Below are 115,343 nucleotides of genomic sequence, written 5' to 3'. Positions count from 1 at the left end.
CGAGGTGGTGCCGACCCGTTTCCCCGAGATCGGCGCGCTCAAGGTGCCGCTGCACTTCGTGTGAGGCTCCCCAAGCGCTTGCCGGGCTGTTAAGCCGCTTCGCGCCGGATCGGCCGGCATGAGGAGATCGCATGTCGAAGCCGCTCGAGGTCGCGCTGGTCGGTTATGGGATGGCGGGCAAGGTCTTCCACGCGCCGCTGATCGCGGCCACGTCGGGGCTGGCGCTGACCACGGTAATTTCGAGCGATCCCGCCAAGGTCCATGCCGACTGGCCCGATGCGGTCGTCGTCGCCGATCTTCAGACCGCGCTGGCCGAGCGGCCGATCGACCTGGTGGTGATCGCCAGCCCCGATCATCTCCATGCCGACCATGCGGTGGCGGCGCTCAAGGCGGGCAAGCCCGTCGTCGTCGACAAGCCGTTTGCGACCGACCTCGACCAGGCGTGCCGGATCGCGGCACTGGGCACCGAGCGCGACCTGCTGGTGTCGGTCTTCCACAATCGCCGCTGGGATGCCGACTATCTGACGGTGCGCAAGCTGATCGGTTCGGGGCGGCTCGGCCGGATCGTCCAGTTTGAAAGCCATTTCGACCGTTATCGCCCGCAAATACTCGATCGCTGGAAGGATCGCCGCGACGGCGGCATCTGGCAGGATCTCGGGCCGCATCTGGTCGACCAGGCGCTGCATCTGTTCGGGATGCCGCAGGCGGTGTTCGCCGATCTCGCGATCCAGCGCCCCGGGGCCGCGGCGCCCGATTATGCCCATGTCCTGCTGCGCTATCCCGATCTGCGGGTGATCCTCCACGCATCACAGAGCACCCAGGCCAGCGGGCTGCGCTTCGCGATCCACGGCACCGCGGGCAGCTATATCAAGCATGGGACCGACCCGCAGGAGGGGCAGGCGACCGCGGGGCTGATGCCGGACGCGCCCGGCTGGGGCGTCGATCCGATCGCCGGCGAACTGACCGCGGTGGACGGCGACGGCGTGGCGCGGACCGAGGCCGTCGCGACCGAGCACGGCGACTATCCGTCTTATTATGCCGGGGTGCGCGATGCGATCCTTGGCGTGGATGAGAATCCGGTCGGGGCCGATGCCGCGCTGGCGGCCATGACGATCTTCGAAGCCGGCCTCGCCAGCGTACGCGAACGGCGCGAGATCGCGATCTGAGCCGCGATCAGATATCGGCCTCGTCGACGACCGGGCGGCTCTCGCGGGTACCGCGCATATAGCTGGTGGGATCGTTGATATCGGCGGCGATGACGACATGGTCGTCATGGACCTCGACCAGGGTGCCGGCGAACGGCCAGTCGGCGAGGCTGCCGGTCACCCGGTAGCTGACCGTATCACCGACCTTGAACGTCGCCGGATCGAAATTGAATTCGAACGGACAATCCTCACCCATTCCCTGCATCGGTCTCTCTCGTCTCGCATGCCTTGTCGTAGGCAGGCCATATAGCCGAGGCTCGCGCGGCTGGCACCCGCCATTGCGCGATCGGCCCGATCATCATCGCGGCGATGCCGGCTTTACCTGATTTCGGGAATCGCCCCGAACAGCCCGGCCTGATAGTCGCGGATCGCCTCGCCGATCTGTTCGCGCGTGTTCATCACGAACGGACCATGCGCCACCATCGGCTCGCCGATCGGCTCGGCATGGCCATAGAGGATCGTCGCGGGCTGGGTCGCCGTCACGTCGACATGGTCGCCGGTCCGGCCGAACTCGATCAGATGGGCGGGTTCGAGCGGAACCCCGCCGGCTTCGGGACGCCCGGCGACGACATAGAAGAAGATGTTGCGGCCGTCGGGCGCGGGCAGGGTGACCTGGCCGCCGGCCTCCAGTTCGACGGTCATCATCGCGACCCCGGTCAGCGTCGCGACCGGTCCCTCGCGTCCGGCGAAATGGCCGGCGATCAGATTGACCTTGCCGCGCTCGACCGAGATCGCCGGAATATCCTCGCGCTGGAGACCGACATAGGCCGGCGGGGCCATTTTGAGCCGGCCGGGCAGGTTGACCCAGAGCTGCAATATCTCGAGCGGGCCGCCGTCGCGCTTGAACGAGGCCGGCGAAATCTCGGCATGGACCAGCCCGGAGCCCGCGGTCATCCACTGGACGCCACCGGCGCGGATCACGCTTTCATGGCCGCCGCTGTCGAGATGCGCCATTTCGCCGGCCAGGATGAAGCTGACCGTCTCGAAGCCGCGATGCGGATGCGGGCCGAACGGCAGGCCCCCATTGCCCGGACGATAGGTCTGCGGCCCATGATGGTTGAGGAACAGGAACGGATCGACCTGCGGCAAGCCGGGGCCCGGCAGCGGCCGCCGGGTCGAGAGATCGCCGATATCGTCGCGCAGGGCGGCATGCTGGCGCAGAACCTCGCGGATCATGCGAAGCTATACCCCGAAATCGCCGTCTTGAGCACATGTTCGGCATAGATGCGGCTGCCCGGCGCTTCGGAGGCCCCCGCCGCGACCATCAGCGGCAGCAGATGCTCCTCGCGCGGGTGCGACAGGCGACCGGCGGGCGCATCGGCCCAGTGGACGAGCGCGGCGGCGCGCTGGGCCGGCTGGGCCTCGACCGTAGCGGTCAGCCAGGCATCGAACTGGTCCGACGGATCGGTGAAGCGCGGGTCGCCATAGCCGCGCATATTGTGGAAGCTCATCCCCGACGCGACGATCAGCACGCCCTCGTCGCGCAGCGCCGCGAGCGCCCGACCCGCGGCGATATGCTGCGCGGGGTCGAGATCGCGATCGACCGACATCTCGACGACCGGAATATCGGCATCGGGGAAGGCGACCTTGAGCGGCACGAACACGCCATGGTCGAGCCCGCGGGCCGGGTCGACCCAGGCGGTCATGCCCGCCTCCGCCAGCAGCGCCGCGGCGCGCGCGGCGAGGCCGGGATCGCCCGGCGCATCGTAGCGCAACTCATAGGTGTGCGCGGGAAAGCCGCCATAATCGTAGATCAACGGCGGCTGGACGGCGCCGGTGAAGGCGAAGCCGCGTGTCTCCCAATGGCCCGACACGACCAGGATCGCCTTGGGCCGCTCGGGCAGGCTGGCGGGAAGGGCGCGCAGGAACGCCTCCATGCCGGTCCAGTTGCCCGCGGGGTCGGGCATGAAGAAGCAGGGGCCGCCACCATGGGGGATGAACAGGCTGGGCTGACGCATGGCTATTTCCTCGATCGGGCCGGGCGGACGGCGGCGCAGATGCCCGCCGTCCGCTCGAACTTAACCCGCCTTCTTCTCGAAGGCTGCACTGATCCGCAGTTCGGTGCTGTCACCGATCAGCGGCACATAGGTCTTCACGCCATAATCGCTGCGCTTGATCGTCGTCGTCGCGTTGAAGCCGACGGTATAGGCCTTGCTCAGCGGATTGGTCCCGGCGCCGTTGAAGGTCGCGGCAAGCACCACCGGGCGGGTCACGCCGTGGAAGGTGAGATTGCCGGTGATCGCCGCCTTGTTGGCGCCGACCGGCACGACCTTGGTCGACACGAAACGGATCGTCGGGTGCGCGGCGGCGTCGAGCCAGTCGGCGCTCTTGAGCTCCTCGTCGAGCTTGGCGTTGGTGGTCGACACCGACCCGACCGGGATGCTGATGTCGACTTTCGCGGCCGCGACCTTGGCGGGATCGATCGATAGGCTGCCCGACACCGAGGTCAGGTCGCCATACCAGTCGGAGAAACCCATATGCGATACGGTGAATTGCACCCGGGTGTGCGCGGGCTCGACGGCATAGTCGCCGGCCTGCACCGCCTTGGGACTGGTGTTGGCCGGGCCGGACTGGGCAATGGCTGCGGCGCCGACGGTGGCGAGCAGCAGGGCGGCGGCGGACGTTGCGATATACTTCATGGATCGGACCCCGTGATGATGACCCACAGGAAATAGGCGTTGCGCCATTCGCACGGAATAGCCGTGCGATGCGACATTATGTTGCCTCAATCGGAACGCAGCGCCGTGCGGCAGGCGACGTCCCAGGGCTGCTCGCCGCCGAAATGCGCGACCAGGAAATCGGCGAGCATCGCCAGCTTGGCCGGCAACGGCCCCGCCGGACGGACGAGATGAAGCCCCATCACCGGCAGTGGATGGTCGGCGAGGACCGGTACCAGCGTTCCGGCCTCGAGTTGGCGATAGATCATGAATGCCGGGAAGATGCCGATGCCGAGCCCGGCGACCGCCGCCGCGCGCAATGCCTCGCCGCTGTCGGCACGGATCCGCCCCTGGACGCGGATGCCGACCGGACGCGGCCTGGCGTCGAACATCCACAGGCCGGGGTCGCGGGTGCCGGCGTAGATCAGCACATCATGGTCGGCGAGGTCCTGCGGCAGCTTCGGGGTGCTGTGGCCCTCCAGATAGCCGGGCGACGCGGCGACGATCGCGCGCATCGGCGCGATCTTGCGCGCGACGAGGCTCGAATTGCCGAGCGCGCCGATCCGCAGCGCCGCATCATATCCTTCGCTAACGATATCATGGACATGATCGCCATAGCTGACATCGAGCGCGAGCCGGGGATGGCGTCCGGCGAAGGCGGCGAGCACCGGCGCGAGATGCTCGACGCCGAAGGAGAGGGGGACTGCGAGGCGCAACTGCCCCGCCAGTTCGCCGTCGCGCCCGGCCAGCGCCGCGCGCGCCTCCTCCGCCTCGGCGAGGATACGCTGGGCGTGGACGAGGAACGTCTGCCCCGCCTCGGTCAGCGAGATGCCACGGGTGGTGCGGGTCAGCAGCCGGGCGCCGAGTTCGGCCTCGAGCCTGGCGAGCCGCCGGCTGACGATCGACTTCGACACGCCCAGCCGATCGCCCGCCCGGGTCAGCCCGCCGAGGCCGGCGGCGTGGACGAAGGCCTGAAGATCGGAAAATTCCATGCCCGTTGATTGTCGGTCGGCGGGCGCAAGGCAATAGCCGACGGCGTCGGTGCATCACAGCCCGCTGCGCCGCTCGATATCGCCATCCGCTGCAGCCATGTCGATTTCATTCGCTTTACGACGTTTTACGGGTGGCGGGCGATGGCACCCGATATGATCGATCCGTCTTCCGCGGCCCGTCGACACCGGCGGTCGAACGGCTCGAATGAAGGGGCATGCGCCATGTCGATGATAGACTGGAACCAATATCGCGATCAGATTTTCGCCGGCGTAGCCGGGCTCGGCAAGCTGTCGCCCGAAACGACGCGGGGCTATGCGGCGCTGAGCGGGGCGAGCGCCAGGACCGGGCATATCGATGCCAAAACCCGGGAGTTGATCGCGGTAGCCTGCGCTATCACATTGCGGTGCGACGGTTGCATCACCGTCCACACCAAGGCTGCCCGGGATGCCGGCGCCACCCAGGAGGAGGTCGCCGAGGCGCTCGGGATCGGGATCGCGCTGAACGCGGGTGCCGCGCTGGTCTACTCGGCCCGCGCGATGGATGCGTTTTCGGCTTCGGCCGAGAGCTGAACGACAATTTCGCGCCGGTTGCGGCGATTGTGGAGGCAAGAATGATCGAAGTCGTACAGGCCTATGATCGCGCACCGATCGCCGAACTTCCCGGCGACGACGCCGCCGCGCTCGAGTCGAAGCTCGCGACCGCACGCCGGCTGTTCCTCGATCGGCAGGCGTGGCTCAAGCCGCATGAGCGGATCGCCATCCTCCACAAGCTGGCCGAGCGTGTCGCCGGGCAACGCGAAACCTTCGCCATGCTGATCGCGCGCGAGGGCGGCAAGCCCTATGCCGATGCGCTGGTCGAAACCGATCGTGCGATCGACGGCATACGCAGCGCTGCCGAGCTGTTGCGCACCCGCGGCGGGGTCGAAATCCCGATGGGGCTGACCCCGGCCAGCGACGGCCGGCGCGCCTGGACGATCCATGAGCCGATCGGCGTGGTCGCGGCGATCTCGGCGTTCAACCACCCGCTCAACCTGATCGTCCACCAGGTCGTGCCCGCCATCGCCACCGGATGCCCGGTGATCGTCAAGCCGGCCGGCGCGACGCCTATGTGCTGCTTCGAGCTGGTCAGGCTGATCCACGAAGCGGGGATGCCCGAAGGCTGGGTCCAGACCTTCCTCCCCGAGGAACGCGGCCTGGCGGAGAAGTTCGCGACGGATCCGCGCGTCGCCTTTCTGAGCTTCATCGGATCGGCGCGGGTCGGCTGGCATCTGCACTCGATTCTCGCCCCCGGCGCGCGATGCGCGCTGGAGCATGGTGGCGTCGCGCCGCTGATCATCGATCGCGACGTCGACCTCGACGCGATCATCGAACCGATCGCCAAGGGCGGCTATTATCATGCCGGGCAGGTGTGCGTTTCGGTGCAGCGCATCTATGTCCATTCCGACATACGCGACGCCTTCCTCGAACGCTTCGCCGCGCGGGTCGACCGGCTGCGGGTCGGGGATCCGACCCTGCCCGACACCGAGGTGGGACCGCTGATCAACCCGGCCGAGGCCGACCGCGTCGAAAGCTGGATCGGCGAAGCGGTGGCCGCCGGCGCCCGCCTGATCGGCGGCGGGCGGTTGAGCGAGACGACCCTCAAACCCGCGATCCTGGTCGAGCCGCCGGTCGACGCCAAGGTATCGACGCTCGAGGTGTTCGGGCCTTTGACCTGCGTCTATGGCTATGACCATCTCGACCAGGCGATCGCCGCGGCGAACGCGCTGCCGGTCGCCTTCCAGTCGAGCATCTTCACCCGCGACCTGCCGAACGCGCTCGACGCCGCCGAACGGCTCGACGCCTCGGCGGTGATGATCAACGATCATAGCGCGTTCCGGACCGACTGGATGCCGTTCGCCGGGCGTCATGTGTCGGGACATGGGGTGGGCGGAATCCCCTATACGATGCATGAGATGACCGCCGAGAAGATGATCCTGTTCAAACGATAGGACCCTGCCGACTGGGCCGTCGCCACCCGCCTGCAGGCGGGCCGCCCGTCAGGAGGCCGTCGGCGGCTCGATCACCACGATCTTCATCTGCTGGTTCCGGAGCCGCCAGGTGCGGGTGACGCGCAGGACCACCGGCGAGATCACCCAGGTGATCAGCGCCGACATCATGATCGAGGTCATCGCGATGCGGACGACGAAGGGGACGCCCGACGCGACGATCTCGAGCAGCCGGACGATCGCCAGCAGCAAAGGGAAGGTGACCAGCCAGCTCGCGAGCAGCGCCTTCCATTTCGGTCCTGAGGCGCCGCTCGGGACCGCGATGCGCACGACCGGCCGTTCGATCCGGCACAATTCCCGCAGCGAATGGCTTTCGAACCCGTCGATCATCTGCCGGTGAAGCGGCGATGCATGCCATGCCGCGAGCGCGCGCTCGTCGCGGAACTGCGAGACGAGGAAGCTGAGACCGCCTTCCTGCTGGATCAGCAGGGTGGCGAGATGGTGGGTCGGCTCGCCGGCCGCCCCGAACACCCGCTCGAATTCATCGGCGATGAAGCGTTCATGCCCGCCCCGCGCGATCAGCGTGGTGATGGTGGTGAGCAAGGCCCCCTCCGGTGGCGTGTCGGTTTCGGCCATCAGGCCGGCCCGCGCCGGATCGCGGCATAGCGCAGGCGTGCGCAGTCATGACGCGCGGGGCAGCGGCGCTCCTCGGCCGGGGTTGCGGATATGACGGCCATGGCGATGACGTTCCCCCAGGCCCCTTTCGTTCGCGCGGCGTGCCGGACAGGTCTCGCACCCGCCGCCGACCGGCACATCACCCATATGACACCGCGCGATCACCCGTTGGGGTGATGCCGCCTGCCGCATCGGCGATCACAGTCCGACCGACCCCATCCGGCGGAACGAACCCGCCCCGGCCGGAGTGGATCGGCGCCGCGAGAAGGGGGCAATGATGAGCCATTCGCCGGCCCGACCTCGCATGAGCGCGCGGCGCGCTACCGCGCTCGATCGATGGGTCCGCGCGGTCCTGCTTGCCGTCCTCCTGATCGTCGCCGCGCCATTGGCCGCCGGCGCCGAGGTGCGCGACCCGCCGCGCAAACTGATCGACTACAAGCATTCGCGCTGGACCGCCGCCGAACATGTTCCGCCGATCATCTACGCGATCACCCAGGACCAACGCGGTTATCTGATCCTGGGAAGTTCGATCGGCCTCTATCGGTTCGACGGCATCAGTTTCGAGGAGATCATATCGCGCGATCGGGAATTGGTGCACGGTCGGATCCTGTTTCTCCTGAAAGCGCAGGACGGCACGATCTGGGTCTTCTACGACCATGGCATGATCGCGACCTATCGCGCCGGCATATTGCGGATGGATCGTTCGGTCCCGAGCACCGCACCGGAACCCAGTGGCGTGGCCCAGAGCCGCGACGGCACGATCTGGGTGCTTCAGCAGGGCACCGATCGCCCCTTTCTGGTTCGCCGGAACGGGAGGTGGGCGAGGGTCGACGGCGCGTTCGACGTCAATGACGGAACGTCGTTTCGCGGCATTTTCGTTTCCCGGGACGGAACGATCTGGCTGGAATCCTATGAAACACTTTACAGGCGCCGCGAGAATGAGGCGCGATTCATTCGCGTCGCGAAGACCTTCGGCCGGACCAAGCTCAGCGAGGACATCGAGGGACATCTCTGGATTTCGGACGACCGCGGCACCCGCCTGCTGCGACCGACGACCACCGAAGGCAACGTCTACCCGACGCCGCCATTTCGTCGCTGGACGGCGGTCACCCATTTCGACCGGGATGGCAATCTGTGGATCGCGAACGGAGATGGCCTGTTTCGGGTGCAGGAGCCACGGGCGGACGCGTCCCGGACGGCCAGCGACCTGAAGGCGGCAGTCGAAGGATTGTCATCGAAGGACGGATTGACCGCCGACACCACGACGCCGCTGTTCGAGGATCGCGAGGGGAATATCTGGGTGGGCACGACCCGCGGTCTCGACGAATTCCGCAAGGTCAGCATCATCAACGAGCCGCGACTGACCGTGGCGTCGGCAAATGGCGCCGGGCTGCTCGCCGCATCCGACGGCTCGGTCTATATCGGAACCACCGATGCGCTGTACCAGGTGCCGCCGCACGGCCGACCGAAGCTCCTCGCCACATCGCTGGCCGCTCCGCGCTTCATCTGCGAGGCAGCCCATGGCGAGGTCGTCGTGATGGCGAGCAATGTCTTCATCTACATAAAAAATGGTGCCCTGACAAAACGATCTCCTCCGGCCATATTTTCGAGGCATCTCGGTTCCGACAATATCGGCGGATGTGCTCTGGATAAGGCGCGCGGAATCCTCTGGGTCACGCGATCCCCGATTTCGGACGCGGCGATGTCGCTTTACGGATATCGCGACGGGCGGTGGCGTCTGGCCTCGCCCCCCGGCAGGCTGTCGCCGGCGGCGCTTACCTCGACCAGCGATGGCAAGACGATCGCGTTGCTCGGCGCGGGCGATATCGGCCCGCTCGATTCCCAGGGGCGGATCATAGCTCCCCTCGTCACGCACGCCCGGATCGGGGGCAAGCCGCTCCGCATCGCGATCATCGATCGGCTGATCCGGAGCACCAGCCAGGGCATCGTCATCGGCGGACCATTCGGCCTGGCACGGGTCCATGACCGGTCGCTGCAGGTCGCGGATCTGGGACGCTTCCCATGGCTGTCCGGATTGACCGATCTGGTCGAAACCCCGGAAGGCCAGACCTGGATGCTCGGGCAGGTCGGCATCGTCCGCGTGGATACGGCCGAACTCGGCCGTGCCTTTGCCCCCACCCACACCATGATCACCCCGACGATCTTCGATTTCGAGGACGGGCTGCCCGAGGTCCGCAATCTCAGCAGCCAGAACGGCGCGGTCCGCGGCGGCGACGGCCGGATCTGGTTCAACCTCGTCGGAGGCGTGGTCTGGATCGATCCGGCGAAGCTGATCCGCAACAATATTCCGCCGCCCGTGCATATTCGCGGGCTCCTGGCGGGGTCGGTGCAATATCGCGATCCGCCGCCGGCGGTCGAACTGGCCCGGGGAACGACGAGCATCGCCATCAGCTATGCCGGCCTGAGCTTCACCGTCCCGCGGCGGGTGCATTTCCGCTATCAGCTCGAGGGTGTCGATCAGGACTGGGTGGACGCGGGCGAGCGGCGCGAGGCGTTCTATACCAATCTCGGCGCCGGCACCTACCGCTTCCGGGTGATGGCGGCGAACAATGACGGGGTATGGAACCGCGAAGGTGCGACGGTGACGTTCACCATCCCGCCGACGTTGGTGCAGTCGATCTGGTTCAAGCTGCTGTGCCTCGCTCTGTCGGCGCTGCTGATATGGCTATTGCTCCGCCTGAGGACGCGATCGGTCCGGGCCCGTATGCAGGCGCGCTTCGACGTACAGACGGCCGAACGCGAGCGCATCGCCCGCGAACTCCACGACACGCTGCTGCAGGGCGTCCAGGGGCTGACCCTGGTGGTCCAGACCGCGATCGAGGGCCTTCCGGCCGGAAACCGGTCGCGTGAGACGATCGAGCAGGCGCTCGACCGCGCCGACGCGATCATCGGCGACGGCCGCGACCAGGTGTTGGCGCTGCGCAGCGATGCGGCGCCCGACGGCCTGGCGGAGGCGCTGCGGCAGGCGGCGCGATCGATCGCGCCAGGCCCGATCCCAAGCTGCCAGCTCTCGGTCGAAGGAATAGCGCAGGCGGTGAGGCCCGAGGTCAGCCGCGAACTGTTGCGGATCGCGGAAGAATCGCTGCGCAACGCGGTCCGTCACGCATCGGCGAGCCGGATCACGATATGGCTGCATTTTTCCCGGCAGGAACTCGCGCTGACCGTGCGCGACGACGGGACGGGGATCGCGCCGCAGATCCTGGAGAGGGGGCGCCTGGGCCATTATGGGCTGGTCGGCATGCGCGAGCGCGCCGAGCAGATGAACGGTCGGCTCGAGATCGCGACCGAACCGGGGAGGGGGACCGACATACGCCTGAGCGTTCCCGCGAAGATCGCCTATCAGGACCAGCGGCGACCGTCATGGAACCGCCTCGGTACGGCCTGGCGTCGCCGCGCGATGGGCGAACGCTAAACCTGACCCGACCAGCCAGACTCTAGCGCAGCATGAATCCCCGCCGGCTGGCGACGGTGACCGCGTGCGTGCGATCGTCGACGCCGAGCTTCTCGAAGATATGCTTGAGATGCGCCTTGATGGTATCGATCGACAGGTCCAGCCGCCGCGCGATCATCTTGTTGGCATGGCCGTCCGCCACCAACCCCAATATCTCCACCTCGCGGCCGGTGAGATGCTCGTCGAGCGCGTGCGACGCGAGTTCATGCGCGATTTCCGGGCTCATCGCCGAACGGCCCGCCATGACCCGGCGGATCGCTTCGAGAAGCTCCTTGCGGATGCAATTCTTGAGCAGGTAGCCGGCGGCGCCGGCTTGGATGGCGCGCACCACCTGGGCGTCGCCGGGATAGGTGGTCAGGACGATGATCCTGACGTGCGACGACCGCCGCCGGATCGCCTCGATCGCTTCGAGCCCCCCCATTCCGGGCATCTGGATGTCCATCAGGACGAGGTCCGGCTGGAATTCCTCGAACCGCCTTATCGCTTCGGCGCCGTCGCCCGCCTCGGCCACGACCGTCATGTCCGGCTGGAGGTTGATCAGCCCGGATATGCCGTCGCGTACCAATGGATGATCGTCGGCGATCACTATTCGTATTGGAAGAGCGGGATCCGATTTCGATGGCATCCGTCGAACCTCCCCATCGCGCAACAAGCATTGCCTCGCCCCACTGTACAAGATGGACGGATGTCAGGAAATTACCCGATCGGGTGATGTATTTTGCCCGAATATTCGCAATTCCCGGCGACGGATGGACATATGTCATGCTGGCATATCGAACATGTTGGCGTAGAGTTGCGGCGACGGCCCGGCGGTGACGGGGGCAGCGAAGCGAAACACCCGGCCAGCCCCGGACGACATCAGACCCAAACCCGACCAACTTTGCACGTCATGACGGAGTCGATTTTGGCTCGGCACGAGAAGGAGGGGCGCAGGAATAGCGGGGCTATTTCAAGCCCGTCCGACGCTGCGCTGGGCCAAAATCGGCCCGCCTCTGCGGGGTTGCGCTGGCGCAATCACGACGTGCAAAGTTGGTCGGGTTTGGGTCTAGGAACGGCCGTCCCGTTCGCGTACCGCCAACGCCAGTTCGGTGCGATTGCTGACCCCGAGCCTGTCGAAAATGCGGTGGAGATAGACCTTCACCGCCCCCTCGGTGATGTTCAGTTCGCCGGCGATGTCCTTGTTGCGCAGGCCGGCGGCGACGCCCTCGACGATCTTGCGGTCGCGGTCGGACAGCATGGCCAGCGGATCGGCGGACGCAGGCTGCGCGACCAGCCGGAAGGCCTTGTCCATCAACGCCAGATCGATGAAGCGTTCGCCCGCGCGCACCTTCTCGATCGCGATCTGCAGCATCGCCGCCGCCGTGTCCTTGAAGACGATGCCGTCGACGCGCGCCTTGATCGCCCGCAACAGGCTTGGGTCGTCGAGTTCGGCGGTCAGCAGCAGCACCGGGCGCTCGTCGCCATCGGCGCGCAGCTGTTCGAGGACCGCGACACCGCTCCGACCGGGCATGCGGATATCGAGGATCGCGACATCGGGATCGTCGCGCCGGATCGCCGCCAGCGCCGCGTCGCCGTCGCCGACCGAGGCGACGATCGCATAGCCGAGACTGCCGAGCACGGCCTCGAGCCCGGCGCGAAGAAATTCGTGATCGTCGGCGATCAACAGCCGGGTCATGCCGGTTCCGCCATCGGCAGATCGATGTCGAGCCGAGTACCGGCCGCGTCCGACCGCAGCCTCAGCGTGCCGCCAAGCGCCTTGACCCGATCCGCGATCGACCGCGGTTCGATGGCTTCATTGCCCGATCCGTCATCCTCGATCGACAAGGTCAAATGCGTCGGGTCCGGCAGGGCCACGCCGATACGGACGGTGCCTGCCTTGCCGTGGCGTACCGCGTTGGCGATGGCTTCGCGTATGATCTGTTGCACGTTGAAGATGATCCCGGTGGGCAGGGTCAGGTGGCCGGGACCCATATCGACTATGACGGTGATCAACCAGAGCTCGGCCAGCCGGCCGGTGATTTCCATGACCTCCTGATGCAGGTCGCGCTTTCCCGGCTGCACCTCCCCGCGCCGCAACCGATCGATGATCGCGCGGACATGGTCCTGCTCGGCGGACAGCCCCGCGACCATCCTCTGCATTTCGGCCGTGACATCGTGCTGGTCCGGGATACGTCGCCGCAGCGCCTCGATCCGGAAGCGGGTGCCGGCGAGGGTCTGGACGACGCTGTCGTGCAGGTCGGTCGCGATTTGCGACCGTAGCCGCGACATTGCGACCTCGCGCTGCAGCGCCTCGGTCTCCTCTTCGTCGATCGCCGCGGCAATCTCTCGTGCGACGCCGGATGCACCCAGCAGGTCGTCGGAGCATATCCCGACTATGCCGGTCAGCACCACGAGCCCATGCCCACTACGCCCCCTGACCGGGATCGAAAGCCCTTCACCGATGCCCAGCATCGCGATCAGCCCGCCGGGCCGGGTGTCGCCATGGGCGGACAGGCGCCGGTCCGCATCGATCGCCAGCGTTCTGTGGCGAAGCGTGTCGAACAGCATCGGATCGATGCCCGCATCGTCGATCGAAGCGCGCGAAAGGGCGGGAAGGGGGGCTTGCGCCCCATATATTTGCGGCCGCGCTTCCCCCTCGCCGATCCAGGCGATCCATCCCCGCGCCGCGCCATAGGCCGCGACGGCATAGTCGATCGCCTCTTCCGGCGGCGGGTTGCCATTGCCGGCCGCCCCGCGGACATGGCGCGGTACCTGATACATGTTCCGGCTGAAGGCGAACCAGCTGAGCATCAGCGACAATGTGATCAGATAGATGAAGCGGCGGATGAACCTTGGCGTGTCGGGCCGCAGGCCGTCCCAATTTGCCAGCATCCCGGCCGCCAGGAAACACAACGCCAGCGCAACCGCCACGATCAGGATGGTACGCGGCGGCCATCGGGTCGCCGAGGTCAGGATCAGAAAGACGAAGAAGGTCACGAACGGGCTGAAGAAGTCGAGGGTCACCGCCTCGGTGACGAAGAGCCCGATCAGAAACGTCGCGGCATCGATGACGAAGCCGATTCGGGCCAGCCGATAGTCGAACCACCAGCTGCGCAACGCCACCGCGAGCATCGCGCCCGCAAACAACAGATAGGCGCCATAGACGATCCACGCCGCCGAGATGGTTCGGAACGGATGATGCGGATCGATCGCGGCCATGAACCCGAATATCACCGCCATCGCGAGGCGCATCGCGGCCAGCACCAGACCCGATCGCGATCGGCGCATAAGCGGGCTGCTCATCCAGGCACGGATCACTGTCATCTCGGTGGGTCGTCCATGCCACGAATCGCGAGGCGATCACAATCGCCGGGCAGAGCCCGTTGTTCGACCTCGCACCATGATTTTTGCGCTGCCGCACAAAGTCGCAGCACCCGTCACAAAACTGAAATCAACGATGGATAATCGGCGCTCGTAACTAAAGTTACTGGATACCAGGGCGTGCCCCAACACGGCCTTGGGGGAGACAATTGGACATGACGTATAAAAGGGTTTTGGTCGCGCTGCCGCTGGTGGCGCTGGCGATGATGGATGCGCGCATGGCCTGTGCGCAGGATGCCGTGCCGGCGGTGTCGCCGGCCACTGCCGCGGCTGATGACAGCTCGGGCCTCGGCGAGATCGTCGTGACCGCGACGCGGCGCGAGACCGATCTTCAGAAGACCCCGATGTCGATCAACGTGCTCAGCAACACCGCGATCGCCGACCGCCATGTCCAGAGCTTGTTCAACCTCGCCGACGGCGCGATTCCCTCGCTGCGCGTCGCGACCTTCGAAGCGCGCCAGTCGGCGCTGACGATCGGTATCCGCGGCATCGTCCCCTATGACCAGAACCAGACCGCACGCGACGCAGGCGTCGGCGTTTATATCGACGGCGTGGCGCTGGGTAAGACCCAGGGCCTCAATGCCGCGCTGTTCGATGTCGAGCGGATCGAGGTCCTCAAGGGCCCGCAAGGCACGCTGTTCGGTCGCAACACCGAAGGCGGCGCGCTCTCGATCGTCACCAAGGCGCCCACCGGCGAGTTCGACGGCCGTATCGTTGCCGGCATCGGCAATTATGGCAGCCATAATGGCGAGATGCATCTCGACCTGCCGGCCTGGAACAATATCGCGATCAAGCTCGACGGCGTCTATCAGCACCAGGATCCGACCGTGAAGGATCCGCTCGAAGGATCGACCGGCTGGAACTATTATGATCGCAAGGGTGGCCGCGTCGCCGCGCGCTGGACCCCGATCGAAGGGCTGACCGCCGACTTCGCCTATGACTATGCGAAGGACGAGAACACGCCGCAGTACAGCCAGCTGCTCAGCTACAACCCCAATGGCTATAATGTCGGCACCTATGGCGGCACGAACGGCACGACCCTGTTCTTCAACGGCGCCCAGTGCAACACCTCCAACGGCGCAGGCGGCCTCAACAATCCTTGCATCGCTCCCAAGGCGCCGATCGTCGGCGTCCATTCGGACCGGCAGAAGGTCGCCGATGTCGGGGTGCCGCAGCAGCCGAGCGTCGACATCACCCACGGCTTCTCGTCGCACCTGAGCTACAAGGCCGCCGACTGGATCGAGCTGCGTTCGATCACCGCATGGCGCGGGGTCAGCACCGACCAGTGGGACAATTCGGGCGGCCCCGAACGGCAGACCTATGCCCCGAACACCAATTTCAGCCGCTACAGCCTATCCTTCCTCGACCAGCACCAGTTCAGCCAGGAATTGCAGGCGGTCGGCAGCGTCAACCAGTTCGATTATGTCGTCGGCGGCTATTATTATACCGAGCATGCCAGCGAATATGCCGCGACGCCGCTCAGCAATCTGTGGAACGCCGACGGCACCGCCTACACGATCCGCAGCCCGATCCCGACCGGCGTGATCACCAGTGCCAACTCGGGCTATCAGCCTTATGCCGCGTCGTGCAACAACAGCCTGGCCGCCACCGTGCCGCAGTTCGCCAACAGCTGCCAGTTCATCGCCCGTGCCAGCGAGGCCTGGGATCATAATTATTCGCTGTTCGGCAACCTGACCTTCACCCCGGCGGGCATGGACATGCTCCACATCACCGCCGGCGGCCGCTGGACCAAGGACGATCGCCATGGCCGTCTCTATGTCGTCAACAATGCGGCGCAGGGCTTCACCTTCAGCAACAGCATCAGCCGCTTCGATCCGATGGTGAACATCGCGTTCGACGCGACCCCCGACGTCCATCTCTACGCCAAATATGCGACCGGCTTCCGCGCCGGCGGCGCCAACGACCGTTCGCAGAGCTTCAACGCCTTTGGTCCGGAAACGGTGAAGTCCTATGAGGCTGGCGCGAAGATGGATTTCCTCGACCATCATGCCCGGCTGAACGTCGCCGGCTACATCATGGACCGATCGAACACCCAGTTCGATTTCGACCTGTACGATACCAGCGCGACCAGCCCGACCAACGGCAGCCATATCGAGCAGACCCAGAATGCCGGAAACACCAAGATCCGCGGCATCGAGGCCGATCTGACGGTGAAGCCGACCGACGGGCTGACGCTCTCCGGATCCTATGCCTATACCTATTGGAAGGCGCCGGCGGCAGTGAACCCGATCACCGGCGGCGCGCCGCAGCAGCTCTATATCGTCTACACGCCGAAGCACGCCGCGTCGGGCGCGATCGACTATGTGCTGCCGGTGTTCGACGCCAAGGCGAATATCCGCCTGCACCTCGATGCCAACTATGCGAGCAGCCAGTACAGCTTCCAGCTCGAGCCGACCAAGACCGACTCCAGCTTCGTCGTGAACGGCCGCATCGCGCTCGCCGATATCGACCTGCAGAGCCGCGCCAAGCTCACGGTGGCGCTGTGGAGCCGGAACCTGTTCAACCGGACCTATATCTATCGCCGCTCGGCCGCCAATTCGTCGCCGACCTTCAACTATAACGGCAGCACGCTGGTCTCGACGAGCTATGCCGGCATTCTCGGCGACTATGGCAATCTCAACCCGCCGCGCACCTTCGGCGCCGAGGCGACCGTCAGCTTCTGATCCGATTTCCGAGGTAGTCCAGGCGAAGTGGTTCCCTGACTGCATAAACTGGGCGGGTGATCATCCGATCATCCGCCCTTTCTTTTTTGGAGAATGGCGATCGCGAAGGGGGCAAGCTGCCGGCTATATCGGCCGGGGCGAATGCGGCGTCCGCGCACATCGCCACCATCGAAAGCTGCCGCCTGACAGCGGCTTTTCCGATCAAAATGTCAGATAACGGCGCTAAGCCATTGAAAGGTTTGGTGGACGCACTTGGGCTCGAACCAAGGACCCGCTGATTAAGAGTCAGCTGCTCTACCAACTGAGCTATGCGTCCACACTACCTGCGTAGGGGCGGTTGGTGCCGCCCGTCGTGGTGAGGCGCGCCTTTAGCAGGGGATTCGCGCGGATGTAAACCGCCTTTGAAAGAAATTTTCTGTCGCGGTCAGATTCTGCCCATATGACGGCTCGAACGGTCGATCGCCATCAGCAGTCCGAGGCAGATCAGCACCGTCATCATCGCCGATCCGCCGAACGACACCATCGGCAGCGGAATGCCGACCACCGGCGCCAGACCCATCACCATCGACAGGTTGATCGCGAAATAGAAGAAGATGGTGGTGGCGAGCCCGGCGGCGGTCAGCCGGGCAAAGCGGGTGCGCGCGCGGCCCGCCACGCCCATCCCCCAGCGGATCACCAGCGAATAGGCCAGGATGATGAAGAAGCCGCCCATCAGCCCCCATTCCTCGGCCATCGTCGCGAAGACGAAGTCGGTATGGCGTTCGGGCAGATAATCGAGATGGCTCTGGGTGCCGGCGAGGAAACCCTTGCCGGTGATCCCGCCCGATCCGATCGCGATCTTCGACTGGATGATATGATAGCCCGATCCCAGCGGATCGCTTTCGGGGTTGAGGAAGATCTCGACCCGCTCGCGCTGATAATCGTGCATCAGCGACAGCGCGATCGGCAGCGCCGCCGCCGCCAGCAGCGCGCTGCCGATGAACAACCGCTTCGGCAGCCCGGCGAGGAAGGCGACGACCACCCCGCCGGCGAAGATCATCAGCGCGGTGCCGAGGTCGGGCTGGACCATCACCAGCGCGAACGGCACCCCGATCAGCGCCGCCGCCGGCCAGATCGCGATCCAGCGGCGGATCTCAGCCGCCGGCAGCATGTCGTAATAGCGCGCGACCGCGAGCACGATCGCCGGTTTCATCAGTTCGGAGGGCTGGAGCCGGATGATGCCGAGATCGAGCCAGCGCCGGCTGCCGCCACCGACGAAGCCGAACGCCTCGACCAGCACCAGCAGCATCACCAATATGCCGTAGATCGGAAAGGCCGCCGCCTTGAGCCGATGCTCGCCGAGCCGCGACAGCAGCACCGCAAGGCCGAGGAACATGCAGAAGCGCATGCCCTGGTTGAGCGCCCAGGGGGTGACGCTGCCGCCCGCGGCCGAATAGAGCACCACCAGCCCGAAGCCGGCGATCGACGCCACCAGCAGCAATATCCCCCAGGGGAGCTGGAGCAGCGGGGAGGGGACGAGCGAATAGCGGCTCATTCGAGCGGCTCCGTGCTGTTGGCCGGCGCGTCGGTCGCGGGCGGCGGCGGAGAAGCGGGAGCCGGCGGCGGGGCGACCGGGTCGTCGCGATGCTGCCAGCGCATGGCGTCGGCGGCCATGCGCTGCTCGATGGTGCCGCCCCAGCCCTGTTCCATCGCCGCGACCCGCTCCTCGGCGCGCTTGCGGTCGTAGAGCCAGGTGATCAGATCGCGGGCGATCACCGCGCCGGCGGCGCCGTGCAGGCCATGTTCGACCACCACCGACACCGCGTAACGCGGGTCGGCTACCGGCGCGAAGCCGATGAACAGGCCATGTTCGCGATATTTCCACGGCATGCCTTCGGTGCCGGTCATCCCCGCCGCGCGCATCGCCATCGAGATGCGGCGAACCTGGGCGGTGCCGGTCTTGCCGCCCATCAGTTCGCCGCCCGGCAGGTTGAGCCGCGCCGATCCGCCGGTGCCATAAGGGCCGTTGACCACCCCGCTCATCGCCTCGCGGATGAACTGGAGATGGTCGGCGCTGGCCGCCAGCGGGCCGCCCTGCGCGCCGTAGCGCCGGTTGACGATCAGCCGCGGCTGGAGATCGCGGCCCGAGGCGATCCGCGCCGCCATCATCGCCAGCTGGAGCGGGTTGGCGAGCATATAGCCCTGGCCGATCGTCGAATTGAGCGTGTCGGCCACACCCCAGCGCGCGCCCTTGTATTTGCGCGCCTTCCATTCGGCATCGGGCACGGTGCCGTAGCGCTGCGACGGCATCGGCAGCTCATATTCCTGGCCGAGCCCGAGCATCCGCGCGGTCGCGGCGATCCGCTCGATCCCGACCAGCCGCGCCATGGTGTAGAAATAGATGTCGCAGCTCGCCGCGATCGCATGCGCCATGTTGACCGGGCCATGGCCGCTGTGCCGCCAGCAATGGAAGAAGCTGTTTCCGAGCCGGTAGCGGCCGGTGCAATTGACGGTCTGGTCGGGATCGACCCCGGCCTCGAGCAGGCCGAGCGCGACCATCGGCTTGACGGTCGACCCCGGCGGATAGAGGCCCTGCATCACCTTGTTGGTGAGCGGAAGATGGTCGTTGCCCGACATCATCCCCCATTCGGCATGGCTGATGCCGTCGGAGAAGCCATTGGGGTCATAGGCCGGCATCGACACCATCGCGAGGATGCCGCCGGTCTGGGTGTCGATCACCACCGCGGCCGCGCTCTCGGGCCCCAGCCGGCGTGCGGCATAGCGCTGCAGCCCGGCATCGATCGTCAGTTGGAGCGCGTTGCCGACGACCTCGGGCCGGGTGGTCAGCTCGCGGACGATCTTGCCGTGCGCGGTCACCTCCGAACGCTTGGCGCCGGGCTTGCCCCGCAACCAAGGTTCCATCACCTTTTCAAGACCTTCCTTGCCGACCTTGAAACCCGGCGTCAGCAGGAGCGGATCCCTGGTACGGTCATAGTCGGTCGCCGACGGGCTACCGACATAGCCGGTCAGATGCGCGACCGCGGCCCCCGCCGGATAGAAGCGGCCATAGCCACTGCTTGGCGCGACCCCGGGCAGGGTGGGCTGGCGCACCGATACCGCCGCGAAGCGCTCATAAGGGACATTCTCGGCGACCGGTACCGGCTGATAGCCGCGCGCCTTGCCCAGATCCTCGCGGATGCGGTCGAGATCGTCGGCGGTGAGCGCGAGCAGCTGGCCCAGTTCGCCGAGCACCCGGTCCTTGTCGTGGAGCTGGTCGGGGATGATGTCGACGCGAAAGGTGGTGCGGTTGATCGCGATCGGTTTGCCGGCGCGGTCGATGATCCAGCCGCGCCGCGGCGGCACCAGCGTCATCTGGACGCGATTGCTTTCGGCCAGCGTCGAATAGCGTTCATTCTCGGCGATCGCGAGCCACGCCATCCGCCCCGCCAGCACCACCCCGAACGCCGCCTGCGCCCCGCCCAGCACGAAGGCGCGGCGCGTGAACGAGAAATTCTGCGCCTGTTCGGTCATGATCCGGTTGCCGCGAAAGCTCACCGGCCCAGCCTCCAGCGATCGAGGGTTTCGGTCAGTCGCACCATCGACGGGAAGATCAGGATCGACAGCACCGCCTGCGGCACCGCCGACAGGATCGAGCCATGGTCCATATAGCTGCGCGACACCACCCAGCTCGCCGCGCCGATCCCGGCGATGGTGAGCGCGGCCATGCCCCATTCGGTCCAGAAATCGCGCCACACGACATGATGGTCGATCCAGTCGAAGACGAGGAAGCTGATCGTCCACAGCGCCATCGAGGTGCCGAGCATCTGCCCGGTCATCAGATCGTCGAACAGGCCGAGCGGCAGCGCCGCCCAGGCCGCCCACATCTCCGGCCGCAGCAGCCGCCACGACAACAGCATCAACAGCCCGAACGAGGGCATCGACTGGCCGGTGGCGACCATCGGCACCAGCACCACCGCCGATCCCGCCATCGTCGAGACCACCGGCACGGTGCGGGTGCGCAGCACGCTGGGCAGCGGCCGGCGAGCAGGGCGGCTGGCGATCATGCGCCTATGATCCTCACAGGCGCCATCACGGTTTGGGCTGGGCCGGCGGCGCCTCGGTCGGCGCCTCGTAGATCGGATAGACCAGCGCCATGTCGACCCGCGCCGGATCGGCGAGCGGCATGGCGATCGCGCGGTCGCCATGGACGACGACCACCACCGCGACCGGGATGTTGGGGAGATAGACCCCGCCGGTGCCCGAGGTCACCGCCAGGTCGCCGCGGCGAAACGGGCGGCCGCCGGCGACCAGCCCGCGAATCTCGAGGCTGCCGTCGCCCAGGCCGGTGACCAGGGCGGGCAGGCCGGTGCGCACCAGCTTGACCGGCACCGCGCTCTCGCCGTCGGTCAGCAACAGCACCCGCGAGGCGATCAGCCCGCTTTCATAGACGCGGCCGACCAGCCCCTCGGCGGCGCGGACCGGCATGCCCGGCCGAACGCCGTCGCCGCTGCCCGCCGACAGGGTCGCGAAGCGGCGCGCGCCCGACGGGGTCGACCCGATCAACCGTGCCGAGATCAGCGGGGCGGGAATATGCTCGACCAGCCGGGCCAGCGCCTTCAGCCGCGCATTCTCCAGCGCGATCGCCTTGGCGGCGATCAGCGCGCGCTGCTGGCGCGCGAGTTCGAGCCGCAGACCGCGATTCTGGGCGGCGGCATCGAAATAGGCGTCGATATTGGCGCTGGCGTCGGCGGCGGTGCGCACCCCGGCGCGCTCGACCCCGGTCAATGCGCTGCCGAGATCGACCGCGGCGCCGCGGATCGTCGCGAAGGCGCGCGGATCGAGATGCGCGATCAGCAGCAGCGCGACCGCGACGACGACGCCGACCACCGCGACGACATAGCCCGCGAACAGGCTATATTGGATACGGCGCGAAAAGCCTCGACGCCGGTGCCGGGGCGCCGCCATCGCGGGTCAAATCCCGGTCAGGCGGTCTGGAGCACGCCGCGGAAGATCTGCTCCTCCAGCGCGCGCCCCGTACCGAGCGCCACACAGGTCAGCGGATCGTCGGCGATCGACACCGGCAGGCCCGTCGCCTCGCGCAGCACCTCGTCGATGCCCTGGAGCAGCGCGCCGCCGCCGGTCAGGACGATGCCCTGGTCGACGATGTCGGCGGCGAGTTCGGGCTGGGTGTTCTCGAGCGCGATGCGCACCCCCTCGACGATCGCCGAGACCGGCTCGGTCAGCGCCTCGGCGATCTGCGCCTGGGTGATGGTGATTTCCTTGGGCACGCCGTTGACGAGATCGCGGCCCTTGATGTGGATCGTCTCGCCCTTGCCGTCGGCCGGCATCTTGGCGACGCCGACTTCCTTCTTGATCCGCTCGGCGGTGGCGTCGCCGATCAGCAGATTATGGTTGCGGCGGACATAGGAGCCGATCGCCTCGTCCATCTTGTCGCCGCCGACGCGCACCGAGGTGGTGTAGGCGAGGCCGCGCAGCGAGAGCACCGCGACTTCGGTGGTGCCGCCGCCGATGTCGACGACCATCGATCCGATCGGCTCGGTCACCGGCATGCCCGCGCCGATCGCCGCCGCCATCGGCTCCTCGATCAGCCAGACCTGCGACGCGCCGGCGTTCGAGGCGGCGTCGCGGATCGCGCGGCGCTCGACCTTGGTCGATCCCGACGGCACGCAGATCACGATCTCGGGCCAGCGCGGGAAGCGGCGCTGGCCGTGGACCTTCTGGATGAAATGCTTGATCATCTGCTCGGCGACGTCGATGTCGGCGATCACGCCGTCGCGAAGCGGGCGGATCGCCTCGATCTGGTGCGGGGTCTTGCCCATCATCAGCTTGGCGTCGTCGCCGACCGCCTTCACCCGCTTGACCCCGTCGATCGTCTCGATCGCCACCACCGACGGCTCGTTCAGGACGATGCCGCGCCCACGGACATAGACCACGGTGTTCGCGGTTCCGAGGTCGATCGCCATGTCATGCGAGATGGCCTTGAACAGTCGCTGAAAGAACATCGCCAATCCGTTGATCCGTCTATTGTGGCCCGCCTCCGGGCCGGTGCTCAGATATCATGCTACGCCCCTTCACCCGGTGGACAAAAAGCCAATGATGAAGGGATGCGGAAGCCCGCCGCTTGGGCTAGAGCAACCCCCATGTCAATACGCCGCCTGCCAGAGCATCTGGTGAATCGCATCGCCGCCGGTGAAGTGGTCGAAAGACCCGCCAGCGCGCTGAAGGAACTGGTCGAGAATGCGATCGATGCCGGTGCCGGCCGGATCGCGATAAGCCTCAGGGAAGGCGGACTTTCCGCGATCGAAGTGACCGATGACGGGTGCGGCATGGTGCCGCAGGAGATCGCCCTGGCGCTCGAGCGCCACGCCACCTCGAAACTGCCCGACGACGCGATCGAGGCGGTCACCACGCTGGGTTTCCGCGGCGAGGCGCTGCCGTCGATCGCCAGCGTCGCCGACGTCACGATCGAGAGCCGGGTGCGCGGCGCCGACGGCTGGTCGCGGCGGATCGATCATGGCGTGCTGGCGGGGGAGGGGCCGGCTGCACTGCCGCCCGGCACCCGCATCCGCGTGTCCGACCTGTTCGCCAAGGTGCCGGCGCGGCGCAAGTTCCTGCGATCGGCGCGCGCCGAATATGCCGCCTGCGTCGATGTCGTCAAAAGGCTGGCGATGGCGCGCCCCGATATCGGCTTCGCGCTCGAACATGACGGGCGCCGGTCGATCTCGGTCTCGCCCGGCGAGGAACAGGTCGATCGGGTCGCGGCGCTCACCGACCGCGACCTCGCCGACAACAGCGTCGCGGTCGATTATCGCCGCGAGGCGGTGAGCTTGGTCGGGGTCGCCGGGCTGCCGACCTTCAACCGCGGGGTCGCCGACCACCAGTTCCTGTTCGTCAACAACCGGCCGGTGAAGGACCGGCTGCTGATCGGCGCGGTGCGCGCGGCCTATCAGGACATGCTCGCGCGCGACCGCCATCCGGTGGTGGCGCTGTTCGTCGAGCTGCCGGGCGACCTGGTCGACGTCAATGTCCACCCCGCCAAGACCGAGGTGCGCTTCCGCGATCCCGGGCTGATCCGCGGGATGATCGTCGGCGGCCTGCGCGCCGCGCTCGACGCCGCCGGCCATCGCAGCGCGCAGCGGCCGTCGGCGGCCTCGCTCGGCAACTGGCAGCCGGGAAGCCTGCCGTCCTTTCCGGGGACGCCGTCATCATCGAACTTCCATTATCCGGCCCCAACCAGCGGCAACGCCCAGGCGAGCGTCTGGGAAAGCATCCCCGGCTTCACACCGGCGCCGATGGGCCGCGCCGAACCCGCCTTCGCGGCCCCGCCCGAACCGGCGAGCTTCCCGATGGGGGTCGCACGCGGCCAGGTCGCGGCGACCTATATCGTCGCCGAGGCGAGCGACGGGCTGGTGATCGTCGACCAGCATGCCGCGCATGAGCGGCTGGTGCTCGAACGGATGCGCCGGGCACTCGCCGACGGCGGGGTCGCGCGCCAGGCGCTGCTGCTGCCCGAGGTGGTCGAACTCGACGAGGTCGGCTGCGACCGGCTCGAGGCGCGGCTCGACGAACTGTCCGAAATGGGGCTCGAACTCGAACGCTTCGGCCCGAAAGCGATGCTGGTGCGGGCAACCCCGGCGCTGCTCGGCCAGGGCGATGTCCGCGGGCTGGTGGTCGACCTTGCCGACGAGCTGGCGGCCTATGACTCGGCACTGTCGCTCAAGGAACGGCTCGACCATGTCGCGGCAACGATGGCGTGCCACGGATCGGTGCGGGCCGGGCGGATATTGTCGGTCGCCGAGATGAACGCGCTGCTGCGCGAGATGGAGGTCACCCCGCATTCGGGGCAGTGCAACCATGGCCGACCGACCTGGATCAAGCTCGGCCATAACGACATCGAGAAACTGTTCGGGCGGAAGTGATGTATCGGCCGATCCATGGCCAAACGGGATATTGTTGACTCAGTCAACATGATATAGACAAGGGGGCATGAACGCTCCTCATTCCGCCCGTCATGACGACGATGTCGCCGCGCTGCGTGCCTTCAACCGCGCCTACACCCGCCGGCTCGGCCTGCTGAACGCGCATTATGACCGCAGCCCCTTCTCGCTGAGCGAGGCGCGGGTGCTCTACGAGCTGGCGCACCGGAGCGATCCGACCTCGGCCGAGATCATGCGCGCGCTCGATCTGGACCGCGCCCAGCTCAGCCGGACGCTCAAGCGCTTCGCCGATCGCGGGCTGGTCGAGATGCGGGCCGGGGCCGGCGACGCCCGCCACCGGCTGCTGGCGCTGACCGCGGCGGGGCAGGCGGCCTATGCCGAGTTGGAGGGCAACACCAGAGGCGCGGTCGGGGCGCTGCTCGACGGGCTGTCGCCGGCGCGGCGGACACGGCTGCTCGCGGCGGCAGGGGCGATCGAGCAGGTTTTCGCCGATACCCCCGCGACGGTGACCCTGCGCGACCCGAAGCCGGGTGATCTCGGCTGGATCGTCCACCGCCAGACACTACTCTATGCCGAGGAATATGGCTGGAACAGCGAATATGAGGCGCTGGCCGCGCGCATCCTCGCCGATTTCGTCGACGGGTTCGATCCGGCGGGCGAAGCCGCCTGGATCGCCGAGCAGGACGGCCGGATCGTCGGATCGATCTTCCTGGTCCATGGCACCGAACCCGATCTCGGCAAGCTGCGGCTGCTCTATGTCGAGCCCGATGCACGGGGATCGGGGGTTGGCGCGATGCTGGTCGCGGCCTGCGTCGAGCGGGCCCGCGCGGTCGGCTACAGGCGGCTCGATCTGTGGACCAACAGCGTGCTGACGGCGGCGCGGCGGATCTATGAGCGCGCGGGGTTCGTGCTGGTCGACGAAGCGCCGCACCGCTCGTTCGGGCATGACCTGGTCGGGCAGACCTGGTCGCTCGATCTGGGGTAGGTTCTGGCAAGGTGCCGGCGAGGTTTCCCCCGCCGGCCCTCGTTCGATCAGAAGCCCGAGCTCAGCGTGAAGCTGAACCCGCGCCCGCCGCCGACATTGTAGGTCGGCGAGGTGCCTGCGATCACGGTGCCGTTGCGGGCGGTGGTCGCCAGCGCGTTGGACGACACGCCCTGGATCCCCGACAGATATTTCTTATTGGTGACGTTCATGACGTTGAACTGGATCTGCGGCTTGTAGGCGAAGCCGATCGTCCCGAACCGATACCCCAACGACACATTGGCATATTCGAAGGACGGCAGCCGCTCGTCGTTCATGAAGGTCGAATATTGGCTGCTGACATAATTGCCTTCGACGCTGCCGAACAGATGGCCGTCGTCATAGGAGATGCCGGCCGCCGACACCCATTTCGGGCTGAGCACGGCGCGATTGCCGGTCGTCGGCAGGAAGGTGCCGCGGACCGGATAATCGTCCTTCACCTTGGCGCTGTCGAGATATTGGCCGGAGACATAGGGGCTGAAGCCGTGGATCGGGTTGAGGCCGAGCTCGGCTTCGACGCCGCGCGCGGTCTGGGTCCCGACATTGACCGCGAAGCCAACGCTGGTGCCGTTGACGATCTGGCTGCCCTGGACCAGCCGATCCTTGATCTTGTAGTTGAAGCCAGCGACCTGGAAGTTGACGAGGCCGTGGTAGCGATAGCCGATTTCCTGGCTGAACGCATATTCGGCCTTGAACTTGTCGAGCGCGACGCTCGACGGCGCGCCGGTCGCGACATTGTAGATGTTGACGTAGGACGACACCGCCGACGGCGCCCGGAACGCGGTCGTCGCATCGGCGAAGACCTGGTTGCGATCGTCGAAATTATAGCGGATCGACGCCTGCGGCAGCGGCTTGCTGTTGCTGCTGTGGGTGCGCTGGTTGGTGCCGGGCAGCGGGCTGGTGGCGACGCGGTCGATCCACACCTGCTTGAAGCCGACATTGATCAGCAGCTTGTCGTCGAGCAGCTTGATGGTGTCGTCGATATAGACGCCGTGGACATTCTGGTTGATCGTCGCATCGAAGTTGCGCAGCACCCCGCCGCTGCTGGTCAGCACCGGATTGTCGCGGCCATAGGGATCCGCGACATGGCCGTTGGCGTCGGCGATCTCGAACGCCGCCTTTTCGCGATGCTTGAAGTGCGAATACCAATAGCCGAGGCGGATCTGGCTGTTGCCGGTGTTCCACGCCAGGAAGCTGTTCTGGCCGAAGGTCTTCTGGTCATATTGGTCGACATTCATGACCGTGACCGGGTTGGTCGTGCCGGCGGGCACGCCGAGCGGACCGGCGGCCTGCGTGCCATAGAAGGCGGTGGCGGTGTTGAGGTTGCTGGCGCCGTTGATGATGCCGTGGGTGTAGAGGAAATAAGGCGTGACGTTCAGTGTCAGGCTGTCGGTCAGATGGAATTCCGACGGCGCGCTGGCGTAGACGCTCTGGCGGTCGCCGATGCGCAGCTTGATCGAATTGGCGTCGCCCGCGGTGTAGCCCGGGTTGAAGTTGAAGCTGGTCTTGGACAGGTTCCACTGGGCCAGCGTCGGGTTGCGATAGCGGTCGAAGCTTTCCTCATTATAGGTAGCGACCAGCGTCACCTTGCTGCCATCGTCCCATTCCTTGACGAACTTGCTGTCGACATGATGGCGCTCGCTGCGGCCCGGACCGCGCCAGTTATGCTGGTAGGATTCCGAACCCGACACGAAACCGCGGATGCCGGTGTTGCCGATGTCACCGGTCTCGAGACGCAGGAATTCGCGGTGCAGGCCATGATTGCCGATGCTGGCGCTGGCATAGCCGCCCATCTCGCGCGACGGCATGATCAGCTCTTCCTGGAGCAGCGCGCCGACCGAATTATAGACGGGGGCGGTGATGTCGGTCGAGCCACGGGTCAGGTTGACGCGGCCGATATTCTCGGTGTCGCCCCATTCCTCGGGGAAGGCGCTGTAGGACAGCTGGTCACCGGCGGGCATGCCTTCGAAGTTGAAGCCCAGCGAGGTCTGGCTCAGGCCGCGGATCGACAGCGCCGACGAATGGCCGAACGGATCCTGGTTGGCGAGCACCACGCCCGGCAGGCTCTTGACAACGGTGAAGACGTTCGCGGTGGCGAGCTGCTTGTCGATATAGTCCCGGGTGACGGTGCTGCGCAGCTTGGTGCCGGTCTGCACCGCCATCAGGCCGCCGCCCGGGGTGTTGCCGGTGACGCCGTTGGCGGACAGCCGGCCGCCGGTGACGACGATGTCCTGCGATCCCTGGTCGGCGGTGCCGTTGAAGCGGGTGTCGCCCTCGGCGGTCGCGGCATCGGCGGGCGCCGGGGCCGGCGCCGTCTGGGCCGTAGCGGGATAAGCGATCAGGAGCGTGGCCAGCGCCGAGCCGGTCAGCAATGTCGATAGTTTAAGGCAGTCCATTGTCATTCCCCTTTTAGGAACCAGTGTTCTCGTCCTGCGCTCTCCAGCGGATCTTATGTTCTCGAGAGAGATGGTCGGCATGCGGTCGGCCGCCGCGGCGCCAGCGGGCGCGCGCTATCCGGGCGGGTGCGCCCGATGAAGGAAAGATGCGTTGCGCTGATCGTCGACGCGGGGCCGTGTTGCCATGCGCAAGGTTAGATCATGATTCGAACACAGTGGCAATATATGGTTCGAAATCTATCCTAAGTATGCCAATCTTTGTTTTACGTGTGGCAGATCAGCCACTTGCCGCGAGCATCGCCCCGAGCAGGCCGGCATCCCCCCCCAACATGGTCGCCACCAGCACCGGCGCCGTCGGCGGCTTGAGCATGCGCCGCCGCACCGCGGCGTCGAGCGCCGCGACGAGCGCCCGCGAATTGGCGAGGCCGCCGCCGACCGGCACGATGCTGGCCCGATAGCTGTTGAGGATCGCGGCGAGCGCGCCCGAGACGAGATCGAGATAGAGTTCGACCGTCGCGCCGGCCACGGCGTCGCCCTGCTCCCACGCCGCGGTGATGCTCGAACTGGAAGCGTCGAACCCGTGAAGATAGCGGTGCAACCGCTCGAGGCCGCGGGCGCCGCCTACCGTATCGAGGCACCCCCATTGCCCGCAACCGCACTGGAAACAGGGGGTTTCGGCCGGGTTGGTGCGCGCCTTGGTCACCACCTGGCCATGGCCCCATTCGCCGCCGACCCCCTCGACGCTGGTGACCAGCCGGCCTTCGTGGATCAGGCCGCCGCCGACCCCGGTGCCGAGCACGATGCCGAACACCCGGTCATGGCCGCGCGCGGCCCCGAGCCGGCTTTCGGCGAGCGCGAAACAGTCGGCGTCGTTGTTGATGATGACCGGCCGGCCGAGTTCCGCCGCGAGGTCGTGCGCGAGGGTGCGGCCGTGGATGCTTGGGATGTTGGCGCTGAGGATCGTGCCGGTCGCGCCGTCGGTCAGGCCGGCCAGCGCGATCGAGACCGGGTCGTCCGGATCGAGGATCGTCTGATGGCGCTCCTGCGCGTCGCGGAAGATGGCGAGAAAAGCCGCCCAGTCATCGAGGGGCGTCGGCGATTTCGCGCGGTGAAGGACGTCGGCGTCCTCCGAGATGATCGCGAGATCCACGAAGGACCCGCCGACGTCGGCACAGATTTTCAAATGCTATCCCCCGGGATTTGATACCGCCGAATTCACAGGATGGCCGCGCCGAAGTCCACCGCCTGCGCAGCGGCCGGTGGACGGAAATGTCGATATCGGCGCCGCCATCGCGCCGACACGCCCCGAAACTTCGCAGGCCGCGGCAAAAAGGGCTGGATTCCTTAGTTCATTGCCTTCATCCGTTTGGCGACGGGCGGCGGATATCCAACCCTCGACATGGCGTTTCCGGGAGGGTTGTTATCACCGCCGGGTAGGCTATGAAAGGACTTTGTTCGATATTATCCCTTATGTGGCGATCTTAGATCGAATAACGAGATATGCCACCAGCGAGCGAATAGGAATGAGAGGACGTCCCGATCGATGCTGAGCGCCGCCCATATCAACATATTGCGCCTGCTGAATCAGTCCGGTCCGCTGAGCCGGACCGAGATCGTATCGCTGTCGGGAATCAGCAAGGCGACGATCTCCGCGCTGACCGCGGAGCTGATCGCGCTGGGATATCTGCAGGAAGGCGAGATCGTCTATGGATCGGGGCGGCCGTCGGTGCGGCTCGGGCTGGTGGCGGGATCGGCCTTCTTCATCGGCGTCTCGCTGGTCAGCAGCCCGTTCATCGCGCTGGCCACCGACCTGCACGGCGGGGTCGTCGAGACCCGCAGCTTCGAGGCGACCACCGAACCCGCCGAGATCGTCGCCCGCATCGCCGCGGCGGTGATCGACATGGCCGGGGCCGGCACGATCGATCCGGCGCGGATCTGCGGGATCGGCCTGGCGATCCCCGGGCTGGTCGACGCCGCGGAATCGATCTGCGTGCGATCGACCCTGCTCGACTGGCGCGACGTGCCGATCGGCGCGATGGTGGCCGAGGCGACCGGTCTGCCGACGTTCATCGAGAATGACGCCAATGCGATGACGGTGGGTCAGCATCTGTTCGGCAGCCTGCGCGGCACGAGCAGCTGCACGTTGATCTCGATCGGCGCCGGCATCGGCTGCGGCCATGTGCTGTGCGGCGCGCTGCACCGCGGCCATCGCGGAGGATCGGGCGAGATCGCCCATGCGACGATCGAACCCGACGGGCTGCCCTGCATGTGCGGCAAGCGCGGCTGCCTCGACACGCTCGCCTCGCTGCGGAGTATCGCCGGCCAGGCGCGCGAGGCCGGGCTGCCGACCTCGCTGGCCGAACTCGACAGCGCCGCCAGCCGCGGCGACCATGACGCGATCCGCATTCTCCACCGCGGCGGCACCGCGCTGGGGCTCGCGGTCAGCCAGATCGTCCAGTCGCTCGATCCCGAGAAGATCATCGTCGCGCTGGGCGATGGCCCGGTCGACGGCCTCTACGCCCGCGTCATGCGCCAGACCGTCGATGCCAATGTCATGCCGCAGGAGCCGCGCCAATATGATCTGAGCATCACCGAGGTCGATGAGCGGGCCTGGGCGATCGGCGCGGCGAGCGTGGCCGCAGCGCATCTGTTCTTCAAGGCGTGAGCAGGTAGCGCCGCGTTTAGAGCATGTCCTGATCAAATTGATCAGGACATGCTCTAAATTGTCTTTGTTTTCCGCATTTTCCGAGCCGTCAGGTGATTCCACCTGACTTGAAAATGCTCTAGACGCAGCGCTCGCCCGCGATCCACACGCCGCGCACGCCAAGATCGCGGTCGAGCCAGACGAGGTCGGCGCGCGCGCCCGGGGCCAGCCGGCCACGGTCGGACAGCCCCAGAAACGCCGCCGGCACTGCCGACGCCATCGCCGAGGCCTCGGCGAACGGGCTGCCGACCATCGCCACCATGTTGCGAAGCGCGGTCGCCATATCGAGGTCGGAGCCGGCGAGGGTGCCGTTCTCCTCGACGCAGACGCCGTCGACGACATGGATCGGCTTGCCCTGGAGCATGAAGCTCTTCTCGACCGCGCCGACCGTCGGCATCGCGTCGGTGACCAGCATGAAGCGGTCGTGCGGGCGGGCGTTCAGCGCGATCCGGATCGCCGCCGGGTCGACATGGCGGCCGTCGACGATCAGGCCGCAATAGGCCGACTGGTTCTCGAGCGCGGCGCCGACCGCACCGGGCGCGCGGTGGGTGAAAGGCGACATCGCGTTGTAGAGGTGGGTGACGCCGGTGACGCCCGCCGCGAAGGCCGCCGTCATCTGCGCATAGCTGGCATCGGTATGGCCGGCCGCGACGATCACCCCGGCCGCGACCAGCGCGGCGATATCGCCGGGGGCGCATTGCTCGGGGGCCAGCGTGACCAGGGTCCGGCCGGCCTGCAGGCCCGACAGCAGCGCGATGCTGTCGGCATCGAGCCGCCGGAACTTGGCCGGGTCATGGGTGCCCTTGCGCGCGCTGCTGAGGAACGGGCCTTCGAGATGGATGCCGAGCACGCCGGGCACGCCCGCCGCGATCGCCGCTTCGACCGCGCGCATCGCGGCATCGACCTTGTCGAGATCGTCGGAGATCAGGGTCGGCAGGAAACCGGTGGTGCCGAATTGGCGATGCGCGGCACCGATCGCGGCGATCGCCTCGACGGTGGGAGTGTCGTTGAACAGGACGCCGCCGCCGCCATTGACCTGGGTGTCGATGAAGCCCGGCAGCAGGATACCGCCGTCGAGATCGATTTCGATCGCGCCAGCCACAACATCGGCGGCAGCGATCGTGCCGGCGACAACCGACAGAACGCCGTCATGGCCCGCTATCTCGCCATTGACGAAGCGCAGCGCGGTCATAGCGTCCGTGTCACCTTGTTGAGATGCGGCGGCGTATCGGGGTCGAAGCCACGGGCGACCGACAGCGCATTGGCGAGCCGGTAGAAGCTCTGGATCTGGAGGATCGGTTCGAGCGCCGGCTCGGCGCGGATGGTCGGCAGCGCCGCTGCCCCACCGGCCGGATCGGCGACCGCGACCATCGCGCCGCGTGCCTCGAACTCGCGGGCGACCGCGCGGACATCGTCGCCGGCGGCATCCGACGTCGCGAAGGCCAGCACCGGAAAGCCGGGCCCGACGATCGCCATCGGGCCGTGGCGCACTTCGGCGGCAGAAAAGGCCTCGGCATGGAGCCCGCAGGTCTCCTTCAGCTTCAGCGCCGCTTCCTGCGCGACCGCGAAGCCATAGCCGCGCCCGAGCACGAACAGATTGTTCGCGGGCTGCAGCATCGCCAGCGCCGCAAGCCATTCGCAGCGGAAGGCGGTGCGAAGCCGGTCCGGCAGCGCGTGCAGGCCATCCTGCAGCTCGACATCGCCGGCCCAGGCCGCGACCAGCGCCGCCAGTCCGGCCAGCGACGCAATATAGGATTTGGTGGCCGCGATCGACCGTTCGGGGCCGGCGTGGAGCGGCAGCAGATCGTCGGCGAGATCCGCGAGCGGCGATGTCGCGTCGTTGACCAGCGCGACCACATAGGCGCCGGCGGCCTTGCTCGCCTCGACCGAGCGCAGCAGGTCGGGGCTCCGGCCCGATTGGGAGATGGCGATGCACAGGCTGTCGGTCGCCTGCATCGGCGCGGCGAACACCGAAGCGACCGACAGCGCCGCTGACGATGTCGGCACCCCGATCAGCGTCTCGATAAGATATTTGGCATAGGTCGCGGCATGGTCCGACGATCCGCGCGCGCAGGTGACGACCGACCGCGGCGGATGATCGCGCAACCGGCGGGCGATCCGCGCGATCGTATCGGCATTGGCCGCGAGCAGGCGCGCGACGGCGTCGCCGGCTTCGCCGGCCTCGGCATACATCAGCGTCGCCTCGGGCCTAAGCGGCGGCACGGCCGCGCCGGCTTTGGTCGGTTCGGGCATGACGGGGTCCATGATGATCATGCGGCGCCCGCCATCGACGGGCGCTGCGAAAGGGTGAGGCGGGCAGCGGCGATCGCCCGGGCGTCGGCAATCTTGACCGATGGCGGGGCGAAGCCGAGTTCGACCGCGCGCGGATCGTCGGCCGGATGCGCCCGGGCGAAGGATCCATGGACGGCGCGGACCCCGGTCAGCTCGACGATCTCGCCGGCATTGTCGGCGGTGACGCCACTGCCGGCCATGATCGCGATCCGTCCGCCGGCGCGATCGTTCATCGCGCGGATCATATCCGCGCCCGCGGGCGCGGTGGCGACACCGCCCGAGGTCAGGATCGTATCGATGCCCAGATCGATGGCGATATCGACAGCGGCCACCGGATCGGGGGTGAGGTCGATCGCGCGGTGCAGGGTGATGCCAAGCCCCGCGCCATGGCGGACGAGCCGGTCGAGCAGGGCGATATCGAGCCTGCCATCTTTGCCGGACGCGCCGACCACGATGCCGGCCAGCCCGGCGGCGCGCGCGGCGTCGATGTCGCGCAACATCATCTCGGCTTCGCCGGCGCTGAACAGGAACGCCCCCGATCGCGGCCGGATTATCGCCCTGGTCGGGACGCCGCAGTCCGCCGCCAGATGCATCAGCCCGGGCGAGGGGGTGAGGCCGCCGACCTCGAGCGCGGCGCACAGCTCGATCCGGTCGGCGCCGCCTTCGATCGCCGCGCGCAGGCCATGTTCGGAATCGACGCAGACCTCGAGCAGGACCGGCGCGGGGCGATCGGGCAGGGGAGCCGACGTCATATCGCGACATCCTCCAGCCCATGATGGGGACCGGTCGCATCGCGGTGCGCCGCCGATCGCGCGAGGCGCGGGCCGACGACCGAGAAGAACAGGATATAGGCATAGGCCGGCGCCATCACGACCAGGAAGACGAGCTGGAAGGCGTAATATTCCTTCATCACTGCGAACAGCTGCGGCAGGATCGCGCCGCCGCAAATCCCCATGATCATGATCGCCGATCCGGTCTCGGTGTGGCGGCCGAGTCCCTGGATGCCCAACGGGAAGATGGCGGGCCACATCATCGCGTTGGCGACACCCAGCGCCGCCACGAAGGCGACCGACATATAACCGCTGGTCAGATAGGCCCCGACGACGAGGACGAGGCCGAGGATCGCCGACAGTGCGAGATAGCGTTCCTGCGAGATGAAGCGCGGAATGAAGACCAGCCCGCCGACATAGCCGACCAGCATGCCGAACAGGGTGAAGGAGGTGAAGAAGGCGGTCTCGTCGAGCGGCAGCCCGAACGCGCGACCATAGGGCCCGATCGCATCGCTCGCCATCACTTCGACGCCGACATAGACGAACAGGCAGACCACCCCGAGCCAGAGATGCGGGAAGCTGAAGATCGTGCGGTCGGCGCGGCCGTCTCCCTTGGTGCTGGGCGTTTCGGTCGCCGATCCGCTGATTTCGGGCAGCGGCGAGCGCATCACCACCCAAGCGAGCAGCCCGAGCAGCCCGGCCATCACCATATAGGGCAGATGGATCTTGGCGGCGAAATCGTCGAGGATCGCCGCGCGGGCGAGCGCGGTCGGCGCGGCGGTGACCTGCGCGTCGATCTCGCCGACGCCGTGCAGGACGAGGGTGCCGATGACGATCGGCGCCAGCATGCCCGCCGCCTTGTTGCATATCCCCATCGCCGCGATCCGCTGCGCGGCGCTTTCGATCGGTCCGACGATCGAGATATAGGGATTGACCGCGGTCTGCAGCAGCGCGAGCCCCGCGCCGATCACGAACAGCCCGGTCAGCGCGCCCGCGAACAGGCGCATCGTCGCGAATTCGCCGAACATGACCGCACCGATCGCCATCACCAGCAGGCCGACCGCCATGCCCTTCTTCATCCCCGTCCGCCGCAGGATCGCCGCCGACGGCAGCGCCAGGAAGAAATAGGACATGTAGAAGACCATCGGCACCAGGAAGGCCGAGACGTCGTCGAGGGTGAAGGCGAGCCGCACGAAGGTGATCAGCGGGCCGTTCAGCCATGTGACGAAGCCGAAGATGAAGAACAGCATCCCGATCAGTCCGGTGACCATGATCTGGTCGCGCGGTCCGAGTGCCGGCGGAGGAGGGGAGGGCGTCATCATCTGCCTTTCTGATCGAAATCCGCGGCCTTTGCCATAAGCGCCGCGCCGCCCGTTGACCGGACCGTCGTCAGGTCCGGGGCGTCAGGTCCGGCTGCGCGCGGAGACGTAGACCTCCGGGGTGAAGGTCAGATCGGGCACGAACGGATAGGTCGGCCTGCGGTAGCGGTTCTTCGGCAGGTTGACGATGTCCTGGTTGATCGCGCCGTCGGACAGCGCCATCAGGCTGGGATTGGCGATCGGCTTGAGCTCGGGCGAGAGATAGCCCGATTTCACGACGATGATCTTGAAGCTCTTCGGTTCGAGGCCGAGCCGCCGGAAATCGATCAGGTCGTGATAGGGCCGGCGCCACGCGGCCAGCACCAGCGTCACCCCGTCGATCCGCACCACCGCCTCGCGCTTGGCGGGATTGGGCGCGTCGAGCAGGAACAGTACGGTCGCGCTGGCCTTGACCGGCTTGCTGGCCAGCGGATCGAGGGTGCCGCCGATCGACAGCGCGATCGTCTTGCCGACCCCGGCGGTGTAGCAGGCGTCGGTCGCCGGCTTGTCGGTGATCCCCGCGAACACCACGCCCTGCGCCTTCGCCTCGAGCAGGGCCTTGAGCACGGTCGCCTGGTCGCCATTGCCGCCGCCGGTGGGATTGTCGCCCGAATCGGCGATGATCGCGGGCTGGGTCTTCGCCTCCATCGCGCGCTTCACGCAATAGTCGATCGTCCCGGTCTCGGTGCCGAAGTCGAACTCCTTGCGCGCATCCCAATATTTGCGGGCAAGATAGGTCGCGACCTTCTTCTCGGCGTCGAGCGACGTGCCGGTGACCACCACCGAGGCGGTCGATCGCGGCTCGTCCGCCCAGACATAGCCGACCAGCATCGAGACATCGAGGATGCCCGGCTCATGGTTCAGCTCCCACAGCGGCGACCATAGCCGGCGGCCGGGATCCCATTCGGTACTGCTGCGCTCGCCGGGCATCAGCACGGGCACCGGAACCCAGGTGAGGATCGGCCGGATCTTGTTGAGCAGGCAATGCTGGAGCATGTCGACCGCGCGCATCGTCGTTTCGATCCGGTCGACATGCGGCGCGGTGCGATAGGCGGAGAGGATGTCGAGATTGTCGATGATCCGCTGGCTGATATTGCCGTGGAGATCATAGCTGGCAGCTAGCAGGCAGTCGGGGCCGACGACCTCGCGGATCGCCTGATACCAGTCGCCTTCGGCATCGAACATGCCCTCGACAACCATCGCGCCATGCATCCACAGATAGACGCCGTCGAGCGGCAGCATCGCCTTGAGCCGTTCGAGAAATTCAGCCTTGATCGTCTCATAGGCCTTCCGTTCTACCGGACCGCCGGGCACCGCATTGGCGGTCATGATCGGCATGAACGGGAAGGCGAACCGTTTGAGCATCGCGAACTGGTCGTTGTCGGCGGCTTCCTGCCCGCGCAATATGTCGAACTCGTCGAGCCGGGTCAGGATGCGGCTATAGGTGCTGCATTCGATCCGGATCCCCCCGAAGGCGACCCGCGGCGGCTTGTCGAACAGCGGCCAGGCGCCGGGCTGGGCCGCCATGGCGACGGCCGGCAGCGCGGCCGCCAGCGTGGTGATCGAAGCGGATTTGAGAAATGCGCGGCGGTGCATTCGGCGGCAGTCCTTTTGCAATAGCGGCCCGGCGCGAGGCGAAGGGCGGAGCGTCCGGCCGCGCGCCTCGTCATGGAGGCATGATCGGGATATCTCCCCTTAGGATGCGTGTCAAACCTCTAACGGCATACTTGGTTCGATCTTCGAACAATATCGTTCAGGAGATTTCCGGCGCATTATCGGGAAAGAGGATCGCGCCGACCAGATGGGCGGCCATCGCACCGGCGAACTGCGCGGCGACGAAAGCGGGGACGCTGGCCGGCGCGATGCCGGCGAAACTGTCGCTCATCGACCGGGCGACGGTGATCGCGGGATTGGCGAAGCTCGTCGACGAGGTGAACCAGTAGGCGGCGCCGATATAGAGGGCGACGCTCGCCGGAACGGCGCCGGGCCGCATCTTCATTGTTCCGAGGATCGTCAGCAGCAGACCGAAGGTGGCGACCGCTTCGCCGGCAAGCTGGCCGGGTCCCGTGCGGAGCTTCGCGGAGAGCTGGAGGATCGGAAGGTCGAACATCAGATGGGCGAGCCAGACGCCGACGATTCCGCCCGCGAGTTGGACCGCGACGAAGGCGAGGGCGGTCTCGGTACCGATATGGCCGCGCAGGCGCATCACGAAGGTGACCGCCGGATTGAAATGGGCGCCCGACAGCGGCGCCAGCATCGTGACGAGGACGAACAGCATCGCCGCAGTCGCCAGCATATTGCCGAGCAGGGCGATCGCGACATTTCCGCCGGCAAGCCGCTCGGCCATGACGCCCGAGCCGATCACGGTCGCGAACAGCATGAGGCTGCCCAATGCCTCGGCGGCGACGGCGCGCCCGTTCATGCCGACAGGATGCGGCGCCCGGCGGCATCGACGACCTGCTCGCCATCTTCCTTGGCGAAGGCGGCGCGCTGCGGCGCGGGCAGGATGTCGAGAACGGCCTCGGACGGGCGGCACAGCCGGACGCCGAGCGGGGTGACGACCAAGGGGCGGTTGATGAGGACGGGATGCGCCATCATCGCGTCGACGAGAGCATCGTCGCTCAATCCCTGATCGCCGAGACCAAGGTCGGCGTAGGGCGTGTCTTTCTCGCGCAGCAGCTGGCGCGGGCCGATGCCGGCCCGCGCGATCAGCTGGAGCAGCAAGGCGCGCGACGGCGGCGTCTTGAGATATTCGATCACATGCGGCTCGATGCCGGCATTGCGGATCATCGCGAGCGTGTTGCGCGACGTACCGCACGCCGGATTATGATAGATGACGATGTCGGTCATTCCACGCCCTTCATTTCACTGGCCTTCAGCAGCAGGTCAATTCGGCGAGCAGCGGCGCGCAAAGATCGGCGCGGCCATCGCAGCAATCGCGGGCGAGGAAGGTCATCAGCGCAACCAGCTTGGCGATACCGGCCCGCTGGATCTGCCGGCGGCCACATTTTTCGGCCGTGACGAGGCCGGCCTTGGCCAGCACCGCGAGATGGGTGGAGAATGTGCTCTGGGTCAGGCCGCTTGCGGCGACGAGCGCACCGGTCGGCAAACCATCGGGTTCGTGGCGGACGAGCAGCCGAAACGCTTCGAGGCGGGTTGGGTGGGCCAGCGCGGCGAGCGCGGCCAGGGCGTCTTCGGTCTCCATGGATCGGTAAATACCGATGCTTCAGCGCAAAGCAAGATCGATCGGATATTCCCGATGATTTGACGAAAGGGCCCCGTCGTCACATCTCGCCTTCAATATCTAAGTGCGATAATATATATTATGTTAAATCACGATATATATTGGCGCATCGAATCCGACATCAGCGAAGCCCCGGCAATGGCACGCCCGCGCGCTGCAACAGCAGAACCAGCGCGATCGCGCTCGCCCAGATCAGCACCCACGTCGCGCCCATACGGACATAATGCGCCGCCGAGAGCCGCCGCGCGATCAGGCTGCTGACGACCAGCACCATCATCAGCGCGATCGCGAAGGTCCCGACGATCTGATCGCCATTCATCCGTCGATGCTCACAGATCGATCTCCAGCCGGTCATGCCCGGGCTCGACCCCGGCCGGCAGCCGCGCGGCGAGCGCCGCATAATCCATCGACTGATCCATATGGGTCAGGATCGCCCGCTTGGGATGGCAATGCGCGATCGCCTCGAGCGTCAGCGCCAGATGCGGATGGGTCGGATGCGGTCGCTCGCGCAGCGCGTCGACCACCCAGATGTCGACCCCGGCGAACAGATCGAGCATCGCGTCGGTGACGATGTGGAAATCGGTCGAATAGCCGATCGAGCGGCCGTCATGATCGAAGCGCAGTCCGGCGCTGAAGATATTGCCGTGCGGCTGCGCGGTGCTGCGCACCCGGATGTCGCCGATCATCATGTCGTCGTCGAGCGCCATCGCATCGATCGTCGGCGGATAGCCGTCGCGGCCGAAAAAGGCATAGGCGAAGCGCTGCTGGATCGCCGCCAGCGCCGGCGGCTGGGCATAGCCCGGCACCGGGGTTCCGCGGGCGTGGAAGACCTGGCGCAGATCGTCGATGCCGTGACAATGGTCGGCATGATCATGGGTCCAGATCACCGCATCGAGATGCGCGACATCGGCGGCGAGCAACTGTTCGCGCATGTCGGGCGCGGTGTCGACGAGGATCCGGCAGTCCGGGCTCTCGACGATGATCGCCGCGCGGGTCCGCCGGTTGCGCGGATCGGCGGGATCGCAATCGCCCCAGTCATTCCCGATCCGGGGCACGCCCGACGAGGTGCCGCAGCCGAGAATACGCAGCTTCACGCGGCGGCTTTCCTGAACAGTTCGAAGAAGTTGTGCGATGTTGTTCGCGCCAGATCGTCGATCGGCCAGTCGAGCTCGACAGCGAGAAAGCGCGCGGTGTCGGTGACGAAGGCCGGCTCGCACGGCTTGCCGCGATGCGGCACCGGCGCGAGGAACGGCGAGTCGGTTTCGATCAGCAGCCGGTCGCGCGGGATCGCATGCGCGGTCGCCCGCAGATCGGCGGCATTCTTGAAGGTGACGATCCCCGACAGCGAGATATAGAAGCCCTGCGCGAGCATCGCCCGGGCGAGATCGGCGCTGGCGGTGAAGCAGTGGATCACCCCGGTGAAGGCCCCCTTCCCCATTTCCTCCTCGATGATCGCGACCGTGTCGGCCTCGGCCTCACGGGTATGGACGATCAGCGGCAGCCCGGTCTCGCGCGCGGCGGCGATGTGGCGGCGGAAGCTGGCGCGCTGCCGGTCGCGATCGGACTTGTCGTAGAAGAAATCGAGCCCAGTCTCGCCGATCCCGATCACCCGCGGATGCGCGGCCTTCTCGACGAGCAGCGAGGTCTCGATCTCCTCATGGCTGTCGGCATCGTGCGGATGGATGCCGACGCTCGCCCAGACGTCGGGCTCGCGCTCGGCGGTGCCGATCACCGCATCCCATTCGGCGGCGCGGGTCGAGATGTTGAGCATCGTCGACACGCCGGCCGCACGCGCCGCCGCCAGCACCTCGTCCTGCCGCTCGACGAGCTTGGCGTAATTGAGGTGGCAATGGCTGTCGACGAACATCAGGCGGCGCTTTCGCCGGAATTGTCTGCCTCGGCCAGCTCGAGCTCGAGCCGCGGGAACAGCGGCGCCGGCTGACCGAGGACGAAGCCCGAGGCGCGTAGCGCGTCATACCAGAGCTGGCTTTCGAGCGCGGCGAAGTCGCGGGCATCGGCGGCGATCCCCATCTGGTCGAGCAGCTTGCCCGCCGAGTCCGGGATGATCGGCAGGATCGCGATCGCGAGGTCGCGGATCGCCATGAACAAGGTCCCGAGCACGGTCTTCATCCGATCGGGATCGGTCTTGCGCAGCGCCCAGGGCGCCTGCGCGTCGACATATTGGTTGCAGGCGAACACCGCCTTCATCCACGCCTCGATCCCGACCGAGAAGGCGAACTGCTCGAACGCGCGCGGCGTCTCGTCGAGGCAGGCGGCGGCCACCGCGCGCACCAGTGCAGCGTCCTCATCGTTGCGATCGAGCGCCGGCAGTTCGCCGCCGAGATTCTTGAAGATCATCGATAATGTGCGCTGGGCGAGATTACCGAAACTGTTGGCGAGTTCGGAATTGGCCCGATTTACAATCGCTTCATGGCCATAGCTGCCATCCTGGCCGAAGCTGACCTCACGCAGCAGGAAATAGCGGAGCTGGTCGACGCCGTAGCGCTCGGCCATCACCAGCGGGTCGACGACATTGCCGACCGACTTCGACATTTTCTCGCCGCGGTTGAGCAGGAAGCCATGCCCGAACACCTGCTTCGGCAGCGCGATCCCCGCCGACATCAGGAAGGCCGGCCAGTAGACGCTGTGGAAGCGGACGATGTCCTTGCCGATGATGTGGACATCGGCGGGCCAGAATGTGTCGAACATCGCGCCGCCGTCGGGATAGCCGACCCCGGTGAGATAGTTGGTGAGCGCATCGACCCAGACATACATCACATGGCCGGGGCTGCCGGGCACCGGGACACCCCAGTCGAAGCTGGTGCGCGACACCGACAGATCGTTCAATCCGCCCGAAACGAAGCTGACGATCTCGTTGCGGCGGCTTTCGGGGCGCAGGAAATCGGGCTGGTCGCGGTAAAGCGCGAGCAGCGGCTCCTGATATTTGGACAGCCGGAAGAACCAGCTTTCCTCGACGGTCCATTCGACCGGGGTGCCCTGCGGCGAGAGGCGGGTGCCCCCTTCCCCGTCGATCAGTTCCTTCTCATCGTAAAAGGCCTCGTCGCGGACCGAATACCAGCCTTCGTAGCGATCGAGATAGAGATCGCCGCTGGCCTCCATCGCCTTCCAGATCGCCTGGCTGGCGGCATAATGATCGGCGTCGCTGGTGCGGATGAAGCGATCATAGGAGATGTTCAGGGCGTCATCCATCGCCTTGAAATAGCCCGACATCTCGTCGGCAAGCGCGCGCGGTTCGATCCCGCGGGCACGCGCCGCCTGCGCCATCTTCAGCCCATGTTCGTCGGTGCCGGTCTGGAAGCGGACCTGCTTGCCCATCTGGCGCTGGAAGCGCGCGATCGCATCGGCGGCGATCGCCTCATAGGCATGGCCGATATGCGGGCGCCCGTTCGGGTAGCTGATCGCGGTCGTGATATAATATGGCTCTGACATGAGTCAGGCTTTAGCGCCGCGATCCTCCGGGGCAAGCCTCGCGAGCATCGATGCCAGTTCGAAAACGGTGGTCTGCTGGTCGAGCGAGAGCTGGACCGCGCTTTCGCCGATCGCGCGCGCCTGTTCCCACAGGTCGACCGCCTGGCGCATCGGCGCGCCGCGGCGACGTTTCGCCTCGACCGCGATGCGCGCCGGCACGCGCTCGAGAAACGCCTCGTAGCGCGGCTGCGCGGCCTTGAGCGCGAGTTGCTTGGCCAGCGCCGATCGCAGCGCGTTGGTCGGATCCCCCTCCCCGACCAGCCGCTCCATCGCCGCGTCGAGCCCGGCGACATCGAGCCCGGCGAAGCGCAATGCGCGGCCCGGCGAACCCTGGCCGACCCCGATCAAAGCGACGATCTCGGCCGCGGGCTCGTCGGGCAACTGCCGGTTGAGCGCGGTCATCATCTGGCTGTCGTCGAGCCGGTTGAACCGCAACTGCCGGCAGCGCGACCGGATCGTCGGCAGCAGCCGGCCCGGGGCCTGGCTGATCAGGAAGAAAGTGGTGCCGGCGGGCGGTTCCTCGAGATTCTTGAGCAGCGCATTGGCGGCGGGGCGTTCGAGATCGTCGATCGCGTCGATGATCACCGCCCGCCGCGGCGAGAAGCTCGGCGTGGTCGAGAACAGCCCCTGGAGCGAGCGCACCTGGTCGATGCTGATCGACCGCGCCAGATCGTCGGTCTTCTCGCGCGCGAGCCGGGTCAGCACCCGTATGTCGGGATGGCTGCCCTGGGCGATGAACTTGGCGATCGGATGATCGTCGGGGACGTCGAGCCCGGGCAGATGCACCGCAGGCCCGGCCGCGTCGGACAGCAGCCGGGTCGCCGCCTGCATCGCGAAGCTCGCCTTGCCGACGCCCTGCGGACCGGTCAGCAGCCAGGCATGGTGGAGCCGGCCCGAGTCCGCCGCCTCGCGAAAGGCGGCGGTCTGCTCGTCATGGCCGATCAGGCGCATGACCGCCTCAGGATAGGCCGAAAATATGGCGGATCGCGGCGATGATCCGGTCGAAGAAGCCGGCCGGACCGACATCGGCCGCCGCGACCAGCGGCAGCGCCTGCGGCGCCATGTTGGGACCGGTCACGACCAGATCGGCGATATGGTCGCCGGCCTTGAACGGCGCCTTGATCGGGCCGTTGTAGACGACCTTGGTCTTGAGGTCGCTGCCGAGCCCGGCGGGCACCGTCACCGACAGATCCTTCGGCGCGACCAGCGCCACCTCGGTGGTGTCGCCCTGCTGGACCTCGGCGGTCTGGACCTTGGTGCCCTTCTTGACCAGCGGCTTGGCCTGCCAGGCGCGGAAGCCCCAGTTCATGAACGACACCGACTGGTCGATCCGCTGGTTAGACGAGGTCAGCCCCGACAGCACCATGATCAGCCGACGGCCATTCTGCTCGGCCGATCCGGTGAAGCCATAGCCGGCTTCCTCGGTGTGGCCGGTCTTGAGCCCGTCGGCGCCGGCGACCCGGCCGAGCAACGGATCGCGATTCGCCTGGGTGATGTCGGCGCCCGATCCCAGCGTCTTGCCCCAGGTGAAGCTGGGCCGGCTGTAGAAGGTCTTGTAGAGCTTGGGATGCTCCTCGATCGTGCGCTGGGCCAACGTCGCGAGGTCGCGCGCGGTGACATAGGTGACGCCGCCGTCGGGCCAGCCGTTCGAGGTGCCGAAATGGCTGTTGGCGAGCCCGATCTCCTTGGCGCGCCGGTTCATCAGCTCGACAAAGGCGGGTTCGGTCCCCGAAATATGCTCGGCGAGCACGACGCAGGCGTCGTTGCCCGACAGAGTGACGATGCCGAACAGAAGATTGGCGACGCTGACCTGCTCGCCCGGCGACAGGAACATCGTCGATCCGGCGGCCGGACCATGCCATTGCTTCCAGGTCTCGGGACGCACCGTCGCCATCGAATCGAGCTTGAGCTCGCCCTTCCGGATCAGATCGAAGGCGACATAGACGGTCATCATCTTGGCCATCGACGCCGGCGGCATCCGCTGGTCGGGATTTTTCGCATAGAGAATCGCGCCCGACGACAGATCCTTCATGAAGGCGGTCGGCGCGGGCGTGTCGAATGGTGGCGCCGCCGCCTCGACGGGCATGGCGAGCGCGGCAAGCGCCGAAAACAGGGCAATAGTCTTACGCGTCATTGCGTCGGGTTCCCCTCCGAGGGTCGATCAGAAGCGCTGGGGATGCGTACCAGCCTGGCATCCTGATAGCCGCGGGTCCGCACCTGCGCCAGCGCGGTCGTCGCTTCGGTCTCGCTACGATAAGGTCCCATCCGCACCCGCCACAACGAACCGGCCGGCTCGACCCGTGCCGCGAGCAGCTCGGCGATATCCTCGGCGCGGGCACGATCGGCCACCGCCGCGACCTGGATGAAGAAGCCGCCGACCGGCACCGCCGTGTCAGGCACCGCGGCGGCGATCCGCGGCGGCGCCGGGCGATCGGGGGTGCGGCTGGCAAAGCGATTGGCGAGTTGGGCGAGTTCGCTGCGGCTCGCATAAGGCCGTTCGGACGCGGGCCGGCCCGAGCGCAGCGCGAGCCGGTCGGCATCCGACGGGAAGACCCGGCGCACCCGCACCCGCGACACGCCGGCACGCTCGATCCCCAGCAAGGTCGCGGTGCGTTTCGACAGGTCGATGATCCGGTTGGTGACGAACGGCCCGCGATCGTTGATCCGCACCAGCACGGTCCGCCCGGTATCGAGCGCGGTCACCTCGACATAGGAGGGCAAAGGCAGCGTCTTGTGGGCGGCGCCGACCCGATCCATGTCGAACTGCTCGCCATTGGCGGTCTGCCCGCCATGGAATTGCGCGCCATACCAGGAGGCGAGCCCGACCTCGTCATAGCCGGCCTCGTCGGACGGATAATACCAGATGCCCGCGACCTGATAGGGCTTGCCGACCTTGACCGGGCTGTCCGACACCGGCCCCGAAGGCCGCGGCTTCGGCCGGTTCGGCTCGGGTCGCGACGGATGCTGGCCCGACGGGCGCGGCCGCTGCGGCCCCTCGCGGCCGACGCAGGCGGCGAGGAACAGCGTCAGCAGGAGGGCAAAGGCCCTAGTTGAGGATCGCATCGGCAAGCAGTCCCACCGACAGCGCATAGAAATTCGAGCAGTTATAATCGAGGATCGAGCGGTAATTGGTGGTCAGCAGATAGCCGGTTCGTCCCGGCCCGTCGGGTTCGATCAGCACCGCCAGTTCGTCGTCGGCGGGAACGCGGGCGCCGAGCATCATCATCCCCTTCTGGCGCCACTCGGCGATCGTCAGCCAGCGGCTCTGGCGCGCGAACACCCGCGGGCAGCGCGGCGACACGATCACCGGCGCGATCGCGGCGCGATCGAAGCCATCGGGCACCCGCACCGCGATCCCCCAGGGAACATTGGGTTTCCAACCGGCATCGCGCAGATAATTGCCGATCGAGGCAAGCGCGTCGGGCTCGCTGGTCCAGATGTCGACCCGGCCATCACCATTGCCGTCGGTGCCGAGCCGCAGATAGGCCGAGGGCAGGAACTGCGGATAGCCGCTCGCCCCCGCCCAGCTGCCCTTGAGGGTGCCGCGCGGAATGCCGCGCTGGAGCAGCAGCAGCGTGTTGAGGAATTCATCCGCGAACAGCTCGCGGCGGCGCCCTTCATAAGCAAGCGTGCCGAGCGAGCGCAGCAGGTCGAAATTGCCGGTGAAGGTGCCATAGCCGGTCTCATGGCCGTAGATGGCGAGCATGATCTGCTCGGGCACCCCCATGCGCTGCTCGATCTTGATCAGCAGCGGCCGCAACGAACCATAGCGCGACCGGCCCATATTGATCCGGGTCGCATCGACATGGGTCGCGGCATAAGGCGCGAAGTCGGCCATCGAAGCGCTGGCGACGGTGGGATTGCCGCCGGGCTGGGCGCGATCGAGCCGGATCACCCGTGGATTGAAGCTCAGATCGCCGACGACGCTGTCGAACAGATTGCCGGCGATCCCCATCGACACCGCGCGCGGCCGCAGCGTCTGGAGATAGGCGCGCATCGCGAGATCCTCCGCCGGCACCACCGGCGCCACCTGGTCGGTCAGGCGCGCGGCATCGTCGGTGCTCTCGACCGGGGCTTCGGCCGTCGCCGCCGGTGTTTCCTGCGCAGCGGCAGCCGGCAGGCCCACCATAGCGAGCAGTATCGCGCTTCCCATCATCAAACCACGCACACCGGATACCATGTCGTCCCCTTCGTTCCTGCCGTCTGCTTGCCACAGCGCGCTCACGTAACGAAGGGGATTGATCGCGGCGGCGGCACGTCGTGACGCTTCATCGGCAGACTTCACCGGCGGATCAGCGACAGTTCGATATAGGGCGCGATCCAGCCGGGACCGATTCCGGTCAGTCTGCCGGCAGCGGAGACGAGCCGTGCGGCGGGCGACAACCGGCCGTGGATCGCGCGCCGGGCCTGCTTCCAGCCGCCCTGCCCAACGACTTCAAACCGACCGCGCAATGCCTTGGCCAGACTCAGCGGGCTCAGGCCGCGCTGCACGTCGCGACCGGTCAGGCGGTCGAAACCACGCGGCCAGTAATTGACGAACCAGCGCCCCGAATGGCCCTCGCGCGGCGACAGCCGGCTCGCGGTGCCACAGATGAGCATGCGCCCGCCAGGCCGCAATACCCGGTGAAGTTCGGCGATTACCCCGTCGAGCTGCGCCGCATCGACATATTCAAGGACGCTGTTGGCGAGGACGATGTCGAAGGATTGCGCTTCGAACGGCAGCGCGCGGGTGTCGGCGACATGGTGGAGCCCGCTGCCGTCAAGACCGTAGCGCGCGAGATTGGCGGCGGCGATCGGCGGCATGGCCGGATCGATATCGGCACCCTGCACGCGCGCGCCAAGTGCCGCCAGCACCACGGCCGAGCCACCGACATTGAAACCGAGCTCGAACATGTCGCATCCCGACACGCTTATCGCATAGACTTCAAGCAGCCTGCGCAGATGGCGCCATTCATAGTCGGCATAGCCGCCGACCCAGCGATCGGCCGGATCATGGCCAGCGGACCGCGCCGCATCCTCGAAGACCTTCTGCGCTGGCGATCCCGGATCGATCGGCGGAAGGCCGGGTGGCTGGTCGGATCTGCTCACACCCGCGATGTCGCATGTGTCCGCCGCCACGACAATCGGTGGATTTCGAGAGCGGCAGTGGCGGAGAGGGTGGGATTCGAACCCACGGATAGCTTGCACCATCGGCGGTTTTCAAGACCGCTGCCTTAAACCACTCGGCCACCTCTCCGCATCCCCGGCGGAAGGCAGCCCTTATCGGAGCGAAGCCGGTCAAGGCAAGCCCGAGGTCTTCGTTCGCTCCCGGCGTGATGATGGCTGGCCGGCTCGTTTTCGAACGGGCATCCGGACCGATCAGGTCGCCCCGGATGCCCCGCGAGCCGTCAGAACTTGAAATTGATGCGCGCGTAATAATAGCCGCCATTGATGCCGAAGGGCGAGATGGTCGGATATTTGCTCGTCGAATATCCCCGCTCGTTGTTCGCCAGTTCGGCGTTGCGGATGAACGCCTTCGAGCGCTCGGTCGGATATTTGTTGAACAGGTTGTTCGCGCCCAACGAGATCTTGATCGGTTCGGCCACCTGATATCCGACCTCGAGATCGGTGATGAACGAACTTTTCACCGGGACCTTGATCAGGTTGCCGGCATCGGGACCGCTGCGGGCGGTTTCGAAGCCGTAAACCTCGGAATAGAAGCTTTCGCGCGCGTTCACGCTGAACTTGCCCCAGTTCCACAGTGCGTTCAGCGTCGCCCGGAAGCGCGGCGTGCTATGTTCGAGTTCGACGACGCTGCCCGTATCAATCAGCGAGGTCAGGCCGGGATTGATCGTGCTCGAGTAGAGCGCCGACGGCAGTGCGTTGATGTCGAGCACCTTGTTCGCATTGTAGTTGCCGGTGAAGGTCAGGTCGAGCTTGCCCATACCGCCGAGATCGGCCGCGTATGTGGCCATCAGGTCGACCCCACGGGTCCGCATCTTCACCCCGTTGACGAAGCTCTGCACCGCGACGCTGCCGTCGGTCGCACGGTTGGTGCCATCGAACAGCACATAGCCCGGAATGGCGGTCGCCTCCGCCAGCGAACGAATGGTGGTGTTTCCGCCAAGGGCGCCGTTGACGGCGCCGAGCACCGCCAACTGGTTATAGATCTTGTAGAGGTCGTCATTATAGGGAAGGCAGGCGCCGGCGTTGCTCCCCGAATAGCCTGCGGGGCAACGATTGCCGGTGAAGCCATTGAAGCCGGACGAGATCATGATGCGATTGCGGATCGTGATCTGATAGGCATCGAGCGTGATGGTGAAGTTCGGCGCCGGATTGAGCACGAGGCCAAGGCTGAAGTTGGTCGATTTCTCCGGCTTGAGGCCACCGAAACCGAGCGCGCCTGCCGCAGCCGAGGCCGGTGGCAGCACGCCGCTGACCGAACTCGGGCCCACATTGATCCCCGAATAGCCGCCTTCGGCCAGGGTAGGCGCGCGGAAGCCCGTGCTGACGGTGCCGCGCAGTGCGAACGCGTCGGAGAAGTCATAGCGGCTCGTCAGCTTGAACACGGTGGTGTCGCCGAAGTCGCTATAATGCTCGTGGCGCACCGCGCCATCGACCAGCAGATGCTCGACCGGGCGCAGGCTGACGTCGAGATATTGCGAGAAGTTGTCGCGCTTGTAGGTGCCGGCGTCATTGGGGCTGTAGCCGAAGAAGGACTGCGCGCCGCCACCATAATAGGACGCCGGATCGCCGGCCTTGATGCCATAGCTTTCGTGGCGGAATTCAATGCCGCCGGCAACGTTCAGCGGCTCGGCGAGCCCGATGTCGAACTGATGGGTAAGGTCGAGCGTATTGCTCCACTGGGTCGCGAAGAAATCGCCGTCATGGAAGGTCGTCGGGGTGAAGCCGGTGTCGCGATAAAGCTGGGCATTGGCAGACTGCAGGACATAGACCTTGATGAAGTCCTTGCCATAGGTCGAAGCCAGGTCGAAGCTGGTCTCTCCCACATTGCCTTTCAGACCGCCGGTGAACGCATAATCGGTTTCGTCGATGCTCTCCTGCGGCGCGAAGCCGCCGGGATAGAAAGGCACCCCCGCGGCGCTGACCACCGTCGTCGGCGGGCGGGTATTCTCGTAAGCGGTGGCCTTCTTATGGCCATAGCTGCCGAAGCCATAAAGCTCGAAATCGCCGAACTCATAGCCCGAGGCGAAATTCGCGACGGTCTGGTCGATCTTGGGATCGCCGATGATCCGGTTGGTGTAGGGATAGCCCGGCAGGTTCTTGATCGCCGGATAGGTCGTCGAGAGGGTCACGGCCTGGGGATTGATGTCGCCGCGGAAGCTGAAGCCCTTGTGCTTCTTCTGCGCCGACAGATTGAGATAGGCGCCCTCGAACGGCGCGATGCCGATATTGCCGCCTACGGCATAGGTCTTGCCGCCCTGATCATAATATTGGCCACCGGTGACGTTGAACGTACCGCCATGATCGGCCTTCTTCTGGATGAAGTTGATCACCCCGGCGATCGCATCGGTGCCATACTGCGCGGCGGCACCGTCCTGCAGAACTTCGACATGGTCGATCGAGTCCGGGACGATGAAGCTGATATCGGGTGCGGCACTGCCGCCATAGGGCCCGCCGGCAACCGAGACGTTGGCGGTGCCGTGCCGGCGCTTGCCATTGACGAGGATCAGCGTGTGGTTGGGGCTGAGACCGCGCAGCTTCAATTGGAGATTATGCGCCTGGAGATCGCTGCCAAAGGATTGGGCCTGAATCGAAGGGAGATTCTGCGCGAGACTGGTGAGAAGATCGGGAGAGCCGGTGCGTTGCAGCGCATCGTTACCGAGCAACTGGATCGGCGCCGGGCTGTCGGCGGCCTTCATGCCCGTCGTTCGGGTGCCCGTGACGATGATCGTCGAATTGTCGGCTTCTTCCGCCGCCGCAGGTGCATTTTGCGCCAGCGCTGCCGTTGCCGAGAGACAGGCGACCGCGATCGCCGTCAGCGAAACTATCCGGACATTCCTCATTTGCGCCCCCTAAAAGATCATTATCCTTCAGGATCATCGCTCTCGGCTGACAAAACCATTACCGAAAATAAATATCGACCAGACACCAAAATAGATCACACTTGCACAAGTATAATTCTCGCACATCAGCGCCTAGCATCCGATATTTACAATCGAATCACACTCAGGTCGTCATTATGAATTTAGATTAACCGAATGTTACGTACTGGCAACGCGCTTAATGCATTTTCATGCAAATCTATTACTTATCGCCAGACGACAAGACTGCCGTGATCCGGTTCGTGCAAAATTGGACCTGTCGAGAGTAAGACGTTCGACAATCGCAAACCCGCCAAGGGGCGTGCGAAATTTCGCGCAGACGACATGCCGATCTGGCCCTTGGCCAGTCAGGCTAGAGTATTTTCAAGTCCGGTGGAATCAGCTGACGGCTCGGAAAATACGGAAAACAAAGACAATCTAGAGCATGTCCTGATCAATCTGATCAGGACATGCTCTAGGTGAGAAGCTTCAGTTCTCGAACAGCCGCGGCATCATCCGCTTCAGCACCACCGCAACCATGAGGCCGACCAGGATCGCCGCGCTGTCGGCGATCCAGTCCCACACGCTCGCGTCGCGGCCGATGAACGGCATCGCCTGGCTGAGCTCGATCCAGATACCGTAAGCCGACAGCCACAGCCCGGTCGTCCACCAGCGCCGCGCGGGCCAGGCGGCGCGCGCGAGCAGGGTCAGCGTCAGGAAGGCGAGCATATGGTCGGTCTTGTCGCCGGCCTGGAAGCTCGGCGCCTCCTCGCCCGGCATGATCGCGGCGCCATAGGAGAAGAGCAGCGCCGCCCAGAACAGGGCGATCTTGGCAAGGCGGAAGCGTGTCATCGGCCGATCCGATCAGGAGCATCGATAGGGGGCAGACATGAAAATGGCCGGGAAATCCCGGCCATCCCATATCGCCAAGGGCGATGCGATCACTTCTTGGTGAGCGAGAGCCCGCCGAAGCGCTTGTTGAACTTGGCCACCTGGCCCGCCGTGTCGAGCATCGAGCCGCGGCCGCCGGTCCAGGCCGGGTGCACCGAGGGATCGATATCGAGCTGCAGCGTGTCGCCTTCCGAACCATAGGTCGAACGGGTCTTGTAGGTGGTGCCGTCGGTCAGCTGGACGGTGATCATGTGATAGTCGGGATGGATGTCTTTTTTCATTACCTGGCTCCGGTATCATGGCTGGTTTCCGACCAGCCCGGGGACGCGAAGCGGCGCCTGTACAGGCATCGCCTCGGAATAACAAGCATTTCAGCGATCGGGGTCGCCGGGGGCCGCAAAGCCGAGATAGGCGAGCCGGCGGACTTCGCGCCGGCCGCGCACGACGGTGTCGAGGATCAGCCCGCAGAACAGGTTGAACACCGCCAGGATCACCATGCCGGTGACCAGGATCGCGGTCGGGAAGCGCGGCACCAGCCCGGTCTGGGCGTAGGTGACGACCAGCGGGATCGCGAGGAGGATCGCCGCCAGCGCGAGCAGCAGCCCGATCGCACCGAAGAACAGCACCGGCTTTTCGACCCGGAACAGCGTGCCGATCGTCCGCAGGATCCGCCAGCCGTCGCGATAGGTCGACAATTTCGAGGTCGATCCCTCGGGCCGCGCGCCATAAGCGGTGACCAGCTCGCCGACCGGCATCTGCAGTTCGAGCGCGTGGACGCTGATCTCGGTCTCGATCTCGAAACCCGCCGACAGCACCGGGAAGCTCTTGACGAAGCGCCGCGAGAATATCCGGTATCCCGACAATATGTCGGAGAAGCTGCGGCCGAACAGCTGGGCGAGCAGCCCGGTCAGCACCCGGTTGCCGAGCCGATGGCCGCGCCGATAGGCTTCCTCGACCTCCGACTTGCGGGCGCCGACGACCATGTCGAGCCGCTCGTCGAGCATCATCCGGATCATCTCGGGCGCCGCGGCGGCGTCATAGGTCGCATCGCCGTCGGCCATCACATAGATGTCGGCCTCGACGTCGGAGAACATCCGGCGCACGACATTGCCCTTGCCCTGCATGCGCTCGGTGCGGACGATCGCGCCCGCCGCTCGCGCGACCTCGACCGTGCGGTCGCTGCTGTTGTTGTCGAACACATAGATGCGCGCATCGGGGAGCGCCGCGCGAAAACCTGCGACGGTGGCGGCGATCGCCGCCTCTTCATTATAGCAGGGAAGGATGACCGCGATCGAAGCTTGCATGGCGCCGCTCTAGCCCCGCCGACCGGCGCTGTCATCCCGCCGCGTCTGCCACGCCAGCAGCGCGATCGCACCGAAGAAGGGCAGCAGCCAGATCAACCGCGCCTGGTAGCGCGACTGGGGTTCGGAAATCCCGCCCCCGAGCAGCGCGTTGACGATCATCGCGGTCGCGAGCAGCCCGATCCACAAGGCGAGATCGCGATCGCGGTCGCTCCATCGCCGCCGCGCCGTCGCCCACAGGCCGATCGCAGCGATCGCAGCGAAGACGGTGGCGTAATAGACGATCGTCATCAGCATCTGGGGCCACAGGCCGCGACCGCCCATGCTCGCCTGCATCCGACGATATTCGCGGTCGGGCAAAGCCGCCCAGCAATCGAAGCGCCGGAAGCAATTGGCGTTGAGCAGGTCGACCTCGAACCGCGCGATCTGGCTGGCGCCGTTGCGCAGGATCGCCGCCGACTGGTCGAGCGGATAGGCGCCGAGCACCGCGAGGCCGAACGCCTTGTCCTGCTCGGATATCCGTTCGCGGGTGACCGGATCGGCGATCAGGAACACCCCGACCCTGGGATCGCGTGACCACAGGAAGCTGGTGGCATCGACCGGCGGACGCCCCTTATAGGCGCAGATCGCGAAGCCCGATTGCGGGCAATGCTCGGCAATGAAGCGCGCCCCCGGCCCGTCGGCGATGAAACGCGCGGTCAGCAGCGGCACCAGCAGCGGCTTCTTGCCGAACTGCTGCTGGACGACGATGTCGGTGACCAGAACCGACGCCATGCCGATCGCGACGACGACCAGACCCGCAAACGAAGGCCGGATCAGCCGGGCGAAGCGCGGCCGATGGAGCATCGCAAGCGCGAGCCCGGCCAACGCCACCGCGAGCAGGATGAAGATATGGGTGAGGTGCGAAACGACCGATGCCAGCATCGTCGCGACGACGAGCAGCCGTTCGCCGCGGCTCAGCCGCCCGCGATCGATCAGCAGGATCAGCATCGCGAGCAGTCCGAGCGCGGCGAGAAGATCGGGCAGCAGCAGCCCGACCACCAGAGGCAATGTGCTGAGCAGCGACAGCCCGCCGATCACCGCCGCGACCGCCGGCCGCGCGACGATCCCGAACAGCCGCAGGCCGATCCGGATCAGCGCATAGGCGACCGCGGCCTGCGCGAGCACGAACAGCCAGAAGCTGCTGAGCACATAGCTGAGCCAGAGCAGCATCCCGAAATAGGGCGATCGCCCCGCCATCACGCTGCCATGGCTGATGTCGTTGCCATTGGCCCCGAGCCGGACCGGCGCCGGCGCGCTTGCCGCGACTGACCGCTGCGGCAGGCTGTGGCGATAACGGTCGCTCCACACCGTCGTGACGGTCTTGCCCGAGAAGAGATAGACCGCGCTGTCCGCCGCCCGGACATAGGAGGTCGTGTCGGGAAAATAGAAGGGCTGGCGGTTGAGCAGCGCCGGCCAGCACAAGGCCGCGACACAGGCGAGGTGGAACAACAGACGCGCGGCGACATCGATCGCCCGGCGCAGCGGCTCACGATCCTGGGAGGGACTCGGCAGAGCCACGCCTTTCATTACCCCGCGCAATATCAACAAATTCTGCCCCCCAGCGCGATCACCTTCGATATTGCCGCGTCCAAAAGCAAGCTGCGATTGATGGGCCTCCCGGTGAGGACTAGGCAGGGATGATGACTGATACGCGATCTCGAAGATGCTGACGCATCCTCGATCGATTTGCTCAAGCGCCGCACGGGCTGATACCAGGTCTCGGCGAGTCAGGCTCACCGAGACCTGGTATGAGGAGACACGGCGGCGATGATCGAAAGACTGCGCGATATCATGGCGCGGCTGCGCGACCCCGAAACCGGCTGTCCCTGGGACGTCCAGCAGGATTTCCGGACGATCGCCCCCTATACGATCGAGGAAGCCTATGAAGTCGCCGACGCGATCGAGCGCGACGACATGGCGGCGCTGCGCGACGAACTCGGCGATCTCCAGCTCCAGGTGGTGTTCCATGCCCGCATCGCCGAGGAGGCCGGCGCCTTCGCGCTCGGCGACGTGCTCGATTCGATCTCGGAAAAAATGATCCGCCGCCACCCGCATGTCTTCGGCGACGGGACCAACCCCGGCTGGGAGGAAATCAAGGCGGTCGAGCGTGGCGCGAAGGAAACCGATCGCAGCGCGCTGGCCGGGGTAGCGATCACCCTGCCCGCGCTGCTGCGCGCCGAGAAGCTCCAGAAACGCGCGGCGCGCACCGGCTTCGACTGGCCCGACGCCACCGGCGCGCGCGCCAAGGTCGAGGAGGAAATCCTCGAGGTCGACACCGCCACTTCGCCCGATCACCGGGCCGAGGAAATCGGCGACCTGCTGTTCGCGGTGGTCAACTGGGCGCGCAAGTTCGGCATCGATCCCGAAGCGGCACTGCGCCAGGCCAATGCCAAGTTCGAGACCCGCTTCCGGGCGATGGAAGAGATCGCCGGCGAGGCGTTTGCCGGGCTCGACCTTGACGCGAAGGAAGAGTTGTGGGTCCAAGCAAAGCGGAGAACATGAGCGAGATTATCGCTACAAGATATTGATTTTATACCGTCATGCTGAACTTGTTTCAGCATCCACCGTGCGACAAGGGGCCGTTCCCGAGTGGAAGAGTGGATGCTGAAACAAGTTCAGCATGACGGCGTGGTAAATGGCGAAGGGCCCCGGCTCAGCGCGATTCGAAGCGCGCGAGATCCTCGTCGGCGAGCCGGACCTCGACCACCAGCCGATCGCCATCGACCTCCTGCCCCAGCACCTCGCCATGCTGGTGGAGCCAGGCAGCACCCGCGCCGTCGGCGAGCGCCAGGGTCAGCGTGCGGACGCGCTTGCCGCCGCTCAGCCGGTCGGAGACGGTGCGGCGAAAGGCGTCCATCCCCTCGCCCGACAGCGCGGACAGCGTGACCACATCCTCGCGCCGCGCGGCTTCGGCCTCGGTGGCATCGCGGGTCTCGGGATCGAGCAGGTCGATCTTGTTCCAGACCTCGAGGATAGGCGCCCCGGCTTCGCCCGACTCCTTGCTTTCCGGTGCCTTGGGACCGACCCCGATTTCGCCGAGAACGCCAAGCACGTCCGCGGCCTGGGCGTCGCTGTCGGGATGGGCGATGTCGCGGACATGGACGATAAGGTCCGCCCCGGTCACCTCCTCGAGGGTCGCGCGGAAGGCGGCGACGAGCTGGGTCGGCAGATCGGAAACGAAGCCCACCGTATCGGACAGGATCGCCTTGTCGATGCCGGGCAGTGAAATCTGCCGCATCGTCGGATCGAGCGTCGCGAACAACAGATCCTCGGCCATCACCGTCGCCCCGGTGATCCGGTTGAACAGGGTCGACTTGCCGGCATTGGTATAGCCGACCAGCGCGATCACCGGCCAGGGTGCGCGCTGGCGCCGGGCGCGGTGGAGGCCGCGGGTGCGGCGGACCTGTTCGAGCTCGCGGCGCAATTTCGCCATCCGGTCGCGGATCAGCCGGCGGTCGGCCTCGATCTGGGTTTCGCCGGGACCGCCGAGAAAGCCGAAGCCGCCGCGCTGGCGCTCGAGATGGGTCCAACTGCGCACCAGCCGGCCCGCTTGATAGTCGAGATGGGCGAGTTCGACCTGCAGCCGCCCTTCGGCGGTCGCGGCACGCTCGCCGAAAATCTCGAGGATCAGCCCGGTGCGGTCGATCACCTTGGCATCGATCGCCTTTTCGAGATTGCGCTGCTGGATCGGCGACAGCGCGCCATCGACGATGATCAGATGTGCCTCGGCCTGGCGCGCGGCGAGCGCGATCTGTTCGACCTGTCCCGACCCGAACAGGGTCGCGGGCTTGGGATCGCGCAGCCGGAAGGCGAGCTTCTCGACGACCTCGACGCCGATCGCCGCGGCGAGGCCCGCGGCCTCGTCGAGGCGCGAGTCCGCGCTGCGCTGGCTGTCGCCGGCGCGTTCGGGAAGAGCCACGAGCGCACGCGCGCCGCGGCTCAGCCCATCGTCGTCCTCACGGTTGAAAACGCTCAATCGTCGTCCGAATCATCGACCTCGGCGAGGTTCAGCGGGTGAGCCGGCTGAACTGTCGAGATCGCATGCTTGTAGACGAGCTGGCTGAGGCCGTCGCGCCGCAGCAACATGCAGAACAGGTCGTAGGCGGCGATTTCGCCCTGGAGCATCACGCCATTGACCAGGAACATCGTCACCGGCTCGCGCGCCTTGCGCACCGCCGACAGGAAGACTTCCTGGAGCAGATGCGATTTGCGCTCCTCGAAATTCTTGTCGATGTCGGTCAGGTCGACCGGATGCGCGGGCATCACCGTCGAGATCGCATGTTTGTAGATCAGCTGCGACTGGCCGTCGCGGCGGAGCAGCACCGAGAAATTGTCGAACCAGGTGATGATCCCCTGGAGCTTGACGCCCTTCACCAGGAACATGGTGACGGGGGTCTTGGTCTTGCGCACCGAGTTCAGGAAAATATCCTGAAGATTGTTGACCTTATCGGCCATTGCCGGTCTCCGGTCTTGGCGGATCATTGCCCGCTGTGACGCCGTTGCATGGCGTTTTGCGTGACCCGCCGATTGCGGGCACCGGGGGATATTAGCGTAGCAAGTCCAGCGCGTCCATCTCGCAGTCGCAGCATATCCTATAAATCATTCGCCCTCTTCGTCGCGCGGATCGACCAGCCCGAGCGTCTTGAGCTTGCGGTGCAGCGCCGAGCGTTCCATCCCGATGAATGTCGCGGTGCGCGAGATATTGCCCGAGAAGCGGCGGATCTGGACACGCAGATATTCGCGCTCGAAGGTCTCGCGCGCTTCGCGCAGCGGGGTGCCCATGATCGACCGTGCCGCCTCGCCCGGCGCCAGCCGCGCCTGATCGTTGAGGATTTCGGGCGGGAGCATGTCGATCTCGATCCGGCCGATCCGTTCGCCCGGCGCCAGGATGATCGTGCGCTCGACGATGTTGCGCAGCTGGCGGACATTGCCCGGCCAGTCGAACGCCTGGAGGACGCCAACCGCGTCCTCGGTGACCAGCGGCGTCCCCACCCGCCGTTCGGAGGCGAAGCGCGCGACATAATGGTCGACCAGCGCGGGAATGTCCTCGCGCCGCTCGTTGAGCGCCGGGATATGCACCGGCACGACGTTGAGCCGGTAGTAGAGATCCTCACGGAAGCGCCCCGCCTCGATCTCGGCGGTGAGGCTGCGCGCGGTCGCCGAGACGACACGGACGTCGACCTTGACGATCCGCTGCCCGCCGACCCGGTTGAACGCCTGTTCGGTGAGCACCCGCAATATCTTGGCCTGCGCGGTCACCGGCATGTCGGCGATCTCGTCGAGGAACAATGTCCCGCCATGCGCCTGTTCGAGCAGGCCATGGCGCAGCACCTCGCCGCCGCCATCCTCGACTCCGAACAATTCCTCCTCGACCCGCTCGGGCTCCATCCGCGCCGCGCTGACGACGATGAACGGCGCCTGCGCGCGCGGGCTCCAGGCATGGAGCAACCGTGCCGCGACCTCCTTGCCGACCCCGGCTGGTCCGGTGATCAGCACCCGGCTGCCGGTCGAAGCGACGCGCTTGAGGGTCGCGCGCACGCCATTGATCGCCGCGGAATTGCCGGTGAGTTCCTCTTCCTGGCCGATCTGCGCCTTGAGGCTGGCATTTTCGCGGCGCAGCCGGTCGGTTTCGGTCGCACGGCCGACCAGCAGCAGCAGCCGCTCGGCCTCGAACGGCTTCTCGATGAAGTCGACCGCACCGCGGCGGATCGCGGTGACCGCGGTGTCGAGATTGCCATGCCCCGAGATCATCAGCACCGGCAGGCTGGAATCCCGGCGCTTGATCTCGTCGAGCAGGTCGAGCCCGTCGAGCTTCGATCCCTGCAGCCAGACATCGAGCAGCACCAGCGATGGCCGGCGTTCGGCGATCGCGGCGAGCGCCGCATCGCTGTCGGCCGCGGTGCGCGCGGCATAGCCTTCGTCCTCGAGCACGCCCGCCACGAGTTCGCGGATATCGGCCTCGTCGTCGACGATCAGAATCTCAAGCGCCATATCATCCGTTTCCGCTTCTGGTCAGTGCCGGCAAGCGCGGCTCATCCGCCTCGTCGTAGGTGGTTTCGCCCTGGGCGATGCCCGCCAGGGTGGTGAGGCTGAAGTCGAGTTCGACCATCGTGCCGCCGCCGGGACGGTCGCGGAAGGCGATCGTTCCGAAATGATCCTCGACGATCTTGCGAACGATCGCGAGCCCCAGGCCGGTGCCCTTGGTCCGGGTGGTCATATAGGGCTCGGTCAGCCGGTCGCGCTCGGCCGGCAGGCCGGGGCCATTGTCCGCGAGCAGGATCCGCAGCCGGCCGCCATCGGATGCGATCTTCATCGCGATCACCCCCGGCGCATGCTGATCCTTATTTTCTTCAATGGCTTCGACCGCATTCTTGACAAGATTGGTGAGCGCCTGGCCGAGCAGCCGGCGGTCGCAGACCATCATCTGCGCGACATCGCCTTCGAGGCTGAAGCTGATCGCGGGATGCGCGACCTCGTGGAGGAACAGCGCCTGGCGACCGATATCGACGATCGCCTCCTCGCCGAAATTGGGGCGCGGCATCCGGGCGAAGGACGAGAATTCGTCGACGATCCGGCGCATGTCGCCGACCTGGCGGACGATCGTCGCGGTCAGCCGCTCGAACACCGCCGGATCGGAGGTGACCTCCTTGCCATAGCGACGCTGGAGACGCTCGGCGGCGAGCTGGATCGGGGTCAGCGGGTTCTTGATCTCGTGGGCGATGCGGCGGGCGACATCGGCCCAGGCGGCGCGACGCTGGTCGGCAAGCTGCTGGGTGATGTCGTCGAAGGTCAGAATATGGCCGGCCTCGTCCTCCACCGCCCGCACCGCCAGCGTCTTGGGCTCGCCGGCGACGACGAGCTGGAGCACCGCCTCGCGATCGCCGGCCGCGAGCATATGGTCGAGCTCGGCCGAAACGTCGGCCAGCGCGACGCCCTCGATCGCCTCGGGCAGGTCGAGCATCGTGATCGCCGACGGGTTGACCAGCGTCACCCGCCGGTTCTGGTCGACCGAGACGATCCCCGCGGTGACCCCCGACAGCACCGCCTCGATGAACGAGCGACGGCTTTCAAGCTGGCTGTTGGCCGAGACCAGCGCGCCGGTCTGTTCGCCCAGCTTGCGGGTCATCCGATTGAAGGCACTGGCGAGCGAGCCGATCTCGTCCTGCCCCTGCCCCGCCTGGACCCGCGCCGACAGATCGCCGTCGGCGACCCGGCGCGCGGCGGCGACCAGATCGTTGACCGGCCGCACCAGCCGGTCGGCCACCGTCATCGCCACCCAGATCGCGATGCCGAGAATCATCAGCGAGACGATCATCAGGGTGATGTTGAAGCGGATCTGGAGCGCGCGGGACCGGTCGAGCAGGCTGACATAGTCGCTCAGCGCCGAACGCGCGCGCGCCGCCTGGTTGAGCACGACCTTGTCCGACGCCCGCGACACGTAGAGATAGGTCTGGCTGGCGCGGTCGAGCAGGATCGTCCCCTCGATCCGATCGCCGGCCTCGGCGGTGATCAGCGAATTGCCGGTCTGCATGAACTGCAGCGTGGCGAGCGGGAGCCGCTTTTCGAGCGGCCGCTTGTCGAGATTGCCGAGCGCGATCAGCTGCAGCGATCCGTCGCGATCGACCTGGATGATCGCCGCCTCGGACAGGTTGCGATAGGCGATCTGGCGCGCGAAGAACGGGGCGAAGCGCGGATCGTCCATCGTCGTGTTGGTCAGCACCTCGCGGGTGTCGCCCGACATCGCCTCGAGTTCGCCGCGCAGCCGGTCCTTCGACTCGGTAACATAGGCCTGGGCGACGCGCTCGGCGCTCGCCAGCACCACCCGGGCATTGTTCGAAAACCAGAATTCGATGCCGAACTGGAACAGCAGCGAGGCGAAGATCACCACGAGCAGCGTCGGCACCGTCGCGATCACCGAGAACAGAGCGACCAGCCGGACGTGCAGCCGGGCCTTGCCGCCGAGTTCGGACCGCGCCGCGCGGCCCTGGGCGATCCGCTGCGCGACCAGCACCATCAGCCCCATCAGCGGGACGAGGTTGACGACGAGGAGCAGCGCCACGGTCGGTGGGTTCATCAGCCGCTCGGGGGTGCCCGCGCCGGTAATGAACAAATAGCTGCTGATCGCGATCACCACGACCAGCAGCGGGGTCACGACCTCGAGCCAGGGAATGATGCGGCGAAGCGGCAGGCTGGCGGCAAGCCGCCTGCGCAATCGTAACATTCTCCGCGCCATCGCCGTCATCGTGGCACTGATACCACATTGCTGTTGCACGACAAGCACAGTGGATCGCGCTTCACGTCACGGCCGGCACGGTCCGGCGCGCGGTTCAGTCGGTACGCCGCCCGATGCCGGTCTCGACCCCCAGTTCGGTCAGCTTCTTGCGCAACGTGTTGCGGTTGATGCCGAGCAGTCGCGCGGCGCGCAGTTGGTTGCCCTTGGCGGCGGCCATGCTCAGCCGCATCAGCGGACGTTCGATCTCCTGCAGGATGCGGTCGTAGAGTCCGTCGGGGGGCAGATCGCGGCCGAAGGTGGCGAAATAGCGCGCCAGATGCATCTCGACCGCGTCGGCGAGGCCGCCGGCATGGGCCATCGTCGCCGACGGCAGGTCGCCGCTGCCCCCCGACAATTCGAACTGCTGCTCGACCAGCGCGGCGCTGATCACATCCTCGCGGGCGAGCGCGGCGAGGCGGCGCATCAGATTTTCGAGTTCGCGGACATTGCCCGGCCAGGCATAATGAACCAGCCGGTCGATCGCGCCGGCGTCGAGCGTCTTGCGCGGCAGCCCGTCGGCCGCGGCGCGATCGAGGAAGAAGCGCGCCAGTTCGCCGATATCGTCGCCGCGCTGGCGCAGCGCCGGCAGCCGGATCGGCACGACGTTCAGCCGATAATAGAGATCCTCGCGGAAGCCGCCTTCGGCGATCAGCCGCTGGAGATCCTTGTGGGTGGCGGCGATGATCCGGACATCGGCGCGGATCGAACGCGATCCGCCGACGGTGGTGAACTCGCCGGCCTGGAGGACGCGCAGCAGCCGGGTCTGTGCCTCCATCGGCATGTCGCCGATCTCGTCGAGGAACAGGGTGCCGCCCTGCGCCTGTTCGAACCGCCCCGCGGTGCGGCTCTGGGCGCCGGTGAAGGCGCCGCGCTCATGCCCGAACAATTCGCTCTCGATCAGTTCGCGCGGGATCGCCGCCATGTTGACCGCGACGAACGGCGCCGCCGCGCGCGGGCCGAAATCATGGATCGCGCGTGCGACCAGTTCCTTGCCGGTGCCCGATTCGCCGAGCACCAGCACGGTGAGGTCATTGGCGACGACGCGGGCGATCGTGCGATAGACCTCCTGCATCGGCGGCGAACGGCCGATCAGCGGCAAATCCTCGCCGGCGTCGCCGACCGGCCCCGCCTGCCCCGCCGCCGCGCGGGTGGCGAGCGCGTCGGCGACCGCCCGGGTCAGTTCGCCCAGATCGAACGGCTTGGGCAGATAGTCGAACGCCCCCTGTTCGGTGGCGCGCAGTGCAGTGGTGAAGGTGTTCTGCGCCGACAGCACGATCACCGGCAGCCCGGGATTGCCGGCGAGCATCTCGGGGATCATGTCGAGGCCGTTGCCGTCGGGCAGCATCACGTCGGTGACCAGCACCTGCGGATTGAAGCTGGCGAACAGCCGGCGCTGCTCGGCGACCGAGGCCGCGGTCTCGACGATATGGCCGGCGCGGCGCAGCGCCTCGCGCACGACGGTGCGGATCGCGCCGTCATCATCGACGACGAGCACCCGCCCGCCGCCGGCGACGATCGCGCTATCGTTCATGCCGTCACCCGGGCACGCGGCAGCAGCAGGCGGAACACGGTCCGCTCCGGTTGACCTTCGCGCGCATATTCGATGATGCCTCCCTGATCGGATACGAGTTTCTCGACGAGCGCGAGGCCGAGCCCACTCCCCGTCCTTTTGGTGGTGACGAACGGGTCGAACAAATGGCCCTCGATATCGCGCGACGCGCCGGGACCGTCGTCGATCACGCACAGCTCGATCGGCAGCGGCTGGCGCGAATCGTCGCCGGCGCGCCGCATCGATACGCCGTGGCGATAGGCGGTGGTCAGCGTGATCACCCCGGGGCCGTCGCCGATCGCCTCGGCGGCGTTCTTGAGCAGATTGATGAGGATCTGGATCAGCGAGTCGCGATGGCCGAGCACCGCCGGCAACGATGGATCGTAGACCTCGCGGATCGTCCGTCCCGCCGCGAAACCGGCGAGGGCGACGTCGCGGGCGTGGCCGAGGATCGCATGGATATTCTGCGGCTCCATCTCCATCGGCCGCGTGTCGGTGAAGCCCTGCATCCGGTCGATCAGTGCGGCGACGCGGTCGACCTCCTCGCGGATCAGCCGGGTGAGCCCCTTCGAATCCTCGTCGCAACTCTGTTCGAGCAGTTGCGCGGCGCCGCGGACCGCCGACAGCGGATTCTTGATCTCGTGCGCGAGCATTGCCGCCGCCGCGACCGCGGTCCGGGTACCGCTCTCGCGCTCGCTCGATCGCGACAGGAACGGTCCGCGGGCATGGTGGTGGACGCTGACGATCCGCCAGCCGATCCGGTCGGGGACAGGGCCGATCGCCAGATCGACCTTCACCCGGCGCGGGCCGGGCAGGACGATGTCGAGATCATAGGCCGCGAACGGGGTGTCGTTCGGCATCGAGTTCAGCGGATGGCCGATCGCCTCCTCGATCCCGCGGCCGATCACCAGATTGCGGCTGATGTTGAACAGCGATTCGCACGCGGCATTGATGTCCATCACCATGCCGTCGGGATCGATCGTCAGCACCGCGGTCGCCATCGCCGCGAGCACGTCGGCAGCCGACGGCCGCTCGGCCGCCCGGTCGGCGGCCGAGCGGCGCCCGAAACGGATCAGGCCGCTGCCCGGGAGAGCCATGGACTATAAAATTCTGCGAGCATCGCCACCACCCGCCGGGCATCGGGCTCCTGGTTCACCTTGAACCGGAAATCGGCCGAACCATGGAGGCCCTTGGTGTACCAGCCGATATGCTTGCGGGCCATATTGACCCCGGTCTCGGCGCCATAATGTTCGAGCATCGCGTCATAATGCGCTGCGATCACGCGATATTGTTCGTCGATCGACGGATCTGGCAGCCGCTCGCCGGTCTGCAGATAGCGCATCACCTGGTTGAGCACCCAGGGCCGGCCATAGGAGCCGCGACCGATCATCAGACCGTCGGCGCCCGACTGGTCGAGTGCGGTCACCGCATCGTCGATCGTGCAGATGTCGCCATTGACGATGACCGGGATCGTCACCGCATCCTTGACCTTGCGGACGAACGCCCAGTCGGCCTCGCCCTTGTACATCTGGCAGCGGGTACGGCCATGGACGGTGATCATCTGCACGCCGATATCCTGGGCGATGCGCGCCAGCTCGGGGGCGTTGAGGCTGGCATGGTCCCAGCCCATCCGCATCTTGAGCGTGACCGGAACGTCGACCGCCTCGACCGTCGCCTTGATGATCGCGACCGCAAGCTCGGGGGTGCGCATCAATGCCGACCCGGCATCGCCGTTGACGACCTTGCGCACCGGGCAGCCCATGTTGATGTCGACGATCGCCGCGCCGCGATCGGCGACCAGCTTGGCCGCCTCGCCCATTTCATGCGGGGTGCAGCCGACCAGCTGCATCGACACCGGCTCCTCGATCGCGTCCCACATCGCCTTCTGGACCGACTGACGGGTCTCGCGGATCGCCGCCTGGCTGGCGATCATCTCGGTGACGTTGAGCCCCGATCCATAGCGTCGCACGACCTTGCGGAACGGCAGGTCGCTCACCCCCGTCATGGGGGCGAGAATCACGGGCGTCTCGATCCGGACCGGACCGATCTCGATGGGTTTGAGCCGGGGTGTCATGAAAGCCAAATTGCCTAAAAAAGCGGCACCCTCTTAACCGCAAAGCCACCGGCGGGCAAGCTCTCGACGAAATCGCTCCCGCTCCAGATTTTCTTCGTTTTCCGCATTCTCCGGGTCGTCAGGTGATTCCACCTGACTTGAGAATGCTCTAACCGAAGCCGATGCACCGCAACCGAAGCATCGCCGCGCTGATCGTCGCCGCCGGCACCGGCACCCGATCGGGCCAGGCCATCCCCAAGCAATATGTCGCGGTCGGCGGTCGGCCGGTGCTGGCCCATGCGATCGACGCGCTCGCCGCCCATCCCGCGATCGACCGGATCCAGGTGGTGATCGGCGCCGGCCAGCAGGCGCTCTATGCCGATGCGGTCGGCGCGCGCGACCTGCCGCCGCCGCTGATCGGCGGCGCGACACGGCGCGAATCGGTGATCGCCGGCCTGCAGGCAGTCGACGCCGATATCGTGCTGATCCACGACGCCGCCCGCCCCTTCCTGCCGCCCGCAGTGATCGACCGGCTGCTGGCCGCGCTCGACGGCCATGACGGCGCGGTGCCGGGATTACCGGTCGCCGACACGCTGACCCGTGCCGACGGCACGCCCGTCGCGCGCGACGGGCTTTTCCGGATCCAGACTCCCCAGGTCTTTGCCCGCGAGGCGATCCTCGCCGCCCATCTCGGCTGGGATTCGGGTAGCGAAGCCACCGACGACGCCCAGGTCGCTCGCGCCGCCGGGCTCGGGGTCGCGATCGTCGCCGGCGCGGCCTCGCTCGACAAGCTCACCCATGCCGCCGACTTCGCGGCCGCCGATAACGCCCTGGAGGCCCGGATGATCAGCCGCACCGCGACCGGATTCGACGTCCATGCCTTTGCCGAGGGCGATCGCGTCTGGCTCGGCGGGGTGCCGATCGCACACGATCAGGGCCTCGCCGGTCACAGCGACGCCGATGTCGCGCTCCACGCACTGGTCGATGCGCTGCTCGGGACGATTTCGGCCGGCGATATCGGCAGCCATTTTCCGCCGAGCGACCCGCAATGGAAGGGGGCCGCCTCGTCGATGTTCGTCGAACATGCCCGCTATCTGGTCGAGCAGGCAGGCGGAATCATCGACCATGTCGACCTGACGATCATCTGCGAGGCGCCCAAGGTCGGTCGCCACCGCGACGCGATTCGCGCCCGAATCGCCGAACTGCTCGGCCTCGCGCCGGCCCAGGTGAGCGTCAAGGCGACCACCACCGAGCGGCTGGGCTTCACCGGACGCAGCGAAGGCATCGCCGCGCAGGCCGCCGCAACCGTTCGCGTGCCGCGCGCCGGTTGACTTTATCGCTGCAGCCGCGAAGGCGGTAACGTCGTTCGGCTATCGCGCCGTCGGATCATATGGGACCAGGCATCGATGCCCGATCATAGTGAGACCGCCCTTCCCGCCGAGCTCGTCGCGGCGGCACGCCAGGTGATCGATGCCAACCGCGCCGCCGGGCTGCGGGTCGCGGTCGCCGAAAGCTGCACCGGCGGGCTGGTATCGGCCGCGCTGACCGAGATTCCCGGATCGTCGGACGTGCTCGACGCGGCGTTCGTCACCTATTCGAACGACGCCAAGACCCGGCTGGTCGGGGTTTCCGCCGACCTGATCGACACGTTCGGCGCGGTCTCGATCGCGGTCGCCTGGGCGATGGCGCGCGGTGCGCTCGAGCGCAGCGGCGCCGATGTCGCGGTGGCGATCACCGGCGTCGCCGGCCCCGGCGGCGGCACCGAGAAGAAGCCGGTCGGCACGGTGGTGTTCGCGGTCGCCCGCAAGGGTGCCGAGCCCGAGGATATCGTCGCCGACAAACGCCATTTCGGCGATCTCGGCCGTGGCGGGATCAGACTTCAGGCGGCGCTGTGCGCGCTCGAACTGCTGATGCCGGGCGCATCGGTGGCCGAGGACGCGTAGAGCTTGCGGGCGCGTTCCTCGAACGCGCCGATCATCATCCGCAGCGCCTGGGCGAACACCTGGCCCGCGACCATCTCGAACAGCCGCGACTTGAATTCGAAGTCGATCGCGAAATCGACCAGCGTGCCGCCCTTGCCGTCGGGCCGGAAGCTCCAGTCGTTGCGCAGATATTTAAGCGGCCCGTCGACATAGTCGACATGGATGCTCGACGGCCGCTGCTTGGCCACCCGCGAGGTGAATTTCTCGCGCAGCGCCTTGAACCCGACCATCAGGTCGGCGGTCATCTCGGTTTCGCTGTCCGAGGTGATCCGCACCGCCGACACCCAGGGCAGGAACTGCGCATAGGACGAAACATCCGCGACCAGATCGAACATCTGCTCGGGGCTATAGGGCAATGCCCGGGTCTCGCTGTGCCGGGGCATGTCAGGCGGTCGCGGCGGCGGCCCTGGCGAGCTGGGCGTTGCGCGCATCGCGCAGTTTCGCGAAATCCGCGCCGGCATGATAGCTCGAACGGGTCAGCGGGGTCGCCGCGACCAGCAGGAAACCCTTGGCCCGGGCGATCGCGCCATAAGCCTCGAAGCTCTTGGGGGGCACGAACTCGGCGACCTTGGCATGTTTGGGGGTCGGCTGGAGATATTGGCCCATCGTCAGGAAATCGATGTTGGCGCTGCGCATGTCGTCCATCACCTGATGGACCTCGAGCCGCTCCTCGCCGAGCCCGACCATGATCCCCGACTTGGTAAAGATCGTCGGATCGAGCCGCTTGACGCTTTCGAGCAGCCGCAGCGACGCATAATAGCGCGCACCCGGCCGAATCGTCGGATAGAGCCGCGGTACCGTTTCCAGATTATGGTTGTAGACGTCGGGCCGCGCCGCGACGATCATCTCGATCGCGCTGTCGGCCTTGTTGCGGAAATCGGGGGTCAGGATCTCGATCGTCGTCGTCGGGGTGGTGCGGCGGAGCGCCTCGATCACCTTGACGAACTGCTTGGCGCCGCCATCGGGCAGGTCGTCGCGGTCGACCGAGGTCACGACGATATGTTCGAGACCCAGTTCGGCGGCGGCATCGGCGACATGCTGGGGTTCGCTGGCATCGACCATCTTCGGCATGCCGGTCTTGACGTTGCAAAAGGCGCAGGCGCGGGTGCAGACATCGCCCAGGATCATCACCGTGGCGTGTTTCTTGGTCCAGCATTCGCCGATGTTCGGACAGGCCGCCTCCTCGCACACCGTGGCGAGGTTCAGGCGACGCATAAGAGTCTTCGTCTCGTTGAACGCGGCGCCGATCGGCGCCTTGACCCTTATCCAGTCGGGCTTGCGTTGCTTGACCGCCGGGATGCCGGCGGGGACGATGGGGGCTGGATCTGCTTCGCTCATGCCCGCCAGATAGGACAAGCCGGCGCCACTTGCCAGTGCCAGGATGTGCGCCTAACCGATCGCCTTAAGTGCCACGACGACCCAAAGGAGCGATCCGACCGATGAGCGAGCTTGCCGGGACCGATTTTGCCGGACTGATCTCCGGTTACCACCGCTTCAAGACCGGCGGCTGGCAGCGGCAGCGCGCGCGCTGGGCCGAACTCGCCGATGGGCAGAGCCCCAAGGTGATGGTGATCGCCTGTTCGGACAGCCGGGTCGACCCGACCCAGATCTTCGATACCTCGCCGGGCGAGATGTTCGTCGTGCGCAACGTCGCCAATCTGGTGCCCCCGTTCGAGGAATCGCCGGGCCTGCACGGCGTATCGGCGGCGCTCGAATTCGCGGTGACCCAGCTCGAGGTGCCCGAGATCGTCGTGCTCGGCCACCAGGCCTGTGGCGGCTGCAACGCGGCGCTGACCCAGCGCTTCGAACATGCCCCCAAGGGCCGGGGCGGCTTCATCGCCGACTGGATCACCCTGCTCGATGAAGCGCGCGCCAAGGTGATCGCCGAACATGGCGAAGGCCCCGAAGCGGTTCGCGCGCTCGAACTTGAGACGGTCAAGGTGTCGATCGCCAATCTGCGGACCTTCCCCTGCGTCCCGATCCGCGAGGGCAAGGGCAAGCTGCGCATCCACGGCGCCTATTTCGCGATCGCCGATGGCGTGCTCCATCTGCTCGACGAGGCGACCGGCGAGTTCAGCCCGGCCTGAACCACATCGAGGAACGGGAACGGCGATAGGCCCCCGGGCGTTGGCGCCATCGGAAATACCGATAGGAGCCGATCATGAAACTCGCCTTGCTAATGGCCACCGCGTTCGTCGCGGTGGCGCCGCTTCACGCCCAGACGACCGACCCGAGCGTCGATTCGCCGCCCAAGACCGATCCCGCCCATGTCGCCGCCGACGCCGCCGAGCGGCCGGTCACCCGATCGCTCAACAATGCGGTCGACGGCAATATCGCCAACACTCAGATGGATAATGCCGAGGCACAGGGCCAATATGCGGCCGATCGCGCCGCCTATGTCGCGGCGGTTCGCCAGCACAATCGCGAGGTTCGCGCCAACGACCGCACGATCGAACGGCAGCAGATCGCCTATGCCGATGCGATGGCCGACTGGCGCGCCCAGGTCGCCGCCTGCCAGCGCGGGCATCAGCGCGCCTGCGACATGCCCCCGCCCGATCCGATGAACTATATGTGATATAGAAAGGGCGGCATCGGCAATCCGATACCGCCCTTTTTGCGTTCAGACTGAGTGCGTTAGCGAGTGAGCTTCTTATAGGCACTCGCCCCCGGCCGATCGGCGGCCTCGCCGAGGCGACGCCGCTTATCCTCTTCGTAGCTCTCGAAATTGCCCTCGAACCATTCGACATGACCATCGCCTTCGAAGGCGAGGATATGGGTCGCGAGCCGGTCGAGGAAGAAGCGGTCATGGCTGATCACCACCGCGCAGCCCGCGAAATTCTCGAGCGCCTCCTCGAGCGCGCGCAGCGTCTCGACGTCGAGATCGTTGGTCGGTTCGTCGAGCAGCAGCACGTTGCCGCCCTGGCGGAGCATCTTCGCCATATGGACACGGTTGCGCTCACCGCCCGACAACGACCCGACCTTCTTCTGCTGGTCGGGGCCCTTGAAGTTGAACGCGCCGACATAGGCGCGGGTCGACATTTCGAACTTGCCGACGGTCATGATGTCATGGCCGCCCGAGACTTCCTCCCAGACATTCTTGGTGGGGGTCAGCGCGTCGCGGCTCTGGTCGACATAACCGAGCTTGACCGTGGTGCCGATCTCGACCGTGCCCGAATCGGGCTTTTCCTGGCCGGTGATCAGCCGGAACAACGTGGTCTTGCCCGCGCCGTTCGGCCCGATCACCCCGACGATACCGCCCGGCGGCAGCATGAAATCGAGCCCGTCGAACAGCTTCTTGTCGCCATAGCTCTTGGTCAGGCCATGGACCTCGATCACCTTGCCGCCGAGACGCTCGGGGGTCTGGATGACGATCTGGGCCTTGCCGGGCGCACGGTTGTTCTGCTTTTCGACCAGTTCGTCGAACGCGCGGATACGCGCCTTCGACTTGGTCTGGCGCGCCTTGGGGCTCTGCCGGATCCATTCGAGCTCGTCCTTGATCGCCTTCTGGCGACCGGCGTCCTCGCGCTCCTCCTGGTCCATCCGCTTCGACTTGGCGTCGAGCCAGGCCGAATAATTGCCTTCGAACGGGATGCCGCGGCCGCGATCGAGCTCGAGCACCCAGCCGACGACATTGTCGAGGAAGTAGCGATCATGGGTGACGAGGATGACGTTGCCCGGATAGTCGATCAGATGCTGTTCGAGCCAGGCGACGCTCTCGGCGTCGAGATGGTTGGTCGGTTCGTCGAGCAGCAGGATCTCGGGCTTTTCGAGCAGCAGGCGGCACAGCGCGATGCGGCGCTTCTCGCCGCCCGACAGCTTCGACACCGGCCAGTCGCCGGGCGGGCAGCGCAGCGCTTCCATCGCGATTTCGAGCTGGTTGTCGAGCGTCCAGCCATCGACCGCGTCGATCTTCTCCTGAAGCGTGCCCATTTCCTCGAGCAGCGCGTCGAAATCGGCATCCTCGGGCGGATCGGCCATCAGCGTCGAGATTTCGTTGAATCGGTCGAGCATGTCGGCGACCTGGCGGACGCCGTCCATGACGTTGCCCTTCACGTCCTTCGATTCGTCGAGCTGCGGCTCCTGCGGCAGATAGCCGACTCGGGTGCCGTCGGCCGCCCAGGCCTCGCCGACATAGTCGGTGTCCATGCCCGCCATGACCTTCATCAGGGTCGACTTGCCGGCGCCGTTGACGCCTATGATCGCGATCTTGGTGCCGGGCAGGAACTGGAGGTGGATGTTGTTGAACAGCGGCTTGTTCGCGCCGGGGAAGGTCTTCGTCAGACCCTTCATCACATAGCTATATTGCACGGCCATCGCGCGTGGACCTCATTCGGGCTGGAACATCAGGAAATGTGCCGTCGCCACTAAACGACCCCGTCAGGCTTGGCAAACGCCAGAACCGGCCACCGTAAAAATGACGACGCGAAAATGGCGGCGGGGCAGGATTGGCAAATGGGGATCGTACCGATAGCGTCCAACCCCATGACCAAAATGACGCTGCTGGCGCTTCTCGCCGCATCCGCCCTTCCCGCTCCCCTGTTCGCCCAGGCCGCCCCGTCGCAGACCGCGGCGCTGCGCGACGCGGCGCTCGCCGACAATCTGGCCTGGGACATCACCGAGGGGCTGACCACCGAGATCGGCCAGCGCAAGGCGGGCAGCGAGGCCGAGGCGCGGGCGCGCGACTGGGCGGTGATCCGGCTGAAGGCGCTTGGTTTCCAGAATGTTCATATCGAGACATTCGACGTACCCTATTGGGAACGCGGCGAAGCGAGCGCCGAGATCGTCGCCCCCTTCCCGCAGAAGCTGGTGCTCGAGGCGCTCGGCAACAGCGCCGGCACCCCGGCCAAGGGGCTGACCGCCGAGGTGATCGGCTTCGCCAGCCTGTCCGCGCTCGAGGCAGCCGATCCCGCCGATATCAAGGGCAAGATCGTTTTCCTGACCCACCGCATGGCCGCGACCCAGGACGGATCGCAATATGGCCCGGTCGGGCAGGTTCGCCGCAGGGGACCGTCGGTCGCCGCGAAGAAGGGGGCCGCCGCGATCCTGATCCGCTCGATCGGCACCGACCATCACCGGGTGCCGCATACCGGCGTCCAGGCCTGGGACGAGGGCGTCAAGCCGATCCCGGCGCTCGCGCTCGCCAACCCCGATGCCGACCAGCTCGAACGGGTGCTCAAGCGCGGCAAGCCGGTGACGATCGCTCTCGACGTCAGCGCGCATATGTCGACCAAGCACCAGTCGGGCAATGTGATCGCCGAGGTACCGGGCCGCGATCCGTCGCTGGGCGTGGTGCTGGTCGGCGGCCATCTCGACAGCTGGGATCTCGGCACCGGCGCGATCGACGATGCCTCGGGCGTCGCGATCAGCACCGCCGCGGCCAAGCGGATCATGGACGCCGGCCAGCCGCTGCGCACGATCCGCGTCGTCTGGTTCGGATCGGAGGAGATCGGCCTGTTCGGCGGCGCGGCTTATGCCAAGGCGCATGGCGGCGAGAAGCATCATGTCGCCGCCGAGTCGGACTTCGGCGCCGACAAGGTCTGGAAGTTCAGCACCGACGTCATGCCGTCCGCGCTGCCGGCGATGAAGCCGATCGCCGAGGCACTGGCGCCGCTCGGCATCTCGATGAACCCTCGCAATGGCGAGGCCGGCGGTTCGGACACCGACCCGCTCCAGGAGGCGGGCGTGCCGGTCCTCGCGCTCAACCAGGACGGCACCCGCTATTTCGACCTCCACCACACCGCCGACGACACGCTCGACAAGATCGATCCCGAGCAGTTGCGCCAGAATGTCGCGGCCTGGACGGCGATGCTGTCGGTGGTGGCCAATGATCCGCAGGATTATGGTCCGGTGCCCAAAACGAAATAATACCGATCCCGGTGAGCTTGCTCATCGGGATCGGGTATCAGCCCGTGCGGCGCTTGAGCCTATCGATCGAGGATGCGTCAGCATCTTCGAGATCGCATATAAGCCGGCCCGCGGTCAGCCGATCAGCAGATCGCGGGTCTCGACGACCCGGCAATATTCGCCGTCGAGATTGGCCAGCGACATCGCATGAACCTCGCCGGCGCTGCGCTCGACGCCCGACCAGTCGGTGCGCGCGAAGGTGAAACAGGCGTCCTCGGCGAGCCACACCGCGAAGCCGAGATTGCCGGCATGGCGCACGCTGGTCTCGACCGAATTGTTGGTGATCACGCCGGCGACGACGAGCCGGTCATGTCCCCGAGCCTTGAGGCGTGCTTCGAGATCGGTGCCGACGAACGCGCTGTTGACCCGCTTGGCGATCACCGGTTCGCCCGGCAGCGGGCCCTGCCCCTCGCGGAAGTCATGGCCAGGCTGTCCGGGGCGGTAATGCGACAAGGCGTCGGTCGAATCGTGCCGGACATGCCAGACCGGCCAGCCCCGCGACCGCCAATGGTCGAGCAGCGCCGCGACATGGGCTTCGGCCCGCGGATTGTTGCGGATGCCCCAGTCGGGATGATCGATCGCCCGCTGCAGGTCGATCAGCAGCAGCACCGCGCCCGCCGTTTCTCCCGCCTCAGCCATCGTTGACCAATCGCTGCTCGGGGAGCGCCGCCAGATCGGCGGCACCGCTCTCGCGGGCCAGCGCCTCGATGGCGGGGACGTCCTCGATATCCTTGTTGCCGGTCTCGATGTTGAGCTCGCGGAACTTGCGGCCGGTCACCAGCGCGCGGCTCTCGAAGCTCGACACGAACTTGTTGTAATTCTCGACCGCGCTGTTCAGCCCCGACCCGACCCGGCGCATATGCCCGGCGAGCGCGGCCAACCGCTCGTACATCTCCTTGCCGAGCGCGCCGATCTCGCGCGCTTCCTCGGCCAGCCGCTCCTGCCGCCAGACGCTGGCGACGGTTCGCGCCAACGCAACGAGGTTGATCGGGCTGGCGATCAGCACCCGGCGATCATGCGCCCAATCCCACAGCAGCGGATCCTGCTCCATCGCCGCCGACAGGAAATGCTCGCCCGGGATATACATGACGACATAGTCGGCGGCGTCGCCGAACCGGTCCCAATAGCTTTTCTGGCCGAGCTGGCCGGCATGGGTCCGCAGCGCCGCGGCATGCGCCTTGAGCAGGGTGGTGCGGGCGGCCTCGTCGACCTCTTCGCTCGCGTCCATATAGGCGTTGAACGAGCATTTGGCGTCGACCACCAGCTTGCGGCCGCCGGGTAGCCGGATGATCACGTCGGGGCGCAACCGCCCGTCCTCGGTGTCGACCGAGACCTCGGTGGTGAAATCGGCATAAGGCGACAGCCCGGCCTGTTCGAGCACGTTGCGCAGCGACTGTTCGCCCCAGCGGCCCCTCGCCTTGGGGCTGGCGCGCAGCGCGTTGACCAGCTTCGCCGCCTCGTCGCGGACCTGCCCCTGCCCGACCCGGACCTGGTCGACCGCCTCGCGCAGCCCGGCATAGCTGTCGACCCGCTCCTTCTCGACCTTGAGCAGGCCTTCCTCATAGCGTTTCAGCGTGGTCTCGACCGGCGAGAGCAGCGCCTTGATCTGCGCCTCGTTCTTTTCCCCCGCCTGCGAGAAACGCTGGTCGGCGCGTTCGAGGAACTGGCGTTGCGCCTGGTCGAGCAGCCGGGCGCCGACCTCGGAGAATTGCGCCGACAATTGCTCCTTCGCCTCGCGTAGCTGCGCGAGCTGGGCTTCGAACGCCTCGGTCCGCGCGGCGGCATCGGCCTGCAGCCGCGAGCGCTCGACCTCGGATCGGCCGAGCGATTCGCGAGTCGCATCGAGCGCGGTCCGCGCCGCGTCGAGATCGCGCCGAAACTGGTCGATCTGATCGGCCTGCGCCCGTGCGCGGTGGATCTCCGCTTGGGCGGCGAGCAGGTCCCGGCGAAGCTGGTCGCGCTCCCTCGTCAATGCCGCACTGCCCCACGCCTTCAGTGCCCAGCCGATAACCAGCCCAAACAACAGCAAAATCGGTCCGATGAAGGCAAATTCGAGGGGCATGATCCGCCAATGCGCAAAAGAGAACAGAAGGCGAACTTATCCGCTTTCATTCTTTGATTGCAAGGGCGCAACAATCACTTCCCATTAACAAACGAAGGCGTATGAATGGATTCGGGGAACATGGCGGCACCGGGCTCGGGGTCGCCTTTTGGGGACGGGGATTCTGCATGGCGACGACCGCCAGCGCACCGGATTTGGCATCGAAGGCACGCAAGGCGTCCGGATCGGCCGCCAAGGGCCTGCGCAAGACCATCAAGCAGATCGGCGCGACGCGGCTGATCGCGACCGCGATCTTCCTCGTGCTGGGCCTCGCCTTCGCGCGCTACAGCTGGGGCATCGTGCTGGCGCAGGACGCCGAGCGCGCGCTCTACGACGTGCGTTCGCTGCTCGCGAGCCCGCATGTCGAGACCGACCCGCGGCTGACGATGGTGACCTTCAACGAGGAAACGTTGCGCCTGACCGGCCGGCGCTCGCCGCTCGACCGGTCGATGCTGGCCAAGGCGCTGCTCCAGCTCGACCAGATGCACCCCAAGGCGATCGGCATCGATATTCTCATCGACCAGCCGACCCCCGAGGACCAGATCCTGATCGACGCGTTCAGGACGATGAAGACGCCGACCTTCCTGGGTCTGGCGACCAACAAGAGCAACCCGAACTTCATGACCCTCGACCAGGAGAATTTCCTGCGCGACTTCATGAAGCAGACCGTGCCCGGCAACGTCCATTTCACCAGTATCCGGCTTCAGGCCGACAATGACGGGGTGATGCGCAGCTGGCCCGACCAGCCGCGCGACCTGCCGCCGCTGATGGCCAATTCGCTGACCAACGGCTATCCGGCGTTCCGCGACTATCAGGGATCGATCCGCTACCGGATGCCGGTCAATGTCGAGCGCCCGGTGTTCGACAAGCTGCCGGTCGAGCTGATCGCCAACCCCGACATCCTCGAGGCGATGAAACCGCAGATCGAAGGGCGCTATGTCCTGATCGGCGGCAACATCCCCGACGTCGACCAATTCACGACCCCCGCCTCGCGGATCAAGAATCCGCAGACCGGCATCGTCGGCGAGACCACGATCGGGCTCGAGATCCACGCCAATCTGCTCGCGCAGATGCTCGACAATGTCATGCTGCCCAAGATCCCGGGCTGGGGCCTGTGGCTGATCGCGATCGCGATCGTGCTGATGGGCGCGCTGACCAGCGTCGCCCAGTTGCGGATCTGGTGGCTGTCGCTGGTGCTGCTGGCCCAGGCGGCGATCCTGTTCGCGGTGCCCTTCTTCCTGCAGTTCAAGGGGATCGATACCCAGGGGCTGCCGGTGTTCGGCTGGTTGCTCGGCTGGGTGTTCGCCTATTCGGCGGTCGGCACCGCGGCGCGCGGCATCGGATCGGAACAGCGCAACTTCGCGCAGGGCGCGCTCGGCAAATATCTGCCGCGCGATATCGCCGCCGACATCCTGAAGAATCCCGAGCGGCTCTCGCTCGGCGGCGAGAAGCGCGAAATCTACGCGCTGTTCAGCGATCTGGAGGGCTTCACCAAGCTCAGCCACCAGATCGAGCCGGAAATGGTCGCCTTCCTGCTCAACCGCTATCTCGACGTGCTCAGCGAGACCGTGCTCGAATATGGCGGGACGATCGACAAGTTCGTCGGCGATGCGATCGTCGCCTTCTGGGGCGCGCCGATCAGCCGGCCCGACGACGCCGACCGCGCGGTCAAATGCGCGGTGGCGATGTACGAGGCCGGCGAACAGTTTCGCCTCGACGCCCCCGAAGGCGTGCCGCCGATCGGGGTCACCCGGGTCGGCGTCCATATGGGCGAGGCGATCGTCGGCAATTTCGGCGGCGAGGGTCGCATCCAGTACACCGCGCTCGGCGACTCGATGAACACCGCCTCGCGGCTCGAGGGCGCGAACAAATATCTCAAGACCAAGACCCTGGTCAGCGACACCGTCGTCGAACAATCGACGCTCGGCTATTTCCGTCCCATGGGCCGCATCGCGGTTTCCGGCCGATCGACGCCGATGCCGGTCTTCGAACCGGTGCCGCATCTTTCGATGGCTTATGTGACGTCTCTCACAGACATGCTTCGTCGTTTCGACGATGGTGATCCTGCAGCGATGGGGGAACTCGAATCCCTGCTCGCTACGGATAGCGGTGATAAGGCGCTCGCCAATCTGGTAGAGCGTCTCAAGGAAGTTGGACCCGGAGGGTATAGTGCACTCGATAAATAAGCGCCTGTCGCAGGCTTCGTTTGCGACGTTCCTGGCTCTGACCCTATCGGCCAGTGCCATTGCCGCTCCGCTGGTGGTTCGCTCCGCCGGTCCGTCGGCCAAGGCCTATCCGGCGGGCAAGGCGCTCGCCGACAACGCCAAGATCACGCTCAAGGCCGGCGACACGATCGTCCTGCTCGACGGCAAGGGCACCCGCACGCTGAGCGGCCCCGGCACGTTCAGCGCGACCGCGACTCAGGTCGCGGCGGCCTCGACCTCGTCGACGATGGCGGCGTTGGTCTCGGGCGGCGGCGAACGCCGGGCCCGTATCGGTGCCGTGCGTTCGGTCAGCGGCACCGACAAGAGCGGCAAGAACCCCAGCGTCTGGTATGTCGATCTCAGCCGCAGCTCGAACATGTGCGTGGTCGATGCCGCCAACGTCACCGTGTGGCGCCAGAATGCCGATGCCGCCGCCGACGTCACCGTGACCCGCGTCGCCGACGGCGCGACCGGATCGCTCAAATTCTCGGCCGGCCAGTCGAACATCGCCTGGCCGAAGACGGTCGCGGTCGCCGACGGCAGCCAGTACAAACTGAGCTGGGACGGCGCCAAGGCCCCGACCGCAGTCAAGTTCATCGTCGTCAAGCCCGAGACCCAGGACATCCAGGGCATGACCCAGTCGCTGATCAAGGCCGGCTGCCAGGCCCAGGTCAACCAGGTCATCGAGGCGACCGCATCGGCCGACAAGCCGGCACCGGAAAAGCCCGCCCCCAAGGGCTGAATATCTTCATCGAAGCAGCAGACTGGGTCGGCAGGGTTCGCCTTGCCGGCCCTTTTCTTTGTCGGTGGCCTTCGACGCGCAAAAATGCTGTAGAGCGCGCACCTGTCTGATCTGATACCCGATCCCGGTGAGCTTGACTCATCGAGATTGGGTATCAGCCCGTGCGGCGCTTAAGCAAATCGATCGAGGATGCGTCAGCATCTTCGAGATCGCGTATGAGGCCTTGAATGACGATCCCTGCCCCCGCCGGCGCCGAAATGATGTTCTTCGACAGCCTCAGCCGGTCGACCCGCGCCTTCGCGCCGATCGATCCGACGATGGTGCGCCTCTACAGCTGCGGGCCGACCGTCTATAATTTCGCCCATCTCGGCAATCTGCGCGCCTATGTCTTCACCGACACGCTGCGCCGGACGCTCAACTGGAAGGGCTGGCCGGTCAATCACGTCATCAACATCACCGATGTCGGCCATCTGACCTCGGACGCCGACGACGGCGACGACAAGATGGAGAAGGCCGCAGCGCAGGCGGCCAAGACGATCTGGGAGGTGGCGGCCTTCTATACCGATGCGTTCAAGGCCGATCTGAAGGCGCTCAACATCCGCACCCCGACCGTGTGGAGCGTCGCGACCGACCATATCCAGGACATGATCGCCTTTGCCCGCGCGATCGAGGCGCATGGCGCGTCCTACCAACTCGACAGCGGGCTCTATTTCGACACGTCGAAGGTTCCCGATTATGGCCGGCTCGCCGGCGCCAAGCCCGACGAGACGATCGGCCGCATCGCCGAGGTCGAGGGCAAGCGCAACCCGGCCGATTTCGCGCTGTGGCGGCGGTCGGCCGAAGGCGAGCAGCGCCAGATGGAGTGGCTGTCGCCCTGGGGCCCTGGCGCGCCCGGCTGGCATCTCGAATGCTCGGTGATGAGCATGAAATATCTCGGCGAGCAGTTCGACATCCACACCGGCGGGATCGACCATCGCGAGATCCACCATTGCAACGAGATCGCCCAGAACCAGGCTTTCACCGCGACCGAGCAATCGGGTGCAAATTTCTGGATGCACAATAATTTCCTGGTCGATCGCGGCGGCAAGATGTCGAAATCGAAGGGCGGCTTCGCGACGCTGGCGAGCGTGATCGACAAGGGCGTCCACCCCCTCGCCTACCGCATGCTGTGCCTGTCGGCGCATTATCGCGGCGAGCTCGAATTCTCGCCCGAGGCGCTGGCGGCGGCGCTCACCCGGCTGCAGCGACTGACCCTCGCGGTCGGCCAGATCCGCGCCAAGGCGGGCGAGCCGGACTGGCTGCGCGTCGTCGCCGAAAGCGGCGCCACCAAGGGCGCGTCCTTCGCCTATCAGCGTGCGGTGATCGAGGACGGGCTGTCGGCGGCGGCGGTGACGCTGCTCGAGCGCTTCGACGAGGCATTGTCGAACGACCTTATGGTCCCACAGGCGCTGCCGCTGCTCGAACAGGCGGTCGCGGCCAAGGGCTTCGATCCGGCCGAGGCGCTGCGGCTGGTCGCCTCGATGGACCTGGCGCTCGGGCTCGACCTTCTCGAAACGGGACGGTCGGACCTCAGGGTCCGGCCCGCCGATGCGGCGATCGGCGAAGCCGAGGTCGAGGCGCTGATCGCCGAGCGCCAGGCCGTGCGCGCTGCCAAGGATTATGCCGCGTCGGACCGGCTGCGCGACGATCTCGCCGCGCGCGGGGTGACGGTGATGGACGGTGCCGGCGACATGCGCTGGGACTGGATGCTCGACCTTTGAAAGTCGCTTCCGAAAACCCCTGTTCGACACGAAAGAAATGACTTAGCACTCCCAACCAGACGGGCGCGCGCAGGGGCGCATCACGGCCCTGGGGGAGATGTTATGGCGACGAAGGCATCCGATCTTTTCATCCAGTGTCTCGAAGAAGAAGGCTGCGAATATATCTTCGGCGTGCCCGGCGAAGAAAATCTCGACATGCTCGACAGTCTGTCGCGGTCGACGAAGATCAAGCTGATCTTGACGCGCCACGAACAGGGCGCCGGCTTCATGGCCGCGACCTATGGCCGCCACACCGGCAGGACCGGCGTCTGCATGGCGACGCTCGGGCCGGGCGCGACCAATTTCGTGACCGCGGCGGCCTATGCCCAGCTCGGCGGCATGCCGATCCTGATGGTCACCGGCCAGAAGCCGATCAAGAGCTCGAAGCAGGGCCGCTTCCAGATCCTCGACGTCGTCGACATGATGCGGCCGATCACCAAGTTCACCCACCAGCTCGCCTCGTCGGACAATATCCCGAGCAAGGTCCGCGAGGCCTACCGCCTCGCCGAGGAAGAGAAGCCGGGCGCCACCCATATCGAGTTCCCCGAGGACATCGCCGACGAGCATACCGACTCGCGGCCGCTCAAGGCGTCGATCGCCCGCCGCCCCTCGGCCGAGCCGAAGGCGGTGCGCGCCGCGGTGAAGATGATCGAGGAAGCGAAGTCGCCGGTGCTGGTGATCGGCGCGGGCGGCAACCGCAAGCTCACCGGCCGGATGCTGCTCCAGCTGGTCGAGAAGACCGGCATCCCGTTCTGCACGACCCAGCTCGGCAAGGGCGTGATCGACGAGACCCACCCCAAATTCCTCGGCTGCACCGCGCTGTCGGCCGGCGATTTCGTCCATCGCTCGATCGAAAATGCCGATCTGATCGTCAATATCGGCCATGACGTGATCGAAAAGCCGCCCTTCTTCATGAAGAATGGCGGCTGCCCGGTGATCCACATCAGCTCGAAGACCGCCGAAGTCGATCCGGTCTATTTCCCGCAGGTCGAGGTGATCGGCGATATCGCCAACGCGATCTGGCAGATCAAGGAAGACATCGTTCCGTCGGGACGCTGGGATTTCGATTTCATGTTCAAGGCGCGCGCCGCCGAGGTCGCCCATACCGCCTCGCTCGACGGCGATGAGCGCTTCCCGATCTTCCCGCCTTATGCGGTTCGCAAGATCCGCGAGGCGATGCCGTCGGACGGGATCATCTGCCTCGACAACGGCGTCTACAAGATCTGGTTCGCGCGCAACTATCCGGCGCGCCAGCAGAACACCGTGCTGCTCGACAACGCGCTGGCGACGATGGGCGCGGGCCTGCCGTCGGCGATGGCGTCGGCGATGGTCTATCCCGACCGCAAGATCATGGCGATCTGCGGCGACGGCGGCTTCATGATGAACAGCCAGGAAATGGAGACCGCGGTCCGCCTCGGCCTCAATCTCACCGTGCTGATCCTCAACGACAACAGCTATGGCATGATCCGCTGGAAACAGGCGAACATGGGCTTCAAGGATTGGGGGCTGACCTACAACAACCCCGATTTCGTCAAATATGCCGAGGCGTACGGCGCCAGCGGGCATCGGGTCGAAAGCGCCGAGCATCTGCCAAAGCTGCTCAAGGAATGCCTCGACACGCCCGGCGTCCATCTGATCGACTGCCCGGTCGATTATTCGGAAAACGACCAGATCTTGAACAAGGACATCAAGGCGCTCAGCAAGGCGGTCTGAGGCGCGGTCGCCCCTTCCCACCGGGAAGGGGCACGGCACCGATCGGGGGCTCGCCCCGCCAGGCAATGCGCGCGTCCTCCGACGACCGGAGGCGACGAGGAAGGCAGACAATGAAGCTCAAGGACACCTACCCGCTCTACCTCGCCAACGAGGCGCAGCAGCCCAACACCGATCTTGCGGTCACCGACAAGTTCACGGGCGAAGTTGCGACGCGGGTGGCACTGGCCGACGCCGCGACGATCGACGCCGGCATCGCCGCCGCCGCGGAGGCCGCCGAACCGATGCGGCTGATGCCGGCCTATGAGCGGCAGGCGGTGCTCCAGCACTGTGTCGACCGTTTCACCGAGCGCAAGGACGAACTGGCCTATGCGCTGTGCATCGAGGCGGGCAAGCCGATCAACGACTCGCGCGGCGAAGTCGGCCGGCTGATCGACACCTTCCGGATCGCCGCCGAGGAATCGGTGCGGATGACCGGCGAAGTCCAGCCGCTCGACATCTCGCCGCGCGCCAAGGGCTATCAGGGGATCTGGAAGCGCGTGCCGATCGGCCCGTGCAGCTTCATCTCGCCCTTCAACTTCCCGCTCAACCTCGCCGCGCACAAGGTCGCGCCGGCGCTCGCGGTCGGCTGCCCGTTCGTGATGAAGCCCGCGAGCCGTACCCCGCTCGGCGCGATCATCATGGGCGAGGTGCTCGCCGAGACCAACCTGCCCAAGGGCGCCTTCTCGATCCTGCCGGCAAGCCGCGACGGCGCCGACCTGTTCACCACCGACGACCGGCTCAAGCTGCTCTCCTTCACCGGCTCGCCCGATGTGGGCTGGGAGCTCAAGGCCAAGGCCGGCAAGAAGAAGGTCGTGCTCGAACTCGGCGGCAATGCCGCGGTGGTGATCGATGCCGACGCCGATCTCGACGATGCGGTCGCTCGCACCGTGTTCGGCGCCTTCTACCAGTCCGGCCAATCGTGCATTGGGGTGCAGCGCATCCTCGTCCATGTCGACGTCTATGACGTCTTCAAGGAAAAGTTGGTCGCGAAGACGAAGACGCTGATCGCCGGCGATCCGCATGACGAGAAGACCTTCGTCGGCCCGATGATCGACGTGAAGGAAGCCGCGCGACTCGACAAATGGATCCAGGAGGCGATCGCCGGCGGCGCGACCCTGCTGTGCGGCGGCAAGCGCGAAGGCGCGATGCTCGAAGCGACCCTGCTCGAGAATGTCGGCCGCGACACCAACCTCAATATCGAGGAAGCCTTCGGCCCCGCCGCCTTCCTGATCCCGTTCCGGGACTGGAAGGAAGCGCTCGATATCGTCAACGACTCGAAGTTCGGCCTGCAGGCCGGGATTTTCACCCGCGATATCTTCAAGGTGCTCGATGCGTGGGACGAACTCGATGTCGGCGGCGTCGTCGTCAACGACGTACCGAGCTACCGGGTCGACAATATGCCTTATGGCGGCGTCAAGGATTCGGGCCTCGGCCGCGAAGGGATCAAGTTCGCGATGGAGGACATGACCGAAATCCGGAATCTCGTCATTCGGCGTCGGTCAAGTATAGGCCGGTAAGTATAAGAGTTGATTGATTGCTTGCCGCGCAATAAAGATAGGCTCAATTATATCGTGACGACGTCGGGGGCGACCGATCGTTACGTCGAGGCTGGCCAGGGAGCGTCGATTTGGGGGGAAAGCTGTCGGACAGGCTGTCCATCGCATTTGGCGCGTTCGGCGTCGCCCTCGCCGCGCTCGCGATCCTGATCGCCGGTCTCGGCGGATGGGCGTCGACCGCCAATGCTTCGGCCTCCTCCAATATCCGGGCGATCCACGTCGGCGTGGCTTCGTGCGCCGGTTCGACCTGCCATGGTCGCAGCGAACCGACCGGCAAGGTCGTGCGCCAGGACGAGCTTCTCCAATGGCAGGAACCCTCGTCGCCGGGCGGCGCGCATAGCCGTGCCTTCGCGGTGCTCGACGGCCCGCGCGGCCAGGCGATCGCGGCGCGACTCGGGCTCGGATCGGCGACCAGCGCGCCGATGTGCCTCGGCTGCCACAGCGATCCCGCCACCAGCGGCAAGGGCCCGCGTTTCCAGACCAGCGACGGCGTCGGCTGCGAGGCCTGCCATGGCGGCGCCGGCGAGTGGCTGACCAGCCATTATGCGGTCGGCGGCACCCATGCCGCCAATGTCGCGCGCGGCCTCTATCCGCTCGACAATCCCCGCGCCCGCGCCGACCGCTGCCTCGACTGCCATCTCGGCAGCGACAAGCCCGGCCAGTTCGTCTCGCACCGGATCATGGCGGCGGGCCATCCCCGGGTCTCGTTCGAGGTCGACCTGTTCAGCACGCTGCAGATGCATCACGACGAGGATGCCGACTATGTCCAGCGCAAGGGCCGCACCAACAATGTGAAGCTCTGGGCGGTCGGCCAGGCGAGCGCGGTCGCCCGCGCGACATCGCTCTACGCCAATCCGCGGCTCGGCACCGACGGGATCTTCCCGGAGATCACCTTCTTCGACTGCCAGACCTGCCATCGCCGCATCTATGACGGCCCCAAGGGCCGTGCGACCTGGGTCGCCAATCCCGGGCGGCCGATCCCGTCGGGCATGCCGGCGTTCAACGACGAGAATATGATCATGCTGGCGGCGGCGGCGAAGGTCGCGGCGCCGGCGATGGCCGCAAAGCTCGACACCGACAGCCGCGCCTTCCACGCAGCGCTCGCCAAGGATCGCGCCTCGGCGGTGCAGGCCGCGGTCCGGCTCGGCGGCACCGCCAATGCGCTCGCCGACAGCTTCAACCGGTCGAACCTCGGCCGCGCGGAGATCTTCGCGATCATCGACACGATCTCGGGCAATGCGATCTCGCCGCGCTTCACCGACTATGAAGGCTCGGTACAGGCGGTGATGGCGGTCGACACGCTGCTCAACGCGCTGGTCCGCGGCGGCTATGTCGCCGAGGGCAGCGCCCGATCGATCCGCGGCTCGATCGACCGCGCCTACAAGGCGGTCGACGATTCGAACGATTACGACCCGGTCAAATTCCGGACGGCGCTCGCCCAGGCAACGTCCTCGATAAAGGCCCTCAAATGACGTTTGCTTCGCGTAGCATCGGCTTGTTCACGGTTGCAGCCTTCGTCCTCGCCTCGTGCGGCGGGGGCGGATCGAGCTCGAGTTCGAACGGTGGCCTGCCGCCGTCGACCGCGACCCCCGACATCACCGTCACCGACAGCGTGTTCACCGCGCCGGCGGCGGCCAATCTGACCAGCGCCGATGTCGGCAAGGTGATCGCCCAGGCGGTCGAGGAAGCCGCCGCGCGCAGCAAGCCCGCGGTGATCGCGGTGACCGATCGCACCGGCAATGTGCTCGCGGTCTTCCAGATGACCGGCGCGCCGACGACCTTGACCGTCGGCACCCAGACCAGCGAACGCACCGTCACTCCCGGAGATCTCGAGGGGCTGAGCGTCCCCGGCAACGCCGCGACCAACCCGGTCGTGCTCGCCGCGATCGCCAAGGCGGTGACCGGCGCCTATCTTTCGTCGTCGGGCAATGCCTTTTCGACCCGGACGGCGAGCTATATCGTCCAGGAGCATTTCCCCAAGGCGCCCAACACGATCGGGCTCGAAAGTGGCCCGCTGTTCGGGGTGCAGTTCAGTTCGACTCCCTGTTCGGACTTGAACGCGCATTATGCCCCGGGCGGATCGCTGGTGCTCAACGCGGTTTCGCAGGTCGAACAGACCGCGGGAGGGCTGGTCGGACCGAAGCGCTCGCCGCTCGGCCTGTCGGCCGATCCGGGCGGCATTCCGCTCTACAAGAACGGCGTCGTCGTCGGCGGGCTCGGGGTGATGTCCGACGGGCTCTACAGCTATGACGGCAATTCGGTCGCGACCGACAGCGATCCCGACGAATATATCGCGATCGCCGGCGCCACCGGCTATGATGCGCCCGACGCGATCCGCGCCAATCGCATCTCGATCGACGGCACCCTGCTCGCCTATCTCGACGCGTCGGCGGCCGACCTCAAGACCACCCCGGGCAGCGCCCGCGCCTTCTCGGCGCTCGGTTCGCTGGGCGCGCTGGTGTCGGTGCGCGGCTATTATGCGCAAGGCACCACCCCGGCCCTGCTCGACGGCGCGGTCTATGGCAGCGAAGCCTCGGGCATCCGCCAGGCCACCGCGGCCGAACGCAGCGCCGGCACCGTGGTCGCCAATCCCGATGCGTTCATCCTGACCGACGGATCGGGCAACAACCGCTTCCCGATCCGCGGCGGCACCGATGCCGCGGATGTCGCGCAGCCGTTGACCGCCGCCGAGGTCAAGGCGATCCAGGAGGAAGCTTTCCTGGTGATGGCCAAGGCGCGCGGCGCGATCCGCAAGCCCGACGACAGCCGCGCCCAGGTGTCACTCAGCATCGTCGATACCCATGGATCGGTGCTCGCGGTGGTCCGGGCGCCCGACGCGCCGCTGTTCGGCATCGACGTCTCGCTCGAAAAGGCGCGCACCGCGGCCTTCTTCTCGAACAGCAAGGCGTCGGCCGATCTGAGCGCCAATGTCGCGCCGGGCTTCGCCGGCTCGCCCTCGGTCGCGAGCTATGTCGGCGCCGCAAACAGCTTCATCGGCCAGAGCGGTTTCCTGACCGGCCAATATGGCGTGTCGGACCGGCTGTTCGGCCTGCTCGCCCGCCCCTATTTCCCCGATGGCCAGGTCAACACCGCCAACGGCCCCTTCTCGCGCCCGTTCGCGGCGTGGAGCCCCTTCTCCGACGGGCTGCAGAGCACGCTGGTCACCCCCAACATCGTCCAGCACGTTCTCTTCGTGCTCGGGCTCGGTGCCAGCGACACCCCGCATCGCTGCACGGCGACCCCGGCGATCGCCGGCAAGGTCCAGAACCGGCTGCAGAACGGCATCCAGATATTCCCGGGCGGCACCCCGATCTACCGCGGCAATGTGCTGGTCGGGGCGATCGGCATTTCGGGCGACGGCATCGACCAGGACGACATGATCTCGTTCCTCGGCACCTATAATGCCAGCGTGCGGCCGATCAGCGTCGGGCTGGCGCCGCTGGCGATGCGCGCGAGCCAGATCAAGTTCACCCAGGCGAACAACGCCAACCTCCCTTATGTCCAGTGCCCGGTGCAGGAATTCGCCGGATCGACCAAGACCCTGGACATTTGTACCGGCAAATGACGAGCATGCTCCCCTCCCTGATGCAGGCGGTGGTGCTTGCGGCGGCGGCCCCCGACGAGGTCGCGGCCACCCCGCCCGCTCCGCCGGCGCCGGTCGCCGCCGTTTCCCCGGCCGCCGAACCCGAGGAGCGGTCGATCGAAGGGCGCAAGCGTCCGGGCGCAGCGCCGGCCGAACTGCCCGCGCAGGTCACCCAGAAGAATATCGGCGCGGTGCTGGCGCCGCCCCCCGAGGCGTTCCCGACCGACGAATTCCCGATCCCCGATCGCTGGCGGCTCGCCAAGGCGCTGTGCCCCGACAAGAATTTTGTCGGCGTGCAGGCGATCTGCCATTCGCATTTCGACCCCTATCATCAGAATTATCTGAAGGGCGACCGGCCGATCCCGATCGACAAGAAGCCGGGCTGGCTGCCGATCCATGGCGACGACTGGTTCTTCGTGCTGTCGGGGATATCCGACACGATCGTCGAGCCGCGCTCCTTCCCGACCCCGGCGAGCCGCCAGGTCGTCGAGCGTCCCGAGCAGAATGGCGTGTTCGGTCGCCAGGAAAGCCTGGTCGCCGCGCAGACCTTCATCGTCTCGACCGCGCTGATCAAGGGGTCGACCGCGTACAAGCCGCCGGACATCGAGTATCGGCTGACGCTGGCGTACAATATCAACTATGCCAATGTGCAGGAACGCCGCGTCCTCAACGTGAGGCCGTCGAAGAAGACCCAGCGTTACGACGACTGGCTCGGCGTGCAGGAACTGTTCATCGACAAGCATCTGGGCAACCGCTCGGATCGCTACGACTTCGACTCGCTCAGGATCGGCATCCAGCCTTTCCAGTCCGATTTCCGCGGCTTCCTGTTCAACGACAATAATCTCGGCGTCCGCCTGTTCGGCAACCGCGACAACAACCGCTATCAATATAATGTCGCGGCGATCTGGCGGCTCGAAAAGGACACCAACAGCGGCCTCAACGACGTCACCCGGAAACCGCGCGACGATTATGTCCTGTTCGGCAACCTGTTCATGCAGGATTTCCCGATCGCGGGGATGACGTCTTTGGTGTCGGCGACCGCCAACATCAACCGCGAGACCAAGATCAAGGTCGACGACAACGGTTTCCCGATCGTGCCGGTGCTGCTCGGCGACCTCAAGCCGCGCAAATATGAAGCATATTATGCCGGCTACAGCGTCGACGGCCGGCTCAACCGCTTCGCGCTGTCGGCGAGCGCTTATGGCGTGCTCGGCCGCGACAGCCATAATCTGTTCACCGGCCGCGAAGCCAAGATCCGCGCCTTCTTCGGTGCCGCCGAACTCAGCTACGACATCGACTGGATCCGTCTGAAATTCTCGGCGCTCTACGCGAGCGGCGACAAGAAGCCGTACGACAACACCGAAAACGGCTTCGATGCGATCCTCGAAAACCCGATCTTCGCGGGCGCCGACACCAGCTACTGGATCCGCCAGTCGATCCCGTTCGCGGGCGGCGGCCGCGTGGTCAGCATCAGCCAGCGCAACGGCATCCTCAACGATCTACGGTCGTCGAAGGACCAGGGCCAGTCGAATTTCAACAATCCGGGGACGATGCTGCTCGGCGTCGGCGCCGATCTCGACGTGCTGCCGCAACTGCGGGTCTCGCCGCAGCTCAACCATCTGTGGTTCCAGAACACCCAGACGCTCAAGGCGCTGCGCGTCGAAGGCAGCATCCCGCGGTCGATCGGCTGGGATCTGTCGACCGCGCTCGTCTACCGGCCGTCGATGGTCCAGAACGCGGTGTTCCGGCTGTCGGGGGCGATCCTGCAGCCGGGGCGCGGTCTCAAGGACCTCGTCACCAACAGCAAGGGCGACAAGCGTTATTATTCGGTGCTGTTCAACGGCATCCTGACTTTCTGAGGACTTCATGCAGGCATCGGGAAACAGGAACATGATGAAGTGGGCGGCAAGGGGCATGATGGCCCTCGCCGCCGCCGTCACCCTGTTCGCGACCGCCCCCTCGCCCGCCCCGGCGTCCGAGGGCGAGAAGCCGGTCACCCGCGACTACAGCCTGGTGACGACACCGGCCGCGCCGCGCACCCAGTTCTGGGACGATCATGACGGCGTGCCCGGCGCCGACAGCAAGAATGCCGGCTGCGTGTCGTGCCACACCCAGAGCGATCGCAAGACGATGCACGCCTCCGAAGCGGTCGTGCTCGGCTGCGTCGACTGCCATGGCGGCAATGCGAAGGTGACCGGCGATCCCGCGCTCAAGCATGATGATCCGGCCTATGTCGCCGCGCGCGACCGGGCGCATGTGCTGCCGCGCTTCCCCGAGGGCTGGCACTGGCCGGCCTCGGCGAACCCGAAGCGCAGCTACACTTTGCTCAACAAGGAATCGCCCGAATATATCCGCTTCGTGAACCCGTCGGACTATCGGGTCGCACGGACCGCCTGCGGCGCCTGCCATATCGAGATCATCACTGCCGCCGAACGATCGCTGATGGCGACCGGCGCGATGCTGTGGGGCGGCGGCGCCTATAATAACGGCATCCTGCCGTACAAGAATTACAGCTTCGGCGAGGCCTATACCGCCAAGGGCGAGCCCGCGGTGATCAAGTCGCCGGGGGCTCCCGTCGGTACGGTGACCCCCGAGGAGAAGGCGCGCGGCGCGCTGCCGATCATGTATCCGCTGCCGACCTGGCACGTCATTCCGCCGGGCGACATCTTCCGCGTGTTCGAGCGCGGCGGCCGCATCATCGGCACCCAGTTCGCCGAAATCGGTCTGCCCAACCCGTCGGGCAATATCCAGCGGCTCGAGGAACCGGGCCGTCCCGACCTCAAACAGTCGAACCGTGGCCCCGGCACCGGCCTGCGCACCGCGATCCCGATCCTCAACATCCACAAGACCCGCCTCAACGATCCGTTCATGTGGTTCATGGGCACCAACGACCAGCCCGGCGACTATCGCAATTCGGGCTGCGCGGGCTGTCACGTCATCTATGCCAACGACCGCGAGCCCACCCATAGCCTGATCTACGCCAAATATGGCCGCGACGGTCAGACCGCGACCGTCGATCCGACGATCAAGGATCTGATGGAAGGCCGTGGCCATGGCGAAGGTCATGGCGAGGGCCACGATGCGGGCGCCGCCGGCGAGCATGGCGCGTCGACCGACCACCCTTCGGCCAAGGGTCATGAACCTGCCGAGGAAGGCCATGCCAAGGCGCTCTACGGCTATGGCGACACCCCGGCGCATCCGATCGGAGCGATGAAGGAAAAGGGCCACCCGATCGAGCACGCCTTCACCCGGGCGATCCCGACCGCGCAGTGCATGAACTGCCACATGCACCAGCCCAACATCTTCCTGAACAGCTATCTCGGCTACACGATGTGGGACTATGAGTCCGACGCGCCGCTGATGTGGCCCGAGAAGCAGAAATATCCGACCTCGGCAGAACGTCACGCGACCCTCGAGCGCAATCCGGAGGCGGCGTCGGCGATCGGCAAATGGTCCGACATCGACTTCCTGCGCCGCGTCTATGACGATGTGAACCCGAAGGCGAAGGACACCCAGTTCGCCGACTATCATGGCCATGGCTGGAATTTCCGGGCGATCTACAAGCGCGACCGCGAGGGCAACCTGCTCGACGGCGCCGGCAAGATCGTCGCCGCCGACGATCCCGAGAAATTCCATAAGGCCGGCACCCCCGAATTCGCCGAGGTCGGCACCCAGAAGGGCAAGGCGGTCCACATGATGGACATCCACGCCGAAAAGGGCCTGCAATGCGCCGACTGCCACTTCGCGCAGGACAGCCATGGCAACGGCCTGATCTATGGCGAGGTCGCCAATGCGATCGAGATCGGCTGCAAGGACTGCCACGGTACCCCCGACGCGCTGCCGACGCTGCTGACCTCGGGCCCGGCGGCGCCTCCGGGCGGCACCAATCTCGCGCTGCTGCGCAACCCCGACGGCAAGCGCCGCTTCGAATGGACGACCGATGCGCGCGGTGAACGGGTGCTGATCCAGCGCTCGCTGGTCGACCCCAAGCTCGAATGGAAGGTGTCGCTCGTCGCCGAGAGCGTCGATCGCGGCAGTGCCTATTTCAATCCGCTCGCCGCCCGCGCCAAGCTGATGGGCAAGACCGGTGCCGAGGACGGCGAGTTCGCCTGGGGTCCCGGGATCGCCAAGTCCGACCGTGCGCACAGCGACGACAATATGGCCTGTTTCACCTGCCATCTGTCGTGGACGACGTCGTGCGGCGGCTGCCATCTGCCCATCGAGGCGAACTGGAAGACCAGCAGCCACAAATATGACGGGCTCGAGAGCCGCAACTTCGCGACCTACAACCCGCAGGTGGCGCGCGACGACATGTACCAACTCGGCCGGCACCAGACGACCAAGGGCAATATCATCGCCCCGATCCGGTCGACCTCGGCCCTGGTCCTGTCGTCGACCAACATCAACCGCGAGCGCATCTACATCCAGCAGCCGCCGATCTCGGCCGCCGGCTATTCGAGCCAGGCTTTCGCGCCGCATTTCCCGCACACCGTGCGCAAGACCGAGACCAAGACCTGTTCGGATTGCCATTTGTCGGCGAACGACGACAACAACGCGATCATGGCGCAGCTCACCCTGGTCGGGACCAATTTCGTCAACTTCGTCGGCATGAACGCCTGGACCGGGCTGGAAAACGGCATCGAGGCGATCCGCGTCACCGAATGGAGCGAACCGCAGGCGGTGATCGGCTCCTATCTCCAGAAATATGCCTATCCCGACTATTACAAGGCGCATCAGGACCATGGCCGCGAACTGATCGAGTGGAAGCGCGGCGAGCGTTTCGGTCCGAAATTCTCGGGCGAGCCCGACTCGATCGAGGAATTCGCCAACACCACCCACCCGACCCCCGACGCGGCGCGCTGCGTCCAGTTGCGCGGCGAATATCTGTTCACAGCGCAAGGCAAGGGCGGGTTCGAGGTCTATGACGTCGCGTCGATCGCCAACAAGGGAACGTCGCAGCGGATCCTGACCGCGCCCTTCTCGCCGCTCGGCCACAACACCAAGGTGGCGAGCCGCAACGCGACCTGCATGGCGCTGCCGACCGACCAGGCGATCAGCACCCTGCGCAACGACCAGATCACGAAGTTCTACCCCGAAAATCAGGAGCAGAAGATGGCGGAGCTTTATCGCTACGCCTTCATCACCGACTCCGAGGAAGGGCTGATCGTCGTCAATGTCGAGACGATGGCCGATGGCGATCCGCGCAACAATTTCCTCAAGCGCGCCGTCACCTGGAACGAGGGCAATGTCCTCGCCGGCGCCCGCCACATCACGATCGGCGGCAACTATGCCTATATCGCCGCGAAATCGGGGCTGGTCGTGGTCGACATCAGCGACCCGCTCCATCCCAGGCTCGCCGCGAGCGTGCCGCTCACCGACATGCGCGCCTCGGCGCTGCAGTTCCGCTATCTGTGGGCGACGACCGCCGAAGGGTTGCAGCTGCTCGACATCTCGCATCTCGACAAGCCGCGGCTGATCCCGGGGGCGACCTTCCCGATCGCCAATGCCCAGCGCGTCTATCTGGCGCGCACTTATGCCTATGTCGCCGCCAAGGGCGACGGGTTGATGATCGTCGACATCAAGAAGCCCGAGAAGCCTGTCCTCTATCAGCGGGTGACCTTCGACGGGAAGCTCAACGATGCCGAGGACGTGATCGTCGGGACGACCAACGCCTCGCTGTTCGCCTATGTCGCCGACGGCCGCAACGGCCTGAAGGTGATCCAGCTGACCTCGCCCGCGAGCCAGCCCAATTTCTACGGCTTCTCGCCGGCGCCGATGCCCGAGCTGATCGCCTGGGCGAAGACCGCGTCACCGGCACTCGCCCTGTCGAAGGGCCTCGATCGCGACCGCGCGGTCGACGAGAGCGGCAACCAGATCGCGATCTTCGGTCGGATCGGTTCACGGCCGTTCCTGCGCAGCGAGATGGAGAAACTGTTCCTCAACTCGCGCGGCGTGCCGTGGAAGGTGAGCGATACGCCGAGCTTCGCCGACTGGGTGCCGGCACGCGGCAGCGGCGCGGCGACTGCCCGCCGGTAAAGCGACTTCGATCATTGATCAGCGGACTTAGCTCGCTTCTGGGGGGTTATTCGCGCTCTCGGAGATGTGACGCATCCCCGATCGATTTGCTCAGGCCCGCGGATGCGCATTCCGATAGACGTCGAGCAGATGCGCGGCATCGACACCGGTATAGACCTGGGTCGACGACAGGCTGGCATGGCCGAGCAGTTCCTGGAGCGAACGCAGGTCGGCACCGCGCCCGAGCAGATGGGTCGCGAAACTGTGCCGCAGCGCATGCGGGGTCGTGCGCTCGCCGAGACCCAGCCTGACCCGCGCCGCCCTGACCGCACGCCGGATCATGTCGGGCGCCAGCGGCCCGCCCCTCGCCCCGCGGAACAACGGTTGGTCGCGATCGGGCGGATAGGGGCATAAGGCCACATAGCGGTCGATCGCCTCGCACACCGGCCCGATCATCGGCACGATCCGGGTCTTGGCGCGCTTGCCGGTCACCATCATCGTATCGCCGATCGGCAGGATCGCGCCGGTCAATCCGACCGCCTCGCCGATGCGCAGGCCGGCGCCGTAGAGCAGCAGCAGCACCGCCTCGTCGCGCGCCGCGATCCAGGGTTCGGCGGCCGACTCGGCGGCATCCTCGGCGATCGCGGCGATGTCGGCGGGGGCGACCGGGCGCGGCACGCCCTTCTTGACCCGCGGACCCTTCATCTTGACCGGCTTGGCCGCACCGATCCGGTCGCTGACATAATCGAGAAAGCCGCGGACCGCCGACAGTTCGCGCGCCGCCGACGCATTGGCGAGCCCTTCGCCGCGCCGCTCGGCGAGATAACCGCGCAGGTCGCCGCGATCGATCCCGGCCAACAGCGCCGCATCGACCGATCCGCCGCGATGCCGGCCGACGAAACCGATCAGCCGGTGCGCGGTCGCGACATAGGCGCGGACGGTATGGTCGGACCGGCGCCGGTCGCGCCGCAGATGATCGCCCCATTCGGCCGCGACGAGGCGCGCCGGATGATCATCGAGATTTAAGGTAGCAGCCACCGCCCGATCATGCGCGAAAGCATCGCGCCGAGGAAGCCCAACAGTTCGGATCCGGCGCGGGTGTCGAAACCCTGCGGCCGGCGCTGGCCGAGCGCGAGCAGTCCGCCGGGAAGCGGCGCCTCGGCCGGCATGCGGACCAGCGCCTCGGCGCGGATCAGTTCGGAGGCCGGACCGAACAGCGGATGGCCGCGATCGACCCCGCGCATCACCACCCCCTCGATGCCCTCGATCGAGCGCTCGATGATCCGCGGTTCGACGAACTGGAGCCCCGACGCATCGGCGCGCAGCCCCTGGTCGCCGACGAACAACGCCACCGAGACCGCGTCGAGTCCGAGCAGGTCGGGCCATAGCTGGGTGACGATATGGATCAGATGATCGAGCCCGTCGGCGTCGGTCGCCGCCAGCACCGCCGAATGGATCGACGACACCGCGCCCGAATGGCCGCGGGCGAAGGCGATCAGATCCTGATTCGCCTCTTCCACCTCGGCCATGCGGCGGCGCAGCGATGCCATCGCCCCACCCTCGAAATCGATCACACTACCCATGGCCGCAGTCTATGCGACGATGGTTAACAGGCAATGGCGTTTTTCGTTGGGGCCAACAATGTTGGCCCGCCCTCAGACGCCGGGCGGCGGGCATCCGCCCGCCTTGGCTTCGCGCCAACAAGGCGCGGCGGCCGTTCGGCCTTGCGGACCCTTCGGGTCCGTTGATTGCGTTCCCTCTCTTTGTCTCGGTCAGACAGGGAGAGAGAAAGGTGGAACGGGACGCGCAGCGGCCCGCAAGGCCGAACGGCCGCCCGAGCTTATTGCGAGGAAGCGAAGGGAGGCGGATGCCGACCGCCCGGCGTCTGAGGGCGGCCGGCAAAGCCGGCCTACAAACAACCCAAAGCGTGCTCTCAGAGCACGCTTTGCCCGGTCTTCGCCCAATCGGCGAGGAAGCCGGCGATGCCCTTCTCGGTCAGCGGATGGTTGAACAGCATCTTGATGACCGACGGCGGCGCGGTCATCACGTCGGCGCCGATCTTGGCGGACTCGAGGACGTGGATCGGATGGCGCACGCTGGCGACCAGGATCTCGGTGCCGAAGTCGTAATTGTCGTAGATCTGGCGGATGTCGGCGATCAGGCCCATGCCGTCGAAGCCGATATCGTCATGGCGGCCGACGAAGGGCGAGATGAAGCTCGCGCCGGCCTTCGCCGCCAGCAGCGCCTGATTGGCCGAGAAGCACAGGGTAACGTTGACCATCGTGCCTTCGTCGGTCAGCGCCTTGCAGGTCTTGAGGCCGTCGATCGTCAGCGGCACCTTGACGCACACGTTCGACGCGATCTTCCGCAGGACGTCGGCTTCCTTCATCATCGTCGGATGATCGAGCGCGACCACCTCGGCCGAGACCGGGCCGGGCACGATCCCGCAAATCTCCTCGACGACCTCGAGGAACTTGCGGCCCGACTTGGCGATCAGCGACGGGTTGGTGGTGACGCCGTCGAGCAGGCCGGTCGAAGCGAGTTCGGCGATGTCCTTGGTGTCTGCGGTGTCGACGAAGAATTTCATGGGGATGTCCTCGAGGCTGTCGGAATTTGGCGCCGCTATAGTGGCTCGACCGCGGCGCGCCTAGCACCCTTGGCAAGATGACGAAGCACCGCACGGCGGCTTTGCATTAGCCGCCGCAGTCCCTAAGTCGGGGCCATGGCCCGCGCCCATGTGCTCCTCCTCAACCCGGCCCTGGGTCCGCTCGATTATCGCGCCGATCGCGAACATGCGATCGAGCCGGGCAGCATCGTGCTGGCGCCGCTCGGCCCGCGGCAGATGGTCGGGGTGGTCTGGGAGGAGGAGACGCTGCCATCGGCCGATCAGGTCGGCGACAACCGGCTGCGCCCGCTGATCAGCGTCTATGACGTGCCGCCGCTGGCGGCACCGCTGCGACGGCTGATCGAATGGACGTCGGACTATTATCTGGCGCCGCCCGCCGCGGTGCTGCGGATGGCGCTGCCCTCGTCGAGCGCGCTCGACGGCGCCCGCACCGTCACCGAATATCGGCTGACCGACACCCCGCCCGACCGAATGACCGCGCAGCGCGAGCAGGCGCTCGAACGGATCGGCCAGCGCCAGGGGCTGATCCGCGAACTCGCGACGATCGCCGACGTGTCCGAGGCGGTGATCCGCGGACTGGTCAAGACCGGCGCGATCGAGGCGGTCACGGTCTCGACCGACACGCCCTGGCCGATCCCCGATCCCGATTTCGCCGCCCCCGACCTTTCGGACGAACAGCAACTCGCCGGCGGAATGCTCGTCGATGCGGTCGCCGCGCACGCCTTCGCGCCGTTCCTGCTCGACGGGGTCACCGGATCGGGCAAGACCGAGGTCTATTTCGAGGCGATCGCCGAGGCACTGCGCCACGACCGCCAGACGCTGGTGCTGCTGCCCGAGATCGCGCTGACCGAACCCTTCCTCAAGCGCTTCGAGGCGCGCTTCGGCGAATTGCCGGTCGCCTGGCACAGCGAGTTGCGCCAGTCGCAGCGCCGCCGGGCGTGGCGCGCGATCGCCAGCGGCGAGGCGCGGGTGGTGGTCGGCGCGCGCTCGTCGCTGTTCCTGCCCTATCGCAATCTCGGGCTGATCATCGTCGACGAGGCGCATGAGACCAGCTTCAAGCAGGAGGAAGGCGTCCTCTACCATGCCCGCGACGTCGCGGTGATGCGCGCCAAGCTCGAATCGATCCCGATCGTCCTCGCCTCGGCCACCCCGGCGATCGAGACCCGGCACCAGGCGGCGATCGGCCGCTACACCGAACTCAAGCTGACCGCGCGCCATGGCGCCGCTGAAATGCCGGCGATCGAGGCGGTCGACCTGCTCGTCGATCGCCCGCCGCGCGGCCGTTGGATCGCCCCGGCGCTGGTCAAGGCGCTGACCGAGACGATCGAGCGCGGCGACCAGTCGCTGCTGTTCCTCAACCGGCGCGGCTATGCCCCGCTGACCTTGTGCCGGACCTGCGGCCACCGCTTCCAATGCCCGAACTGCACCGCCTGGATGGTCGAGCACCGCCTCGCCGCGCGACTCGAATGCCACCATTGCGGCCATATGATGCCGCCGCCGCGCGCCTGCCCCGAATGCCATGAGGAGGACGCACTGGTCGCCTGCGGCCCCGGGGTCGAGCGCATCGCCGATGAGGTGGCGGCGCTGTTTCCCGAGGCGAAGATCGCGCTCGCGACCTCGGACACGCTGTCGTCGCCGGCGCGCGCCGCCGAATTCGTCGAGCGGATGGAGGCCGGCGACATCGACATCGTCGTCGGCACCCAGTTGATCACCAAAGGCTATCATTTCCCCAACCTCACTTTGGTCGGGGTAATCGACGCCGATCTCGGCCTGTCGGGCGGCGACCTGCGCGCCGCCGAGCGCAGCTTCCAGCAGATCGCCCAGGTCGCGGGGCGCGCGGGGCGCGGCGAAAAGCCCGGCCGGGTGTTCGTCCAGACCTATTCCCCGGGCGCGCCGGTGATCCAGGCGCTGCTCTCGGGCGACGCGCAGAGCTTCTACGATGCCGAGACCGAGGCGCGCCGGGTCGCCGAGGCACCGCCGTTCGGGCGCTATGCCGGGATCATCATCTCGTCCGAAAAGCTCGACGACGCCGCCGCGACCGCGCGGCTGATCGGCCGCAGCGCACCGCGGATCGACGGCATGCATGTGTTCGGCCCCGCCCCTGCCCCGCTGGCGATGCTGCGCGGCCGGCATCGCCAGCGGCTGCTCGTCCATGCCCGCCGCTCGCTCGACGTCCAGTCGGTGATGCGCGAGTGGCTGGGCGGGCTCGACTGGCCGCGCAGCGTGCGGGTCGCAGTCGACGTCGACCCCTATTCTTTCCTCTGAACCTCCTGCAGCGACCGGAACCGCTTGAACTCGCTGCGGCCAAGTGCTGAAACCGGCCGATGATTTTGTCCGCGCGCCACGCCCGTCTGTTCCGCCATATCCTGATGGCGCTGGCCGGGATCGCCGCGTTGCTGATCCTCGCCGATCCCGCGCTCGCCTCGAACGCCGGCCCTGCCCAGACCCAGGCGCTCGACCGTGCGCTGACGACGATCTCGGGCAATGGACGCCCCTTGTCGCTGTCGCTGCAGATCCTGGTGCTGATGAGCCTGCTGACGGTGCTGCCGTCACTGGTGCTGATGATGACCAGCTTCACCCGGATCATCATCGTGCTGTCGCTGCTGCGCCAGGCGATCGGGCTGCAGCAGACCCCGCCCAATCAGGTGCTGGTCGGGTTGGCGCTGTTCCTGTCGATGTTCGTGATGCGGCCGTCGATCGAGCAGATCAACGCCAACGCGTTCAAACCCTATGGCGCCGGCCAGATCTCGATCGAGGAGGCGGTCACCCGGTCGGGGACCGTGCTCCACGGCTTCATGATCCGCCAGACCCGCCAGACCGATCTCAAGCTGTTCGCCGATCTCGCCAAGTCGCCGCCTTTCGCCCGGCCGTCGGACATTCCCTTCTCGATCCTGATGCCGGCCTTCGTCACCTCCGAGCTCAAGACCGCCTTCCAGATCGGCTTCCTGATCTTCCTGCCCTTCCTGATCATCGACCTGGTGGTGGCGTCGACATTGATGTCGCTCGGCATGATGATGCTGTCGCCGGCAATCATATCGATGCCTTTCAAGCTGTTACTGTTCGTTCTTGTCGACGGATGGGCACTGACGATGGGGTCGCTGGCGGCGAGTTTCGCCGGTGGATAGCGCCTCCCCCGACTTCTTCATCGGCATCGCCCAGCAGGCGATGTGGGTGCTTGCGCTGGCGACGGCTCCGATCCTGATCCCGGCGCTGGTCGCCGGCATCATCCTCGGCATGATCCAGGCCGCCACCTCGATCAACGAGCAGACCTTGAGCTTCGTCCCCAAGGTGATCGTCATCGGCGTGATCCTGGCGCTGTTCGGCAGCGCGATCCTGACGCTGCTCGCCGATTTCACCCGCGAGATGTTCGCGCGTATTCCCGATCTGATGCGATGATCCCGCAGGCCTTCGCCGGGGTCGAGACCCAGCTGTGGCTGTGGATGATCGCGATGATCCGTCCGGGCGCGGCGTTCCTGGCCGCGCCGGTGTTCGGCGCGCCGGCGGTCCCCATGCAGTTGCGGCTGGTGGTGGCGCTGGCGATCGGCATCCCGGCGCTGGCCTCGACCCCGTTCGTGCTGCCGGTGGACGGGGTGGTCTCGGTCACGGGCGTGATGCTGGTGATGGGCGAGGTGCTCGCCGGCCTCGCGATCGGCTTCGCGGTGCAGATCGGCTTCTCGTCGGCGCTGGTCGCCGGCGAGGTGATCAGCAATGCGATGGGGCTGGGCTTTGCCGGGATGATGGATCCGGCGACCGGGACGTCGAGCCCCGCGGTCAGCCAGTTCCTGTCGATCATGGCGACCTTCCTGTTCCTCGCGATCGGCGGCCATCTCCAGCTCGCGACGATCATCGTCGAAAGCTATCATGCGTTACCCCCCGGCCAGGCCTGGCTCGGCGCGAAGAGCCTGCAGGGGGTGGCACTGTTCGGCGCCGAGCTGTTCTCGGCGGGGCTGGCGATCGCGCTGCCGGTTGGCTTCGCGCTGATCCTGATCCAGTTGGTGATGGCGATGCTCGCGCGGTCGGCGCCGCAGATGAACATCTTCTCGGTGGGCCTGCCGGCAACGCTCCTCGCCGGATTGATCCTGCTGGCGATCGCGGCGCCGCAGATGGGCGACGGAATCACCGCCTCGATCGCCCGGGGACTTGCCACGGCCAGGGCGCTCGCGGTGGGCTGATGGTCAGCGATGCTGACCATCGTGCTTTCCCGCCGCACCAGCGACGGCTATAAGACACCATGGCCGAGGGTCCCGAGAGCGACGAAAAGACCGAAGCCCCTACCGCCAAGCGCAAGCAGGAAGCGGTCGAAAAGGGCGATGTCCTCCAGTCGCGCGAGCTCGGTACCGCGCTGGTGATGATCGCCGGCGCCGCCTGGATCGCGCTGGCGGGACCATGGCTGATCGGTGCGCTCAAGCAAATGCTCGCCAACGCCTTGTCGTTCGACGTCGGCGCGGTCGAGAATTTCGACCCGCTTTCCGCGATCCTGGCGATGGTGCTGCCGGTCGCGCTGCCGGTGGTGCTGCTGTTCGGCCTCACCCTCTTCGCCTCGATCGCCGCCCCCGCGGCGCTCGGTTCGCTCGGTTTCCGCTGGGAAGCGATCGGCTTCAAGCCGAACAAACTCGATCCGATCGCGGGATTCAAACGGATCCTCGGCATGCAGGGGCTGGTCGAGCTCGGCAAGGCGCTGCTCAAGGTGATCGCGATGGGCGCGGTCGGCTATTGGCTGCTCAAGGGGCAGATCGGCCAGATCGTCACCCTCGGCAACCAGGACCTGCGGGTCGCGCTCGGCAAGCTCGGCAGCGAATTCGTCTATGCGATCCTGATCATGACGCTGGCGCTGGCCGCGGTTGCGGGCGCCGACATTCCCGCGCAGATCTTCCAGCGATCGAAGCGGCTGCGCATGTCGAAGCAGGAGATCAAGGACGAGAGCAAGCAGACCGAGGGATCGCCCGAGCTCAAGGCGGCGATCCGTTCGCGCCAGATGCAGACCGCGCGCTCGTCGGCGCGCAAGGCGGTGCTCGAGGCGACGGTGGTGCTCACCAACCCGACCCATTTCGCGGTCGCGCTGCGCTATCGCCCCGGCTTCGATGTCGCACCGATCGTCGTCGCGCGGGGCCGCGGCGCCACCGCGCAGGCGATCCGCGAACTGGCGGTCGAGGAGAAGGTGCCGCTGCTCAACTATCCGCAGCTCACCCGCGCGATCTACTATACCAGCCGATCGGGCCAGATGATCCGCGACGACCTGTTCGTCGCGGTCGCCTCGATCCTCGCCTTCGTCTTCAACCTCGACCGCGCAATGGCCGAGGGCATCGTCCAGCCCGACATCAGCGTCCCCGAGGGCGCGCGGTTCGACGAGGATGGAAGAGCAGTTTGATTCATTGCAGATTACGGACCCGTAGGGTCCGCAAGGCCAAATGGCCGCCCGAGCTTATGCGAGGAAGCCCAGGGGCGCGGATGCGCCCCGCCCGGCGTTTGAGGGCCCAAATACAAACAGCTGTTAAACATGTATAAGGGTTTTCAGCCCTAAACCGCCCGTGCGGAATGCCGTTATCAGGCATGTCCAAGGGGTAATGTCATGGTCACGTCGGTCGGTTCAACGGTTCTTACGGCGCTCGGCGCGTCCAGCCTCGATACCGCGTCGCTGGTCGACCAGCTCGCGACCGCGGCCAACGCCACCAAGAGCGCGGCGCTGACCACCAAGGAAACCGCCAACACCGCCAAAATCTCCGACCTCGGCACCGCGATCAGCACGATGAGCAGCTTCTCGTCATCGCTGTCGTCGCTGATCTCGGGCGGCACCCTCTACACCCAGCCGACCAGTTCGAACACCGCACTGGTCAAGGTGTCGGCGTTGTCGGGCGCACGGCTATCGAGCCTGTCGGCGACGATGACGGTCGATCGCCTCGCCACCGCCCAGACGATGACCTCGGCCGGTCTCGCGGGCTCCTCGGCCCCGGTCGGCGAAGGCACGCTCGAACTCAAGGTCGGCGACCAGACCAAGACGATCACGATCGATTCGACCAACAACACGCTCGCCGGTCTCGCCAAGGCGATCAAGGATAGCGGCCTCAACGTCACCACCAGCCTGGTCGCCGACAGCAGCGGCACCCGGCTGGTCGTCAAGGGCGCGACCGGCGACGCCAATGCCTTCTCGCTCAAGATGACCAGCGGCGACGCCTCGGGCATCGGCCGCTTCGCTTATGACCCCGCCAGCTACGACGCCAACAACGTCACCGGGCTCGAACTCAAGCAGTCGGCCCAGGATGCGCAGCTTACGGTCGACGGCGTGTCGATCAGCAAGGCGAGCAACAGCTTCTCGGACGTGATCGAAGGCGTGAAGATCGACCTGCAGGGCGCCGCCCCCGGCCAGACGATCTCGATCGGCGCCAGCCAGCCCAAGGATGCGATCACCCAGGCGGTCAATGATTTCGTCGCCGCCTATAACGAGATGAAGACGACGCTGAGCGGCTTCATGGGCACCAGCGGCAGCCTGAAGAGCGACTCGGGCATGCGCGACCTGATGCGCAAGATGGCCCAGCTCACCACGACCCCGCTGACCTATGTCACCGATGGCAGCCCGACCACGCTGGCCGAGATCGGCGTGTCGACCAACCGCGACGGCAGCCTGTCGGTCGACGCGTCGCGGTTGTCCACGATCATGAGCGCCAACCCCGACGCGGTCGAGGCGATGTTCAACCCCGGCCAGCGATCGAGCAGCCCGCTGATCCAGGTGACCAGCGCGATCGGCAAGACCAAGGGCGGCGTCTATACCATCACCGACGTCACCGCCGCGACCGGCACCACCACCGCGGCGGGCAAGATCGACGGCGTCTCGGCCCTACCCTCGGGCACCGACAGCCTCCAGGCGTCGTTCTTCGCCGCTGCGGCCGGGCTGACCTTCAAGCCGCTCGGCAGCGTGTCGAGCGCGACGATCACGATCGACACCGGCCTGCAGGGCGCGTTCGACGCGATCAAGACCGCGCTGACCTCGAGCACCGGCGCGCTCACCTCGACCCAGAACAGCCTGGCGACCGAGAAAAAGTCGATCGCCGACGAAAAGCAGAAGCTCGCCGACAAGGACACGGCGTATCGTGACAAGCTGACCACGCAATATACCAAGCTGCAGACCGCGCTCAGGTCCTATTCGTCGACCTCGAGCTATCTGACCCAGCAGATCACGCTGTGGCAGAACCAGAACAACTGATCCCAGACCGCCCCTCGAAATACCCCATCATCGACGCAATAGACCCAGCGAAAGGTCCACCTGATGTTTCTCTCCTCCGGCTATCCCGGCGGCGCCAAGGCCCGTTACCAGACCGTCGACATCGATTCGATCGTCGAGGGGGCGTCGCCGCACCGGCTGATCGCGATCCTGTTCGACGAACTGCTCAAGGCGATCGACATCATGCAGGCGGCGATGCGCGCGGGCAACCGCGCCAAGATGATCGACAAGCAGGCGCGCGCGTCGAACATTCTGATCGCGCTCGAAACCAGCCTCGACTTCCGCAACGGCGGCGAACTGGCGGTCAATCTGGTCCATGTCTATCGCGAGACCCGCCGGCTGGTGCAGCTCGGCGGCCGCACCGTCGACCCCGCCCCCGTGGCGGAAGCGCGCAGCATCATCTCCGAGATTTCCGGCGCCTGGGAACAGATCGGTTAACGGATCCAGCGCCTGGAAATTCCCGTGAAATAACTGAAAGCGGGACCGGATTAACCATGAAGCTTCACCGGCCCTTTACCGGCCGCCGGCAAGATGGAACCGAAGGCAGGAGGACGATATGGCCGCGGTGAAGCAGAATATCCGGGACGGTGGCACGCTGGTGGCAATGCCGGTGCCGAGTCCGTCGGTCGCACCGCTGGTCCGCGCGGCCGATGCCGATGCGGTCGCGATCCCCTCGCCCGCGCGCGTCCTGCAGGAACGGCTCCACCAGCGCTCGATCGAACTCGATCTTCCGAACCATCATCATGGCCGCAGTTCGCAGCGCGATCTCGGCGCCTTCATCCTCGGCGCCACCCTGTTATGGGGTGCGACGCTCGGCGGGATCTACGGACTGCTCTGCATCGCCAGCTGAGGGCTCGCGCTTCGCACCGTCGAGCAGCGCCTCGCGCTTGGCGCGCTCGGTCCGGTCGCGCAGCTTCTCCGCCTTGGTGCGGCCATGCAGCGCACGATTGACGGCCGCACTCGCCTGCGCCGCCGCCTTCGCTTTCGCCTTACGGGCCTTGTTGAGGTTGATCGGTTCGGCCATCCCGATATCCTGCCACAAGCCCGGGCGTGACGCATCCCCACCGATCGGTTAAGGGGCGGCGATGAACGATCTATCCGTCGCAGCCTGGGTGAAGCAGGCGCTGGGCCATGCCCCGCGCGATCCTGCGCTCTTCCAGCGCGCGCTCACCCATCCAAGCTATGGCCCGGTCCATTATGAACGGCTCGAATTTCTCGGCGACCGCGTGCTCGGCGTGGTCGCCGCCGACTGGGTCTACGAACTCTATGGCGACGAGCCCGAAGGCAAATTGTCGCGCCGGCTGAACGTCATCGTCAGCCGCGAGGTCTGCGCCGAAATCGCGCGCGAGATCGGGGTCGCCACCCATATGCGGCTCGGCAAGCAGGCGCGCGACGACGGTGCGGTCCATAGCGACAATGTGCTGGGCGACGTCGTCGAGGCGCTGATCGGCGCGCTGTTCCTCGAAGGCGGGCTCGACGCCGCGCGCGACTTCATCCGCCGCGCCTGGGCCGACAAGGTCACCGGCCAGGGCGCCGCCCCGCGCCATCCCAAATCGCATCTGCAGGAATGGGCGGCGGCGCATGGCTGTCGCCCACCCGTCTACACCACCGCGGCCCGCACCGGTCCGCACCACGCCCCCCGCTTCACCATTTCGGTCGAAATCCCCGGCCGCGCCCAGGCGACCGCCGAGGGCGCATCGAAGCAGGAAGCCGAAACCGCCGCCGCCAAGGCGCTGCTGGAGAAATTGTCTTGACCGAAAAATGTGGCTTCGTCGCCGTCGTCGGCGCGCCCAACGCCGGAAAATCCACCCTCGTCAACGCATTGGTCGGCCAGAAGGTCGCGATCGTCAGCCCCAAGGCGCAGACCACCCGCACCCGGCTGATCGGCGTCGCGATCGAGGAAGAGGCCGAAATCCTGCTGGTCGACACCCCCGGCATCTTCGCCCCGCGCCGCCGGCTCGACCGGGCGATGGTCGCCGCCGCCTGGGGCGGCGCGCAGGATGCCGATCTGATCGCGTTCGTGGTCGATGCGAAGACGGGGATCAGCAAGAAGATCGAGGCGCTGATCGAAACCCTCGCCCAGCGCCGCGAGCCCAAGGTGGTGATCCTCAACAAGGTCGACATCACCGCCAAGGACAATCTGCTGCTGCTCGCGACCCGGCTGCAGGAGGCGCTCGCCCCCGACGAGATCTTCATGATCTCGGCGAGCACCGGCGATGGCGTCGCCGGCCTCAAGAAGGCGCTCGCCGCGCGCATGCCCGAGGGCCCGTGGCACTTTCCCGACGACCAGGTCTCCGACGCGACCGATCGCATGGCCGCCGCCGAGATCACCCGCGAGCAGCTCTATCTCCAGCTCCACGCCGAGCTGCCTTATGCGAGCGCGGTCGAGACCGAGAAATATGAGGAGCGCAAGGACGGATCGGTCGCGATCCACCAGCAGATCCTCGTCGCCCGCGACACCCAGAAGGCGATCGTGCTCGGCAAGCGCGGCGCGCGGCTGAAGGAGATCGGCACCAAAGCCCGCGAGGAGATCGGCACCCATCTCGGCCGCAAGGTCCACCTCTTCCTCCACGTCAAAGTGGCGGAAAAGTGGGAAGAGGATCGGGGTCTATACCGCGAGATCGGCCTCGACTGGGTCGAGTGACAGCATTCGGTCATGCCGGGCTGCAAATCGCGCCGTCCTTCGCTTCCGGTGCTCACGTACTTGAAGTACGCTGCGCTCCGGGTCTCGGACGACACCATTTTCGCCGCGGCCTGACGCGAATGTCGACGGCGGTCAGAGGGAGAGCATCTCCTCGACCCAGGCGGGGACCAGTTCGCTCGCCGGCCCGAGCCGACTCTCCTCGAACAAATAGCTGCCCTGCGAGCTTTCGAGATTGAGTTCGAGCGTCCGCGCGCCATAGCCGCGCGCGGCCTGAACGAAGCCCGCCGCCGGATAGACCGCGCCTGAGGTGCCGATCGACACGAACAGATCGGCGCCGGCGATCGCCTCCTCGATCATCTCCAGCCCGTACGGCATCTCGCCGAAGAAGACGATATCGGGCCGCAGCGCGCCTTCGGTACCGCAGTTCGGGCATTCGGGCCCGTCGATAAGCGGCCCTTCCCACAAGGTCCGCACCCCGCACGCCTCGCACAGCGCCGATTTCAGTTCGCCATGCATGTGCAGCATCCGCGACGCCCCGCCACGCTCGTGGAGATCGTCGACATTCTGGGTGACGATCAACAGCTTGCCTGGCCACTCGGCATCGAGCCGCGCGAGCGCCAGATGCGCGGCGTTGGGCGCCACCGTCGCCAAGGCGGCACGGCGCGCGTCGTAGAAAGTCTGCACCAGCGTCCGGTCGCGGGCGAGCGCCTCGGGGGTGCAGATATCCTCCACCCGGTGATTATTCCATAGTCCGTCGGAGGCGCGGAAGGTCTCCAAACCGCTCTCTGCGGATATGCCTGCGCCAGTGAGAATGACGATATTTCGGAGCTTAGCCATGCCCCTGATGAGACATCAATGTCATGATGGCGACAAGCCGATTTCGAAACACGATAGATGGAAAACGGCGCACACCATGCGGGAGGCTTTCTCGATGTCGATAACGGACAAGGACCTGAATGAAATCGAACAGCGCCACCGCCTTGCCACATCGGGACCCTGGGAATCGTTCATCGAGGGACGCGACCACATATCCGGGGACAGTTTCATAAGAACGGGTGGCGAAGACATCCATCTGAGCGGTGCGACCCAGGCAGACCAGGACTTCATCGCGGCCGCTCATCGCGATATTCCTGCACTCATTGCCGAAATACGTCATTTGCGATCCTGAACGCCTCCACCCCGGCGTGCAATCCTGCGCACTTGCTCGACCCGATGCCCCCCCCCCCAGAGGCCGCCGGGGCCGCGAGGGGTCGACAGACCTCTCCCGGCCGAAATACCCGCACCGGTAGGGATGGCGATGTTGCGAATGGCGGGTTCAGCCATGGTCGACCACGCCCATGTCAGGATCACACCGCAAGTCGCGCATCGCATCCGGCCGCACCAGCTTGAAATAGACGCTGTCGCACCATTCCTCGCCGACCAGCCAGGTTCGTTCGGCTTGGCCATTCGGTTCGAAACCGAGCTTGAGCAGCAGCGCGATCGACGCCGGGTTACGCGGATCGACGTCGGCGTGGAGCGTCTCGATGGCATGATGGGCGAAGACATGCGCGAAGATCGCCGTCAACGCCTCGCTCGCGAAACCCTGGCCCCAGGCGTCGGGGGCGAGGACATAACCGACATTGGGAAAGCGGTAGCAACCGGCCTTGCCGATCACCCTGCCCCGATGCTCGATCACGAAATCCTCACCGGCGCCGTCGGGCGAGGCGATCATGTTCGCCAGCCATTCGCGGCTCTGCTCGATCGTCTCATGCGGCGGGGTCGACCAGTAGCGCATCGCGCGGGCGTCGCTCAGGATCGCATGGATCGCGTCGAGGTCGGTTTCGCGCGCGCGGCGCAGGAGCAGGCGTTCGGTCCGGATCTCGGTCATGCGCCGATCTCTCGCCCGGCCCGCGTCAAACGGCAAGCTGCTAGCGAGAGCCGCACCGCGTCGCAGCGCCTATCCGGCATTGCGTCGCGACGCGGCTGCGATCATGAAGCGCCGACGACAGGTTCAGGGGCAGACGCATGACGGTGATCGGTATTTTGGGCGCCAGGGGCCGGATGGGCCGCGCGATCGAGGCGGTCGCCGCCGAACTCGATGTCGGCGTCGCCGGCGGGGTCGACAAGGACGGTCCGGTCCATGGCCCGCATGCCGATCCACGGGCGCTGGGCACGGCCTCCGACGTGCTGATCGATTTTTCCTCGCCGGCGGCGCTGACCGCCAATCTCGCCGCCGCGGTGGCAAGCGGGACCGCGCTGGTCATCGGCACCACCGGCCTTTCGCCCGAGGATCATGCGTCGATCGACGAGGCGGCGAAGTCGATCGCGGTGCTGCAGACCGCCAACACCTCGCTCGGCGTCAACCTGCTCGCGGCGCTCGTCAAGGAAGCGGCGCAGCGGCTCGGCACCGACTGGGACATCGAGATCGTCGAGATGCACCACCGCCACAAGGTCGACAGCCCGTCGGGCACCGCGCTGCTGCTGGGCGCTGCCGCCAACCAGGGGCGCGGCGCGGCACAGGGCGAACTCGACCGCTTCGACCGGCTCCACGATCGGCCCGGCCCCCGCGAGGAAGGCGGCATCTATTATGCGTCGCTGCGCGGCGGGTCCGTCGCCGGCGACCATCAGGTGGTGCTGGCGACCGACGGCGAGCGGATCGAACTCGGCCATCGCGCCGAAAGCCGGGCGATCTTCGCCCGCGGCGCGGTCAAGGCGGCGCTGTGGCTCGCGGGCAAGCCCGCCGGCCGCTACGCGATGGCCGACGTGCTCGGGCTATAGGCGGTCCGATGAAGAAGGCCGACATCTTCGAATTCTACCGCCGCCTCGCCGAGACCGATCCGTCGCCCGAGACCGAACTCGAATATGTGAACCCCTATACGCTGCTGGTGGCGGTGGCGCTGTCGGCGCAGGCGACCGACATCGGGGTCAACAAGGCGACCCGGCGGCTGTTCGAGGAGGTTCGCACACCGCAGGCGATGCTCGATCTCGGCGAGGAAGGGCTGAAGGCGCATATCAAGACGATCGGCCTGTTCAACACCAAGGCGAAGAATGTGATCGCGGCGGCGCGCATCCTCGTCGACGAGTTCGATGGCGAGGTTCCGCAGAGCCGCGACGAGTTGGAAAGGCTGCCCGGGGTCGGCCGCAAGACCGCCAATGTCGTGATGAACGTCGCCTTCGGCGCCGAGACGATCGCGGTCGACACCCATATCTTCCGGGTCGGCAACCGCACCGGGCTCGCCAAGGGCAGCAATGTCCTCCAGGTCGAACTCAAGCTCGAGAAGGTCACCCCCCAACCTTTCCGCCAGCACGCCCATCACTGGTTAATCCTGCACGGCCGTTATATCTGTAAGGCGCGCAAGCCCGAATGCTGGCGCTGCCCGGTCGACGATCTGTGCGCCTTCAAGCCGAAGACGCCGGCGCCGGCGAGCAAGACCGCCTGAGCCGCAGTCGGACTGTGGCGACGGTCCATGGCACAGGAGGACGAGATGACCAGGACATTGAAAGCCGCGATGGTCGCGACGCTGATGCTGACCGGCGGCGCGGTCGTTGCCGATGCCAAACCGCTCAAGCCCGAACAGGAGGCACTGATCAAGCCCGACGGCAAACCGGTCGACTGCATCCCCCTCAACCAGATCCGCGATTCGCGGGTGCGCGACGATCGAACGATCGATTTCTACGCGAACGGCAAGCGGGTCTACCGCAACGTCCTGCCCAATTCCTGCCCCAGCCTCGGCTCGGAGGAGCGCTTCAGCTATCGCACCTCGATGTCGTCGCTTTGTTCGACCGATATCATCACCGTGCTCTACAACTCGCCTTTCGGCGCCGGCGCGTCATGCGGGCTGGGCAAATTCCAACCGATCACCGGCGCCCCAAAATAGCTTTGCCGTCATTTTGCAGCGGCAGCCACGATTTCGGCTAGCCGCTGCCGAAAGGCTTTGCTAACGCGCTGCCAACGCACCCGTAGCTCAGCTGGATAGAGCGCTGCCCTCCGAAGGCAGAGGCCAGGGGTTCGAATCCCTTCGGGTGCGCCAATATAATCCATTCAAAATCAAAAGCTTCGGCTTGTCGTATAATCGACACCGGACGGTCTTGCGCGTGTGGGATCGCAAATGGCGGTCTTTGCCGTCCAGACGCGATTTCGGGATCGCATCGCGCGACTTGCGACGAAGCCTATGTTCGCCCGGCCCGACGAATCATGATCCGGCACCGGAATGCGGCCTCGCAGGAAGCCATGCGAAGGCCGCCATCCCTCGATCGCGCCTGACAAGCCGAATGGCCTTGTTCACGTCATGATCGCGGCTTGCGATCCAGCACCGCCATCCGCGGGATGATCGAACGGGCGATCCGCCAGGCGCCGTCCTCGCGCCGATAGTCTTCGTGATAATGCCCATAGCCATGCATCATCAGTTCGCCGGTTCGCTTGCTGAAACCCAGATCCTCGAACGCGATGATCCCGCGGGCGTCGTCCGGGCCATCGACCCATATTTCGTGGCAGTGGCCGTGATGGACGGTGGTGACGCCTTCGGTTTCGCGCCTGATGATATCCACCACATTCTCACGCCCTTCGATCGACACGCTGTCGTCGCCGAGCAGCACGTCCGCCGTGAAGACCCCGGCCAGCGCCTCCCACGCCTTGGTGTCGGTGAAGCGGAAATAGCGGGCCTTCAGTTGCCGCAGTTCTTCGGCAATGCTGAGCTTTTCGATCTCGGTCACTTCTACTCTCCTACCGCGCGGTCAGGTCGGCATGGATGACAAGCCGGCTCAGACGCGAATGGGCGATGCGCCACGCGCCGTCCTCGACACGATAGCGCTCGTGATAATGGCCCCAGCCCTCGATGACGCACGCGCCGGTCTGCCGGTTGCTGATCTTGTCGACCATCGCGATGATCCCGTCGGCTTCGGTCGGCGAGCGGATCATGACCTCATGGCAATGGCCATGATGGATGCTGATGCGATCGGCGATCGAATCCCGGATCGCGTCGACGATGCTGTCGCGACCGGCCAGTTGGAAGCCCGCCGTCTCGGCCGATTCCGGACTGCCATCGTCCGGATCGACCGAGGCGCCCGCGCGCAGATCGAAGCAGGCGTCTTGCGTGAAGACGAGCCGGAGATCGTCCCACTGCTTGGCGTCCAGGCATCGGAAATAGCGCGCCTTGAGCTGGCGGATCGCATCGATCGCGGCAAGCTCCTGCTCCGGCGTCATTGGCCGAACCGGATCTTGGCCGAGACGCCCCACGTCGCCGGCGCCCCCCATATCGTCCCGGCGCCGGTCGAGTGGGTGATGACCTGGGTAAGATATTTCTGCCCGAACACATTGTCGCCGAACACGGCGAGCGTCAGCCTGTCGCCGGGGTTCGTCCACTCCGCCCGCAGGCCCACGACGTCATAGGCCTTCTGGTAAAACTGCTCGGCGAAATCGAAGTAGAATTTCGAGCTGTGGTACAGGGTGCCCGAGAGCGCCGCCTTGCCGCCGGCGAGATCGAAGGCATAGCGTGCCCCGGCATTGGCGGTCAGCTTGGGCGCCCGCTGCATCCTGAACCCCGCCGCATCGAGCGGCACCAGCTGATATTGATCGAGCGCGCCGCAGGTCGCGATCGGCTGGACGCTGCTGCACAGGTGGAAGTCCGCCGCCTGCGGGAAAGAGGTATATTTGGCATCGGCATAAGCACCGCCGGCGTTCAGCTCGAGACCCGGCAGGATCTGATAGCGCGCTTCGGCCTCGACGCCGTAGATGCGGGCATTGGCCGCGTTGAGCACCTTGGAGAGGCCGTTGACATAGACCGAGGTCTGCAGGTCGCGATATTTATAATACCAGCTCGCCAGGCTGAACGAGAGACCGCTCGACGCATATTTATAACCGACCTCGAAGGCGTCCATCTTCTCCGGCTTCACCTTGCCGTTGTTGATGACGTCGATCAGCCCCGCTTTGTAGCCGCGCGTGTACGAACCATAGAGCGAGCTGCGCCCATCGAACTCGTAGCGCAGGACGGCGCGCGGGGTGACCGCGTTGCCGCTGGTCTTGCCGACGATGGTCGGCGGAAACGGCAGGAACTGAAAGCTCGCATCATCGAACTTGTCATGGCTGTAGCGGGCGCCCGCGGTCACGAAAAGCCTGGGGACCAGTTCGTAGGTAAGGTCGACATAGCCCGCGATGCTGCGCGTGCGGGCATGGGTGACGATCTGATAGAATGGCGGATTGAACTCATGGTTCGCGCCGCCGGTGATCGGCCCGTCGCCGTTGCGGAAGGTGTCGGTATAGTTGAAGTAGAAAGCCCCGGCGGTCCATTGCAGCGGCGCGCCGGACTTGGAGGTCAGGAGCAGCTCCTGGCTGAAGGTCTTGTCGAGCACGGGCGTGATCAGGAACAGGATGTCCGCTGCCGTCTGGTCCTGATCGGATATCACCGACCCCGCCTCGCGCCGATATTGGGTGTAGGAGGTGAGATCGGCGAAATCGAGGTCGAGCTTGCCGGTCAGCTGATAGGCGTCGCCATGAAACCGGAAGGTGGCCTGGTCGCCCGGGTTGACGGCGGTCTGGCGGTAGCCCGTGGGCAACAGCGACGCGGGAAGCGGCACGCTCGCCGGTCCGGTCGGCAATGTGACGATCGGCCGCACCGCATAATCGACACCGTCCTGCCGCAGCAGGCCATAAGCGACGTTGGTCGCGTCATCCATATTCTGGTGGGTATAGCGGGCGAGCAGCGAGAAGCGCTCGGTCAGGTCGAATTTGGCAGCGGCGCGCACCGACCAGTTTTCGAGGCGCCCGGGATGTCGCGGGCCGGCCGCGACGATGTTGTTCGCATAGCCGTCGCTGCGCCGGTAGTTCGCCGAGAGGCTGACCGCGATCTTGTCGGTGATGCCGGTGGTGACATAGCCGTCGAGCTGGGCGGTGTTGAACCGGCCATAGGATGCGGAGGCTGCTCCCGAAGCATCGCTGCTGGGGTCGTTGGTGTTGACCAGGATCGCGCCGCCGGTCGTGTTGCGCCCGAACAATGTGCCTTGCGGCCCTTTGAGCACCTGGATGCCGGCCAGGTTGAGCAGCTGGAAGTCGCCGGCCAGCGGATTGGGCGAGTAGAAGCCGTCGATATAGATGCCGACATTCGATCCGCCGCCGGCGGTGACGACCGCATTGCCGACACCGCGGATGGTCGGCTGCACGAATGCCGAGGCATAGTCGAAACGCAGGCCCGGCGTCAGCTTGACGATATCGCCGAGCTGGGCGACGCCGCGGCGTTCCAGCGTCTGCGCGCTGAGCGACGTGATGCTGATCGGCACGTCCTGCAGCCGCTCCGAGCGCCGCTGCGCGGTGACGATGATGTCACCGGCCGCGTCGTCCACCGGCGCGGGGGCCGCGTCCTGCGCGAAGGCCGGAACCGCCATGATGCAGGACAGGCCGGCCAGCAGCGCGGTTCGTGTCGTCGATGTCATATTCTCTCTCCTCCCCGGTTCTTCTCTCCGGATATTCAGGGTGCGGTCGGCCCGCTTCAGCGGGTCTCGACCAGGCTTCATCGTCGGAGCGCCTCGAGCGCTCCGATCGTGTCGTTGTCGATCATCGCCGCGCTGAACCGCGCCGTGTAGGCGGTGTTGATCGCCTCGGGCTGGAATTCGGAGGCGTTGGTCATGAAGATCATGAAGCCGAAGGCGAGGAAGGCGGCGTAATCGGCCATCGCTTCGTCGATCGACGGAGCGGCGATGCCCTGTGCCGCCAGTTCGTCGAGATAATGACGCACGAGGTCGCGCTCGGCACGCCGCCGGTCGATCGGGTCGAGCGCGCCGCCGATATGATAGGCGATCTCGGCCAGCCCGGGCCAGCGGTGCGGCAGCGAGTCGAAGAAGCCGGGTTCGCCGTCGCTGTCGACGTAGAGATTGCCGAGATGCGTGTCGCCATGGAGCACCGCATGAGGGCGCCGCGTCGCGAGCAGCGCCATCGCGTCGAGCGCCGCCGCCATCCAGTCGCGGTCCTGGAAACGGATCGATGCCGCCCGCCCGCGCGGCAGCTCGACGAAACCCTGCCAGAGGGCCGGCTCGAGAAACTGTGCCATATGGCCACCGCCCATAGGGACCATGACCGGCACCCAGTTCCATGGCCCGCCGGGCGCCAGATCCACACTGCCCCACGTCTTCGCGTGAAAGCGCGCGAGCGCCGACAGACGGCGCGAGACGGCCTGCGCCGCCTGCGGCTGCAGCGGGTGGCAGAAGGCGACGCCACGGGCCGACAGATCCTCCATGAGGACCGCCCCCATCCCGGTCGCCCGGTCGAAATCGGCGAAATAGCAGGCCGGGCTGCGCAGCCCGAGCACCGGCAGCACGTCCCGATATGCGCGGACCTCGGCCTCGTGCATGAACGGCAGCGACGCGCTGTGCGGCTCGAAGCCGGTCTTCAGCATCATCCGCTCGGGAATGCCGGCATCGCGGGCGGGCCGGTTCGGCGACACAAGCAGCCGGATCTTGGTGCAGGTGCCGTGGATGATCTCGCCGATCTCGAGGTCATCGACCGCGGCGCCCGGCGCCTGGCCGCTCAGGGCCGCGCCGAGCCAGTCGCGATCGACCTCGTCGAGGTTTCGCGGCAGGGGCCGGCCGGGTCGCGCTTCGACGCTCATGCGGCCAACCGGGGGTCGATATGGACTTTCAGCATCTTGCCTCCCTGGCGAATGGCGTCGAGCGCGGCCGGCAGCCCCTCGAGCGGCACGACATCGCTGACCATGATCTCCGGATTGAAGCCGCGGCGGTCGAATGTCCGCGCGGTCGCTTCGAACTGCGCCGGCGAATAAGCGAGCGGGAAGACGAGCCTGGCCTCCCTGAAGGTCAGGCCGATCGGCAGCACGGGCTCGGGGGTCATGCACATGCCCATCCCGATCACGGTCCCGCCGAGCCGGACATGGCCGATCGCCTGGCCGAGCATCCCCGGCTTGCCGATGCATTCGGCGACGATGTTCGCGGGTCCGCCGAGCGCCGCATCGAGCGCGGCGGGGTCGTCCTCGTCGAAGGCGTGAACGGCGTCCGCCCCCAGCGCGTGGCAGATCTCGCGGCGATGCGACGATCGCGATGCGACGACGATGCGCCCCGCCCCCAGCTCGCGCGCCCACCAGATCACCCCGAGCGCCATCGATCCGGCGCCGAGCACCAGCAGGCTGTCGCCGCGCTGCAGGCCGGCCATCGTCAGCGCGCGCAGGCCGCAGGCCATCGGCTCGATCAACGCGCCGTCGGCAAGGCTCAGCGACTGGGGAAGCCGGATCGCCGTGGACGCCGCCACCGCCGCGCGCTCGGCGAAGCCGAACGACTGGCCCCTGCCGCCGACGCAGAACAGGATGCGGCCTTCGCGGCAGGGTTTGCACGATCCGCAGCCGGCATTCGGCAGGCAGGCCACGCGGTCGCCGACACGCCAGCCCGTCGCGGCCTTGCCGACCTCGATGACGGTGCCGGCATATTCATGGCCGAAACATTGACCGGACGGATAGTCGAAGGCGCTGCCCGAGGTCATCGCCAGATCGCTGCCGCAAATACCGCAATAGGCGATCTCGATGAGCAGCTGATCGACCGATGGTTCCGGATCGGCGACGCGCTCGATCTCGATCGGACGGTCGGCGCCGCGGAAGATTGCCGCCCGCATCTTGCCTCTCCCTTCGCCTCGTTCGTGCGGATGGTCGCCTTTCGGTCGCCATGGCCGTCATGTATATTTTGAGACTGATCATTCCCGTAACTCGACGCCAAGCATCTGTAAAGCGGCGTCGGACGACGATAGAGAGAAGATGTGGCTGATACCGATCCCATGACAGACCGCCGAAACGCACCCGCGCCGCAGGAGCGGCGTGCCCCGGGGAGGCCGCCGGCCGCGGTCGAGCCGCGGCGCGGCCGCATCATCGAGACGGCGATCGGGCTGTTTATCGCGCATGGCTTCGCCGGCACGACGATCGACGAGCTCGCGCGCCGATCGGGCCTGAACAAGCGAACGATCTACACATTGGTCGGCGACAAGGAGCAGATTTTCCGTGAGGTCTGCCGCCATGTCGCGCTCAACGGTGGCCTCGATCTGAGCGACGCGATCGACCGGTCGAGTTTGCGCAACAGCCTGATCAACCTCGGCCACCGGCTGATGGAAAACAGCCTGGCCCCACAGACCATCGCCCTGGAGAAAACCGCGATCGCCGTGGCCCCGCTGTTCCCGGAGTTCATCGATGAACTGGTCTCGAGCAATTATCGCGAGGCCAATGCGAAGGTGGCGAGCTTTCTCGCCGACCTCAAGCGCCACGGGCTGTTGCCGGTGGCGGACGAATTTGTCGCCAGCGAACTGTTCTTCGATCTCGTGATCGGCCAGATCGCGCATCGCATGCTGCTGGGGCAGCGCTGCGAGGCGCCGGATACCCACTACCTGGAACAGCGCGTCGACCTGTTCATCCTGTGCATGTCCGGTTGAGTCGCAGCGGTCGGCATGGCCCCGACGGCAAGATATCGCCGGTGCGGCGGCCTGGCATTGACAATGCGGCACCCGACCACCGAAGCCGGCAGCAACACGATATCGGGAGAATGACGATGGCCGGACGGGTGGCGCTGGTGACCGGGGCGGCGGCAGGAATCGGCAGGGCCTGCGCGCTGCAACTCGCGGCCGACGGGCATGCCGTCGGCGTGCTCGATCTCGGCCTCGCGGGCTGCGAGGCGGTCGTCGCCGAGATCGAGGCCGCGGGCGGACGGGCGATCGCGCTTCCGGCGAGCATCGCCGACCGCGCAGGCGTGACGGCGGCGGTCGACGCGCTGCGGGCCGCGTTCGGGCCGGTCACGATCCTGGTCAACAATGCCGGGATCTCGATCTACGTGCCGTTCGACGCGATCACCGACGCCGAGTGGGACCAGATGTTCGATATCAACGTGCGCG

The 115,343-nt window shown here is 66.3% G+C and carries 101 protein-coding genes and 3 tRNA genes (2 of these 104 cut by a window edge); 40 read left to right on the top strand and 64 right to left on the bottom strand.

All coding sequences use genetic code 11. The features are described from left to right. A protein-coding gene (locus tag AC1RM6_RS06565) for a cytochrome P450 (protein ID WP_493099264.1) crosses the window boundary here: on the top strand, positions 1 to 64 show its end. It extends 1,103 nt beyond the left edge of the window; 64 of the gene's 1,167 nt are visible here — the last part of the coding sequence; the start codon falls outside the window, past its left edge; the stop codon is at positions 62 to 64. Between the two features lie 67 nt (positions 65 to 131). Beyond that, a complete protein-coding gene (locus AC1RM6_RS06560) occupies positions 132 to 1,166 on the top strand; it encodes an oxidoreductase (RefSeq protein ID WP_493099262.1) in 1,035 nt (344 codons plus the stop codon). 7 nt (positions 1,167 to 1,173) lie between these two features. Here the strand turns inward: AC1RM6_RS06560 and AC1RM6_RS06555 are convergent, their stop codons facing one another. The 5 genes from AC1RM6_RS06555 to AC1RM6_RS06535 form a co-directional block, all read right to left on the bottom strand. After that, positions 1,174 to 1,410, bottom strand: a complete 237-nt coding sequence (locus tag AC1RM6_RS06555; RefSeq protein WP_493099259.1) for a hypothetical protein — start codon at positions 1,408 to 1,410, stop codon at positions 1,174 to 1,176. A 113-nt stretch (positions 1,411 to 1,523) separates the two neighbouring features. Beyond that, positions 1,524 to 2,381: a pirin family protein gene (locus AC1RM6_RS06550; RefSeq protein ID WP_493099257.1), complete on the bottom strand. Its 858-nt coding sequence runs from the start codon at positions 2,379 to 2,381 to the stop codon at positions 1,524 to 1,526. After that, the gene (locus tag AC1RM6_RS06545; RefSeq protein WP_493099255.1) at positions 2,378 to 3,163 is read right to left on the bottom strand and encodes a DODA-type extradiol aromatic ring-opening family dioxygenase; all 786 of its coding nucleotides are present in this window, start codon (positions 3,161 to 3,163) and stop codon (positions 2,378 to 2,380) included. The genes AC1RM6_RS06550 and AC1RM6_RS06545 overlap by 4 nt, the downstream gene beginning before the upstream one ends. Positions 3,164 to 3,223: 60 nt before the next feature. Continuing rightward, positions 3,224 to 3,844, bottom strand: a complete 621-nt coding sequence (locus AC1RM6_RS06540; RefSeq protein ID WP_493099253.1) for a YceI family protein — start codon at positions 3,842 to 3,844, stop codon at positions 3,224 to 3,226. A gap of 86 nt (positions 3,845 to 3,930) precedes the next feature. Continuing rightward, the gene (locus AC1RM6_RS06535; protein WP_493099251.1) at positions 3,931 to 4,854 is read right to left on the bottom strand and encodes a LysR family transcriptional regulator; all 924 of its coding nucleotides are present in this window, start codon (positions 4,852 to 4,854) and stop codon (positions 3,931 to 3,933) included. Positions 4,855 to 4,863: 9 nt separating this feature from the next. Between AC1RM6_RS06535 and AC1RM6_RS06530 the strand changes: the two genes are divergently transcribed. Both AC1RM6_RS06530 and AC1RM6_RS06525 read left to right on the top strand, forming a co-directional pair. Further along, a complete protein-coding gene (locus AC1RM6_RS06530) occupies positions 4,864 to 5,424 on the top strand; it encodes a carboxymuconolactone decarboxylase family protein (protein ID WP_493099249.1) in 561 nt (186 codons plus the stop codon). A 41-nt stretch (positions 5,425 to 5,465) separates the two neighbouring features. Beyond that, complete coding sequence (locus AC1RM6_RS06525) at positions 5,466 to 6,842, top strand: aldehyde dehydrogenase family protein (protein WP_493099246.1); 1,377 nt, start codon at positions 5,466 to 5,468, stop codon at positions 6,840 to 6,842. Positions 6,843 to 6,890: 48 nt separating this feature from the next. On the opposite strand, the gene AC1RM6_RS06520 is transcribed toward AC1RM6_RS06525, so the two are convergent. Then, positions 6,891 to 7,475 (bottom strand): hypothetical protein, encoded by a 585-nt coding sequence (locus AC1RM6_RS06520; protein WP_493099244.1) that lies wholly within the window; start codon positions 7,473 to 7,475, stop codon positions 6,891 to 6,893. A 343-nt stretch (positions 7,476 to 7,818) separates the two neighbouring features. On the opposite strand from AC1RM6_RS06520, the gene AC1RM6_RS06515 reads away from it, so the two are divergent. Further along, positions 7,819 to 10,947, top strand: coding sequence for a sensor histidine kinase (locus AC1RM6_RS06515; protein WP_493099242.1), 3,129 nt, complete (start codon positions 7,819 to 7,821; stop codon positions 10,945 to 10,947). A 22-nt stretch (positions 10,948 to 10,969) separates the two neighbouring features. Here AC1RM6_RS06515 and AC1RM6_RS06510 read toward each other — a convergent pair whose 3' ends face one another. The 3 genes from AC1RM6_RS06510 to AC1RM6_RS06500 form a co-directional block, all read right to left on the bottom strand. Next, on the bottom strand, positions 10,970 to 11,611 hold the full coding sequence (locus tag AC1RM6_RS06510) for a response regulator (RefSeq protein ID WP_493099240.1): 642 nt from the start codon (positions 11,609 to 11,611) through the stop codon (positions 10,970 to 10,972). Between the two features lie 420 nt (positions 11,612 to 12,031). Then, entirely contained in the window at positions 12,032 to 12,661 is a 630-nt protein-coding gene (locus AC1RM6_RS06505; RefSeq protein ID WP_493099238.1) for a response regulator, read from the bottom strand. Continuing rightward, a complete protein-coding gene (locus tag AC1RM6_RS06500) occupies positions 12,658 to 14,268 on the bottom strand; it encodes a sensor histidine kinase (protein WP_493099236.1) in 1,611 nt (536 codons plus the stop codon). The genes AC1RM6_RS06505 and AC1RM6_RS06500 overlap by 4 nt, the downstream gene beginning before the upstream one ends. 233 nt (positions 14,269 to 14,501) lie before the next feature. Between AC1RM6_RS06500 and AC1RM6_RS06495 the strand changes: the two genes are divergently transcribed. Beyond that, on the top strand, positions 14,502 to 17,030 hold the full coding sequence (locus AC1RM6_RS06495) for a TonB-dependent receptor (protein ID WP_493099234.1): 2,529 nt from the start codon (positions 14,502 to 14,504) through the stop codon (positions 17,028 to 17,030). A 240-nt stretch (positions 17,031 to 17,270) separates the two neighbouring features. Here AC1RM6_RS06495 and AC1RM6_RS06490 read toward each other — a convergent pair. From AC1RM6_RS06490 to AC1RM6_RS06465, 6 genes are all read right to left on the bottom strand, one after another. Further along, positions 17,271 to 17,346, bottom strand: a tRNA-Lys gene (locus AC1RM6_RS06490). Positions 17,347 to 17,454: 108 nt separating this feature from the next. After that, the gene (gene rodA, locus AC1RM6_RS06485; RefSeq protein ID WP_493099232.1) at positions 17,455 to 18,564 is read right to left on the bottom strand and encodes a rod shape-determining protein RodA; all 1,110 of its coding nucleotides are present in this window, start codon (positions 18,562 to 18,564) and stop codon (positions 17,455 to 17,457) included. Then, on the bottom strand, positions 18,561 to 20,540 hold the full coding sequence (gene mrdA / locus AC1RM6_RS06480; RefSeq protein WP_493099562.1) for a penicillin-binding protein 2: 1,980 nt from the start codon (positions 20,538 to 20,540) through the stop codon (positions 18,561 to 18,563). The genes rodA and mrdA overlap by 4 nt, the downstream gene beginning before the upstream one ends. A 20-nt stretch (positions 20,541 to 20,560) precedes the next feature. Further along, positions 20,561 to 21,073 (bottom strand): rod shape-determining protein MreD, encoded by a 513-nt coding sequence (locus AC1RM6_RS06475; RefSeq protein WP_493099230.1) that lies wholly within the window; start codon positions 21,071 to 21,073, stop codon positions 20,561 to 20,563. A gap of 25 nt (positions 21,074 to 21,098) precedes the next feature. After that, positions 21,099 to 21,974 (bottom strand): rod shape-determining protein MreC, encoded by an 876-nt coding sequence (gene mreC, locus AC1RM6_RS06470; protein WP_493099228.1) that lies wholly within the window; start codon positions 21,972 to 21,974, stop codon positions 21,099 to 21,101. 17 nt (positions 21,975 to 21,991) lie between these two features. After that, positions 21,992 to 23,032, bottom strand: a complete 1,041-nt coding sequence (locus tag AC1RM6_RS06465) for a rod shape-determining protein (RefSeq protein ID WP_493099226.1) — start codon at positions 23,030 to 23,032, stop codon at positions 21,992 to 21,994. Positions 23,033 to 23,170: 138 nt separating this feature from the next. Between AC1RM6_RS06465 and mutL the strand changes: the two genes are divergently transcribed. Together mutL and AC1RM6_RS06455 are read left to right on the top strand one after the other, a co-directional pair. Next, positions 23,171 to 24,949 carry a DNA mismatch repair endonuclease MutL gene (mutL, locus tag AC1RM6_RS06460; protein WP_493099224.1) on the top strand — a complete coding sequence of 593 codons (1,779 nt, stop codon included), beginning with the start codon at positions 23,171 to 23,173 and terminating at the stop codon, positions 24,947 to 24,949. Positions 24,950 to 25,016: 67 nt separating this feature from the next. Next, positions 25,017 to 25,952, top strand: a complete 936-nt coding sequence (locus AC1RM6_RS06455) for a bifunctional helix-turn-helix transcriptional regulator/GNAT family N-acetyltransferase (protein ID WP_493099222.1) — start codon at positions 25,017 to 25,019, stop codon at positions 25,950 to 25,952. Positions 25,953 to 25,999: 47 nt separating this feature from the next. Here the strand turns inward: AC1RM6_RS06455 and AC1RM6_RS06450 are convergent, their stop codons facing one another. Together AC1RM6_RS06450 and AC1RM6_RS06445 are read right to left on the bottom strand one after the other, a co-directional pair. Continuing rightward, the gene (locus AC1RM6_RS06450) at positions 26,000 to 28,384 is read right to left on the bottom strand and encodes a TonB-dependent receptor (protein WP_493099220.1); all 2,385 of its coding nucleotides are present in this window, start codon (positions 28,382 to 28,384) and stop codon (positions 26,000 to 26,002) included. A gap of 277 nt (positions 28,385 to 28,661) precedes the next feature. After that, positions 28,662 to 29,567: an ROK family protein gene (locus AC1RM6_RS06445; protein WP_493099218.1), complete on the bottom strand. Its 906-nt coding sequence runs from the start codon at positions 29,565 to 29,567 to the stop codon at positions 28,662 to 28,664. A gap of 360 nt (positions 29,568 to 29,927) precedes the next feature. On the opposite strand from AC1RM6_RS06445, the gene AC1RM6_RS06440 reads away from it, so the two are divergent. Continuing rightward, a complete protein-coding gene (locus AC1RM6_RS06440; RefSeq protein WP_493099216.1) occupies positions 29,928 to 31,049 on the top strand; it encodes an ROK family protein in 1,122 nt (373 codons plus the stop codon). A gap of 118 nt (positions 31,050 to 31,167) precedes the next feature. Here the strand turns inward: AC1RM6_RS06440 and nagA are convergent, their stop codons facing one another. The 23 genes from nagA to AC1RM6_RS06325 all read right to left on the bottom strand — a co-directional run bounded on the left by nagA (position 31,168) and on the right by AC1RM6_RS06325 (position 54,017). Continuing rightward, complete coding sequence (gene nagA, locus AC1RM6_RS06435) at positions 31,168 to 32,280, bottom strand: N-acetylglucosamine-6-phosphate deacetylase (RefSeq protein WP_493099214.1); 1,113 nt, start codon at positions 32,278 to 32,280, stop codon at positions 31,168 to 31,170. Beyond that, entirely contained in the window at positions 32,277 to 33,341 is a 1,065-nt protein-coding gene (locus AC1RM6_RS06430) for an SIS domain-containing protein (RefSeq protein WP_493099212.1), read from the bottom strand. Before AC1RM6_RS06430 ends, nagA begins: the two co-directional genes overlap by 4 nt. Positions 33,342 to 33,358: 17 nt before the next feature. Next, positions 33,359 to 34,132: a copper homeostasis protein CutC gene (locus tag AC1RM6_RS06425; RefSeq protein WP_493099210.1), complete on the bottom strand. Its 774-nt coding sequence runs from the start codon at positions 34,130 to 34,132 to the stop codon at positions 33,359 to 33,361. Continuing rightward, positions 34,129 to 35,472 carry a sugar MFS transporter gene (locus AC1RM6_RS06420; protein ID WP_493099208.1) on the bottom strand — a complete coding sequence of 448 codons (1,344 nt, stop codon included), beginning with the start codon at positions 35,470 to 35,472 and terminating at the stop codon, positions 34,129 to 34,131. The genes AC1RM6_RS06425 and AC1RM6_RS06420 overlap by 4 nt, the downstream gene beginning before the upstream one ends. Positions 35,473 to 35,553: 81 nt before the next feature. Then, positions 35,554 to 37,104: a M81 family metallopeptidase gene (locus tag AC1RM6_RS06415; RefSeq protein ID WP_493099206.1), complete on the bottom strand. Its 1,551-nt coding sequence runs from the start codon at positions 37,102 to 37,104 to the stop codon at positions 35,554 to 35,556. Between the two features lie 157 nt (positions 37,105 to 37,261). Continuing rightward, entirely contained in the window at positions 37,262 to 37,930 is a 669-nt protein-coding gene (locus AC1RM6_RS06410; RefSeq protein WP_493099204.1) for an aquaporin, read from the bottom strand. After that, on the bottom strand, positions 37,927 to 38,358 hold the full coding sequence (arsC, locus tag AC1RM6_RS06405) for an arsenate reductase (glutaredoxin) (protein WP_493099202.1): 432 nt from the start codon (positions 38,356 to 38,358) through the stop codon (positions 37,927 to 37,929). The genes AC1RM6_RS06410 and arsC overlap by 4 nt, the downstream gene beginning before the upstream one ends. A gap of 25 nt (positions 38,359 to 38,383) precedes the next feature. Continuing rightward, a complete protein-coding gene (locus tag AC1RM6_RS06400) occupies positions 38,384 to 38,713 on the bottom strand; it encodes an ArsR/SmtB family transcription factor (RefSeq protein WP_493099200.1) in 330 nt (109 codons plus the stop codon). A gap of 160 nt (positions 38,714 to 38,873) precedes the next feature. Next, positions 38,874 to 39,071 (bottom strand): hypothetical protein, encoded by a 198-nt coding sequence (locus tag AC1RM6_RS06395; protein ID WP_493099198.1) that lies wholly within the window; start codon positions 39,069 to 39,071, stop codon positions 38,874 to 38,876. A gap of 10 nt (positions 39,072 to 39,081) precedes the next feature. Next, positions 39,082 to 39,846, bottom strand: coding sequence for an MBL fold metallo-hydrolase (locus tag AC1RM6_RS06390; protein WP_493099196.1), 765 nt, complete (start codon positions 39,844 to 39,846; stop codon positions 39,082 to 39,084). Continuing rightward, the gene (locus tag AC1RM6_RS06385) at positions 39,843 to 40,619 is read right to left on the bottom strand and encodes a TatD family hydrolase (RefSeq protein WP_493099194.1); all 777 of its coding nucleotides are present in this window, start codon (positions 40,617 to 40,619) and stop codon (positions 39,843 to 39,845) included. Before AC1RM6_RS06385 ends, AC1RM6_RS06390 begins: the two co-directional genes overlap by 4 nt. Then, positions 40,619 to 42,202 carry a methionine--tRNA ligase gene (gene metG, locus AC1RM6_RS06380; protein ID WP_493099192.1) on the bottom strand — a complete coding sequence of 528 codons (1,584 nt, stop codon included), beginning with the start codon at positions 42,200 to 42,202 and terminating at the stop codon, positions 40,619 to 40,621. Before metG ends, AC1RM6_RS06385 begins: the two co-directional genes overlap by 1 nt. Positions 42,203 to 42,205: 3 nt before the next feature. Further along, complete coding sequence (locus tag AC1RM6_RS06375) at positions 42,206 to 43,192, bottom strand: DNA polymerase III delta subunit-related protein (RefSeq protein ID WP_493099190.1); 987 nt, start codon at positions 43,190 to 43,192, stop codon at positions 42,206 to 42,208. 7 nt (positions 43,193 to 43,199) lie between these two features. After that, positions 43,200 to 44,375 carry a D-alanyl-D-alanine carboxypeptidase family protein gene (locus AC1RM6_RS06370; RefSeq protein ID WP_493099188.1) on the bottom strand — a complete coding sequence of 392 codons (1,176 nt, stop codon included), beginning with the start codon at positions 44,373 to 44,375 and terminating at the stop codon, positions 43,200 to 43,202. Continuing rightward, entirely contained in the window at positions 44,372 to 45,304 is a 933-nt protein-coding gene (locus AC1RM6_RS06365; RefSeq protein WP_493099186.1) for a septal ring lytic transglycosylase RlpA family protein, read from the bottom strand. Before AC1RM6_RS06365 ends, AC1RM6_RS06370 begins: the two co-directional genes overlap by 4 nt. Further along, positions 45,288 to 46,397: a lytic murein transglycosylase gene (locus AC1RM6_RS06360; RefSeq protein ID WP_493099560.1), complete on the bottom strand. Its 1,110-nt coding sequence runs from the start codon at positions 46,395 to 46,397 to the stop codon at positions 45,288 to 45,290. Before AC1RM6_RS06360 ends, AC1RM6_RS06365 begins: the two co-directional genes overlap by 17 nt. Before the next feature lie 125 nt (positions 46,398 to 46,522). Next, positions 46,523 to 47,329 carry a class I SAM-dependent methyltransferase gene (locus AC1RM6_RS06355; RefSeq protein ID WP_493099184.1) on the bottom strand — a complete coding sequence of 269 codons (807 nt, stop codon included), beginning with the start codon at positions 47,327 to 47,329 and terminating at the stop codon, positions 46,523 to 46,525. A 58-nt stretch (positions 47,330 to 47,387) separates the two neighbouring features. Then, positions 47,388 to 47,477, bottom strand: a tRNA-Ser gene (locus AC1RM6_RS06350). A gap of 151 nt (positions 47,478 to 47,628) precedes the next feature. Next, positions 47,629 to 50,247, bottom strand: coding sequence for a TonB-dependent receptor plug domain-containing protein (locus tag AC1RM6_RS06345; protein WP_493099182.1), 2,619 nt, complete (start codon positions 50,245 to 50,247; stop codon positions 47,629 to 47,631). Between the two features lie 507 nt (positions 50,248 to 50,754). Continuing rightward, positions 50,755 to 51,117: a VanZ family protein gene (locus tag AC1RM6_RS06340; RefSeq protein ID WP_493099180.1), complete on the bottom strand. Its 363-nt coding sequence runs from the start codon at positions 51,115 to 51,117 to the stop codon at positions 50,755 to 50,757. A gap of 89 nt (positions 51,118 to 51,206) precedes the next feature. Then, positions 51,207 to 51,437, bottom strand: coding sequence for a 50S ribosomal protein L31 (gene rpmE, locus AC1RM6_RS06335; protein ID WP_493099178.1), 231 nt, complete (start codon positions 51,435 to 51,437; stop codon positions 51,207 to 51,209). Positions 51,438 to 51,527: 90 nt separating this feature from the next. Continuing rightward, a complete protein-coding gene (locus AC1RM6_RS06330) occupies positions 51,528 to 52,460 on the bottom strand; it encodes a glycosyltransferase family 2 protein (RefSeq protein WP_493099176.1) in 933 nt (310 codons plus the stop codon). Between the two features lie 9 nt (positions 52,461 to 52,469). Then, positions 52,470 to 54,017 (bottom strand): hypothetical protein, encoded by a 1,548-nt coding sequence (locus tag AC1RM6_RS06325; RefSeq protein ID WP_493099175.1) that lies wholly within the window; start codon positions 54,015 to 54,017, stop codon positions 52,470 to 52,472. A 249-nt stretch (positions 54,018 to 54,266) separates the two neighbouring features. Here AC1RM6_RS06325 and mazG point away from each other — a divergent pair, with 249 nt between their 5' ends. Beyond that, a complete protein-coding gene (gene mazG / locus AC1RM6_RS06320) occupies positions 54,267 to 55,001 on the top strand; it encodes a nucleoside triphosphate pyrophosphohydrolase (protein WP_493099173.1) in 735 nt (244 codons plus the stop codon). A gap of 151 nt (positions 55,002 to 55,152) precedes the next feature. On the opposite strand, the gene hflX is transcribed toward mazG, so the two are convergent. The 7 genes from hflX to dusB all read right to left on the bottom strand — a co-directional run bounded on the left by hflX (position 55,153) and on the right by dusB (position 64,394). Then, positions 55,153 to 56,475, bottom strand: coding sequence for a GTPase HflX (gene hflX, locus AC1RM6_RS06315; protein WP_493099171.1), 1,323 nt, complete (start codon positions 56,473 to 56,475; stop codon positions 55,153 to 55,155). Then, a complete protein-coding gene (gene hfq, locus AC1RM6_RS06310) occupies positions 56,472 to 56,954 on the bottom strand; it encodes an RNA chaperone Hfq (protein ID WP_493099169.1) in 483 nt (160 codons plus the stop codon). Before hfq ends, hflX begins: the two co-directional genes overlap by 4 nt. Positions 56,955 to 57,098: 144 nt before the next feature. Further along, the gene (ntrX, locus tag AC1RM6_RS06305) at positions 57,099 to 58,490 is read right to left on the bottom strand and encodes a nitrogen assimilation response regulator NtrX (RefSeq protein WP_493099167.1); all 1,392 of its coding nucleotides are present in this window, start codon (positions 58,488 to 58,490) and stop codon (positions 57,099 to 57,101) included. A 1-nt stretch (position 58,491) separates the two neighbouring features. After that, positions 58,492 to 60,720: a sensor histidine kinase gene (locus AC1RM6_RS06300; RefSeq protein WP_493099165.1), complete on the bottom strand. Its 2,229-nt coding sequence runs from the start codon at positions 60,718 to 60,720 to the stop codon at positions 58,492 to 58,494. Positions 60,721 to 60,826: 106 nt separating this feature from the next. Next, positions 60,827 to 62,302 (bottom strand): nitrogen regulation protein NR(I), encoded by a 1,476-nt coding sequence (ntrC, locus tag AC1RM6_RS06295; RefSeq protein WP_493099163.1) that lies wholly within the window; start codon positions 62,300 to 62,302, stop codon positions 60,827 to 60,829. After that, entirely contained in the window at positions 62,299 to 63,417 is a 1,119-nt protein-coding gene (locus AC1RM6_RS06290; protein ID WP_493099161.1) for a two-component system sensor histidine kinase NtrB, read from the bottom strand. The genes ntrC and AC1RM6_RS06290 overlap by 4 nt, the downstream gene beginning before the upstream one ends. After that, entirely contained in the window at positions 63,393 to 64,394 is a 1,002-nt protein-coding gene (gene dusB, locus AC1RM6_RS06285; protein WP_493099159.1) for a tRNA dihydrouridine synthase DusB, read from the bottom strand. The genes AC1RM6_RS06290 and dusB overlap by 25 nt, the downstream gene beginning before the upstream one ends. A 161-nt stretch (positions 64,395 to 64,555) precedes the next feature. On the opposite strand from dusB, the gene AC1RM6_RS06280 reads away from it, so the two are divergent. Both AC1RM6_RS06280 and AC1RM6_RS06275 read left to right on the top strand, forming a co-directional pair. Continuing rightward, a complete protein-coding gene (locus AC1RM6_RS06280; RefSeq protein WP_493099157.1) occupies positions 64,556 to 65,704 on the top strand; it encodes a bifunctional 2-C-methyl-D-erythritol 4-phosphate cytidylyltransferase/2-C-methyl-D-erythritol 2,4-cyclodiphosphate synthase in 1,149 nt (382 codons plus the stop codon). A gap of 75 nt (positions 65,705 to 65,779) precedes the next feature. Next, positions 65,780 to 66,316, top strand: coding sequence for a CinA family protein (locus AC1RM6_RS06275; protein ID WP_493099155.1), 537 nt, complete (start codon positions 65,780 to 65,782; stop codon positions 66,314 to 66,316). Here AC1RM6_RS06275 and AC1RM6_RS06270 read toward each other — a convergent pair. Both AC1RM6_RS06270 and lipA read right to left on the bottom strand, forming a co-directional pair. Next, positions 66,253 to 66,738 carry a type II toxin-antitoxin system RatA family toxin gene (locus AC1RM6_RS06270; RefSeq protein ID WP_493099153.1) on the bottom strand — a complete coding sequence of 162 codons (486 nt, stop codon included), beginning with the start codon at positions 66,736 to 66,738 and terminating at the stop codon, positions 66,253 to 66,255. The genes AC1RM6_RS06275 and AC1RM6_RS06270 overlap by 64 nt on opposite strands. A gap of 1 nt (position 66,739) precedes the next feature. After that, positions 66,740 to 67,693 carry a lipoyl synthase gene (gene lipA / locus AC1RM6_RS06265; RefSeq protein WP_493099151.1) on the bottom strand — a complete coding sequence of 318 codons (954 nt, stop codon included), beginning with the start codon at positions 67,691 to 67,693 and terminating at the stop codon, positions 66,740 to 66,742. 101 nt (positions 67,694 to 67,794) lie between these two features. Here lipA and AC1RM6_RS06260 point away from each other — a divergent pair, with 101 nt between their 5' ends. Further along, entirely contained in the window at positions 67,795 to 68,442 is a 648-nt protein-coding gene (locus tag AC1RM6_RS06260) for a carbonic anhydrase (RefSeq protein ID WP_493099149.1), read from the top strand. Positions 68,443 to 68,516: 74 nt separating this feature from the next. Further along, positions 68,517 to 68,930 carry a hypothetical protein gene (locus tag AC1RM6_RS06255; RefSeq protein ID WP_493099147.1) on the top strand — a complete coding sequence of 138 codons (414 nt, stop codon included), beginning with the start codon at positions 68,517 to 68,519 and terminating at the stop codon, positions 68,928 to 68,930. A gap of 59 nt (positions 68,931 to 68,989) precedes the next feature. Here AC1RM6_RS06255 and ettA read toward each other — a convergent pair whose 3' ends face one another. Continuing rightward, on the bottom strand, positions 68,990 to 70,669 hold the full coding sequence (gene ettA / locus AC1RM6_RS06250) for an energy-dependent translational throttle protein EttA (protein ID WP_493099145.1): 1,680 nt from the start codon (positions 70,667 to 70,669) through the stop codon (positions 68,990 to 68,992). 168 nt (positions 70,670 to 70,837) lie between these two features. On the opposite strand from ettA, the gene AC1RM6_RS06245 reads away from it, so the two are divergent. Then, on the top strand, positions 70,838 to 72,220 hold the full coding sequence (locus tag AC1RM6_RS06245) for a M28 family peptidase (RefSeq protein ID WP_493099142.1): 1,383 nt from the start codon (positions 70,838 to 70,840) through the stop codon (positions 72,218 to 72,220). Between the two features lie 114 nt (positions 72,221 to 72,334). Here the strand turns inward: AC1RM6_RS06245 and AC1RM6_RS06240 are convergent, their stop codons facing one another. Continuing rightward, positions 72,335 to 72,898, bottom strand: a complete 564-nt coding sequence (locus tag AC1RM6_RS06240) for a cysteine hydrolase family protein (RefSeq protein WP_493099140.1) — start codon at positions 72,896 to 72,898, stop codon at positions 72,335 to 72,337. Then, complete coding sequence (locus tag AC1RM6_RS06235; RefSeq protein ID WP_493099138.1) at positions 72,891 to 74,321, bottom strand: DNA recombination protein RmuC; 1,431 nt, start codon at positions 74,319 to 74,321, stop codon at positions 72,891 to 72,893. The genes AC1RM6_RS06240 and AC1RM6_RS06235 overlap by 8 nt, the downstream gene beginning before the upstream one ends. 167 nt (positions 74,322 to 74,488) lie before the next feature. Between AC1RM6_RS06235 and AC1RM6_RS06230 the strand changes: the two genes are divergently transcribed. The 9 genes from AC1RM6_RS06230 to AC1RM6_RS06190 all read left to right on the top strand — a co-directional run bounded on the left by AC1RM6_RS06230 (position 74,489) and on the right by AC1RM6_RS06190 (position 92,032). Next, a complete protein-coding gene (locus AC1RM6_RS06230) occupies positions 74,489 to 76,546 on the top strand; it encodes a CHASE2 domain-containing protein (RefSeq protein ID WP_493099136.1) in 2,058 nt (685 codons plus the stop codon). Between the two features lie 73 nt (positions 76,547 to 76,619). Further along, entirely contained in the window at positions 76,620 to 77,306 is a 687-nt protein-coding gene (locus AC1RM6_RS06225) for a hypothetical protein (protein WP_493099133.1), read from the top strand. Positions 77,307 to 77,533: 227 nt separating this feature from the next. Further along, positions 77,534 to 79,066, top strand: a complete 1,533-nt coding sequence (gene cysS / locus AC1RM6_RS06220) for a cysteine--tRNA ligase (protein ID WP_493099130.1) — start codon at positions 77,534 to 77,536, stop codon at positions 79,064 to 79,066. A gap of 102 nt (positions 79,067 to 79,168) precedes the next feature. Next, positions 79,169 to 80,818, top strand: a complete 1,650-nt coding sequence (locus AC1RM6_RS06215) for an acetolactate synthase large subunit (protein WP_493099128.1) — start codon at positions 79,169 to 79,171, stop codon at positions 80,816 to 80,818. Between the two features lie 110 nt (positions 80,819 to 80,928). Then, complete coding sequence (locus AC1RM6_RS06210; RefSeq protein ID WP_493099126.1) at positions 80,929 to 82,374, top strand: aldehyde dehydrogenase family protein; 1,446 nt, start codon at positions 80,929 to 80,931, stop codon at positions 82,372 to 82,374. A 110-nt stretch (positions 82,375 to 82,484) separates the two neighbouring features. Beyond that, complete coding sequence (locus AC1RM6_RS06205) at positions 82,485 to 83,885, top strand: multiheme c-type cytochrome (protein ID WP_493099124.1); 1,401 nt, start codon at positions 82,485 to 82,487, stop codon at positions 83,883 to 83,885. Beyond that, positions 83,882 to 85,978: a heme-binding protein gene (locus AC1RM6_RS06200; protein WP_493099122.1), complete on the top strand. Its 2,097-nt coding sequence runs from the start codon at positions 83,882 to 83,884 to the stop codon at positions 85,976 to 85,978. The genes AC1RM6_RS06205 and AC1RM6_RS06200 overlap by 4 nt, the downstream gene beginning before the upstream one ends. Next, positions 85,975 to 87,855, top strand: a complete 1,881-nt coding sequence (locus tag AC1RM6_RS06195) for a hypothetical protein (protein ID WP_493099120.1) — start codon at positions 85,975 to 85,977, stop codon at positions 87,853 to 87,855. Before AC1RM6_RS06200 ends, AC1RM6_RS06195 begins: the two co-directional genes overlap by 4 nt. A 58-nt stretch (positions 87,856 to 87,913) precedes the next feature. After that, positions 87,914 to 92,032, top strand: coding sequence for an LVIVD repeat-containing protein (locus AC1RM6_RS06190; RefSeq protein ID WP_493099558.1), 4,119 nt, complete (start codon positions 87,914 to 87,916; stop codon positions 92,030 to 92,032). Between the two features lie 90 nt (positions 92,033 to 92,122). Here AC1RM6_RS06190 and AC1RM6_RS06185 read toward each other — a convergent pair whose 3' ends face one another. The 3 genes from AC1RM6_RS06185 to fsa form a co-directional block, all read right to left on the bottom strand. Beyond that, positions 92,123 to 93,049, bottom strand: coding sequence for a tyrosine recombinase XerC (locus tag AC1RM6_RS06185; RefSeq protein ID WP_493099118.1), 927 nt, complete (start codon positions 93,047 to 93,049; stop codon positions 92,123 to 92,125). Beyond that, a complete protein-coding gene (locus AC1RM6_RS06180; RefSeq protein WP_493099116.1) occupies positions 93,034 to 93,594 on the bottom strand; it encodes a DUF484 family protein in 561 nt (186 codons plus the stop codon). Before AC1RM6_RS06180 ends, AC1RM6_RS06185 begins: the two co-directional genes overlap by 16 nt. 350 nt (positions 93,595 to 93,944) lie before the next feature. Then, a complete protein-coding gene (gene fsa / locus AC1RM6_RS06175; protein ID WP_493099114.1) occupies positions 93,945 to 94,598 on the bottom strand; it encodes a fructose-6-phosphate aldolase in 654 nt (217 codons plus the stop codon). Positions 94,599 to 94,733: 135 nt separating this feature from the next. On the opposite strand from fsa, the gene AC1RM6_RS06170 reads away from it, so the two are divergent. The 8 genes from AC1RM6_RS06170 to AC1RM6_RS06135 all read left to right on the top strand — a co-directional run bounded on the left by AC1RM6_RS06170 (position 94,734) and on the right by AC1RM6_RS06135 (position 102,703). Further along, positions 94,734 to 96,902: a primosomal protein N' gene (locus tag AC1RM6_RS06170; protein WP_493099112.1), complete on the top strand. Its 2,169-nt coding sequence runs from the start codon at positions 94,734 to 94,736 to the stop codon at positions 96,900 to 96,902. A gap of 104 nt (positions 96,903 to 97,006) precedes the next feature. Beyond that, the gene (gene fliP / locus AC1RM6_RS06165) at positions 97,007 to 97,762 is read left to right on the top strand and encodes a flagellar type III secretion system pore protein FliP (protein ID WP_493099556.1); all 756 of its coding nucleotides are present in this window, start codon (positions 97,007 to 97,009) and stop codon (positions 97,760 to 97,762) included. Continuing rightward, positions 97,755 to 98,033 carry a flagellar biosynthesis protein FliQ gene (fliQ, locus tag AC1RM6_RS06160; RefSeq protein ID WP_493099110.1) on the top strand — a complete coding sequence of 93 codons (279 nt, stop codon included), beginning with the start codon at positions 97,755 to 97,757 and terminating at the stop codon, positions 98,031 to 98,033. The genes fliP and fliQ overlap by 8 nt, the downstream gene beginning before the upstream one ends. Next, complete coding sequence (fliR, locus tag AC1RM6_RS06155) at positions 98,030 to 98,809, top strand: flagellar biosynthetic protein FliR (RefSeq protein WP_493099108.1); 780 nt, start codon at positions 98,030 to 98,032, stop codon at positions 98,807 to 98,809. Before fliQ ends, fliR begins: the two co-directional genes overlap by 4 nt. Before the next feature lie 59 nt (positions 98,810 to 98,868). After that, entirely contained in the window at positions 98,869 to 100,005 is a 1,137-nt protein-coding gene (gene flhB / locus AC1RM6_RS06150; protein WP_493099106.1) for a flagellar type III secretion system protein FlhB, read from the top strand. Positions 100,006 to 100,206: 201 nt separating this feature from the next. Beyond that, positions 100,207 to 101,835 carry a flagellar filament capping protein FliD gene (gene fliD, locus AC1RM6_RS06145; protein WP_493099104.1) on the top strand — a complete coding sequence of 543 codons (1,629 nt, stop codon included), beginning with the start codon at positions 100,207 to 100,209 and terminating at the stop codon, positions 101,833 to 101,835. A gap of 63 nt (positions 101,836 to 101,898) precedes the next feature. Beyond that, a complete protein-coding gene (locus AC1RM6_RS06140) occupies positions 101,899 to 102,291 on the top strand; it encodes a flagellar export chaperone FliS (RefSeq protein ID WP_493099102.1) in 393 nt (130 codons plus the stop codon). 118 nt (positions 102,292 to 102,409) lie between these two features. Further along, positions 102,410 to 102,703, top strand: a complete 294-nt coding sequence (locus AC1RM6_RS06135; RefSeq protein ID WP_493099100.1) for a hypothetical protein — start codon at positions 102,410 to 102,412, stop codon at positions 102,701 to 102,703. Here the strand turns inward: AC1RM6_RS06135 and AC1RM6_RS06130 are convergent. Then, positions 102,650 to 102,877 carry a DUF4169 family protein gene (locus AC1RM6_RS06130; protein WP_493099098.1) on the bottom strand — a complete coding sequence of 76 codons (228 nt, stop codon included), beginning with the start codon at positions 102,875 to 102,877 and terminating at the stop codon, positions 102,650 to 102,652. The two genes, AC1RM6_RS06135 and AC1RM6_RS06130, sit on opposite strands and share 54 nt — an antisense overlap. A 61-nt stretch (positions 102,878 to 102,938) precedes the next feature. Here AC1RM6_RS06130 and rnc point away from each other — a divergent pair, with 61 nt between their 5' ends. Further along, complete coding sequence (gene rnc / locus AC1RM6_RS06125) at positions 102,939 to 103,607, top strand: ribonuclease III (protein ID WP_493099096.1); 669 nt, start codon at positions 102,939 to 102,941, stop codon at positions 103,605 to 103,607. After that, complete coding sequence (gene era, locus AC1RM6_RS06120) at positions 103,604 to 104,497, top strand: GTPase Era (RefSeq protein WP_493099094.1); 894 nt, start codon at positions 103,604 to 103,606, stop codon at positions 104,495 to 104,497. The genes rnc and era overlap by 4 nt, the downstream gene beginning before the upstream one ends. 132 nt (positions 104,498 to 104,629) lie before the next feature. Here the strand turns inward: era and AC1RM6_RS06115 are convergent, their stop codons facing one another. The 3 genes from AC1RM6_RS06115 to AC1RM6_RS06105 form a co-directional block, all read right to left on the bottom strand. Then, the gene (locus AC1RM6_RS06115; RefSeq protein WP_493099092.1) at positions 104,630 to 105,334 is read right to left on the bottom strand and encodes an NAD-dependent deacylase; all 705 of its coding nucleotides are present in this window, start codon (positions 105,332 to 105,334) and stop codon (positions 104,630 to 104,632) included. Then, positions 105,327 to 105,653: a hypothetical protein gene (locus tag AC1RM6_RS06110; protein ID WP_493099088.1), complete on the bottom strand. Its 327-nt coding sequence runs from the start codon at positions 105,651 to 105,653 to the stop codon at positions 105,327 to 105,329. The genes AC1RM6_RS06115 and AC1RM6_RS06110 overlap by 8 nt, the downstream gene beginning before the upstream one ends. A gap of 159 nt (positions 105,654 to 105,812) precedes the next feature. After that, positions 105,813 to 106,364 (bottom strand): GNAT family N-acetyltransferase, encoded by a 552-nt coding sequence (locus AC1RM6_RS06105; protein ID WP_493099086.1) that lies wholly within the window; start codon positions 106,362 to 106,364, stop codon positions 105,813 to 105,815. A gap of 137 nt (positions 106,365 to 106,501) precedes the next feature. On the opposite strand from AC1RM6_RS06105, the gene dapB reads away from it, so the two are divergent. The 4 genes from dapB (at position 106,502) to AC1RM6_RS06085 (ending at position 108,507) form a co-directional block, all read left to right on the top strand. Continuing rightward, positions 106,502 to 107,254, top strand: coding sequence for a 4-hydroxy-tetrahydrodipicolinate reductase (dapB, locus tag AC1RM6_RS06100; protein WP_493099084.1), 753 nt, complete (start codon positions 106,502 to 106,504; stop codon positions 107,252 to 107,254). A gap of 8 nt (positions 107,255 to 107,262) precedes the next feature. After that, a complete protein-coding gene (gene nth, locus AC1RM6_RS06095; RefSeq protein WP_493099082.1) occupies positions 107,263 to 107,916 on the top strand; it encodes an endonuclease III in 654 nt (217 codons plus the stop codon). Between the two features lie 45 nt (positions 107,917 to 107,961). Next, positions 107,962 to 108,354, top strand: coding sequence for a hypothetical protein (locus AC1RM6_RS06090; RefSeq protein WP_493099080.1), 393 nt, complete (start codon positions 107,962 to 107,964; stop codon positions 108,352 to 108,354). Between the two features lie 76 nt (positions 108,355 to 108,430). After that, positions 108,431 to 108,507: transfer RNA gene (locus tag AC1RM6_RS06085), tRNA-Arg, on the top strand. A 256-nt stretch (positions 108,508 to 108,763) separates the two neighbouring features. On the opposite strand, the gene AC1RM6_RS06080 is transcribed toward AC1RM6_RS06085, so the two are convergent. The 5 genes from AC1RM6_RS06080 to AC1RM6_RS06060 form a co-directional block, all read right to left on the bottom strand. After that, complete coding sequence (locus AC1RM6_RS06080) at positions 108,764 to 109,189, bottom strand: nuclear transport factor 2 family protein (protein WP_493099078.1); 426 nt, start codon at positions 109,187 to 109,189, stop codon at positions 108,764 to 108,766. Positions 109,190 to 109,199: 10 nt separating this feature from the next. Further along, positions 109,200 to 109,679, bottom strand: a complete 480-nt coding sequence (locus AC1RM6_RS06075) for a nuclear transport factor 2 family protein (RefSeq protein WP_493099076.1) — start codon at positions 109,677 to 109,679, stop codon at positions 109,200 to 109,202. Continuing rightward, complete coding sequence (locus tag AC1RM6_RS06070) at positions 109,676 to 111,901, bottom strand: TonB-dependent receptor (protein WP_493099074.1); 2,226 nt, start codon at positions 111,899 to 111,901, stop codon at positions 109,676 to 109,678. Before AC1RM6_RS06070 ends, AC1RM6_RS06075 begins: the two co-directional genes overlap by 4 nt. A gap of 77 nt (positions 111,902 to 111,978) precedes the next feature. After that, complete coding sequence (locus AC1RM6_RS06065) at positions 111,979 to 113,073, bottom strand: phosphotransferase family protein (protein ID WP_493099073.1); 1,095 nt, start codon at positions 113,071 to 113,073, stop codon at positions 111,979 to 111,981. After that, complete coding sequence (locus tag AC1RM6_RS06060; protein ID WP_493099071.1) at positions 113,070 to 114,083, bottom strand: zinc-dependent alcohol dehydrogenase; 1,014 nt, start codon at positions 114,081 to 114,083, stop codon at positions 113,070 to 113,072. The genes AC1RM6_RS06065 and AC1RM6_RS06060 overlap by 4 nt, the downstream gene beginning before the upstream one ends. A gap of 141 nt (positions 114,084 to 114,224) precedes the next feature. On the opposite strand from AC1RM6_RS06060, the gene AC1RM6_RS06055 reads away from it, so the two are divergent. Together AC1RM6_RS06055 and AC1RM6_RS06050 are read left to right on the top strand one after the other, a co-directional pair. After that, the gene (locus tag AC1RM6_RS06055; protein WP_493099070.1) at positions 114,225 to 114,887 is read left to right on the top strand and encodes a TetR/AcrR family transcriptional regulator; all 663 of its coding nucleotides are present in this window, start codon (positions 114,225 to 114,227) and stop codon (positions 114,885 to 114,887) included. A 116-nt stretch (positions 114,888 to 115,003) separates the two neighbouring features. Beyond that, positions 115,004 to 115,343, top strand: the 5' end (the start) of a protein-coding gene (locus AC1RM6_RS06050) for an SDR family NAD(P)-dependent oxidoreductase (RefSeq protein WP_493099068.1). It continues 404 nt past the right edge of the window; the window shows 340 of its 744 coding nt (coding positions 1-340); its start codon is at positions 115,004 to 115,006; the stop codon falls past the right edge of the window.

It is taken from the genome of Rhizorhabdus sp. GW822-FHT03C02 (genome assembly GCF_058801765.1).
The sequence above is the reverse complement of the archived record's forward strand: the minus strand, read 5'-3'. Positions and strand labels throughout refer to the sequence as shown.

Coding starts and splice junctions, on each gene's coding strand:
- AC1RM6_RS06500 (WP_493099236.1), bottom strand. CDS start 14,268: ATGAGCAGCCCGCTTATGCGCCGATCGCGATCGGGTCTGGTGCTGGCC.
- dusB (WP_493099159.1), bottom strand. CDS start 64,394: ATGACACCCCGGCTCAAACCCATCGAGATCGGTCCGGTCCGGATCGAG.
- ntrC (WP_493099163.1), bottom strand. CDS start 62,302: ATGAACGATAGCGCGATCGTCGCCGGCGGCGGGCGGGTGCTCGTCGTC.
- mazG (WP_493099173.1), top strand. CDS start 54,267: ATGATCGAAAGACTGCGCGATATCATGGCGCGGCTGCGCGACCCCGAA.
- AC1RM6_RS06230 (WP_493099136.1), top strand. CDS start 74,489: ATGGCGACGACCGCCAGCGCACCGGATTTGGCATCGAAGGCACGCAAG.
- dapB (WP_493099084.1), top strand. CDS start 106,502: ATGACGGTGATCGGTATTTTGGGCGCCAGGGGCCGGATGGGCCGCGCG.
- rpmE (WP_493099178.1), bottom strand. CDS start 51,437: ATGAAAAAAGACATCCATCCCGACTATCACATGATCACCGTCCAGCTG.
- AC1RM6_RS06365 (WP_493099186.1), bottom strand. CDS start 45,304: ATGCGATCCTCAACTAGGGCCTTTGCCCTCCTGCTGACGCTGTTCCTC.
- AC1RM6_RS06245 (WP_493099142.1), top strand. CDS start 70,838: ATGACCAAAATGACGCTGCTGGCGCTTCTCGCCGCATCCGCCCTTCCC.
- AC1RM6_RS06520 (WP_493099244.1), bottom strand. CDS start 7,475: ATGGCCGAAACCGACACGCCACCGGAGGGGGCCTTGCTCACCACCATC.
- AC1RM6_RS06340 (WP_493099180.1), bottom strand. CDS start 51,117: ATGACACGCTTCCGCCTTGCCAAGATCGCCCTGTTCTGGGCGGCGCTG.
- AC1RM6_RS06255 (WP_493099147.1), top strand. CDS start 68,517: ATGAAACTCGCCTTGCTAATGGCCACCGCGTTCGTCGCGGTGGCGCCG.
- AC1RM6_RS06425 (WP_493099210.1), bottom strand. CDS start 34,132: ATGACGTCGGCTCCCCTGCCCGATCGCCCCGCGCCGGTCCTGCTCGAG.
- AC1RM6_RS06420 (WP_493099208.1), bottom strand. CDS start 35,472: ATGATGACGCCCTCCCCTCCTCCGCCGGCACTCGGACCGCGCGACCAG.
- AC1RM6_RS06200 (WP_493099122.1), top strand. CDS start 83,882: ATGACGTTTGCTTCGCGTAGCATCGGCTTGTTCACGGTTGCAGCCTTC.
- AC1RM6_RS06270 (WP_493099153.1), bottom strand. CDS start 66,738: ATGCCCCGGCACAGCGAGACCCGGGCATTGCCCTATAGCCCCGAGCAG.
- fliP (WP_493099556.1), top strand. CDS start 97,007: ATGGCGCTGGCCGGGATCGCCGCGTTGCTGATCCTCGCCGATCCCGCG.
- AC1RM6_RS06275 (WP_493099155.1), top strand. CDS start 65,780: ATGCCCGATCATAGTGAGACCGCCCTTCCCGCCGAGCTCGTCGCGGCG.
- AC1RM6_RS06060 (WP_493099071.1), bottom strand. CDS start 114,083: ATGCGGGCGGCAATCTTCCGCGGCGCCGACCGTCCGATCGAGATCGAG.
- metG (WP_493099192.1), bottom strand. CDS start 42,202: ATGTCAGAGCCATATTATATCACGACCGCGATCAGCTACCCGAACGGG.
- fsa (WP_493099114.1), bottom strand. CDS start 94,598: ATGAAATTCTTCGTCGACACCGCAGACACCAAGGACATCGCCGAACTC.
- cysS (WP_493099130.1), top strand. CDS start 77,534: ATGACGATCCCTGCCCCCGCCGGCGCCGAAATGATGTTCTTCGACAGC.
- AC1RM6_RS06375 (WP_493099190.1), bottom strand. CDS start 43,192: ATGCGCCTGATCGGCCATGACGAGCAGACCGCCGCCTTTCGCGAGGCG.
- AC1RM6_RS06455 (WP_493099222.1), top strand. CDS start 25,017: ATGAACGCTCCTCATTCCGCCCGTCATGACGACGATGTCGCCGCGCTG.
- AC1RM6_RS06235 (WP_493099138.1), bottom strand. CDS start 74,321: ATGCCCCTCGAATTTGCCTTCATCGGACCGATTTTGCTGTTGTTTGGG.
- AC1RM6_RS06555 (WP_493099259.1), bottom strand. CDS start 1,410: ATGCAGGGAATGGGTGAGGATTGTCCGTTCGAATTCAATTTCGATCCG.
- AC1RM6_RS06115 (WP_493099092.1), bottom strand. CDS start 105,334: ATGGCTAAGCTCCGAAATATCGTCATTCTCACTGGCGCAGGCATATCC.
- AC1RM6_RS06070 (WP_493099074.1), bottom strand. CDS start 111,901: ATGACATCGACGACACGAACCGCGCTGCTGGCCGGCCTGTCCTGCATC.
- fliR (WP_493099108.1), top strand. CDS start 98,030: ATGATCCCGCAGGCCTTCGCCGGGGTCGAGACCCAGCTGTGGCTGTGG.
- AC1RM6_RS06065 (WP_493099073.1), bottom strand. CDS start 113,073: ATGAGCGTCGAAGCGCGACCCGGCCGGCCCCTGCCGCGAAACCTCGAC.
- AC1RM6_RS06505 (WP_493099238.1), bottom strand. CDS start 12,661: ATGACCCGGCTGTTGATCGCCGACGATCACGAATTTCTTCGCGCCGGG.
- AC1RM6_RS06415 (WP_493099206.1), bottom strand. CDS start 37,104: ATGCACCGCCGCGCATTTCTCAAATCCGCTTCGATCACCACGCTGGCG.
- AC1RM6_RS06110 (WP_493099088.1), bottom strand. CDS start 105,653: ATGACGTATTTCGGCAATGAGTGCAGGAATATCGCGATGAGCGGCCGC.
- AC1RM6_RS06180 (WP_493099116.1), bottom strand. CDS start 93,594: ATGGGTAGTGTGATCGATTTCGAGGGTGGGGCGATGGCATCGCTGCGC.
- rodA (WP_493099232.1), bottom strand. CDS start 18,564: ATGAGCCGCTATTCGCTCGTCCCCTCCCCGCTGCTCCAGCTCCCCTGG.
- AC1RM6_RS06515 (WP_493099242.1), top strand. CDS start 7,819: ATGAGCGCGCGGCGCGCTACCGCGCTCGATCGATGGGTCCGCGCGGTC.
- AC1RM6_RS06440 (WP_493099216.1), top strand. CDS start 29,928: ATGCTGAGCGCCGCCCATATCAACATATTGCGCCTGCTGAATCAGTCC.
- AC1RM6_RS06190 (WP_493099558.1), top strand. CDS start 87,914: ATGGCCCTCGCCGCCGCCGTCACCCTGTTCGCGACCGCCCCCTCGCCC.
- AC1RM6_RS06345 (WP_493099182.1), bottom strand. CDS start 50,247: ATGAGGAATGTCCGGATAGTTTCGCTGACGGCGATCGCGGTCGCCTGT.
- AC1RM6_RS06525 (WP_493099246.1), top strand. CDS start 5,466: ATGATCGAAGTCGTACAGGCCTATGATCGCGCACCGATCGCCGAACTT.
- AC1RM6_RS06170 (WP_493099112.1), top strand. CDS start 94,734: ATGGCCCGCGCCCATGTGCTCCTCCTCAACCCGGCCCTGGGTCCGCTC.
- AC1RM6_RS06550 (WP_493099257.1), bottom strand. CDS start 2,381: ATGATCCGCGAGGTTCTGCGCCAGCATGCCGCCCTGCGCGACGATATC.
- ntrX (WP_493099167.1), bottom strand. CDS start 58,490: ATGGCGCTTGAGATTCTGATCGTCGACGACGAGGCCGATATCCGCGAA.
- AC1RM6_RS06240 (WP_493099140.1), bottom strand. CDS start 72,898: ATGGCTGAGGCGGGAGAAACGGCGGGCGCGGTGCTGCTGCTGATCGAC.
- flhB (WP_493099106.1), top strand. CDS start 98,869: ATGGCCGAGGGTCCCGAGAGCGACGAAAAGACCGAAGCCCCTACCGCC.
- AC1RM6_RS06450 (WP_493099220.1), bottom strand. CDS start 28,384: ATGGACTGCCTTAAACTATCGACATTGCTGACCGGCTCGGCGCTGGCC.
- AC1RM6_RS06140 (WP_493099102.1), top strand. CDS start 101,899: ATGTTTCTCTCCTCCGGCTATCCCGGCGGCGCCAAGGCCCGTTACCAG.
- ettA (WP_493099145.1), bottom strand. CDS start 70,669: ATGGCCGTGCAATATAGCTATGTGATGAAGGGTCTGACGAAGACCTTC.
- AC1RM6_RS06400 (WP_493099200.1), bottom strand. CDS start 38,713: ATGGAGACCGAAGACGCCCTGGCCGCGCTCGCCGCGCTGGCCCACCCA.
- AC1RM6_RS06075 (WP_493099076.1), bottom strand. CDS start 109,679: ATGACGCCGGAGCAGGAGCTTGCCGCGATCGATGCGATCCGCCAGCTC.
- mutL (WP_493099224.1), top strand. CDS start 23,171: ATGTCAATACGCCGCCTGCCAGAGCATCTGGTGAATCGCATCGCCGCC.
- AC1RM6_RS06260 (WP_493099149.1), top strand. CDS start 67,795: ATGAGCGAGCTTGCCGGGACCGATTTTGCCGGACTGATCTCCGGTTAC.
- AC1RM6_RS06385 (WP_493099194.1), bottom strand. CDS start 40,619: ATGTTCGTCGACAGCCATTGCCACCTCAATTACGCCAAGCTCGTCGAG.
- AC1RM6_RS06090 (WP_493099080.1), top strand. CDS start 107,962: ATGACCAGGACATTGAAAGCCGCGATGGTCGCGACGCTGATGCTGACC.
- AC1RM6_RS06395 (WP_493099198.1), bottom strand. CDS start 39,071: ATGAATGGCGATCAGATCGTCGGGACCTTCGCGATCGCGCTGATGATG.
- AC1RM6_RS06130 (WP_493099098.1), bottom strand. CDS start 102,877: ATGGCCGAACCGATCAACCTCAACAAGGCCCGTAAGGCGAAAGCGAAG.
- AC1RM6_RS06135 (WP_493099100.1), top strand. CDS start 102,410: ATGGCCGCGGTGAAGCAGAATATCCGGGACGGTGGCACGCTGGTGGCA.
- AC1RM6_RS06280 (WP_493099157.1), top strand. CDS start 64,556: ATGCACCGCAACCGAAGCATCGCCGCGCTGATCGTCGCCGCCGGCACC.
- AC1RM6_RS06370 (WP_493099188.1), bottom strand. CDS start 44,375: ATGACGCGTAAGACTATTGCCCTGTTTTCGGCGCTTGCCGCGCTCGCC.
- AC1RM6_RS06410 (WP_493099204.1), bottom strand. CDS start 37,930: ATGAACGGGCGCGCCGTCGCCGCCGAGGCATTGGGCAGCCTCATGCTG.
- nagA (WP_493099214.1), bottom strand. CDS start 32,280: ATGACCGCGCTGCGCTTCGTCAATGGCGAGATAGCGGGCCATGACGGC.
- AC1RM6_RS06560 (WP_493099262.1), top strand. CDS start 132: ATGTCGAAGCCGCTCGAGGTCGCGCTGGTCGGTTATGGGATGGCGGGC.
- rnc (WP_493099096.1), top strand. CDS start 102,939: ATGAACGATCTATCCGTCGCAGCCTGGGTGAAGCAGGCGCTGGGCCAT.
- AC1RM6_RS06195 (WP_493099120.1), top strand. CDS start 85,975: ATGACGAGCATGCTCCCCTCCCTGATGCAGGCGGTGGTGCTTGCGGCG.
- AC1RM6_RS06430 (WP_493099212.1), bottom strand. CDS start 33,341: ATGCCCGAACCGACCAAAGCCGGCGCGGCCGTGCCGCCGCTTAGGCCC.
- AC1RM6_RS06475 (WP_493099230.1), bottom strand. CDS start 21,073: ATGATCGCCAGCCGCCCTGCTCGCCGGCCGCTGCCCAGCGTGCTGCGC.
- AC1RM6_RS06540 (WP_493099253.1), bottom strand. CDS start 3,844: ATGAAGTATATCGCAACGTCCGCCGCCGCCCTGCTGCTCGCCACCGTC.
- AC1RM6_RS06495 (WP_493099234.1), top strand. CDS start 14,502: ATGACGTATAAAAGGGTTTTGGTCGCGCTGCCGCTGGTGGCGCTGGCG.
- fliD (WP_493099104.1), top strand. CDS start 100,207: ATGGTCACGTCGGTCGGTTCAACGGTTCTTACGGCGCTCGGCGCGTCC.
- AC1RM6_RS06330 (WP_493099176.1), bottom strand. CDS start 52,460: ATGCAAGCTTCGATCGCGGTCATCCTTCCCTGCTATAATGAAGAGGCG.
- AC1RM6_RS06545 (WP_493099255.1), bottom strand. CDS start 3,163: ATGCGTCAGCCCAGCCTGTTCATCCCCCATGGTGGCGGCCCCTGCTTC.
- AC1RM6_RS06105 (WP_493099086.1), bottom strand. CDS start 106,364: ATGACCGAGATCCGGACCGAACGCCTGCTCCTGCGCCGCGCGCGCGAA.
- AC1RM6_RS06210 (WP_493099126.1), top strand. CDS start 80,929: ATGAAGCTCAAGGACACCTACCCGCTCTACCTCGCCAACGAGGCGCAG.
- nth (WP_493099082.1), top strand. CDS start 107,263: ATGAAGAAGGCCGACATCTTCGAATTCTACCGCCGCCTCGCCGAGACC.
- AC1RM6_RS06290 (WP_493099161.1), bottom strand. CDS start 63,417: ATGGCTCTCCCGGGCAGCGGCCTGATCCGTTTCGGGCGCCGCTCGGCC.
- AC1RM6_RS06300 (WP_493099165.1), bottom strand. CDS start 60,720: ATGTTACGATTGCGCAGGCGGCTTGCCGCCAGCCTGCCGCTTCGCCGC.
- AC1RM6_RS06535 (WP_493099251.1), bottom strand. CDS start 4,854: ATGGAATTTTCCGATCTTCAGGCCTTCGTCCACGCCGCCGGCCTCGGC.
- AC1RM6_RS06510 (WP_493099240.1), bottom strand. CDS start 11,611: ATGCCATCGAAATCGGATCCCGCTCTTCCAATACGAATAGTGATCGCC.
- AC1RM6_RS06215 (WP_493099128.1), top strand. CDS start 79,169: ATGGCGACGAAGGCATCCGATCTTTTCATCCAGTGTCTCGAAGAAGAA.
- hfq (WP_493099169.1), bottom strand. CDS start 56,954: ATGGCCGATAAGGTCAACAATCTTCAGGATATTTTCCTGAACTCGGTG.
- arsC (WP_493099202.1), bottom strand. CDS start 38,358: ATGACCGACATCGTCATCTATCATAATCCGGCGTGCGGTACGTCGCGC.
- mrdA (WP_493099562.1), bottom strand. CDS start 20,540: ATGACCGAACAGGCGCAGAATTTCTCGTTCACGCGCCGCGCCTTCGTG.
- AC1RM6_RS06465 (WP_493099226.1), bottom strand. CDS start 23,032: ATGTTCTTTCAGCGACTGTTCAAGGCCATCTCGCATGACATGGCGATC.
- lipA (WP_493099151.1), bottom strand. CDS start 67,693: ATGAGCGAAGCAGATCCAGCCCCCATCGTCCCCGCCGGCATCCCGGCG.
- AC1RM6_RS06360 (WP_493099560.1), bottom strand. CDS start 46,397: ATGATGGGAAGCGCGATACTGCTCGCTATGGTGGGCCTGCCGGCTGCC.
- mreC (WP_493099228.1), bottom strand. CDS start 21,974: ATGGCGGCGCCCCGGCACCGGCGTCGAGGCTTTTCGCGCCGTATCCAA.